The 115343-nt window shown below is 66.1% G+C and carries 89 protein-coding genes, 3 tRNA genes and 2 pseudogenes (1 of these 94 running past the window's edge); 56 read left to right on the forward strand and 38 right to left on the reverse strand.

Annotated features, from left to right (window positions below; genetic code table 11):
* Window positions 1-186: 186 nt before the first annotated feature.
* Window positions 187-759: an NUDIX hydrolase gene (locus PROPJV5_RS06870; protein WP_119715622.1), complete on the forward strand. Its 573-nt coding sequence runs from the start codon at window positions 187-189 to the stop codon at window positions 757-759.
* Between the two features lie 9 nt (window positions 760-768).
* On the opposite strand, the gene PROPJV5_RS06875 is transcribed toward PROPJV5_RS06870, so the two are convergent.
* The gene (locus PROPJV5_RS06875; RefSeq protein ID WP_182858617.1) at window positions 769-2445 is read right to left on the reverse strand and encodes a DNA repair helicase XPB; all 1677 of its coding nucleotides are present in this window, start codon (window positions 2443-2445) and stop codon (window positions 769-771) included.
* A 50-nt stretch (window positions 2446-2495) separates the two neighbouring features.
* Window positions 2496-4235: a serine/threonine protein kinase gene (locus PROPJV5_RS06880; protein ID WP_119715624.1), complete on the reverse strand. Its 1740-nt coding sequence runs from the start codon at window positions 4233-4235 to the stop codon at window positions 2496-2498.
* 161 nt (window positions 4236-4396) lie between these two features.
* Here PROPJV5_RS06880 and PROPJV5_RS06885 point away from each other — a divergent pair, with 161 nt between their 5' ends.
* On the forward strand, window positions 4397-6853 hold the full coding sequence (locus tag PROPJV5_RS06885; protein ID WP_119715625.1) for an ATP-binding cassette domain-containing protein: 2457 nt from the start codon (window positions 4397-4399) through the stop codon (window positions 6851-6853).
* A 6-nt stretch (window positions 6854-6859) separates the two neighbouring features.
* Here PROPJV5_RS06885 and PROPJV5_RS06890 read toward each other — a convergent pair whose 3' ends face one another.
* Window positions 6860-9040, reverse strand: a complete 2181-nt coding sequence (locus PROPJV5_RS06890) for a helicase-associated domain-containing protein (RefSeq protein WP_119715626.1) — start codon at window positions 9038-9040, stop codon at window positions 6860-6862.
* Window positions 9037-10200, reverse strand: a complete 1164-nt coding sequence (locus PROPJV5_RS12530; RefSeq protein WP_182858618.1) for a hypothetical protein — start codon at window positions 10198-10200, stop codon at window positions 9037-9039. The genes PROPJV5_RS06890 and PROPJV5_RS12530 overlap by 4 nt, the downstream gene beginning before the upstream one ends.
* 169 nt (window positions 10201-10369) lie before the next feature.
* On the opposite strand from PROPJV5_RS12530, the gene PROPJV5_RS06900 reads away from it, so the two are divergent.
* The 5 genes from PROPJV5_RS06900 (at window position 10370) to PROPJV5_RS06920 (ending at window position 14666) form a co-directional block, all read left to right on the forward strand.
* A complete protein-coding gene (locus PROPJV5_RS06900; RefSeq protein WP_119715628.1) occupies window positions 10370-10756 on the forward strand; it encodes a cold-shock protein in 387 nt (128 codons plus the stop codon).
* Entirely contained in the window at window positions 10756-11541 is a 786-nt protein-coding gene (locus tag PROPJV5_RS06905; protein WP_119715629.1) for a DUF3027 domain-containing protein, read from the forward strand. The genes PROPJV5_RS06900 and PROPJV5_RS06905 overlap by 1 nt, the downstream gene beginning before the upstream one ends.
* A 129-nt stretch (window positions 11542-11670) precedes the next feature.
* Complete coding sequence (locus tag PROPJV5_RS06910; RefSeq protein WP_119715630.1) at window positions 11671-13212, forward strand: NCS2 family permease; 1542 nt, start codon at window positions 11671-11673, stop codon at window positions 13210-13212.
* A gap of 27 nt (window positions 13213-13239) precedes the next feature.
* Window positions 13240-14217 carry a S41 family peptidase gene (locus tag PROPJV5_RS06915; RefSeq protein WP_119715631.1) on the forward strand — a complete coding sequence of 326 codons (978 nt, stop codon included), beginning with the start codon at window positions 13240-13242 and terminating at the stop codon, window positions 14215-14217.
* Between the two features lie 104 nt (window positions 14218-14321).
* Entirely contained in the window at window positions 14322-14666 is a 345-nt protein-coding gene (locus tag PROPJV5_RS06920) for a hypothetical protein (RefSeq protein WP_147385379.1), read from the forward strand.
* Window positions 14667-14686: 20 nt separating this feature from the next.
* Here the strand turns inward: PROPJV5_RS06920 and serC are convergent, their stop codons facing one another.
* Window positions 14687-15862, reverse strand: coding sequence for a phosphoserine transaminase (gene serC / locus PROPJV5_RS06925; protein ID WP_220474376.1), 1176 nt, complete (start codon window positions 15860-15862; stop codon window positions 14687-14689).
* 114 nt (window positions 15863-15976) lie between these two features.
* Between serC and PROPJV5_RS06930 the strand changes: the two genes are divergently transcribed.
* Window positions 15977-16666, forward strand: coding sequence for a metal-dependent transcriptional regulator (locus PROPJV5_RS06930; RefSeq protein ID WP_119715634.1), 690 nt, complete (start codon window positions 15977-15979; stop codon window positions 16664-16666).
* Window positions 16667-16797: 131 nt separating this feature from the next.
* A complete protein-coding gene (gene trxA / locus PROPJV5_RS06935; RefSeq protein WP_119715635.1) occupies window positions 16798-17151 on the forward strand; it encodes a thioredoxin in 354 nt (117 codons plus the stop codon).
* Window positions 17152-17374: 223 nt separating this feature from the next.
* Here trxA and PROPJV5_RS06940 read toward each other — a convergent pair.
* Window positions 17375-17447 (reverse strand) — tRNA-Arg (locus tag PROPJV5_RS06940).
* Between the two features lie 337 nt (window positions 17448-17784).
* Here PROPJV5_RS06940 and PROPJV5_RS06945 point away from each other — a divergent pair.
* Both PROPJV5_RS06945 and PROPJV5_RS06950 read left to right on the forward strand, forming a co-directional pair.
* A complete protein-coding gene (locus PROPJV5_RS06945; protein WP_119715636.1) occupies window positions 17785-19158 on the forward strand; it encodes a UTP--glucose-1-phosphate uridylyltransferase in 1374 nt (457 codons plus the stop codon).
* A complete protein-coding gene (locus PROPJV5_RS06950; protein ID WP_119715637.1) occupies window positions 19155-19532 on the forward strand; it encodes a hypothetical protein in 378 nt (125 codons plus the stop codon). Before PROPJV5_RS06945 ends, PROPJV5_RS06950 begins: the two co-directional genes overlap by 4 nt.
* Before the next feature lie 84 nt (window positions 19533-19616).
* Here the strand turns inward: PROPJV5_RS06950 and mscL are convergent, their stop codons facing one another.
* The 4 genes from mscL to PROPJV5_RS06970 form a co-directional block, all read right to left on the reverse strand.
* On the reverse strand, window positions 19617-20015 hold the full coding sequence (gene mscL, locus PROPJV5_RS06955) for a large conductance mechanosensitive channel protein MscL (RefSeq protein WP_119715638.1): 399 nt from the start codon (window positions 20013-20015) through the stop codon (window positions 19617-19619).
* 225 nt (window positions 20016-20240) lie between these two features.
* Entirely contained in the window at window positions 20241-20873 is a 633-nt protein-coding gene (locus PROPJV5_RS06960; RefSeq protein WP_119715639.1) for an SAF domain-containing protein, read from the reverse strand.
* Window positions 20874-20983: 110 nt separating this feature from the next.
* Window positions 20984-21298 (reverse strand): FmdB family zinc ribbon protein, encoded by a 315-nt coding sequence (locus PROPJV5_RS06965; protein ID WP_119715640.1) that lies wholly within the window; start codon window positions 21296-21298, stop codon window positions 20984-20986.
* 138 nt (window positions 21299-21436) lie between these two features.
* Window positions 21437-22111, reverse strand: coding sequence for a 5-formyltetrahydrofolate cyclo-ligase (locus tag PROPJV5_RS06970; RefSeq protein WP_182858619.1), 675 nt, complete (start codon window positions 22109-22111; stop codon window positions 21437-21439).
* 18 nt (window positions 22112-22129) lie between these two features.
* Between PROPJV5_RS06970 and PROPJV5_RS06975 the strand changes: the two genes are divergently transcribed.
* From PROPJV5_RS06975 to PROPJV5_RS06995, 5 genes are all read left to right on the forward strand, one after another.
* Window positions 22130-23419: a molybdopterin molybdotransferase MoeA gene (locus tag PROPJV5_RS06975; protein ID WP_119715642.1), complete on the forward strand. Its 1290-nt coding sequence runs from the start codon at window positions 22130-22132 to the stop codon at window positions 23417-23419.
* Entirely contained in the window at window positions 23416-24120 is a 705-nt protein-coding gene (locus PROPJV5_RS06980) for a GNAT family N-acetyltransferase (protein ID WP_220474377.1), read from the forward strand. Before PROPJV5_RS06975 ends, PROPJV5_RS06980 begins: the two co-directional genes overlap by 4 nt.
* Before the next feature lie 114 nt (window positions 24121-24234).
* On the forward strand, window positions 24235-25017 hold the full coding sequence (locus PROPJV5_RS06985; protein WP_147385380.1) for an MFS transporter: 783 nt from the start codon (window positions 24235-24237) through the stop codon (window positions 25015-25017).
* A gap of 232 nt (window positions 25018-25249) precedes the next feature.
* Window positions 25250-25322: transfer RNA gene (locus PROPJV5_RS06990), tRNA-Ala, on the forward strand.
* Between the two features lie 628 nt (window positions 25323-25950).
* On the forward strand, window positions 25951-26385 hold the full coding sequence (locus tag PROPJV5_RS06995; RefSeq protein WP_119162173.1) for a helix-turn-helix domain-containing protein: 435 nt from the start codon (window positions 25951-25953) through the stop codon (window positions 26383-26385).
* Here the strand turns inward: PROPJV5_RS06995 and PROPJV5_RS07000 are convergent.
* The 3 genes from PROPJV5_RS07000 to PROPJV5_RS07010 form a co-directional block, all read right to left on the reverse strand.
* Entirely contained in the window at window positions 26374-27498 is a 1125-nt protein-coding gene (locus PROPJV5_RS07000; protein WP_182858620.1) for a DUF3039 domain-containing protein, read from the reverse strand. The genes PROPJV5_RS06995 and PROPJV5_RS07000 overlap by 12 nt on opposite strands.
* Window positions 27499-27585: 87 nt before the next feature.
* Complete coding sequence (locus PROPJV5_RS07005) at window positions 27586-27915, reverse strand: DUF3024 domain-containing protein (RefSeq protein WP_119715645.1); 330 nt, start codon at window positions 27913-27915, stop codon at window positions 27586-27588.
* Window positions 27916-28069: 154 nt separating this feature from the next.
* A complete protein-coding gene (locus PROPJV5_RS07010; protein ID WP_119715826.1) occupies window positions 28070-28300 on the reverse strand; it encodes a CopG family transcriptional regulator in 231 nt (76 codons plus the stop codon).
* A gap of 92 nt (window positions 28301-28392) precedes the next feature.
* Between PROPJV5_RS07010 and PROPJV5_RS07015 the strand changes: the two genes are divergently transcribed.
* The 10 genes and pseudogenes from PROPJV5_RS07015 to PROPJV5_RS07055 all read left to right on the forward strand — a co-directional run bounded on the left by PROPJV5_RS07015 (window position 28393) and on the right by PROPJV5_RS07055 (window position 45231).
* Window positions 28393-31905, forward strand: a complete 3513-nt coding sequence (locus tag PROPJV5_RS07015) for a helicase-related protein (RefSeq protein WP_119715646.1) — start codon at window positions 28393-28395, stop codon at window positions 31903-31905.
* 43 nt (window positions 31906-31948) lie between these two features.
* Window positions 31949-34717, forward strand: coding sequence for a DUF1156 domain-containing protein (locus PROPJV5_RS07020; protein ID WP_119715647.1), 2769 nt, complete (start codon window positions 31949-31951; stop codon window positions 34715-34717).
* 216 nt (window positions 34718-34933) lie between these two features.
* Window positions 34934-35551, forward strand: coding sequence for an Abi family protein (locus PROPJV5_RS07025; RefSeq protein WP_220474378.1), 618 nt, complete (start codon window positions 34934-34936; stop codon window positions 35549-35551).
* A gap of 9 nt (window positions 35552-35560) precedes the next feature.
* Complete coding sequence (locus PROPJV5_RS07030; protein WP_239018423.1) at window positions 35561-36676, forward strand: PDDEXK nuclease domain-containing protein; 1116 nt, start codon at window positions 35561-35563, stop codon at window positions 36674-36676.
* A gap of 145 nt (window positions 36677-36821) precedes the next feature.
* On the forward strand, window positions 36822-37070 hold the full coding sequence (locus PROPJV5_RS07035; RefSeq protein ID WP_119715649.1) for a toxin-antitoxin system protein: 249 nt from the start codon (window positions 36822-36824) through the stop codon (window positions 37068-37070).
* Window positions 37071-37093: 23 nt separating this feature from the next.
* Window positions 37094-37381 carry a type II toxin-antitoxin system PemK/MazF family toxin gene (locus PROPJV5_RS07040; protein WP_275403708.1) on the forward strand — a complete coding sequence of 96 codons (288 nt, stop codon included), beginning with the start codon at window positions 37094-37096 and terminating at the stop codon, window positions 37379-37381.
* A gap of 89 nt (window positions 37382-37470) precedes the next feature.
* The gene (locus tag PROPJV5_RS07045; RefSeq protein WP_119715651.1) at window positions 37471-40872 is read left to right on the forward strand and encodes a Swt1 family HEPN domain-containing protein; all 3402 of its coding nucleotides are present in this window, start codon (window positions 37471-37473) and stop codon (window positions 40870-40872) included.
* Window positions 40873-41878: 1006 nt separating this feature from the next.
* Window positions 41879-43111: a hypothetical protein gene (locus PROPJV5_RS12395; protein WP_147385382.1), complete on the forward strand. Its 1233-nt coding sequence runs from the start codon at window positions 41879-41881 to the stop codon at window positions 43109-43111.
* A gap of 464 nt (window positions 43112-43575) precedes the next feature.
* A pseudogene (locus tag PROPJV5_RS07050) lies at window positions 43576-44040 on the forward strand (TetR family transcriptional regulator); the annotation flags it as partial.
* Between the two features lie 21 nt (window positions 44041-44061).
* The gene (locus PROPJV5_RS07055; RefSeq protein ID WP_119715652.1) at window positions 44062-45231 is read left to right on the forward strand and encodes an MFS transporter; all 1170 of its coding nucleotides are present in this window, start codon (window positions 44062-44064) and stop codon (window positions 45229-45231) included.
* Between the two features lie 42 nt (window positions 45232-45273).
* Here the strand turns inward: PROPJV5_RS07055 and PROPJV5_RS07060 are convergent, their stop codons facing one another.
* Window positions 45274-46476, reverse strand: a complete 1203-nt coding sequence (locus PROPJV5_RS07060; RefSeq protein ID WP_220474379.1) for an MFS transporter — start codon at window positions 46474-46476, stop codon at window positions 45274-45276.
* 186 nt (window positions 46477-46662) lie between these two features.
* On the opposite strand from PROPJV5_RS07060, the gene PROPJV5_RS07065 reads away from it, so the two are divergent.
* Window positions 46663-47028 carry an ArsR/SmtB family transcription factor gene (locus tag PROPJV5_RS07065; protein WP_119715653.1) on the forward strand — a complete coding sequence of 122 codons (366 nt, stop codon included), beginning with the start codon at window positions 46663-46665 and terminating at the stop codon, window positions 47026-47028.
* Window positions 47029-47110: 82 nt separating this feature from the next.
* Here the strand turns inward: PROPJV5_RS07065 and PROPJV5_RS07070 are convergent, their stop codons facing one another.
* On the reverse strand, window positions 47111-47947 hold the full coding sequence (locus PROPJV5_RS07070) for an alpha/beta fold hydrolase (RefSeq protein ID WP_119715654.1): 837 nt from the start codon (window positions 47945-47947) through the stop codon (window positions 47111-47113).
* A gap of 109 nt (window positions 47948-48056) precedes the next feature.
* The gene (locus tag PROPJV5_RS07075; protein ID WP_147385383.1) at window positions 48057-48932 is read right to left on the reverse strand and encodes a TetR/AcrR family transcriptional regulator; all 876 of its coding nucleotides are present in this window, start codon (window positions 48930-48932) and stop codon (window positions 48057-48059) included.
* Window positions 48933-48995: 63 nt separating this feature from the next.
* Here PROPJV5_RS07075 and PROPJV5_RS07080 point away from each other — a divergent pair, with 63 nt between their 5' ends.
* Both PROPJV5_RS07080 and PROPJV5_RS07085 read left to right on the forward strand, forming a co-directional pair.
* A complete protein-coding gene (locus PROPJV5_RS07080) occupies window positions 48996-49361 on the forward strand; it encodes a cytochrome b5 domain-containing protein (protein ID WP_119715656.1) in 366 nt (121 codons plus the stop codon).
* Between the two features lie 98 nt (window positions 49362-49459).
* Entirely contained in the window at window positions 49460-49765 is a 306-nt protein-coding gene (locus PROPJV5_RS07085) for a CHY zinc finger protein (protein ID WP_119715657.1), read from the forward strand.
* A 194-nt stretch (window positions 49766-49959) separates the two neighbouring features.
* On the opposite strand, the gene PROPJV5_RS07090 is transcribed toward PROPJV5_RS07085, so the two are convergent.
* On the reverse strand, window positions 49960-50592 hold the full coding sequence (locus tag PROPJV5_RS07090; protein ID WP_182858621.1) for a trimeric intracellular cation channel family protein: 633 nt from the start codon (window positions 50590-50592) through the stop codon (window positions 49960-49962).
* Between the two features lie 50 nt (window positions 50593-50642).
* Between PROPJV5_RS07090 and PROPJV5_RS12535 the strand changes: the two genes are divergently transcribed.
* The 7 genes from PROPJV5_RS12535 (at window position 50643) to PROPJV5_RS07120 (ending at window position 56740) form a co-directional block, all read left to right on the forward strand.
* Window positions 50643-51272, forward strand: coding sequence for a hypothetical protein (locus PROPJV5_RS12535; protein ID WP_182858622.1), 630 nt, complete (start codon window positions 50643-50645; stop codon window positions 51270-51272).
* Window positions 51273-51397: 125 nt separating this feature from the next.
* Window positions 51398-52045, forward strand: a complete 648-nt coding sequence (locus tag PROPJV5_RS07100; protein ID WP_119715660.1) for a hypothetical protein — start codon at window positions 51398-51400, stop codon at window positions 52043-52045.
* Window positions 52046-52172: 127 nt separating this feature from the next.
* The gene (locus PROPJV5_RS12730) at window positions 52173-52679 is read left to right on the forward strand and encodes a hypothetical protein (protein ID WP_220474380.1); all 507 of its coding nucleotides are present in this window, start codon (window positions 52173-52175) and stop codon (window positions 52677-52679) included.
* A 121-nt stretch (window positions 52680-52800) separates the two neighbouring features.
* The gene (locus tag PROPJV5_RS07105) at window positions 52801-53520 is read left to right on the forward strand and encodes a M50 family metallopeptidase (protein ID WP_220474381.1); all 720 of its coding nucleotides are present in this window, start codon (window positions 52801-52803) and stop codon (window positions 53518-53520) included.
* 164 nt (window positions 53521-53684) lie between these two features.
* Entirely contained in the window at window positions 53685-54410 is a 726-nt protein-coding gene (locus PROPJV5_RS07110) for an ABC transporter ATP-binding protein (protein ID WP_119715662.1), read from the forward strand.
* Window positions 54407-55411, forward strand: coding sequence for a COG1361 family protein (locus PROPJV5_RS07115; protein WP_147385385.1), 1005 nt, complete (start codon window positions 54407-54409; stop codon window positions 55409-55411). Before PROPJV5_RS07110 ends, PROPJV5_RS07115 begins: the two co-directional genes overlap by 4 nt.
* A 3-nt stretch (window positions 55412-55414) precedes the next feature.
* Window positions 55415-56740, forward strand: coding sequence for an ABC transporter permease (locus PROPJV5_RS07120; RefSeq protein WP_119715664.1), 1326 nt, complete (start codon window positions 55415-55417; stop codon window positions 56738-56740).
* Window positions 56741-56845: 105 nt separating this feature from the next.
* Here PROPJV5_RS07120 and PROPJV5_RS07125 read toward each other — a convergent pair whose 3' ends face one another.
* From PROPJV5_RS07125 to PROPJV5_RS07135, 3 genes are all read right to left on the reverse strand, one after another.
* Window positions 56846-59179: a glycoside hydrolase family 3 C-terminal domain-containing protein gene (locus PROPJV5_RS07125; RefSeq protein WP_119715665.1), complete on the reverse strand. Its 2334-nt coding sequence runs from the start codon at window positions 59177-59179 to the stop codon at window positions 56846-56848.
* Window positions 59180-59351: 172 nt separating this feature from the next.
* Entirely contained in the window at window positions 59352-61190 is a 1839-nt protein-coding gene (gene uidA, locus PROPJV5_RS07130) for a beta-glucuronidase (RefSeq protein WP_119715666.1), read from the reverse strand.
* A gap of 95 nt (window positions 61191-61285) precedes the next feature.
* Window positions 61286-62692, reverse strand: coding sequence for an MFS transporter (locus PROPJV5_RS07135; protein WP_119715667.1), 1407 nt, complete (start codon window positions 62690-62692; stop codon window positions 61286-61288).
* Between the two features lie 288 nt (window positions 62693-62980).
* On the opposite strand from PROPJV5_RS07135, the gene rarD reads away from it, so the two are divergent.
* Window positions 62981-63886: an EamA family transporter RarD gene (rarD, locus tag PROPJV5_RS07140; protein ID WP_239018425.1), complete on the forward strand. Its 906-nt coding sequence runs from the start codon at window positions 62981-62983 to the stop codon at window positions 63884-63886.
* A gap of 24 nt (window positions 63887-63910) precedes the next feature.
* Here the strand turns inward: rarD and PROPJV5_RS07145 are convergent, their stop codons facing one another.
* Together PROPJV5_RS07145 and PROPJV5_RS07150 are read right to left on the reverse strand one after the other, a co-directional pair.
* Window positions 63911-65395 (reverse strand): uracil-xanthine permease family protein, encoded by a 1485-nt coding sequence (locus PROPJV5_RS07145; RefSeq protein ID WP_119715669.1) that lies wholly within the window; start codon window positions 65393-65395, stop codon window positions 63911-63913.
* Window positions 65396-65581: 186 nt separating this feature from the next.
* On the reverse strand, window positions 65582-67186 hold the full coding sequence (locus PROPJV5_RS07150; protein WP_119715829.1) for a dolichyl-phosphate-mannose--protein mannosyltransferase: 1605 nt from the start codon (window positions 67184-67186) through the stop codon (window positions 65582-65584).
* Between the two features lie 209 nt (window positions 67187-67395).
* Here PROPJV5_RS07150 and PROPJV5_RS07155 point away from each other — a divergent pair, with 209 nt between their 5' ends.
* The 7 genes from PROPJV5_RS07155 to PROPJV5_RS07180 all read left to right on the forward strand — a co-directional run bounded on the left by PROPJV5_RS07155 (window position 67396) and on the right by PROPJV5_RS07180 (window position 75949).
* The gene (locus tag PROPJV5_RS07155) at window positions 67396-69777 is read left to right on the forward strand and encodes a glycosyl hydrolase family 95 catalytic domain-containing protein (protein ID WP_119715670.1); all 2382 of its coding nucleotides are present in this window, start codon (window positions 67396-67398) and stop codon (window positions 69775-69777) included.
* A 258-nt stretch (window positions 69778-70035) separates the two neighbouring features.
* The gene (locus PROPJV5_RS12405; RefSeq protein ID WP_147385386.1) at window positions 70036-71310 is read left to right on the forward strand and encodes a hypothetical protein; all 1275 of its coding nucleotides are present in this window, start codon (window positions 70036-70038) and stop codon (window positions 71308-71310) included.
* Between the two features lie 251 nt (window positions 71311-71561).
* A complete protein-coding gene (gene rsmI, locus PROPJV5_RS07160; protein ID WP_119715671.1) occupies window positions 71562-72443 on the forward strand; it encodes a 16S rRNA (cytidine(1402)-2'-O)-methyltransferase in 882 nt (293 codons plus the stop codon).
* A 50-nt stretch (window positions 72444-72493) separates the two neighbouring features.
* Complete coding sequence (locus tag PROPJV5_RS07165; protein ID WP_239018426.1) at window positions 72494-73426, forward strand: TatD family hydrolase; 933 nt, start codon at window positions 72494-72496, stop codon at window positions 73424-73426.
* A gap of 1 nt (window position 73427) precedes the next feature.
* On the forward strand, window positions 73428-74354 hold the full coding sequence (gene rsmA / locus PROPJV5_RS07170) for a 16S rRNA (adenine(1518)-N(6)/adenine(1519)-N(6))-dimethyltransferase RsmA (RefSeq protein ID WP_119715672.1): 927 nt from the start codon (window positions 73428-73430) through the stop codon (window positions 74352-74354).
* Between the two features lie 29 nt (window positions 74355-74383).
* Window positions 74384-75337, forward strand: coding sequence for a 4-(cytidine 5'-diphospho)-2-C-methyl-D-erythritol kinase (locus PROPJV5_RS07175; RefSeq protein WP_119715831.1), 954 nt, complete (start codon window positions 74384-74386; stop codon window positions 75335-75337).
* Window positions 75338-75409: 72 nt separating this feature from the next.
* Window positions 75410-75949, forward strand: coding sequence for a MarR family winged helix-turn-helix transcriptional regulator (locus PROPJV5_RS07180; RefSeq protein ID WP_239018428.1), 540 nt, complete (start codon window positions 75410-75412; stop codon window positions 75947-75949).
* A 12-nt stretch (window positions 75950-75961) separates the two neighbouring features.
* On the opposite strand, the gene PROPJV5_RS07185 is transcribed toward PROPJV5_RS07180, so the two are convergent.
* From PROPJV5_RS07185 to pyrB, 3 genes are all read right to left on the reverse strand, one after another.
* Window positions 75962-77077 carry a DUF2330 domain-containing protein gene (locus PROPJV5_RS07185; RefSeq protein WP_182858623.1) on the reverse strand — a complete coding sequence of 372 codons (1116 nt, stop codon included), beginning with the start codon at window positions 77075-77077 and terminating at the stop codon, window positions 75962-75964.
* A gap of 105 nt (window positions 77078-77182) precedes the next feature.
* A complete protein-coding gene (locus tag PROPJV5_RS07190) occupies window positions 77183-77827 on the reverse strand; it encodes a TetR/AcrR family transcriptional regulator (protein WP_119715675.1) in 645 nt (214 codons plus the stop codon).
* Between the two features lie 35 nt (window positions 77828-77862).
* Window positions 77863-78909, reverse strand: coding sequence for an aspartate carbamoyltransferase (pyrB, locus tag PROPJV5_RS07195; RefSeq protein ID WP_119715676.1), 1047 nt, complete (start codon window positions 78907-78909; stop codon window positions 77863-77865).
* A gap of 108 nt (window positions 78910-79017) precedes the next feature.
* Between pyrB and PROPJV5_RS07200 the strand changes: the two genes are divergently transcribed.
* From PROPJV5_RS07200 to mfd, 9 genes are all read left to right on the forward strand, one after another.
* Window positions 79018-79096: transfer RNA gene (locus PROPJV5_RS07200), tRNA-Gln, on the forward strand.
* A gap of 135 nt (window positions 79097-79231) precedes the next feature.
* A complete protein-coding gene (gene glmU / locus PROPJV5_RS07205; RefSeq protein WP_119715677.1) occupies window positions 79232-80758 on the forward strand; it encodes a bifunctional UDP-N-acetylglucosamine diphosphorylase/glucosamine-1-phosphate N-acetyltransferase GlmU in 1527 nt (508 codons plus the stop codon).
* Window positions 80759-80815: 57 nt separating this feature from the next.
* Window positions 80816-81802 (forward strand): ribose-phosphate diphosphokinase, encoded by a 987-nt coding sequence (locus PROPJV5_RS07210; RefSeq protein WP_119715678.1) that lies wholly within the window; start codon window positions 80816-80818, stop codon window positions 81800-81802.
* A gap of 5 nt (window positions 81803-81807) precedes the next feature.
* Window positions 81808-82059, forward strand: a complete 252-nt coding sequence (locus PROPJV5_RS07215; protein ID WP_119715679.1) for a hypothetical protein — start codon at window positions 81808-81810, stop codon at window positions 82057-82059.
* 218 nt (window positions 82060-82277) lie between these two features.
* Window positions 82278-82889 carry a 50S ribosomal protein L25/general stress protein Ctc gene (locus PROPJV5_RS07220; protein ID WP_119715680.1) on the forward strand — a complete coding sequence of 204 codons (612 nt, stop codon included), beginning with the start codon at window positions 82278-82280 and terminating at the stop codon, window positions 82887-82889.
* A 114-nt stretch (window positions 82890-83003) separates the two neighbouring features.
* Complete coding sequence (gene pth, locus PROPJV5_RS07225) at window positions 83004-83594, forward strand: aminoacyl-tRNA hydrolase (RefSeq protein WP_119715681.1); 591 nt, start codon at window positions 83004-83006, stop codon at window positions 83592-83594.
* An 8-nt stretch (window positions 83595-83602) separates the two neighbouring features.
* Window positions 83603-84994 (forward strand): amino acid permease, encoded by a 1392-nt coding sequence (locus PROPJV5_RS07230; RefSeq protein ID WP_119715682.1) that lies wholly within the window; start codon window positions 83603-83605, stop codon window positions 84992-84994.
* Window positions 84987-86363 (forward strand): amino acid permease, encoded by a 1377-nt coding sequence (locus PROPJV5_RS07235; protein WP_119715683.1) that lies wholly within the window; start codon window positions 84987-84989, stop codon window positions 86361-86363. Before PROPJV5_RS07230 ends, PROPJV5_RS07235 begins: the two co-directional genes overlap by 8 nt.
* Window positions 86364-86554: 191 nt before the next feature.
* Window positions 86555-90130 carry a transcription-repair coupling factor gene (gene mfd / locus PROPJV5_RS07240; RefSeq protein WP_119715832.1) on the forward strand — a complete coding sequence of 1192 codons (3576 nt, stop codon included), beginning with the start codon at window positions 86555-86557 and terminating at the stop codon, window positions 90128-90130.
* A gap of 379 nt (window positions 90131-90509) precedes the next feature.
* Here the strand turns inward: mfd and PROPJV5_RS13145 are convergent, their stop codons facing one another.
* The 13 genes and pseudogenes from PROPJV5_RS13145 to fabD form a co-directional block, all read right to left on the reverse strand.
* Complete coding sequence (locus tag PROPJV5_RS13145) at window positions 90510-90857, reverse strand: transposase family protein (RefSeq protein WP_119715684.1); 348 nt, start codon at window positions 90855-90857, stop codon at window positions 90510-90512.
* Window positions 90854-92068: an IS110 family RNA-guided transposase gene (locus PROPJV5_RS07250; protein WP_119715833.1), complete on the reverse strand. Its 1215-nt coding sequence runs from the start codon at window positions 92066-92068 to the stop codon at window positions 90854-90856. Before PROPJV5_RS07250 ends, PROPJV5_RS13145 begins: the two co-directional genes overlap by 4 nt.
* 153 nt (window positions 92069-92221) lie before the next feature.
* The gene (locus PROPJV5_RS12410) at window positions 92222-92737 is read right to left on the reverse strand and encodes a transposase family protein (protein WP_147385387.1); all 516 of its coding nucleotides are present in this window, start codon (window positions 92735-92737) and stop codon (window positions 92222-92224) included.
* 175 nt (window positions 92738-92912) lie between these two features.
* Window positions 92913-93911, reverse strand: coding sequence for an acyltransferase domain-containing protein (locus tag PROPJV5_RS07260; RefSeq protein ID WP_147385388.1), 999 nt, complete (start codon window positions 93909-93911; stop codon window positions 92913-92915).
* A gap of 8 nt (window positions 93912-93919) precedes the next feature.
* Window positions 93920-94609: an MBL fold metallo-hydrolase gene (locus tag PROPJV5_RS07265; RefSeq protein ID WP_119715687.1), complete on the reverse strand. Its 690-nt coding sequence runs from the start codon at window positions 94607-94609 to the stop codon at window positions 93920-93922.
* On the reverse strand, window positions 94606-95259 hold the full coding sequence (locus PROPJV5_RS07270; protein ID WP_182858624.1) for a 4'-phosphopantetheinyl transferase family protein: 654 nt from the start codon (window positions 95257-95259) through the stop codon (window positions 94606-94608). The genes PROPJV5_RS07265 and PROPJV5_RS07270 overlap by 4 nt, the downstream gene beginning before the upstream one ends.
* A 164-nt stretch (window positions 95260-95423) precedes the next feature.
* Window positions 95424-95951, reverse strand: a complete 528-nt coding sequence (locus tag PROPJV5_RS12900; protein WP_239018432.1) for a beta-ketoacyl-[acyl-carrier-protein] synthase family protein — start codon at window positions 95949-95951, stop codon at window positions 95424-95426.
* A 33-nt stretch (window positions 95952-95984) separates the two neighbouring features.
* Window positions 95985-96632 (reverse strand): annotated as a pseudogene (locus PROPJV5_RS13150) (beta-ketoacyl synthase N-terminal-like domain-containing protein); the annotation flags it as partial.
* A gap of 28 nt (window positions 96633-96660) precedes the next feature.
* Window positions 96661-96897: a phosphopantetheine-binding protein gene (locus PROPJV5_RS12540; protein ID WP_182858625.1), complete on the reverse strand. Its 237-nt coding sequence runs from the start codon at window positions 96895-96897 to the stop codon at window positions 96661-96663.
* A 128-nt stretch (window positions 96898-97025) separates the two neighbouring features.
* Window positions 97026-98411 (reverse strand): ABC transporter permease, encoded by a 1386-nt coding sequence (locus PROPJV5_RS07285; protein WP_182858626.1) that lies wholly within the window; start codon window positions 98409-98411, stop codon window positions 97026-97028.
* 28 nt (window positions 98412-98439) lie between these two features.
* Window positions 98440-99636, reverse strand: a complete 1197-nt coding sequence (locus tag PROPJV5_RS07290) for an FtsX-like permease family protein (protein ID WP_119715692.1) — start codon at window positions 99634-99636, stop codon at window positions 98440-98442.
* A 90-nt stretch (window positions 99637-99726) separates the two neighbouring features.
* Entirely contained in the window at window positions 99727-100464 is a 738-nt protein-coding gene (locus tag PROPJV5_RS07295) for an ABC transporter ATP-binding protein (RefSeq protein ID WP_119715693.1), read from the reverse strand.
* 69 nt (window positions 100465-100533) lie between these two features.
* On the reverse strand, window positions 100534-102870 hold the full coding sequence (fabD, locus tag PROPJV5_RS07300; RefSeq protein ID WP_119715694.1) for an ACP S-malonyltransferase: 2337 nt from the start codon (window positions 102868-102870) through the stop codon (window positions 100534-100536).
* A 365-nt stretch (window positions 102871-103235) separates the two neighbouring features.
* Here fabD and PROPJV5_RS07305 point away from each other — a divergent pair, with 365 nt between their 5' ends.
* The 3 genes in view from PROPJV5_RS07305 to PROPJV5_RS07315 are tightly spaced (at most 30 nt apart) and all read left to right on the forward strand, a layout consistent with a single transcriptional unit that may run on beyond the window.
* On the forward strand, window positions 103236-104474 hold the full coding sequence (locus PROPJV5_RS07305) for a hydroxymethylglutaryl-CoA synthase family protein (RefSeq protein ID WP_220474382.1): 1239 nt from the start codon (window positions 103236-103238) through the stop codon (window positions 104472-104474).
* 2 nt (window positions 104475-104476) lie between these two features.
* Window positions 104477-105268 (forward strand): enoyl-CoA hydratase/isomerase family protein, encoded by a 792-nt coding sequence (locus PROPJV5_RS07310; protein WP_239018433.1) that lies wholly within the window; start codon window positions 104477-104479, stop codon window positions 105266-105268.
* Between the two features lie 30 nt (window positions 105269-105298).
* Window positions 105299-115343, forward strand: the 5' portion of a protein-coding gene (locus tag PROPJV5_RS07315; RefSeq protein WP_147385393.1) for an SDR family NAD(P)-dependent oxidoreductase. 455 nt of this gene lie beyond the right edge of the window; only the first 10045 of its 10500 coding nucleotides appear in the window; the start codon lies at window positions 105299-105301; its stop codon lies off the right edge, out of view.

Consider the following 115343-nt stretch of genomic DNA (forward strand, 5'->3'; position numbering starts at 1 on the left):
GCGCCGATGGTACTGCACGCGGGAGCGTGTGGGAGAGTAGGAAACCGCCGCACACATTCCACAACGAGTGTCCCCGGCCACATGCTGGCCGGGGACACCACCATTTAACAGGCGTTCTTGGTCCTCCGCGGTGCCGGACCGTGTGCCGACCCCGCGTCATGAGCGGGCCGGCGCTAGCGTGGTGCCATGAACGTCGATGATGATCTCGAGCACCGCCCCTTCGTCACGGTCGAACCGGCCGAGCGCGTGATCCGTCGTCGCAAGGGCGCCAGGGTCCTCGTCCTCGCCGAGGACCGGGTGCTCCTCGAACAGGACACCGACCCGGGGCTTCCCCACCTGACCTGGTGGGTCACTCCTGGCGGGGGAGTCGACAAGGGTGAGACCTTCGCCGATGCGGCCGTCCGCGAACTCCGTGAGGAGACCGGCCTCGTCGTCGCAGGGGAGGATCTCGTCGGGCCCATTGCCCGCCGTCTGACCCACCACGGCTACACCGATCAGGTGCTCGTGCAGACCGAGGAGTTCTTCCTCGTCCGGACCGAGCATTTCGATGTGGACACGTCCGGTTACACCGCCGAGGAGAGACGAACCCTTCTGCGTACCGCCTGGATGACCCGCGAGCAGGTGGCTGCCGCCACGGTCTGGCCCAGGAGGATCCTCGAGCTCTGGGATCTTGGCCGGGGCGACTTCGTGGACCTTGGGGCTGTCGAGGAGTCGACCGTGCCACTCACCGATGAGCAGCGTGCCTTCCTGAACCTCTGACGCGAGGCGTCAGTGGCCTTCCAGAGCCACCTCGTCGGCGGTGATGATCCGGTAGGCATAGCCCTGCTCGGTGAGGAACCGTTGACGGTGCTGAGCGAAGTCCGCGTCCACCGTGTCACGAGCCACCACCGTGTAGAAGTGGGCCGTGGTGTCCTGCCCCTGCCGGCCCGCGAGCCGCTGCTTGGGCCGCAGGAGCCGGCCGAGCCGCTGCGCCTCCTCCTGGCGGGAGCCGAAGGTTCCCGAGACCTGGATCGCCACCTGGGCCGCTGGCAGGTCGATGGAGAAGTTCGCCACCTTGCTGACCACGAGCAGATCGATGACGCCGTTTCGGAAGTCGTCGTAGATCCGCTGACGGTTCCTCGTCGTTGTCTCCCCGGTGATGATCGGGCAGTCCAACTCGCGTGCGAGCTCGGTGAGCTGGTCGACGTACTGGCCGATGACGAGGGTGGGCATGCCCCGGTGGGCCTCGATGATGGACCGTACGACATCGGATTTGGCGCTGGCGGTGGAAGCCAGCCGGTACCGCACGTCGGCGTCGGCGAGGGCGTAGGCCATCCGCATGTCGTCAGGAAGGTCGACTCGCACCTCGATGCAGTCGGCCGGGGCGATGTAGCCCTGGGCCTCGATCTGCCGCCACGGGGCGTCATACCGTTTGGGCCCGATGAGGCTGAAGACGTCGGCCTCGTGACCGTCCTCGCGGACGAGGGTGGCGGTGAGCCCCAGGCGCCGGCGGGCCTGAAGATCCGCGGTCATCCTGAAGACCGGGGCCGGCAGCAGGTGCACCTCGTCGTAGACGACGAGTCCCCAGTCACGGGCGCTGAAGAGTTCGAGGTTCGGGTGGATGCCGTTCCGTTTGGTCGTGATGACCTGGTAGGTGGCGATCGTCACCGGGCGGATCTGTTTCTTCGCTCCCGAGTACTCGCCGATCTCGTCGGGGGTGAGGCTCGTGCGGGCGAGGAGCTCGGCCCGCCACTGGCGGGCCGAGACGGTGTTCGTCACGAGGATGAGGGTTGTCGCGCCGGTCAGGGCCATCGCCGCCGCACCGACGATCGTCTTGCCGGCCCCGCAGGGCAGGACGACCACCCCGGAGCCGCCGTCCCAGAATGCCCTCGCCGCCTCATCCTGGTACGGACGCAGGCTCCAGCCGTCCTCGACCAGCGAGATCGGGTGGGCCTCGCCGTCCACGAAGCCGGCGACGTCCTCGGCCGGCCAGCCCAGCGCGAGGAGCACCTGTTTGAGGCGACCCCGTTCGGAAGGGTGGACGACCACCGTCGTCGTGTCGATGGCCTGGCCCAGCAGCCCCCTGGTGCGCGTGCTGCGCCGCACCTGCGTCATGACGGCCTCATCGGTCGAGGTGAGGACCAGCCCGTGCGCGGGATCCTTGTCGATGCGCAGCACCCCGTACCGCCCCATCGTCTCCGCGATCTCGATGAGCAGAGCCGACGGAACCGGGTACTTCGAGTAGGTGAGCAGCGCGTGAACGATCTGCTCGGCGTCGTGACCCGATGCGCGGGCATTCCACAGCCCCAGCGGGGTCAGGCGGTAGGTGTGGACGTGCTCCGGGGCACGTTCGAGTTCAGCGAAGGGAGCGATGGCGGCGCGGGCTTCGTTGGCCAGCGGATGCGCCACCTCGAGCAGCACTGTGCGATCGGACTGGACGATCAGGGGGCCGTCATTGTTCATCACCGTTCAGTATGCGTCGCCTCCGCAAGCCGACGGAACTCCTCGATCCGGGGTCAGGCGTGCGGCTCGGTGAGCTGCCTGGGCAGGCAGCTGTTGAGCAATGCATCGCCGGACAGGTTCGGGTAGAGGCTGGAGCAGACCGCCAGCCCGGCGTCGTAGCTGTCGATGCCCCCCGGGTCGGCGATGGTCACCCAGGTGTCCTCGGGCAGCGAGAAGATCTGCTTGCCGAAGTCGCCGCCCTTGAGCAGCAGCACGTTGCGGATGCCGTGGGCGGTGGTGTACTGGACGTTCTCCTGATACCTGTCGTAGATGTCGGGAAGCGTGAAGGTGTGCGAACCGTCCGCGGTCGTCTGCTGCGGGTCGTAGATGCCCTCGTACTTGCTGTCGATCTGCAGCACCCAGCGGCCGTCGAGCACCAGGTTCTGCATGCTGCGGTTGCGCGCGTCGTTCAGCTCGTTGAGGGCCTGAGTGCGTTCATCGACCGTGGGCGTCGGTGTCGGGGTGGGGGTCGGCGTCGGGGTCTCGTCGGTGGCCGAGGCGGCGGGCTCGGACGAGGCCGTGCCCCCCGCGTCGTCGCGGCTCTTGAACAGGACGACGCCGACGACGATCGCGGCCACCAGCAGCGCGGCCAGGACGATGATGATCGCCGTCTTGACGCCGCCGCCCCCCTTCGGCGTCTGCGGCGGTGCGGCCTGCGGGGCGCCCTGGAAGGTGCCGTTCGGCGAGTAGCCGGACTGGGCGCCGGGGAAACCGATCGCGCTCAGCCCGACCGCGCTGCCACCCGGCCAGGCCGGGGTGCCTGACGTCGCGGCGCCGCTGGCCCAGCCCGAGGCGCCGGTGCCCTGCCCGGTTCCGCTGCCGAGCATCGTCGCCGCCAGGCCGGGAGCCAGGACGGTGCTGTTCGGGACGTCGACCGGGGTCGCCGGGGGTGGGGTCCGCAGGGGCGTCAGGGCGGGCAGGTCCAGGGTCTGGTCGCTCGCCTCGCGGAGTGCGTGCGCGGCCTGGGCGGCGGACTCCGGGCGGCGGGAGGGGTCCTTGCGCGTCAGCCAGACCAGGATGTCCCAGATCCGGTCGTCCAAGCCATCCGGCCGTCCGGGGTCGAAACTCAGCTGCGCCTGCATCGCCGCCGCCGGATTCCGGTCGCTGAAGGGCGTGACGCCGGTGATCAGCTCGTACAGCATGATGCCGAGCGAGTAGAGGTCGCTTGCCGGTGTGGGCGTCTGGTTCATGAGCAGTTCAGGCGCCATGTAGTGCGGGGTGCCGGCGACCATCGTCGGGTTGGCCGCGCCGAGACCGGTCTCGGACAGTCTGGACACCCCGAAGTCCGTGATGCGTGGGACGAGTTCGGTGCCGGTCTCGTCGACGAGGACGTTGGCGGGTTTCATGTCCCGGTGAACGATGTGCTGCTCGTGGATCGCCTGCAGCCCCTCGGCCAGTTCCGCGCACACGAAGGCGGCGTCGGACTGGGTGAAGGTTCCCGCACTCTTGAGCATCTGGCGCAGATCGCGGCCCTCGACGATGTCCATGATGATCGCCAGGGTGTCCCCCTCGACGACGAGATCGTGGACGCCCACGACGTTGGGGTGGTGCACGCTGAGCAACAGGTTGCGCTCGGAGACGAAGCGCTTCACCATTTCGGTGTTCTCGCTGATGCTCGGCCGGAGGATCTTCGCCGCGTAGAGGTTCCCCTCGGCGTCCTTCGCCCGCCAGACCTCGCCCATTGCGCCGTCGTTGATGTGGGAAACCAGCGTGTAGCGGCTTCCCAGGGGCTCGTCGGGGCTGTGCGTCGTCACGGTGCCTCTTCGTGGGGTGGGATACTGATGGGTGTGCCCGCGTGGGCACGAGGCCAGCGCAGACGAGCGCCGTCAGGCGCCCCCTGACATAGTACGGTAGAGCGGCTCAGGGGCGACAGGGTGGAGGCCACAGTGTCACACCCAGCAGGGGAGTGACAGGGATGAATGAACCCGCGGAGCATGCGGATGGCGTCGTCGCCGTCGTCGAGGCCGGACCCATTCGCTACCCCCTTTCCGCGGGCGCGACCGTCAGGATCGGCCGCGATCCGGGCAGCGACATCGTCGTGAACCACCCCCTCGCCTCGCGGCGTCATGCCCAGGTCAGTGCCGACCACTCCGGTACGGTTCTGGTCCGCGATCTGGGCAGCGCCAACGGCAGTTTCGCCGCCGGCCGGCGTGTCTCGGAGGCGGCCGTCGCGGCGAACATGGTGCTGAACCTCGGTGCGGTCGACGGCCCTGCCGTCACCATCACGCGCACCGTGGTGCCGGCCGGGGCGCCCGGGCAGGCACCTGATGCCGGCGCGAAGGTGGACTCGATCATCCCGCTGGCGGCCCCCCGCTTCGGTGCCGACACCCCGGGTGGGCCGACCGCGCTCGGGCCGCTGAACCCGGTCACCGCAGCGGGAACGGGGGCGGTCGGTGTCGTCCGGGACGCTGCCGCCGGGGAGGGCTCCGGCGAGACCGTGCTCGTCACCGCGGACAGGGTGGCCCGAGGTGAATCGATCACAATAGGCAGGGCGCCCTCGAACACCATCGTCCTGGACGACCCGCTCGTCTCACGCCACCACGCCAGGCTGACCGGCAGCCCCCAGGACGGCTACCGCGTCGAGGACCTCTCCAGCCTCAACGGTGTCCAGATCAACGGCCACCCCGCGCCGAGCGGCAGTATCTTCCGTGCCGGTGACCGGCTCGGTGTCGGTCGCACCACGCTACTCATCAGCGACGGCCGCATCATCACCCCCGAGCCGGCCCAGACGGCGCTCATCGCCGACGAACTGGGGTTCGCCATCACGAGTCACCGCAAGCGCAAGGTCCTGCTCGACCAGGTGAGTTTCCAGGTTCACGTGGGATCGCTGGTGGCCGTCATCGGCCCGTCGGGGGCCGGTAAGTCGACGTTGCTGCGCGCCATCACCGGCTCCCAGCCGGCCACGAGCGGTCGTGTCATCTACCGCGGCGCCGACCTGTACGAGAACTTCGCCAATCTGCGCCAGCGCATCGGCGTCGTTCCGCAGGACGACGTCGTGCACCGCAGGCTCACCGTTCGCAAGGCCCTGCGCTACGCGGCGCAGCTGCGCCTGCCTGCCGATTACGACGCGCAGGCCCGCGAACACGAGGTCAACCGGGTCATCGACGACCTCGGCCTCACCGAGCACGCCGACACCCTCATCAGCCGGATCTCGGGGGGCCAGCGCAAACGTGTCTCCGTCGCCCTCGAACTGCTCACTCAGCCGGAGCTGCTGCTGCTCGACGAACCCACCTCTGGTCTCGACCCGGGAATGGACAAGTCCGTCATGGAGCTGCTGCGCGCCCAGGCCGACGGGGGCCGCGCGGTGCTCGTCGTGACGCACAGCACGGACAATCTCTCGCTGTGCGACCAGGTGCTCATCCTGGCCCCCGGCGGGGGAGTCGCCTACTTCGGCCCGCCCTCGGATGTGCTCGCCTACTTCGGCGCCCCGCGGTACGCGGAGGTCTTCCAGTCCCTGTCGGACGACCCTGCCCGGCACATCAACCGGTACCGGCAGCTGTACCCGAGCACGCCCGTGCCGGCGCCCTCCCCGTCGCCCGGGATGGCCAAACCCCCGCTGCAGCGACGCGGACGCCAGTGGCGGACCCTCATCTCACGCCAGCTCGCGGTCATCGCCTCGGACCGTTCCTACGCGGTCTCGACGCTTCTTCTGCCGGTCATCGTCGGGCTGATGGCGCTGGCCATCCCCGGCGACGGCGGTTTCGGGGTGCCCGGCCCCGACAACCCGGGTGAACCCAACCAGCTGCTCGTCATCATCATCGTCGGAGCCGGCTTCATGGGCATGGCGGCCACCATCCGCGAGCTGATCGGAGAACGCGCCATCTTCCTGCGCGAGCGCGCAGTGGGGTTGTCGCCGGTGATCTACACGGGCGCGAAGATCTTCGTGCTGTTCATCCTGACGCTCATCCAGAGCGCGCTGCTGGTGTCCGTCGTGCGCATCGGCAAGACCGGCCCCCAGGAGGGCATCTGGACCGACGGAACCATCGAGCTGGCCATCGCCGCATTCGGCACCGCCTTCGCCTCCGGCATGATCGGGCTGCTCCTGTCGGCCGTCGTCACCAGCTCCGAGCAGACGATGCCGGCCCTGGTCATTGCGGTCATGGCACAGCTCGTGCTGTGCGGTGGTCTCATCGAGGTCACCGGCCGCACGGTGATGGAGACCGTCGCCGCCATCGCGCCGAGCCGTTGGGGTTACGGGCAGGCCTCCGCGACCATCGACCTGCGGCAGCTCAACCCGCAGGTCGCCGACGACGCCCTGTGGGAGCACGCCACGGGGGCGTGGTCGCACGGGCTCATCGGCCTGGCCGCGATCAGCGTCGTCGCCGGCATCCTCACACTCGTGCGCCTCACGAGACAGCGGTCGTCCGTGTGATCGGGGTCATTCCCCAGCCGTTTCCGCCTCGGCCCTGACCGAGACGATCCTGGCCAGCGGCAGGCTGATCCGCCCGGCCGCGCGGCGAACGAGGTGCGCGACCCCTGCCGACATCGACAGCACCCGCATGAGATGGCTCTGCGGCGCACCATCGTCGTCGACCCAGTCGACATCCACCCACGAGTCGGTGTCGTGCGCCCGGGTCAGCTCGGACCAGATCTGCCCGGCGGTCATGCCACCGGGTGCCTTCCCCGTCAGCGCCTGGGCGAGGCGTTTCACATCGACCGGCCTGGCGGCGGAGCCGGCGGCGGGGGTAGGCGCCCTCCGCGGCGCGGGGGTCGTGTAGGGCTCCCCGCTGGGCCGTTCGGCCACCGGGGCGAATCCCATGGCTTGAAGCGCCGCCACGAGTTCGGCCGGCTCCGCCGCCGCAGTGATGACACCGGGGGCCAGCTCGCGCAGCCCGAGCTCCGCGGCGCCCGCGTCGGCCAGGATCGCAGCGGCACCGCTCGGATCCGCGACCTGGACGACCGACCCCACCGGGATGACCCGCACCGCGCCATGGGTCCGGGCGGTGTCGGCGATGAGTGCCGACAGCGGACCCGGCAGGGGGGCGTCGGGTCCGGCCGCGCTGTGCGCGCGCAACCAGCCGACGATCGTCTCGGCCGACCAGCCGGCATCCAGCGCCCGGCCGATCGAGGCCCGGGTGAACCGGAAGGTCGCCGCGGCTCCGTGCGACTCGCGGTCGGCGAGCTCGCCGATCACGTGGGCCGTCTCGTGGTCGAGCGGGGCGGGAGCGACCGCCGTCAGATCCGACTGCATCATCAACGAGTCGCCGAAGTCGGCGAAACCGGGGTCGGGCGCCGCCGGATCGTTCACCGTGCGGACGAGCACGGTCGTCCGGTCGAAGGCGAGCAGACCGAGCCAGCGGGCCTCGGCGATGAGCTCTCCCGCGTACCGCTGCCACAGCTCCTGGTGACCGGCGCTGACCAGCCCAGGCCTGCGCCAGGCCAGGCGCTCGGCGAGCGAGTTCTCGTCAACGGCCGTGCCCGGCGCCGCCGCCGAGAGTTCGGTGAGCACGGCGGACCGCAGTGCCGCAGCGCGCGGCTCGGCACGCCCGGGCCACCAGCCGAGGCCGGTCCACGCCGCAGCCAGCGTGCGCCAGCGTTCATGGCCGGGGCGGTCCAGGAAATCGTCGTAGGCGGTCGTTGCGAGCCACGCGCGCCCGTGCGCCGTGAGCAGTCCCGCGTGACGCACCAGGGCCAGGAGGAAACGGCTCTCGCTGGGCTCGTCGTCGACGCCCTCACCGAGGACGCGAGCCACGCCGGTCAGGTCGCGTTTGGACATCTCCCCGCTGGCGAGCGGCCTCGGGGCCCGGGTGCCGAGATCGTCGAGCACCACCTCGACGTGGCTGATGAACTCCTGCGCCGAGCCGATGGCCGCCCTGTCGAGCAGGTCGGGGCCGAGGCTCGCTCCGAGCGCACCGGCCGCCGGGGGCCAGTCGGGCACCCGGGCCGGCGGCACGTTCTGGACGTACCGTCCCCCGCGCAGGTGCAGGGCGACCTCGCGGGGAAGGATCACCTGGTCCGGGCCCGTCGGAACGAGGAGGCCGTGGGCGAGCAGCAGGTCCATCGTCGACTCGGCGTCGTCCGGGCTCACCGGGCGATCGGCTCGGCGCACCGTGCCGTTCGGCGGTCCCCACTGGAGGCGGCGCAGCACCCGCGCACCGTCCTCGCCGACCGCCTCCAGCCCGGCCCGGATGGCCGTCTCGGACAGCGGCCTGGCCGAGGCCGGCGCCAGCCCGCAGGGGTAGGGGCCGAAGACGGCCCGTGCCGCCTGGGTCAGGGCAGCGGGCTCGCCCCAGGCAAGCGCCAGGTCGGTCAGGCGGGTGAGCGCATCCGCGATCTCGTCGTCGCGCCCGCTCACGCCGAGCCCGCCGGACAGGCGTTCAACGGTGGCTGCGGCGCCGCCGGCCTCGCATGCCGCCATGGCGTGGGCGATGCACAGGACCCACGCATCGACGCCTTCGAGCGCACGCGCGGCCGATGGGCGAGCCGATGCCCGCTCCGCCAGGTCCGTGATGTCACGCGGGGCGGGGCTGGCCAGGTCGGGGCGGGCCCGCAGCAGATACTCGAGTTCCTGCGCCGTCCACTGCTGGAGGCTGGCCGCCAGCGAGCGGGGGGTGCTCACCAGTTCGGTCCCTGCCGGCCGGGATAGCCCGGGTAAGGCGGTTGGGGCGCACCGGGCTCACCGGGCCGAGATGCGGCCGGTGGCGCGGTGTGCATGGGCGGGCCGGGAACCGGACCGGGTGGGACGTCGGCCCGGCCGGGCGGGGGAGCGGCCGGTGGCGCGGTGTGGACGGGCGGGCCGGGCGGAACGGCGCCTGCGGCCGGCGGCTGGGGCCGCCCGGTACCGCTGCGGGGCCCGGCCGCCGGCGCCCAGCCCATGGTCTGGGCCTGTTTCGCCGTGACGAGGCGTCCGGCACGGGCCAGATCCGAACGGGTGAGCCGCGGGCCGGCGAGGATCATCGCCAGGCAGACCCAGCGTGCCACCGAGTTGCCCACGGGGAGCGGCTGGGCCTGCCCGGCGAGCAGGGTCACCAGGATGACGAGCGCCACGATGCCGAGCGCCACGAGGAAGGCGGCGCGCAGGAAACGCCGCGAACGCGACTGGGTCATCGACAGGATCCACGCCAGGAGAAGCATGGCGAGGGCGAAGGGTTGGATGATGAAGCCAATGGCGAGGCAACCCAGCATTCCTAGCCCGGTGGTGCGCAGCAGGTTCCCGACGCTGTAGGGCAGCACGCCGGTGTCGGTGAGCAGGACCAGGGGCCCGGTCAACTCGTCGGGGGTCTCCTGGGGCATCGGCGCCGGAGCCCCAGACCACGAGCCGCCCAGCGGATAGTTGTTCACGGTCTGTGGGGCCGGGCCGGACGCCGGGAGCTGCGCCTGGGGGGCTCTGTCGGCGCCCTGCTGCGGGGCGGCCGCGACGACGAGTGAGGAGGCGTCCGGTGGTGCGAACTGCGTGGACGACGCGGGGCCGCTGGAGAGCTCGAACGGTGTCCTCGGGTCGTGCGCGCGCGGACCGGAGGTGGCCAGCAGCGACGTGCTCTCGAAGGGCTTGTGCGGGTCCCGCGGGGCCTGCACGGCCGGGGCCAGGGATTCGAGTGTGGGTCCCGGATCGTCCGGGGAACGGATCGAGTCCGGGCGGGCGAGGGCGCCGCTCACCTCGACGCCCGGTTCCCGACCCGGCGCCGCCAGCGGCTCGGCCTTCGGCTGCGCGAACGCGGCCGGCGCCTCACGAGGAGCACCGTCCAGCGTGAGGGTGTCGAAGATGCGCGGCCCTGCCATGCGGTCAATTCTATGGGCGGTCCTGCGCCGCCGCGGCTGCGCGAGCCACGAGGAGACGAGTCGGCACCGTGCGACAAGGCGAGTTGCCCGTCTCGATAATCTTGAAGTGGTCTTCTGCCCCCGCATGAGCGGGAGCGGTCACGGCAGCCCGGAAGAATGAGGTGACCAGATGCCGAGCGGCAGGGTGCGTTTCTTCGACTCCGAGAAGGGTTTCGGATTCATCACGAAGGATGACGGCGAGGGAGAGGTGTACTTCCGCTCCACCGCACTGCCCTCGGACGTGGCCAGCGTCAAGCGCGGCCAGCGCGTCGAGTTCGGTGTCATCGAGGGCCGGCGTGGTGAACAGGCGCTGTCGATCACCCTCATCGACCCGCCGCCGTCACTGTCCAAGGCCTCCCGGCGCAAGCCCGAGGACCTGGCCGTGATGATGGAGGACCTCATCAAACTGCTCGATGGCCTGTCGAACGGATATCGTCGCGGCCGTCATCCCAATCAGAGTCAGGCCACCAAGATCGCGACCATGTTGCGCGGCGTGGCCGACGAGCTGGAGAAGTAATGCCATCTGCGCGAACCGCCACCACCAAGACGGACACGGTGCTGGCCGCAGCCGTCGACGTCGCGCTCACTGCAGCCACCCACCAGGCCGGCGACTTCGGGGTGGGGGAGTACCTCGGCTGCGAACTCGAGGGCGAACGCCTGCTCACCCACTACTTCGCATGCCCCCACAGCGGTTACCGCGGCTGGCGCTGGGCCGTCACGTTGACCCGCCCCCCGCGGGCCCGCACGGCAACCGTCGACGAGGTCGTCCTGATCCCCGGTGACGACGCGCTGCTCGCCACCGAGTGGGTGCCGTGGGCCGACCGCGTCCGCCCGGACGATGTCACGCCCGGCACGCTGCTGCCCACCGCGGACAACGATCCGAGGGTGGAGCCCGGTTTCACCGGCGGCGAGATGGCCGCGGACGAGGACCCGGCCGAGTGGAGCGCGACCCGTGACATCGTCTCGGACCTCGGCCTGGGGCGGGAACGAGTGCTCTCCCACGAGGGACGATCACGGGCGGCCGAGCGCTGGCTCGGCGGCGAGGGCGGCCCGGACAACGCCTCGACGCGGCACGCGCCGGGCCTGTGCGTCGAATGCGCCTACTTCCAGCGCATCACCGGGTCACTCGGCGTGCTCTTCGGCGTGTGCACCAACGAGTACTCCCCGCGGGACGCCAAGGTCGTCAGCATCGACCACGGTTGCGGCGGACACTCGAACGTCGTCGCCGACCAGCGCGGCGTCGATCTGCCCGCTCCCGTCTACGACACGATCGGCGCGGACGACAAGGCGATCTTCGACTGACCCCGCCCCGGTGCTGCAGCTGCCCGGCACGGGCGGCCACGAGGGTCCCGGCGTGACGGCGGCACGGCTGCCGGCACACTCCGCGGTCACGGTGCGGCAACGGTGGCAGGCGCCGCTACCATATCCGCCATGGCGTCTGTGTCCCCTGAAAAAACCCTGGAGGGCTCGTCCTTCGTCGAGCGCTGGTTCCGCGTCTCCGAGCGCGGCTCATCCATCGGCCAGGAGCTGCGCGGCGGTCTGGTGACCTTCTTCACCATGGCCTACATCCTCGCGCTCAACCCGCTGGTCATCGGTACCGCTGCCGACTCGCAGGGGAACCTGATCTCGGGTGCCCCCAAGTACACCGACGCCGCGGCGGGCATCATCGACCAGGCCGCGGTCAACCACTCGATCGCCATGGTCGCCGCCGCGACGGCCTTCATCGCGGGCATCAGCACGATCCTCATGGGCGTCATCGGTCGATTCCCGATCGGTCTCGCCGCCGGTCTGGGCCTGAACGCCATGTGCGCCTACGTCATCGCCCCCAACTCCACCTGGCCGCGGACGATGGGCATGATCCTCATCGAGGGCATCATCATCACCCTGCTCGTCCTGACCGGGTTCCGTGAGGCCGTCTTCCGTGCCGTGCCCCGGGAACTGCGCGTTGCCATCTCGGTGGGTATCGGCTTGTTCGTCGCCTTCGTCGGTCTCGTCGACGCCAACATCGTCACCCCCGGCTCGGGAACCCCGGTGCAGCTGGGTCTGGATGGTTCCCTCGGCACGCTGCCGCAGCTCATTTTCGTCATCGGGCTGCTGATCCTGCTGTTCCTGTACGTGCGCGCCAAGCGCGGGGCCATGCTCATCGCCATCATCGCCACGACAGTGCTCGCCATCATCGTCCAGGCCGTCGCCAAGATTCCCGCCACCCTGCCCGACGGCAGCACCAACCCGGACGGCTGGGCACTCAACGTGCCGGCCTGGCCCGGCGCCTCGGCCTTCGTCGCCCCCGACCTGGGACTCTTCGGCCGTGTCGACCTGGTGGGCGCCTTCGCCAACGCCGATGGCCAGTTCACCGTCGCCAGCGTGCTCGGGGCCGTCATGCTCATCTTCTCGCTGCTGCTGGCCGACTTCTTCGACACGGTCGGCACCGTCGTCGCCGTGGGCGCCGAGGGCGGCATCCTCGACGAGGACGGAGAGCCCCCGCACCTGCGCGGCATCCTGCTCGCCGACTCCCTCGCCGCGGTGCTCGGCGGCCTGGGATCCACCTCGTCCAACACCTCATACATCGAATCGACCGCGGGCGTTGCCGAGGGCGCCCGCACCGGCGTCGCCTCGATCTTCACCGGTGTCTGCTTCCTGCTGGCCACCTTCCTGTCCCCGCTGACGAACATGGTGCCCTCGGAGGCCGTGGCGCCGGTGCTCGTACTCGTCGGCTTCCTCATGATGCAGCAGGTCGGGGAGATCGACTGGCATCATCTGGTCGACGCCATCCCCGCCTTCATCACGATCGTGCTCATGCCCTTCAGCTACTCGATCTCGGTGGGCATCGGCGCCGGTTTCGTCATCTTCATCGTGCTCAAGGTCTTCCAGGGCAAGGCCCGCCACATCCACCCGCTCATGTGGGTGGTGGGTGCGCTGTTCGTCGTCTACTTCGCCTCCGACGTCATCAACGGGGCGATCGCCGGGGCCTAGCGGCCGACGGTGCCACGAGGAGGGCTGATGGGCAGGCCACGTTCCCGCCGCCGACCGGTGGTCGTCGTCTGCGTCGCCCTGGCAGTGCTCCTGGCGCTCGCCTTGGCCGTCGTCCATGTCGTCGGCCCGTCGTACGGTGTCTGGCTGGTCCCCCCGTCACCGCGCGCTCACGGCGAGCACGCCCTCTCGCTCATGGACCAGGGGCTGCACGCCCACGGCGACGAGTGGGACCGGAAGCGGGCCGAGGCCCTTGACGCGGTCGCCACGGCACGAAGCCGTGACGAGGTCAACGAGATCATCGACGATGCGCTCGCGGTGGCGGGCGGACCGCACTCCTTCCTGCTCACCGACGAGGAGCAGCAGCAGACTCAGGAGGACTACCAGGCTCCCACGCACCGGGTGGACGGTGGGGTGATGACCGTCAAGCTCCCCGCCTTCTCCGGCACGGCGGAACAGGGACAGCAGTACGCCGACGAACTCGCCACGGCACTGGCCGCATCCGGGGCGTGTGGGGTTGTCGTCGACCTGTCCGACAACAGTGGCGGTGACATGGGGCCGATGCTGGCCGGGCTCTCACCGCTCATCCCCGATGGGCCGGTGGTCAGTTTCGACACCTCGCTGGCCCAGAGCCAGGTGGTGCTCGACGGCGGTTCGGTCAGCGGCGGCGGAACCCCGACGACGGCTGAGGCGGGCAGCTCGAAGCTCGGCGTCCCGGTGGCCATCATCACCAGCGGCCGGACGGCGAGTTCGGGGGAGCAGGCCCGGCTCGCCTTCAACGGGATCGCCGACACGCGCGTGTTCGGGCAACCGACGCGAGGCTATGCCTCGGTGAACCAGGGTTTTAGGCTCTACGGCGGGCTCACCATGTTCCTCACCGTCGGTGAGACCCTGGACCGCGAGGGGACGCGCTTCGGTGAGACCCCCATCGAACCAGATGAGCGCGTCGACCTCGACCAGGCACCCTCGGCGGCCGCGGCGTGGCTGGACTCGAAGGGCTGCCGATGACCCCCAGGGGGTGTGGGGAGCACGTGGCCGTTGGTCGTGTTTTCCAGGCCACCCCGGAGGGGCCTGCGGGCCTGGGGAGACGGTCTGCGCATAGAGTGTCCCGCGTGGACAATCAGCAGGACAGCGCCAGGACGCCCATGCGACGCCGCGTGAGGGCGGCCCTTGTCGGCATCGTGCTCGCGCTCGGGTTGCTGGTGCCGGCTCCGGTGGTGGCCGACCCCGTTCCGGCCGAGCCCGTGCCACAGGCCACCTCGACGGCCACCGGTACCGCCGACGGGCAGGCCGCGTCACAGGCCGCAGGGTCCGACACCGCTGCGGAGTCCACGGTGGCGGGCGGTTCGCTCAGCCGTAAGAAGACGATCGCGGCCCTCGTCCTCAGTTTCGTCGTCGCGCTCGTCGCGGCCATCTTCGTCCTGCGGCGCTCGGCGCAGGACAACCGGCTGGGCTGAGCCCAGCCGGCCATGAGGCATCAGACGACGATGCGTTCGAGCACCCAGTCGATGCAGCCGAGGAGCCGGCTCACGTCCTCGGGGTCGACGGAGGCGAAGACGCCGATGCGCATCTGGTCGGTGCCCAGCGCGCGGTAGGGCTCGACGTCGAGGATCCCGTTGGCGCGCAGCGTGCTGCACAGCAGCGGGGCGTCGACCGCCTCGTCGAAGACGATGGTCGTCACGACGGGGGAGCGCTGCGCCGGGTCGGCGACGAACGGGTGGGCGTACTGGTGGGCCTCGGCCCACTCGTAGACGCGGCCGGAGGAATCGGCGGTGCGCGCCGTGACGAAGCCCATGCCGCCGTTGTCGAGCATCCAGCCGAGTTGCTCGTCGAGCAGGATGAGTGTGGCCAGGGCCGGGGTGTTGAGGGTCTGGTCCTTCGCCGAGTTGCTTGCCGCCAGCGTCAGGTTGAGGGTGTCGGGAACCCAGCGCCCGTCATGGCCGCTCGTGAGGCGGGCCGAGCGTTCCAGCGCGGCGGGCGAGCAGAAGGACAACCACAGTCCGCCGTCGGAGCTGAAGTTCTTCTGCGGGGAGAAGTACAGGGCGTCGGCCTGGGCCAGGTCCGCGTCGATGCCTCCGGCGGCGCTCGTCGCGTCAACGAGGACGAGGGCGCCGTCGTCGACGCCGGCCGGGCGCTCCACCGGCATGGCCACGCCGGTGGAGGTCTCGTTCTGCGCCCATGCGTAGGCATCCGCCCCGGCCTCGACGGCGGGCAGGCAGCCCGAGCCGAAGGGGGCCTCGGTGACGACGGGTGGCTTCAACCACGGTGCGCGGGAGGCGGCGGTGGCGAACTTCTTGGTGAAAGAACCGTACGAGGCATGTGAGGAACACCGTTCGATGAGGCTGACGCACGCCAGGTCCCAGAAACTCGTCGCACCACCGTTGCCGAGGACGACCTGGTAGCCATCGGGCATCGAGTAGAGCTCGGCGAGGCGCTCCTTGATCCGGGCCACGAGGTTGCGTACCGCGGGCTTGCGGTGGGACGTGCCGATCAGTGGGCTGGCTGCCACCGCGGCGAGCGCGTCAGGACGCACCTTGGCCGGGCCGGAGCCGAAACGGCCGTCGGCGGGCAGGAGCTCAGCGGGAATCACGAGATCACTCACCCCTCGATTCTCCCACCACGGCCCGGCGAGTACGCGAGGAGAAACGCTCATTCGGCCGCGTCAGCTGGCGTTCCGGGAGATGATGAGGGAACACTGGCCTTGGGGAATATTCGGGAAGACTTGACGGCTAGTCTTTTCAGAATCGAGAAGAAGTGAGGGCATGGCATGAGCGGCGAGCTGATTGATACCTCCCAAATGTATCTGCGGACGGTCTACGAGCTGGAGGAGGCCGACATCGAGCCAAAACGTGCTCGCATCGTCGACAGGCTCCACCAGGCGGGGCCCACGGTCTCCCAGACCGTTGCCCGCATGGAGCGCGACGGTCTCATGCGGCTGACGGAGGAACGCACCATCGAGTTGACCCGGTCTGGTTTCGATGAGGCGCGCAAGGTCATGCGACACCACCGGCTGGCCGAGTGCTTCCTCATCGACGTTCTCGGGCTCGACTACGACAAGGCCCATGACGAGGCCTGCCGTTGGGAGCACGTGATGAGCGAGGAGGTCACCGAACGCATGGCTGAGCGGCTCGGTCACCCCACCGCCAGCCCGTACGGCGCCCCGATCCCCACGGCGACCGCCCGCAAGGTACGTCGCCTGGCCGACTACGGTCAGGATCTGCGTTCAGCCGTCGCGGCCGGACTGGACAGGGTCGTTTTCGTCATGGTCGACGAGCGACCGCAGACCGATTCCGACTTCATGGCCCAGCTCGCCGCGTCGCAGATCCGTCCCGGTGACGTCGTGGTCCTCGGCGGGCAGGGCGATGACTTCGCTCTGGCCAGCGAGGACGGTCAGCGCACAGTGAGCATTCCACGCGAGTACGCGGGGTCGATACGGGTCAAGTCAGCCCACCACTGAGCGGGGTGCGGCCGGGCGGGGCACGGCGGCGGTGATGCTCGGGGCCACCCGGAATAACCCGGTGGCCCCGATGTGTTCTACAGGCGACAACGCCCCGGCTGGAGCCGGAGCCCATTCGTGAAAGGACGACCATGGCGACCATCGCACTGGATGAGGCCAACTTCGAGAGCACGGTGACCTCCGACGGCATCGTGCTCGTGGACTTCTGGGCCGAGTGGTGCGGACCCTGCAAGCGGTTCGGGCCGATTTACGAGAACGCCAGCGGCAAGAACGAGGACATCGTCTTCGGCAAGGTCGACACCGAGGCGGCGCAGGACTTGGCGGCGCAGCTGCAGATCCAGGCCATCCCCACGCTGATGGCCTTCAAGGGCGGCAAGCTGCTGTTCCGCAACGCGGGTGCCCTCAACGCCGCCCAGCTCGACGGACTCATCTCGCAGATCCGTGAGTACGAGCCCTCCGAGAGCGACAGCGACGAGGCGGTCTGAGAGGACCCCCGGAACCGTGGCGCGTCCTGCGCCCGGCCAGCGGCCGGGGCAGGGCGCGCCCCTTCTTTTCCGGGGCGGCTGCGGCCTCGTCCGCCGCACGGGGAGGGACATGCTCGAGGCGTGGCCCGCGTACGGGATGAGGCAGGGGCCACCTGGGCGGCGCGATGATCCAGGCGGTTGGCCTCCAGTGCCGACGAGCAGCGCACTGGGGCCTCGCCCTCGGCGGCCCCGAAAGGATTCGAACCTTCGACACGCGGTTTAGGAAACCGCTGCTCTATCCCCTGAGCTACGGGGCCTTGCCCGTTCAGCCTAGCCGCACGGGCAAGGCCAGGACAAAATCGTCGCGCAGGTCCGGGTGGGAAGATGCTCCCAGCCGAGGGGGCGGGACGAACGGGTCATTGTTTTATAAACAATTCCTGAGGATTTCTCTCAGATCCTTGTCTCGGGTTCGGCGGGCTCTATGATCGTTACCGGAGACGACGCCTTGCTGTTGTAGGTCTCCTGGGGGTGGGCAGACGGCTTCGGCTCCTCAGCGGGCGTCGTCTTCTTTTATGCCCAAATTCCCCAGGCGCCGGTTGTGGTCTGCGCGGGGACGACACGACGGTGATGCAGCCCACTGGTTAGGCTGTGGGCATGAGTGAGCAAGGACTCCAGCAGGCCAGGCAGAAGATGATCGACGCAGGGGTCGGTCGTACCGCCGTTGACGTGTTCAGCCACCATTACGAGCAGGTGGCGTCCGGAGCCACGGGCCTCATCAGCGAGGACTCCATCCGCCCGGTCGATGACGTGCCGGGCATCGAGGACATCCGCGTCAGTGATGAGCAGGCCAGGCAGGCTCTCGACCAGACGGTCTTCATCAAGTTGAACGGCGGGCTCGGCACCTCGATGGGTCTGTCCCGGGCCAAGACCCTTCTCGAGGTGCGTGACGGCCGCAACTTCCTCGACATCATCGTCGCCCAGGTACTGGCCGCGCGCCGGACCTACGGGGCGCGCCTGCCGCTGCTGCTCATGGACTCCTTCAACACCCACGACGACACGATCGCCGCCCTGGCGAAGTACCCCGATCTGCCCGTCGGCGACCTGCCGCTGGACTTCCTGCAGAGCAAGGAGCCCAAGCTCTGGGCCGGCGACCTCACCCCCGCCGAATGGCCGACCGATCCCGGGCTCGAGTGGTGCCCGCCCGGGCACGGCGACATCTACGCGTCGCTCTACGACAGCGGTCTGCTCGACATGCTGCTCGAAGCCGGCTACCGGTATGCGGCGGTCGCCAACTCCGACAACCTCGGCGCCGTACCCGACGCGACGATCGCAGGCTGGTTCGCCGCCACGGGCGCCTCCTGGTGTTCCGAGGTGTGCGAGCGCACGCCCAATGACCGCAAGGGCGGTCACCTCGCCATCCGCAAGGAGGACGACAGGATCGTGCTGCGCGACACCGCGCAGACCTCCGATGAGGACATGGCCTACTTCACCGACGAGACGGTGCACCGCTACTTCAACACCAACAACCTGTGGTGGAACCTCGAGGCCCTCAAATCCAAACTCGACGAGACCGGTGGAGTCCTCGACCTGCCGCTCATCCGCAACGTCAAGACCGTCGACCCCAAGGACCCCTCGAGCCCCGAGGTCATCCAGATCGAGAGCGCCATGGGCGCGGCCGTCGAGCTGTTCGACGACGCCAGGGTGCTCCGGGTCGTCCGCGACCGGTTCGTGCCGGTCAAGAAGACCAACGAGCTGCTCCTGCTGCGCTCAGACGTGTACGAGATCGGTGACGACGGCGTCCTCAGGGCCCAGGTCGAACGCATCCCCGGGATCGACCTCGGCCCGGCCTACAAGTTCGTTCGCGAGTTCGACAAACGCATCCCCCACTCGGTGGGCCTGCGGCAGGCGGGTTCGCTGACCGTCACCGGCGACTGGACCTTCGGCGCCGGGGTCCAGGTGGTTGGTGACGTCACCCTCGGCGACGAGGGCGGCGTGATAGCCGATGGTGAGGTGCTGCAGGGCAGGTGAACGCTGAACCGCAGCTCGTGACGGCCACGGCCTACGCCCTGGGCGGCGAGTCGGCCGCCGACATCGATACGGGCGGGGTCGGCTCCCCGGCCGCCCTCGTCGCCCGCCTGAGTGAGACGGGATGGACTGCGGCGAGACTCCGCGCGTTCCGGGACACCTGCCGCGCGGAGGCCCGGCGCTGGCCGCTGACAGTTCCGGCCGAGATCAGGGCGGGCGCCGGATTCGCCCAGCTGCACGCCTGGGTCAGGCAGTGCGAGTCGCTGCTCGACCTCGACGCGGTGGACGCCGGTGTGAGGGACCACACGCGCCCGTTCGACCGCGAGGACCTGCGCCTCATGAATGAACGCCCGCCCCACCACGGGGATGTCGGGTGAGCCCCACCGGTCGGGGACGATCGGGACGTGCGGGCACGCGAGAGGGGCCCCGGGCACATGGCCCGGAGCCCCTCGTCGTGCTGGTCAGGCCTGGGAGTCGGCGGCGGAACGCTTGGCGCCGCCCTCGGTGGCGAGCAGGTCGCGGATCTCGGTGAGCAGCTCGGCCTCTGTCGGGGCGGGATCCTCGTCCTCATCCTTCTTCAGGCGGTCCATCAGGGCGTTCGTCGGCTTGACGACCGCGAAGTAGATCACGGCGGCCACCATCAGGAACGAGATGAGCGCGGTCAGGAAGGTGCCGACCGGGATGCCGCCGGGAGCCCAGTTGTCGAAGTTGGGTTCCCTGCCGCCCAGGACGAGCGAGATGAGGCTCAGAAGGACGTTGGTGAAGGTGGAGACGACGGCGGCGAACGCGGTGCCGATGATGAAGGCGACGGCGGTCTGGATCAGGTTGCCGCGCATGATGAAATCTTTGAAACCCTGCATGGTTCTCCTCGTGACGTGGATGTGAACTGGAATGGACATGGCGTGACGGCACGCCGGAGTGACTAGTGCCCAACCGGGGTCTTCAACCCCTGCAGGGGGCCGAACATTCCCAATTCAAGAAGTCTAGAGAGGATGACCACGCTGCCCCACGGGCGCCGCAGAGTGACATGATCGCCTTGCGACAAGGTGTTTTGTCCGTATCCTGGGGGATCGGGCGCCGAAAACTCAGGGTGCTTCCAGGATGATGCTCAAGTCATAGGATGCCGAGGCGGCCGCCAGCGTGCTCGCCTGATCCGCCTCGGCGGCCACGATGATGAGGGCGCCGCCGGAACTCGAACCGCTGAACGAACCAGAGGCCTGCGGCGTGGGCAGCGCGGCGATGCGGACATGGTTGACGACCGGGACCGGCTGGCCCTCCGGCCCCAGCGCCACGACCGAGATGAGATCGCCGACCGCGAGGATCGACGCGATGCCCTCGTCGGAGATGCGGAAGGGCACCAGCGACAGCCCGTCGGCCGTCGAGACGAGTGAGGATGTGACGATGTCCTCGCCGAGCAGCGTCGCGCCGCTGGGGCGTGGCACGGCGAGGACCTGCCCGACCACCTGGGACGGGTCGGTCACCGCGGAGTCCGGCACAACCTGAGCGGGCAGTTCGGCGAGGGCGACGTCATCGGCGCCGATCACGACACCGGCGGCCAGCGGACGGGCACTGACGACCACCGACCGGGTCGGGCCCGAGCCGGGGGACAGGGCGGCCAGGGCGAAGACCAGCGCGCAGGACGCAGCGATGACGGCCAGCCCGCGACGGTGCCAGCGCACTGCTCGCAGGAACGAGGAGATCCATCTGCCGGGGTTCATGCCCGCAGTGTGTGCGGCGGACCCCACGGCAGGCAGTTGTCCACAGGGGTTTCAAGGGCGCGTCCGGGCACGGCCACGGTTCGCCGTGCCGTGGCGCCAGGAGAGGGGAATCAGGCGGCCGAATCGCTCGTGGTCGAGGCGGAGCTGCTGGCGGTGGAGTCGGTCGAGGTCGATGAGGCCGTGGAGGAACTGTTCGAGTCCGAGCCCTGGTGGTCGGAGGCGGGAAGAGCGGCCGAGGTGGCGCCCTTCGAACGGTTGTCGGTGGCATAGAAGCCCGAACCCTTGAAGACCACGCCGACGGCGCTGTACACCTTGCGCAGGTGCCCCTGGCAGTTCGGGCAGACGGTGAGGGCGTCGTCCGTGAACTTCTGAACGACCTCGAGATCGTTGTTGCAGTCGTTGCAGTGGTACTGGTAGGTGGGCATGTTCTCTCGTCCTCACAGGCCCGGCAGGGTGCGCGGGCCGGGGCAATCCTACGCGCGTCGCGGCCGCGGCTGAAACCGGTCGCCGCGGAACGGACCGGGGCGACCGGTCGGCAGGCCGCGGACGAATGCGACGGGCCCTCAGACCGGGGTCGGCTGGGCGCGGCTGCTCGTGATGAAACCGCTCATCGGGTGGTCGTGCGGTTCGCTGGGCAGCCGGTCGGCCACCTCGGTGTCGTTGGCCAGCGCCCAGCAGGGCACTGCGGGCCTGGCGTGTTCGAGGGCCCGGTCGTACCAGCCGCCGCCGGTGCCGACCCGGCTGCCGTCCAGCCCCACCGCGAGGGCCGAGACGAGCACCAGGTCGGCCTGGGCGAGCGCGCTGGCCGGCAGGGCCTCCCCGGTCGGGTCGGGGATCGACCGCAACCCCGGTGCCAGGGCATGCGGCCCCTCGTACCAGGCCCAGTTGACGTCGTGGCGGACGGCGCCGTCGGGGAGCCTGCCGAGAACCGGCACGAGCACCCGATAGCCCTCGGCCCGCAGGGCCTCAACCAGTTCCAGGGTGTCCGGCTCGCCGGCCGCCGACAGGTAGCAGGCGACGACCGAGCCGGGCGCGAGGTCGTGGCGGATGAGTCCGAGTGCCAGCCGGGTGCGGGCGCGGTCGTCGGCCCGGCGCTGGGCCCCGGTGACGGCGCTGCGCGCCTGCCGGGCCGCCCGGCGGATCGTCGTTTTCAGCCCGGCCGGGTCGTTCCCGGCCGCTGCGTCCCCGCCGGTGGGGAGCCGCCGCGCGGTGCGTCCGTCGGGACTGAGCTGAGGCATGCACATATCGTAAGGACCATGGCACTTTTCGGTCGTAGCAAGAAGTCCGTGGCGGTGAAGCCGGCGGAGCCAGAGGTGAAGCAGCTCGCCCCCGCCCCCGCGCCCGGACCGCACGGGGCCCGAACGGTTGAGGACCAGCGCGACTGGATCTGCTCGATGATCGAACCACTCATGCCCTTCGGCATGAACCTCCTCGACGCCTCGGGCCTGAACCTGTGCGAGGACCTGCTCGCCGACGGCGACCTGCCGGCCCTGCCCGAGGCCGCCTGCGAAGGCTACGCGGTGATCTCGGTCGACGTACGTGACGTCGACCCCAAGGCGGGTGTCGTCCTCACGATCACCTCCGACGTGCACGAGGAGGCCTCGGCCGTTCCGGTGCTCGTCGGCCACCCGATGCCTCCGGGCGCCGACGCCGTCGTGCCGCTCGACGCCGCCGACGTCATCGACGGCGAGAACCTGCTCGTGAGGTGCTCGGTCGAGGCGGGCGCCAACGTCCGCCAGGTCGGCTCCGACGTCGCGGACGGCTCGGTCATCGCCAAGGCGGGGACGACCCTCGACCCGAGGCTGCTCGGCCTCATCGGCGGCGCCGGCTTCGACAAGGTGCTGTGCCGCCCCCGCCCGCGCGTCGTCGTCCTGGCGCTGCACGAGAAGGGCCGGCTCAGCCAGGCCTTCGAGGTGACCGCCCAACAGCACCGCGACGCCGCCTCGTTCATGGTGGCCTCCGCCGCCCGCGACGCCGGTGCCCAGGTGTGGCGCGAGGAATCCGTCGCACAGGACGCGGCCGCCGTCGCCGAGGCCGTCACCGACCAGCTCATCCGCGCCGACCTGCTCATCACCCTCGGAGGCATCGAGCAGGGCGCCGACGGTCTGCTCGCCGAGGCCCTCACCGGGCTCGGCCCGGTCGACTTCTCGGCGATCGCCCTGCGCCCCGGCCCGGTCATGGGCTTCGGCCTCATCGGCGCGGACCACGTGCCGGTCCTCATGCTCGGCTCCGATCCGGCGAGCGCCTACACCGGGTACGAGGCATTCGGACGCCCGGCCATCGCCGCGCTCATGGGCACCGACCATGAACGCGCCGCCACGCAGGTGAGGCTCGATGCGCCGGTGAGCGGCGAGAGCGGCGTCTGCGAGTACATCCCCGCACAGGTCATGAGCACCCCGGACGGGCTGCACGCGCTGCCACTGACCGGCCGGCCCGGCAGCCTGGGGCCGGTCGCCCACTGCGACGGCTTCCTCGTGCTCGGCGAGGGCAGCGCGTCGGCGCAGGCCGGCGACCTGATCGACTTCGTGGCGTTCGGAGACAGGTGACCCGTTCCCCAGACGCCGACCACGTGGGCGCCGCCACCATGGCAGCAGGCCCCGGGTGGCCGGTCGTCCTGCACCACGACGGCCTCGTGCTGCGCCCGCTGCGATCCCGTGACGCCGGCCAGTGGACCCGGCTGCGGGCCGTCAACCGCGACTGGACCGGACCCTGGGACTCGACCCTGCCGGCCGACTCGCGTGAGACCCCGCTCGACTTCGGCCAGCTCGTCCGCCGTTACCGGCGCGCGGGGCGCGAGGGCTCGACCTTCGGCTGGGCCCTCGCCTTGGACGAGACCGGCCGGACCAGCGCCCGGGCCCTCATGAACGCACCGATCATCGGGCAGATCACCGTCGCCGGCGTCACCTACGGAGCCGCCCAGCAGGCCTCGATCGGCTACTGGATCGACAAGGGGCACGCCGGACGCGGCTACACGCCGAGAGGTGTCGCCATGGCCGCCGACTTCTGCTTCGGCGTCGTCGGCCTGCACCGCCTCGAGATCTGCATCCGACCCGAGAACGGGCCGAGCCACCGGGTCGTCGCCAAGCTCGGCTGGCGCTACGAGGGGCTGCGGCAGCGTTATCTGCATATCAACGGCGACTGGCGCGACCACGACGTCTACGTCCGGACCGCCGAGGAACGCCCGGCGAACGGTGAGCTGCACCGGCTGCTGACCCGCAGCCTCTCGCCGGATTGGCAGCCTGACTGAGAGCGTCGGCAGGACCCTAGGGTGAACCTGTGGGGGTTTTCACAGGGACGCGATGAACCCGGTGGCGGCGTGTAAGCGCCGGTGACTTGGGGCTGAACCCCTAACTTGTTCCTCGTGGGTGTTACTGGATTGATCTGGCTGGCGATCGTCGCCGGCTGGCTGGCGTATCTGGTTCCACGATTCGTGCTGCACAAGGACCCGCGTCTGACGGTGCGTGATGCCCGGATGAGCGACTTCACCGAGTCGATGCGCGTCGTGCGACACAGCAAGGGCACGGTGAAGCCCGATTTCAGCGAACTCAACGATCCCGCACTCCAGATCTCGACGCCTCTCCAGCGCGAGGCCGTCATGTTCGAGGTGAGGCGCGCGGCGCAGACCGCGGAGCGCCGCCGCCGTCTCGGGCTCGTCGGCTCGCTCGTCCTCATGATCGCCTCGGTCGTCATCGCGGTGGTGACCTCGGCGCCGTGGTGGCTCTCGCTCATCGGCGTCGCACTGCTGGGCGTCTTCGTCGTGGTCAGCCGCATCAGCGTGCGCACCGTCGACGCCATGATCGACGCGAAGCTCGACTCGGTGTACCAGGACCAGGACTGGTCCGAGGACACGGTCGCCGTGAACACGGTCGACCTGACCGATGTGCACGACGAGGACACCGAGATCTCGATCTCGTTGGAACTCCCGATGGCCTCGTCCATCGGCTCGCTGTGGGAACCCATCGCCGTCACCCCGCCCACCTACGTGTCGAAGCCGCTCGTGCCGCGCTCGGTGCGCACCATCGACCTGTCCGCCCCGGTGCCGCCGGTCGCGGCCCCGCAGGTGCCCGTCGTCGCCGAGCCCCCGCAGGGCGAGGGGCGCGGGGACGAGGAGCAGGACGATCGTCCGCGCGCCGTCGGAGAGTGAGCCACCGGGTTTGGCGAAGTTCCCCTCTGAGCGCCTGCCAGCCGCGGACCGTCGCGATGGAGGCGTCCCGGCGGTCGCCGCTCCGGCGGCGTGAACGACAGCCGCAGGCGTTTTTCTGGCGCGGGCCGTCCGCGCGACCGAGACCGACCGGCGGGGTCCTCACCTTGGGTCAGGGCCCCTGCTGGTGCTAGGCTCTGACGTGCTCCGGCGCTTCGCAGGGAGTCCGGTACGAGGGGCTATAGCGCAGTTGGTAGCGCGTCTCGTTCGCAATGAGAAGGTCGGGGGTTCGAATCCCCCTAGCTCCACTGAATACCTGCTGGCGCTGATATATTGACGCGTCAGCAGGCATTTTTCATGTGTGTGCCATTTGAGTTCTGCGCGTGAGAGGTCTTGTTTTTGGTGCAAAATACCTAGTCAGATCGGTTTTTGCGCGCGAGAGTTACCCCCGCTGTGGGGTGAGATCATGTGCTGGCGTGCGCATCACGCTGTTGGGTGGTGCGCTCGTGATCAGGGATCGCTCTCGTCCAAGGGCCCAATTTCGAGGATGTCGGATGAATCGGGCTTCGGCCATGTGGCTGGTGTGGAGACCAGGATCGTCTTGCCAGCCTTGACAACGAAGGACCCGAAAAGCAGGTTCTTTCCGCCTCCGATGGCACTCCCAATCATGAGCGGCACGACAAGCGATCACTCTGGGGCAGGTAGATGCGTCCACAGACCCCACACACCACCGTGACCGGCCATGCGGTTCTGGTAACGGTAGGTGCGGTTGCGTCACTCATGTGCCCATACACGCTCTGACAAGGAAAAATAGCAACTCCGAGCACGACCAGGAGCTTGGGTCCGAGGAGGCGAAACGGGTTGAGATCACCCCTCTTCAACCTGTACAGTTATTGCACCTGATTCAGTTGTTTCAGATGGGTGGAGGGGTTGAGGATGCCCACGGTGCTGCACGCAACAGCGGTCGATCGCGGTGATGTCGAGATGGTGCGCTCGCTGGCTGATCGGCTTGGCGACACCGCCCTGTCTGCTGTGTTGACGCAGCTGGTGAGTGCTGTTGAGCGTGGCGTTGACGTTGCGCTGCTTGATGCTGACAAGGAACTCACGCCCAACGAGGTGGCCGACATCTTGAAGGTCTCCCGTCCCTACGCGGTCAAGTTGATGGATCGTGGCATCCTCGCGTTCCGCATGGTGGGTAGTCACCGTCGTGTCGCGATGGCTGACCTGGTCGACTACATCACCCGTCACGAGCGTGCCAACGCCCACATCAGTTCCGTGCTTGCCAACCGTGAAGCCGCGATCTCTGAAGCAATGGACGAGGCTGCCGTACTCACCGATGAGGATCTGGCAGAGCTGGCCTCACTGGACTGACAGGTGCCGCCGGATGAGGTCGGCGACTCGTTGTGCTGTCGGTAGTTGGCGCTCGCAGTCCGGGCACACGGGAAGATTGCACCCCTCATCTTGAGTGGGGACGAACCACAGTCCACACACCCCTCGCTGCGGTAGCCCTTTGATGATGGCCTCAGTCAGGCCAGTGCGCGAGACGTAGTGCAGATGTGTCAACGGCTGAGGCTCTACGGCAGGAAGCCCGGTCTGCGGATCGGCTAGTTCCGAGGCTGCCATGATCTGGGCAAGTTTCGTGTGGCTGACGGTCAGCCACACGACCATGTTCCCGTCGAGGTCGTAGTGAGCGTCGGGAGGGCACGTCTCGCTGTGAATGAACGGAAGAATCTCCTGAAGTGCGGCGTCGATAGCCCTGTGGCTGGGCCCGAAGCACTTCAATTCGACGGTGGCAAGGCTTGAGGATTGCTCGAGCTCGAGTCCACCGCTCGTCACTTGTGGTGGCTCGTGGTCCTCGAAGTTGATGGTCAGGCTGGCTGTCAGCGGTTGCCCCGGAGCGGCAGGGAGTTCGACAGGGGTCGGTCCTGAGCTTTTCAGCGCCTCTGCGATTCCGACAATGACACGGTTGATGACCTCGCCCCGCCAGAGCAGTTCCACAACCAGGCGTTCCTCGCGGTCGCGGATCTTGTAGTCGGCCCGAGTCGGTTTCTTGTTGTCAAGTGGGGCAGAGCCCGTGGCCTGGGACACGGTGGCCGACACGGCATCGGCGACGTGGGCGTGGAAGTGATCATGGCGGTCGGCGTAGATGAGCCAGGGATCACCGGCATCGTCGGTGATGATGGCTCCGCGCCAGCCCGCGCCGTCACGGTCCCGAACTTCGAAGACAGGCTGTCTTGCTGATTTGGACGCTTCCGAATGCCGATCCGGGGTGCGGTCGGGGAAGTATGACCGCGCATCGTTCAGCAAGGGCTGATCGAGGTCATAGAGACGCACGGGGCTCGTCGGATCCTGGACAAAGAGCCGAATGCTGCTGCGCTGGCGCTCATTGGCAAAACTCTCCTGAGGCAGGCTCTTGAGGACGCGATACGTGGGCCGAGGCTGCCTGTGCCCGTCCGAAAATTCCATCGCCACCCCTGTGCTCACTGTCGTGCGCATCGAGTCTATCGGCCGACACCCCACACCAGCCCGGCTCAGGGAGCGCAAGGGGGCAGGGTTGCCACGTAGCTGCGTTCAGCCGAAGAAGATGGGGTCGCCGCTGTCGTCGATGTAGTCGAGGAGCACTTGGACGGTGGGCGTTGGCGGGATGTCGTAGGCGTGGAATTTGAGGTTCTGGTCGCGCCAGTACAGGCTCCACAAGCCGGTGGTCTGGGTGTATCGGAGTCTGGCGATGGGGAATCGAGTGTGGTCGCCTTGGCCGTCCCAGGGTGGGCGGACTTCGACAATCGTGACGTGGCGAGCTTCGACGTCGGCTTCGATCTTGACTTGCTCCCACAGCTGTTTGGGTACATGGGCATCGCACCAGCGACGGATGCGCACGAGGTCGATGTCGGGAAGAGCCATGTCTCAACGCTACCGGCGTTAGAGCCGGTCGGGGGAATAGGTGATCAGCGGTGTGTGGTGAGCAGGTCCCGGCGTCATTTCGCGGCTGAGGTTCGGCACACGCGTGGCTGGGTCAAACCTCAACCGTCAAGTGATGGCGGATGACTGCAGCGGCCTACGCCTGGTCGGTATCGAGTAGCTCAAGGGCGTCAGCGACGTTCGTGGCATCAAGCTTCAGCCCGACACGCACCGTCCGCTGCTGGAATCGCTTGGTCGCCATCGCCCCACGGGCCAAGCCCGCACGAGCTAGCTCGTTGACCGCCTCGCCAAGACTGATGTGACGTTCCCGCCTCAGCCGCTCGGCTGCCGCAGTGACCTCGGGGTCCAGCTGCACCATCGTCCTCATGTCAACCAGTATGAGCGGCACAGACACTGAACCGAATGTCGGTGCCCGGTCATATCATGATCTATCGACTTGAGCCCGGAAGGTGGTGCCCCATGACAGACACGATCCTGAGTCTGGGGGCACTGCACGCTGGCCAGCGCCTTCGCGGCCTGGTGCCGGGTCAGGTCGTCACCGTGGTCGCTGTCGACCCCATTGACGACGGGCTGGTGGAGGTCTTCTACCGCGACGAGAGCGGCCAGAGCGGCGCCCACATGGTGACGGGCGCCGACGCGGCCGCCCTCACCGAGGTCTCGGCGGAGGACTCGACACCGGCCTTCGACGCCGACCCCGACGAGTTCCGTCTGGCGGCCGAGGCCCAGCGCATCAAGTACGCCGCGCTCTACGATCCGATGGCCGCGGTCAACAGCTCCGACGTCGACCCGCTCCCGCACCAGATCAGGGCCGTCTACGAGGAACTGCTGCCGCGCGTCCCGCTCCGCTTCCTGCTGGCCGACGATCCCGGCGCGGGCAAGACCATCATGGCGGGCCTGTACATCAAGGAGTTGATCCTGCGCTCGGACTGCGAGCGGGCCATCGTCGTCGCCCCCGGCGGCCTGGTGGAGCAGTGGCGTGAGGAACTGGCCACGAAGTTCGACCTGCGGTTCGAGGTGTTCAACCACCACATGGTCGACGACGCCCAGGGCCGCAACGTCTTCGCCGAGCACGATCTGCTCATCGTGCGGATGGACCAGATCTCCCGCAGCCCGGAGCTGATGGAACAACTCTCCGATGTCGCCTGGGACGTAGCCGTGGTGGACGAGGCGCACCGGATGAGCGCCCACTACTCGTCATGGGCCGGCGAGGTCGACGAGACGAAACGCTTCAAACTGGGCCGGCTCCTGTCGGAGACCGCGAACAACTACCTGCTCATGACCGCCACCCCGCACGCGGGCAAGGAGGAGGACTTCCAGCTGTTCATGTCCCTGCTCGACCGGGACCGGTTCGAGGGCAAGTTCCGTGAGGGCATTCACCGCACCGACACCCAGGGTCTGATGCGCCGGATGGTCAAGGAAGACCTGCTGACCTTCGACGGCAAGCCCCTGTTCCCGGAGCGCCGCGCCTACACCGTCGCCTTCGAGCTGAGCCCGGCCGAACGAGACCTCTACGAACAGGTCACCGACTACGTCCGCACCGAGATGGGCCGCGCCGAGCGGATCGCCCAGGCGGGCGACCGCAAACGCGGTAACAACGTCGGTTTCGCCCTCACCGTGCTGCAACGCCGCCTGGCGTCCAGCCCCGAGGCCATCCTGCGTTCACTGGAACGCCGCCAGGCAAGGCTGGAGGCCCGGCTCCGCGAGACCAGACGCGCCGTCGACGATGTGCTCGACGCGTCCCTGCCCGCCCTGTCGGTCGAGGACTTCGATGACGTCGACGAGGAGACCACCTGGGAGGAGCGTGCAGAGTTCGAGGCCGGCATGAACGAGGTCGTCGACCGCGCGACCGCGGCCCAGACCATCGACGAGCTCCGCGCCGAGATCACCATCCTGGAGGACCTCATCCGGGTGGCCCGCCGCGTCCGGCTCCAGGACGTCGACAAGAAGTGGGCGCAGCTGCGCGCCATCCTCGACGAACAACTGCTGTCCCATGACACAACGGGTGCGGCCCGCAAGATCATCATCTTCACCGAGCACCGCGACACCCTCGACTACCTGCACGGCAGGATCACCGCCCAGCTCGGCCGCGCCGACGCCGTGATCACCATCCACGGCGGCACCAGCCGCGAGGACCGCAAGGCCGCCCAGGAGCAGTTCACCCACAGTCCCGAGACCGTGGTGCTGCTGGCCACCGACGCCGCAGGCGAGGGCCTCAACCTGCAACGCGCCCACCTCATGGTGAACTACGACCTGCCGTGGAACCCCAACCGCATCGAACAACGCTTCGGACGCATCCACCGCATCGGCCAGCGCGAGGTCTGCCACCTGTGGAACCTGGTGGCCTCCGACACCCGCGAGGGCGACGTGTTCAACCGCCTGCTCAGCAAGATCGACCAGATGGGCAAGGCCTACGACGGCAACCTGTTCAACGTGCTGGGGGAGCGCGACGCCTTCCAGGAGCGCTCACTGCGCGATCTGCTCATCGAGGCCATCCGCTACGGCGACCAGCCCGAGGTCAAGGCCAGGCTGGGCAAGATCATCGACGCCGGGGTCTCGGCCGGCCTGGGCGAGATGATACGCGAACGGGCCCTGCACCCCCAGATGTTCAGCGCCCTCGACCTGGACGCGGTACGGGCCCGCATGGAGCTGGCCAGGGAACGACGCCTGCAACCCGGCTACATCGCCGCCTTCTTCCTGTCCGCATTCGAGCGGCTCGGCGGCCGCATCCGACGGCGCGAGAGCGGCCGCTACCAGATCACCCGCGTCCCCGAGCGCCTCGTGGGCATCGCGCGGCGCGCCAACCGGTGGGCGCCGGTCGCGGACTCCTACGAACGCGTCACCTTCGAACTGGAGCGGGTCAGGGTCGACGGGCGCCCCACCGCCTCCCTCATCGCCCCCGGCCATCCGCTGCTGGGCGCCGTGATCGAGGCCACCATCGCCGACCTCGGCGAGGCCCTGTCCGCCGGCACCGTCCTGGTGGACCGCCGCAGCACCCAGGCCGAGACGCCCATGCTCATGTACACCGTCGAGCAGCGCATCCACAACGCCACATCGAAGGCCGACACCGTCTCACATCACTTCGACTACCCGCTCCTGGCCCGCGACGGCACGGTCACCGTCTCACCGGCCCCGCCCTACCTCGACTACGAGTCCCCGCGCGCGGGCGAACGTGAGGCCATCGCAGCGGTGATTCGCGGCGAGTGGGTGCGTCAGAGCCACGACAAGGCGGTGCGGGCACACGCCTACCGCGAGGGGCTCTTGCCCAGGATGGAAGAGGTCAGGGCCCGGCTGGAGGCCGAGGCGGCCCGCACCCGGGTGCAGGTCAAGGACCGGCTGCTGGCCGAGGTCAACCACTGGGACGCCGAGTACAACCGCCTCGACGCCCTGGAGCGCTCCGGGGTCATCGGCCGGCTGCGGGCCGAGACCGCGCTGGCGAGGGCCCGCCAGCTCGACGACCGGCTCGACCGGCGCCTTCACGAACTCGACCAGGTGACGAATCTCGTCGCCGTGCCCTCGGTGATCCGCGGCACGGCACTCATCGTCCCCTCCCGCATGCTCGCACCCAGCCCCGGCGTGTTCGCCCACGAGACCGAGCAGGTGGAACGCCGCGCCGTCGAGGCGGTGCTCGCCGCGGAACGCGCCCTGGGGCGTACGCCGGTGGAGATGCCCCGCAACAATCCCGGCTACGACATCCGCTCCATCGACCAGGCCGGACGCACCCACTACATCGAGGTGAAGGGCCGCATCCACGGCGCCGAGACCTTCACGATCACCACCAACGAGGTCACCTTCGCCCAGACCCAGGGCGACCGCCACCGGCTGGCGCTGGTCGAGGTCTCACCCGACGGCCCCGGGCATGACCGGCTCCGCTACGTGACGCAGGCCTTCTCACACATCGAACCGTCCGCCACCACCCGCTCCTACAACGAGGAGTGGCGCGGCTACTGGACCAGGGGCGGCCCGCCCCGATGATCCATCCCCGCCGCCCAATCTCACCGTCGACGAAAGCAGTCCCGTGACCAAGAAGAAACTCATCGAGACCTCCCTGCCGCTGGAGGCCATCAACGCCGCCTCCGCCCGCGAGAAGTCGATTCGTCACGGGCACCCGTCCACCCTGCACCTGTACTGGTCCCGCAAACCATTGGCCACCGCCCGTGCCGTGCTGTTCGCCCAACTCGTCGACGACCCCGCCTCCCGGCCCGAGGAATTCCCCACGACCGCGGAGCAGGATGCCGAGCGGGCGAGACTGCACGCGCTCATGGAGAAGCTGGTGGTCTGGGAGAACAGCTGGGACGAAGGTCTGCTGCGCCAGGCTCGTGACGAGATCCGCAAGAGCAACGACGGCCGGCTCCCGCCGGTGCTCGACCCGTTCGCCGGTGGCGGTTCCATCCCGCTGGAGGCGCAGCGGCTCGGCCTGGAGGCCCACGCCAGCGACCTCAACCCCCTCGCCGTGCTCATCAACAAGGCGCTCATCGAGATCCCGCCCAAGTTCGCAGGAATGGCCCCGGTCAACCCGGACGCCCGCGACCAGAGCCTCTACCAGCGCGCGGAGGGGCTGGCCGCGGACGTGCGCTACTACGGGCAGTGGATGCGCGACGAGGCGGAGCGCCGCATCGGTCACCTCTACCCGAAGGTCACCGCCCCCGACGGAACCGAGCACACCGTCATCGCTTGGAAATGGGCGCGCACCGTCAAGAGTCCCAACCCGGCCAACCCCATCGAGGTGCCCCTGGTGAACTCGTGGTGGCTCAGCAAGAAGAAGGGCAAAGAGGCTTGGGTGCGCGCCACAGTGCGGGGCGGACAGGTGCACTACGAGGTAGTGCACAGCGCCGATGGGCCACGCGGCGAGGACGAGTGGACTATCAAGCATGGGAAAGGTGCGAAAGCAGTTGGTGATGGAACTCCCTTCAGCTACGACTACATCCGAGAAGAGGGGCTCAATGGTCGAATAGGATCCCATCTCATCGGTATTGTGGCAGAAGGGCAGCGGGGGCGTTTGTATTTCTCGCCATCGCAGGATCATGTTGCTGCGGCGCAGGTGGCACGTCCTGATATCAGTGTAGATGGCCAGATCGCAACCAATCCCAGGTGGTTCTCGCCTCCGGCCTATGGGAAGAAATACTTCTCCGAACTTTTCACGAACCGCCAGCTCGTGGCCATGACGACCCTCAGTGACCTCGTCGCTGAGGCGCGGGAGCGAGTAGTGAATGATGCTCTGCCTAAGGGGTTGCCAACAGGAGACCGTCTTGAGGCTGGTGGCAATGGCGCCCAAGCCTACGCCGATGCGGTGGCTACGTACCTTGCGCTAGGGGTGAGTCGTACTGTCGACTACTGCAATGCCATGTGTAGCTGGCATTCTGGGCGAGATACGATCCGTAACATTTTTTCAAGGCAAGCCATTCCTATGGTCTGGGATTACGCCGAGGTGAATCCTTTTTCGGGTTCTTCGGGTAATTTTCTTGGTCAAGTTGAATGGGTTGTCAAAGCTCTCGAGTGTGTTCCAGCATCTGCCTGTGGCACTGCTGCACAAATCAGTGCTGTGGAGCGTGACTACAGTGGCCTCGTTGTCTCGACGGATCCGCCCTACTACGACAACATCGGTTACTCTGATTTGTCGGATTTCTTCTACGTTTGGCTGCGCCGCTCACTCAGGGACATTCATCCGACGGTTGTCAGCACGATGCTCACCCCCAAGGCCGACGAACTCGTCGCCAATCCGTACCGTCACGACGGCAAGGAAGGGGCGGAACGGTTCTTCATCGACGGCTTCAACTCCGTCTTCGCTCGCGTCCGCCAAGGCGACAACCAAGCGGTGCCTATGACGGTGTACTACGCCTACAAACAGCAGGACGCGGAGGCCGATGGTACCTCGTCCACCGGCTGGCACACCCTTCTTGACGGGCTCATCAAGGCCGGCTGGGAGATCACCGCCACGTGGCCGATGCGTAGCGAACTGACAAATCGGATGCTCTCTCAGGGCACCAATGCTCTGGCGTCCTCGATCGTTCTGGCCTGCCGCCCCCGCCCCGTCGATGCGGAGTCCACCACCCGCCGGGCGTTCGTGGCTCGCCTCAAATCTGAACTGCCGGGGGCACTGCGCACGCTCATGCAGGGCGCCATCGCTCCGGTGGATCTGGCGCAGGCCGCCATCGGCCCCGGCATCTCGGTGTTCTCCCGGTATGCGCGGGTGCGTGAGGCGGACGGCTCCGACATGAGCGTGAAGGACGCGTTGCTGCTGATCAACGCAACCCTCGACGAGGTGCTCGGTGAGCAGGAGTCCGACTTCGACCCCGACACCCGTTTCGCCGTCAGGTGGTACCGCAGCTACGGCTGGGCCACCGAGAGCTCGGGCATGGCCGACCAGCTCGCCCGCGCCTCGGACACCTCCATCGGGGCGCTGGAACGCGGCGGAATCTTCGAAGCCAAGGGCGGCAAGGCCCGGCTGCTGCCGCCGGCCGAGCTGCAGGACGCCTGGAACCCCGCGTCCGACGAACGCCTGAGCGTCTGGGAGGCCACGGTGCGCCTGGCCGCGGTCATGGACGATCAGGGAGCCGACGCGGTGGCCCAACTACTGGCCGAGGCGCGGGACCACGTGAACCTCGACGCCGTCAAGGAACTGGGCTTCCTGCTGTTCCACGAGGCCGAGAAGAAGAACCAGGCCAAGGACGCGCTGCTGTTCAACGGCCTCGTCAGCGCCTGGGGCGACATAGCGGAGCAGGCCCGCCGCATCGACCCGAGCTCCCGATCGGCACAGGCGGCGTTCGACTTCAACGAGGAAGAGTAAGCCATGGCCACGAAGCAGTCCCAGCCCCCACGTGGCCAAAAGGATGGCCCCGGCGCGGCGACCGCGTCCGCGGCCTCGTCCGGGGCTTACGTGCCCAAGGCTACCACCCCGGGTGACGCTTGGACCAGTCCGGTGGTTCCGTCCGATGCCTCGGATGGATCGTCCTCGGCTCCAGTTCCGGTCGGCATGCTGTTCCGACTGTTGAGCACAGAACGTATGGCCACCTATGCTGCCGAGTGCGCAGAGGACATGGAGCAGGCTCTGCGCCTTTACGCGTGGAACACCGCGGTCTCCGCAGCCCTATGGGGAAGCTTCAACATTCTTGAGGTCACGCTGCGGAACGCTGTCGATCGTCAGCTGGCTGAACTTGCAGGGCGCACGGACTGGTGGCGCGGGGAGAACCTGCTGCGCGATCAGGAAAGCCGTATTGCTCAGGATGCGGTGAGGGCGGCGAAGCGAACACACTCCGACCTCGAGATCCAGCCCGGGCACACCGTGGCAGAACTGACTCTTGGCTTCTGGGTCGGACTGCTCGCCAACAGGTATCACCAGCGGCTGTGGGTGCCCGCTCTTCATCGAGCCTTCCCCTACTGGCACGAAACGCGTAGGGAGCTGCATCGCAGGCTCGAGTCGCTGCGCAAGCTTCGTAACCGAGTTGCCCACCACGAACCGATCTTTGCCCGAAAACTAGTGGTAGACCATGACCAGTTGCTCGAAATTCTCGAAGGAATCGCCCCAGAGGCGGCAGCATGGGTTCGGCAGAACTCTCGCGTCCCGGACGTGCTCAGCCGACGCGCCCAGATTATTGCAGGCGCTGACAGTACCACCTTCTAGAGGACAACGATGGCGATGAACAACCGAGATAAAGCGCGGCGTGATGGTGCAGCAAGCCGCCATTCTGCCCCAGGTCTGACGCCGTTCCCGGCCTTCGCGGAATCGGTCAGTGCTGGTGACGGTGAACTCGTGGAGCAGGTGTCGGCTCTGATCGACCAGGCTCAAGCGTTCGCTGCGGCGCAGGCGAACGCGACCTTGACCCTGCGGAACTGGTACATCGGGCGCTTGATTGACGTAGCCGTGCTGCGCGAGGGCCGCGCAGGGCACGATCAAGAACTTGTTGCGTCACTGGCGCAACAATTGACCTCAAGGTACGGGCGCGGCTATGACCGGACAAACCTGTACCGGATGGTGCGATTCTCCCAACAGTTCACCGATCCAGAACGTGTTGCGTCGCTGGCGCAACATGTCAGTTGGACTCACTTCCGCGAGCTGCTCCCACTCGGCTCCGATGAGGCGCGCATCTTCTACGTGCAGGAGACTATCGATCGCCGACTCAGCGTCCGGGAGCTGCGCCACGCCATCTCCCGCAAGGCTTTCGAGCGCCGCGAGATCGCCGACTCACAGATTCCCGAAGGGTCAGGAACGCCACTGGACGCGTTCCGCGACCCGATGCTGCTCGACATGCTCGGTCTCGCGGACACGTTCCTGGAGCGCGACCTCGAAGCCGCCCTGCGTCATGACATGGAGGCGTTCCTGCTGGAAGCCGGCCGCGGGTGGGCGTTCGTTGAACGGCAGAAGCGCATGACCTTCGACGGCGATGACTACTTCCTCGACCTGCTGTTCTACTCAAGGCCACTGCATCGGTTGATTGCGGTTGAGCTGAAGGTCGGAAAATTCAAGCCCAGTTATCAAGGGCAGATGAACTTCTATCTGAAGTGGCTCGACAGGTACGAACGGCAGGCTGACGAGAACCCGCCCATTGGCCTGATCCTGTGCACCGAGGCGAGCCGGGACCAGATCGAGTTGCTTGAGTTGCACAAGGACGGGATTGTCGTCGCCGAGTACTGGACGACGCTGCCGCCCAAGGCCGAGCTCCAGGCCCGGATCGCCCAGATCTACCGGGAGGCCCAGGAGCGGATCGCCCGGCGGCAGCTCACGGCGCCGGAGGCCAGCGATGAGTAACCCCACATACAACGATTGCCCCGGCGCGGCGACCGCTGGAGCGGCCTCGTCCGGGGCTCACGTCGACAATGCTATAGGGGCCAGCAAACCGCGTCGGGCCGGGTGGGGTGGGGGATCGGTAAACCGACAGGGATACACTCAAGGTATGACTTCGTTGACCACTATCAAGGTGTCCACGGGCACCAGGGACCGGCTGCGCGAGGCCTCCCGCGCCGCGGGCATCTCTCAGGCTGCGCTCATCGAGCAGATGCTCGACGCGCGCGAGGAGGCCGCCTTCTGGGAGGCCCTCGATGCCGCGCCCCCGTACACCGACGAGGAGCGGGAGGAGTTCCGTCGCGGCGAGGCGGCCTCGTTGGCGGATGCGGCGCGCCTGTTGGAGGATGAGGAGCGGTGACGCCTCTGCCCCATCCGGGCGACGTGGCGTGGCTTGACATGTCCCCGACCATCGGGCGGGAGCAGCGGGGCCACCGCCCCTATCTCGTGCTCTCCGATGCCCGGCTCCACCGGGCGCGACAGCTGGTGATCGGGGTGCCGCTCACGACGCGCAACAGTCCGATCCCCACGCGCGTCGCCGTCGGCGAGGGGTCGTACGCCATCGCGGAACAACCCACGACGTTCTCGATGGAGAGGATCACCAGGGTGGAGGCCCGCGGCCTCGACACCGCCGAGGTGCGGCGCGTCATCGTTCGGCTGCTCGGGGGATGAACCTCCTTGAGGTCGGTTTGCTGGCCCTATACAAGCATCACCCGGGACGTCGTCACCGGGACTGAAGCATCACGTTCTAGGAGACAACGATGGCGATGAACAACCGAGATCGAGTGGGCAGGGCCTTCGACCTGCTCTCCGAGGGTCTCCACGACCTGGTGGACGAGGTGATGACCAAGACCTACAACTCATCGCAGTGGCCTGACGCGTGGGCCGAGGAGGATGCCCGGCGTCGGGGTGGCCCCGTGAGGACCATGACCAAGCAGGACGTCCAAGTGCAGCTTCGCGCCATCACCGAACGCGGCTACGAGTTCAAGGACGTGCTGTCCCGGGCTCAGCAGAGCTTCGCCTCCGAACTGCGCGAGACCCGCAACAAGTGGGCGCACAACGAGCCGTTCAGCTCCGACGACACCGTCCGCGCCCTCGACACCATCGAACGGCTCCTCGAAGCAGCGGGATCCACCGACTCGGCCGCCGACGTGCGCAAACTGCGCACCGACCTGCAACGCACCGTCTACGAGGAACAGACCCGCAAGCAGGCCAAGAAGGCCACCACGGTGTCCCTCGAACCTGGGGCCGGGCTGAAACCCTGGCGCGAGGTGATAAGGCCCCACGACGACGTGGCCAGGGGCGAGTTCACCGCCTCCGAGTTCGCCGCCGACCTGCACTTGGTGCACACCGGACAGGCCACCAGCCCGGAGTACGGCGACCCGGTGGAGTTCTTCTCCCGCACCTACCTCACCGAGGGCCTGCGCGATCTGCTGTCCCGGGCCCTGCGCCGCCTGGATGGCGACGGCAACGCCAGCCCGGTGGTGAACCTTCAGACCAACTTCGGCGGCGGCAAGACCCACTCCATGCTCGCCCTCTACCACCTGTTCTCCGGAACCCCGGCGCAGCGCCTCCCGCAGGACGTGCAGGAACTCGTCGCCGAGGTCGGCAACCCCGACCTGGCGGCGCTCAACGTCAGGCGGGTCGCCCTGGTCGGCACATACCTGAAGGCGGGATCGCCGCAGGTCAAACCGGACGGCACCCAGGTGCACACCCTGTGGGGCGAGCTGGCATGGCAGCTCGGCGGGCGCGAGGCCTATGACATCGTCGCCGACGACGACCGGGCGGGCACCAGCCCCGGCGAGGCGCTGCGAAGGCTGATCCAGGCCTACGCCCCGGCGCTCATCCTCATCGACGAGTGGGTGGCCTACGCCCGCCAGTTGGTCACCGACCAGGAACTCCCCGCCGGCTCCTTCGACACCCAGTTCACCTTCGCCCAGTCCCTGACCGAGGTGGTGCGGTCGGTCCCGGGGGCCATGCTCGTGGTCTCCATCCCCGCCTCCGACAGCGGCGACCGGGGAAGCGACATCGAGATCGGCGGGGCCAACGGGCAGCTCGCCCTCGACCGCCTCCAGAACGTCATCCGCAGGGTGGCCGACCAGTGGAGGCCCTCCAGCCGGGACGAGTCCTTCGAGATCGTCCGCCGACGCCTGTTCCAGGCCCCGGACGCCGCAGGACTCACCTACATCTCGGCAGTGGCCCGCACCTTCGCCACCATGTACCGGAACAACTCGGCGCTGTTCCCCCGGGACGCGGCGACACCGAACGACGACTACGAGAAACGCATCCGCGCCTCGTACCCCCTGCACCCCGAACTGCTGGACCGGCTGTACGAGGACTGGTCCGCGTTGGAACGGTTCCAGCGCACCCGCGGGGTGCTGAAACTGGTGTCGTCCATCGTCCATGAGCTGTGGGCCTCGAACGACACGTCCCCGCTGATCCTGCCCGGCAATGTGCCGCTGGACGCCACGACGGTGAACACCGATCTGACCCAGTACCTGGAGGACCAGTGGAAGCCGATCATCGACTCCGACATCGACGGCGCCAGCTCGACGGCCCAGCGGATCGACCTGGACCGTCCCAGTCTGGGGCAGCGGTTCGTGACACAGCGCATCGCCCGCACCATCTTCATGGGGGCGGCGCCCCGCAGCCGGAGTGCCCGCAAGGGGCTGGACAAGCAGTACGTGTGGCTCGGCACCGCCGTGCCCGGCGACGTGCTGGGCAACTTTGGTAGCGCCATCGAGCAGCTGGCCCAGCGCTCCACGTACTTCTACGAGGAGCAGGGCCACTACTGGTTCGACACCCAACCGTCCGTCACCAAGACCGCCAGCGACTACGCCGAGAGGCTGCGCGAGGACGTCGAGACGGTGTGGAACGAGATCACCAGGCGGCTCCGCGGCGAGGAACGCAGCCGCGCCGAGTTCGACCGGGTGCACGTGGCCCCCGAATCCAGCGCCGACATCCCCGACCTGGAGGACACGCGGCTGGTGATCGCGCACCCCAGGCACAGCGTCCGCAGGCAGGATGGACCCGACTCGGAGGCCTTCCAGTGGGTGCACGAGGCGGTCGAGACGAAGGGGGCCGGGCAGCGCATCCACCGCAACACGCTGATCTTCCTGCTGGCCGATTCGGGCCAGCTGGAGAGCCTGGAGTCCGCGACGCGCACCTACCTGGGCTGGAAGCAGGTGCAGGCGACCAGTGAGACCTTGAACCTCACGGCCCAGCAGCACAAACAGGCCGACGAGTGGGTGAGTCGTCTGGACCAGACCGTCACCGACCGGATCCGCGACACCTTCGTGTGGGCGCTGTACCCCGAGCAATTCGACCCGACCAAACCCTTCGACGTGGTGTCGAGCAGGATCCTCGACTCCGGCACACGCTCCCTCGCCGAACGGGTGAGCACGAAACTCGTACGCGAGGAACAGCTGATCACCCAGCTGGGCGCGGCCAGCCTGGGGGACGCGCTGCACCGGGAACTGGGGGCGCTGTGGCAGGACAGGGGCGAGATCACGGCCGAGGAACTGTGGGGCTACTTCACCCGGTACACCTACATGCCGAGGCTGGCCAGCCGGGACGTGCTCGACAACGCCATCAAGCAGTCACTGACCGCCGTGCTTGTCGAGAACGAACGCTTCGCGATCGCCACCGGCAAGGACGAGGAAACGGGCCGCTACCGCGGCCTGCTCATCCCGCCCGACCCCAACGCCACGCTTCAGGTCACCGACGGCACGCTGCTCGTCGCAATCGAGCGCGCCCAGCAGCAGGTCGATGCGGAACAGGCCGATGCCGCCCAACCCGCCGGAACCAGTGTGGCAACGGATGCCGGTCAGACGGCTGCGGGTGGTTCAGCCGACTACGTGTGGGCCAGCGGCATACCCGCGGCAACGGGGAGCGAACAGTCCGGTGCTGAATCGGAACTGGAGGCCGTGCTCGGTCGTTTCTTCGGGTCGGTCAGGATCAACTCCGACCGCTACAACCGCGACATCGGCAACATCACCCGCGAGGTCATCGACCGGCTGGCCGGCTCCGGTGCCCAGCTGGAAATCACCATCGACATTCAGGCCATCAAGAAGGAAGGATTCACCGAGTCCGAGGTGCGTACCATCAGCGAGAATGCGCGGGTGCTGAAGTTTGACCCCGATTCGGGCTTCGAGCAGGACTGAACTAAATTAAGGCTGAAATCAGAGATGCTGCTGACAGGGAGTAAAACCATTTTTGGTTTTGTGTATTGTTTCTGATGTGCAGGCTGGGGTCACATTCGAAGAAGTTTTCACCCTTGCCGCGTGGAAGGAATGGTTGCCATCTATGTGTTAGCTCGGATGGGGACCGAAGCGATCTGTTATGCTTCAAGGGACCGGTGATTAGGATCTTGCGTAGTGGGAAGGCTACACGGGGATGGTTTGCAGACTGATAGGGCACCAGGATGTGCTTGACCCCGATTCGTTACGTGAGGAACCCAGCCGTTGTGAAACTCTCCTGTGCTCAGAAAGAAAAGGAAGAAGAGTTTCGACTAGTCATCAAAACTAGTGTTCATGATGGATTCGGGCTTGACGTCTTGAAAATCCTGAATGTGTTACTACGTTTTGATCCACTGGCATCGTAAATCCGGTTAGCTGTACATTTTCTTGACGCATTTCAAAGTGACATTTTACCAATCCGATGCTTAGTGTCCTGGGTTTTCGATTCTCTGGCATGTCTAACTTCATACAGATAAATGCCGCTACTTCTGCTAAACTGGTCTGTATATCAGTCACACATCTCAATCGATTTTCCATAAGAGCGAACTCTATCATAGAGTGATAAAGCGCCTCCGGGGTGCATGTCAGATCAAGGGCGCGTTATGTGTGAAAAGACTGGGTTGTAGTAAGCTCAGTCTGAGTGTGTGAGGACAACTAAAGCAGGACATGGCGGGTGGGAACTATCGGTGCTGAATCCAAGGCCTGAGCGGTTGTGAACTCAACAAGACAGTTTGAATACTGCTTGCGGGAAAAGGGATTGGGCTTCACTGGAAACGCATAAAGTGAAAGAATAGACGCTATCATGATAGCGGAGTACTTCGGCGTCTATTCGCGGAGTGATACAAGTAAAGTTGCTAAAATCTGTTCTATGGTGCTCCTCCGATGTTGCCCTCGCCAAGACTGATCGATGTTTTCTGCTATCGTTCCGAGTATGAAAGGTCATCCACGCATGCCTCCTTACGGATCTGCACGGGATCTCCCATCAGTCAAGGAGATAGAACAGCAAATAGCAGCATTCAAGAAGGTGATGTTCTTTTCGCGTGATAAACGGAGGCGGCTAGAGCAGTTAGAAAACAAGCATCGACATATAATAGAAACCGTTGACACTTTCTATGACTTGCTCGGGGCGCGCAACTGGGTTTTCACTGATGATCTCAACTTAGATGAGATTCAAAAAGTCGTGGCTGGCTCTGATTCGCAGGTGGCGGAAAAGCGTCTTATTGAGTATTACCAGAAAACTGGACGAATCTCATCTCTACTTCGTCAGCTCAGCCGATTTGACGAGATGCAGAAGCGTCTTCCCCTGCTACAGAAGGCGCTGGCTGATTATGAAGCGGGTCGCTACTACAGCACCGTTCTTGTCATACTTTCAATGATGGATGGTTCCGTCAATGACCAGGACACGGCACAACGCAGAGGACTGCATGCACGTTCGCCCGAAGATATGATGGCCTGGGATAGCGTCGTCGGGCATCATCTTGGGCTGGGGCATGCTCACAAATCCTTCGTTAAAGCGTATTTCAAGACAGATGAAACCGAAATTACTGAGCTGGCTCGTAATGGAATCATGCACGGCACTTTGGTGAACTATGACAACGTAGTAGTCGCAACAAAAGCTTGGAATCGTCTTTTTGCAGTTGCTGACTGGGCTGATGCGCGGAAGCGACAAAAACGACCTGTTGAACCAGCGCCCTCGTATAGAGAATTAATGACACGTTGGTGTAAAATCCAGTCTAACAAGACTAAGATTGAACAGTGGCAGCCGTATGAGTATGATCCAAACTTACCGCATGAAGATCCCGCTGAAGTTGCCATGGTGTGCGCAGACTTTCTTGAGCGATGGAGTAAGCGCCAATGGGCGCCGATGGGTGAGTACTTTATAAAACTCGTGAACCCCCAGCGGCCCCCCGGCCAACTTGCGCGAGAAGCCAGGGATCTTTACGAGCAGTTCAATCTTGACGAATGGAAGATCCTTAGAGTGCGACACGAGGCCGCTGCCGTCGCGTATACTGATGTGCAGCTCATAGTGAATTCCAGGATTTACCTGGCTGATCTACGTTGGATTCATGTTGACGGTAATGAGAAAACTGCCATGGAATGGGAACCTGGACGTTGGGTGCTGTCACCGTATGGGCCAAATAAATTCCTCAGTATCGACGATTAAAGTTATTCATGGTGCCCGCGGATGAGGTATAGTATCGCGACACTTCGAGTGAAGGCTTCTGCTGATAAGGTTGCTAGTGTCGCGAGTCGTTAGTTTTGATGGTTTGGGGTCAGGGAAGATCTCGCCGTGAGGAATTCTCTGGTTCCTGTTTTAGTGTTAAATGGTTATGGTTGGGGTTGCTGTAGTTATGGGCGGGCTGTCATTGACTTGCACTGGGCCTGCGATGAGGGATTGGGGCCGTGCTGCTCGCGATTGGACGGGTTCAGATGCGGGTCTCATGCGCTCCATTCATCAGCGTGTCGGAGCGTGACGTCGTACTCGTTGTCGGAAGGCCGCCCCCGACATATACATGTTAGATTGTATGTATGAGACGGACGGCTGAGGCTGCGGAGCAGACGCGGCGCGCGCTGCTGGAGGCGGCGCTGTTGACCTTCGAGGAGAGGGGCTGACGCGGGGCGACCTTCGAGGTCGTCGCCGCTCGCGCAGGTGTCACCCGCGGCGCGTTGCACCATCACTTCAGTTCCAAGGCCGTGCTGCTCGAGGACGCGCTCGCATGGGGCTGGGCCGAGTACGGGGCACGGCTCTTCGATGTCGAACCCGCGGACCTGGCGGCACTGCTGCCCGAGTTCGTGCACCTCCTGCGCGAGGACGCCAGGTTCCGCGCCCTGGCGGCCTGCACGGTGCTCGTCGCGCCGCAGGCCCTCGGCGACACCGCCGGGAAGAACGCCGCACTCGATGCCTGGCGCGACCGTATCGCCGCCGGCCTCCCCGCCACTTCCGAATCCACCCCAGAAACGGTCGCAGCCCTGGCGCTGGTGCTCGTGCAGGGGCTCACCGTGACAGCCGTGATGCGCCCCGACGATCTTCCCCGGCCCGACGAGCTGAGCGCCACGATCTCGGCGCTGGCAAGGGGGTTGCGCCCGACATAGTCAGAAAGGAGTCGTCACCTCATGGCGACACCCGACACCACCTCCGCCACCACTCCAAGCCATGCCCTCGTCGTCGGCTCGGTGGCACTGTTCACCGACATGCTCGTACACGGCCTCGCCGTGCCCGTGCTCCCGCTGCTCCCGTCAGTGGTCGCCCGTGGCCCGGCCGCCACGGGCGTCCTGTTCTCGGCGTACGCGGCAGCGATGATCGTCTCGACACTGTTCGCCGGCCGTGTCGTCGACCGTCGCGGGCCGCGGATGCCGCTGCTCATCGGCCTTGTGGGCCTGGCCGTGGCCACGCCGCTGTTCGCCACCGGCGGCCCCTACTGGCTGCTGCTCGTCGCCCGGCTCGCACAAGGCGTCGCGGGCGGCATGTCCTGGGTCGCCGCGCTCTCGCTGATCGCCGCGACGACGAGCCTCGAACGACGCGGACAGGCGATGGGGATCGCCATGTCCACCATCACCCTCGGCGTGCTGATCGGCCCGCCGCTGTCCGGGTTCATGGTCGAACGCCTCGGTACGGCCGCCCCGTTCCTGCTCGCCGCCGCCGTCGCCCTCGCCGACGGTATGCTGCGCATCCTCCTCGTCAAGGATTCACCACGAGTCACCGACGACACCGCGGGCCCGCGACAGGTGCTGCGGGTCCCCGGCTCGGCCGCCATCGTCACCGCCATCGCGATCGGGGCGGGCGTGCTCTCCGCCGTCGAACCGGTGCTCCCGGTGCACCTGGGGGCCGGATCGCTCCTCATCGGCCTGCTGTTCGCCCTGGCCTCGCTCGCCGCGATCCTCGCCAATCCCGTGGTGGGGCGCTGCGTTGCGACGGCCCCGCCGCGACTGCTCATCGGCTCGGGCGTGGCCACGGCCTCGGCATCGCTGGCCCTCATCGGTTGGGCCGACCGGCTGTGGCAGACCGGTGTGGCCATGGCGCTGCTCGGCGTCTCGTCGGCGCTGCTGCTCGCCCCGGCGACCACCCTCATCGGCGAGCAGGGCCTCCGGGTCGACCCGCCCACACTCGGCGGCTCCTACGCGCTGTACAACCTCGCCTACGCGGCCGGCCTGTCGCTCGGGCCCCTGCTCGCCGGGCTCGGCGTGCAGCGGGCGGGCTTCACCGCCGCGATGACGACAGGGGCCGTGCTCCTGGTCGCCGTCGGCGGAACGGTCCTGCCGGGTCTTCCACGGACCGTGCCGTGACGCGCGAAACCGCACGTCCGGACGGCAGGACAGTCCGGCGTATCAGGACGGCGACACGGGACGCCTGAAGGCGCCGCCCAGGGCGTACGTGCCGAGAGCGACCAGGTAGGCGGCGGCGGTGAAGACCGCTATGCCGCTGTAGCCGGTGAAACGGGTCAGAAGCTGCCCGCCGATGGCCCCGCTGATCGTCGTCCCGGCGTACATGGCAGCGTTCGACAGGGAGGACACCGTGCCGCGCGCGAGATCGGTGTGGCTCTGGAGCTCGCTCATGAGGACGGGGAAGAGGAACCCGGCGACCAGCATTGCCAGGGCCAGTACGGGCACGGCGACCCGCAACGTGCCGACGAGGGCGGTGCCGAGATAGATCGTCCCGAGGGCGATGATCCCGAACAGGAGCGAGCGCTGCTGCCCGAGACGGGCGACCAGCCGCGAGCCGGTCAATGATCCGACGGCATTACCGAGGCCGATGACGATCATCGCCGAACCGATCACGGTCTGGGACGCGCCGAAGTCCTGGGCGAACCACGAGCCGATGAAGGACAGCGCCGCGAAGTTGCCGGTCTGGAACACCAGATAGGCCGTCAGCGACAGCATCAAGGGACGGGAACGCCCCACCTGCGCATAAGGGGCGAGCAGCCGGCCCTGAGACGCCGCGTCGACAGGACGCACATTCGGGAACCGTGCATACAGCAGGATCCACAGTAGGACGCTGGCCGACGCGATCACCAGAAAGGGCACGCGCCATCCCAGGGACGACAGGAACGAGCCGATCGGGATCCCCACGACCTGGGCGATCGCCAGCCCCGCTGTCGCGTAACCCATCGTCCCGACGATCGACGACGCGGGCACCGTCACCGGAATCGCCGCCCAGATCTGAGGCGTCACGAACGCTGCGGCGACGCCGGCGAGCAGCCGGGTGGTGAACAGGGACCAGAAGTCCCAGGTGCCACCGCAGGCCGCAGTGAACACGGTGAACCCGACCAGTCCCGACAGGAGAACGGTCCGCCGGTCGAAACGGTCCGAGAGGGGGCCCGCGACAAGGGCGAACACCGCGTAACCGAGTGCATATGCCGAGACGAGCCAGCCGGACCGCGACACGCTCACGCCCAACTCGCGCTGCAGGAGCGGCAGCAGCGGCGCGGTGAGGAATGTGTCGGTGCCGATCACGAAGAGCGTGGCGAAGGAGATCAGTCGCATCGTCGGTTCGGAAACCGACCTGAGTGAGACATTCGGGGATGATGTCATGGGGTATCCTTCCGGTCCCTTCGCTCGTTGCCGGGCAGCATGAAGGGGAGGGACAGACCTGATATTTATTTAGAAGTTTGACGAAATAAGAATTGACCTGTCGGGCTCGCTTGTCAAGCCGATCAGTTCACTTGGCGGTCGTCCTCTGGTCGGTAGCATGGGCACGACCGGGGGGAAGGGCGGACAGTGGGCAGAGAGCGGTTGCACCATCCCAGTCAGGGCGACATCGACCTCGATCGTGTGCTCGGTGCCCTGTCGGATCCGATCCGGCGCGACATCCTCAGCCGGATCGCCTCGGACGGCCCGCAGTTCTGCGGCGATCTCGACTACGACGTCGCCAGGTCGACCATGTCCTACCACTTCAAGGTGCTCAGGGAATCCGGGCTCATGCACACCGAGGCGCTCGGCAGGCACCGCCGTATCACCCGCCGGGACGCCGTGATCGAGGCGCTCTTCCCGGGGCTCCTCGAGGCGGTCGGGCTCCCACCGGGGGAGGGGCAGTGGCCGGAACCGGCTGTCTCCACCGAGGCGGATGTTGGCAGGGCGTCCTGAGGTCTTCGGCTGAGGATGTCGCCCATTGGTTCAGGGACGAGCGGACTCGAGTCGGTGATCCTGGGGCCGCGAGTCACTGTCCTCAGGCGGCGGGGTAGTGCTCGGCGAGGAAGTCCAGCAGCACCCGGTTGAAGAACTCCGGATTGTCCTGATTCGCGTTGTGGCCGGCCAGCGGGATCACCACGTGTCGGCAGTACGGGTCCCGGGCTGCCCAGGCGGGGGCGGTGCGCACGATGTCGCCCGTACGGTCCAGCGCGCCATGGGTCAGCAGCAGCGGCACCTCGATCCGGTACCCCGGTTCCGGGCGCAGCGAGCGGGTCACGCCCCGCCAGATCTGAAGAAAATCAGCCTTCGGAATCGCGTCGACCGCGTCCCTGGCGTAGGCGCGCACCGGCGGCCGGTCGGCCGTCGTCGTCGCGATCACGTGCTTCAGGTGGTCCCATGGCCAGAACCTGAACCACCACAGCGAGGACCTCAGCGCCCACTGCTCCCACCGTGGGATCGGCAGCGTGATGCACGTCGACCCGATGATCACCAGGACCGCCACCCGCTCCGGTGCGCGGTACACCAGTTCCTGGGCGATGACTCCGCCCAGCGACTGCCCGCCGACGCAGACCGGGCCCCGGACGTCGAGATGGTCCAGCAGGGCGACCAGGTCATCGGCCATGTCGGCGACGCCCATCGGAACCCGGCCGATGGGGCGGGACCGGCCATGGCCGCGGATGTCCCAGGTGAGCACCCGGTAGCCCGCCCCGGCGAGCGGACCGACCTGGTCGTCGAACATTCGATGATCCATCGACGCGCCGTGGCTGAGGACGACCAGTGGGCCATCGGCGGGCCCCGCCGTCCAGGCGTGCACCGACGAACCCGCCCGCGCCACAACGTGCTCGGTCCGCGGCGGGTCCTCCCAGGTGCTCATGGCAACACTGTGATCTGGATCCACGAGCCGGTCAATCTTCGTCACGCCCACCGTGGCCGGTGAGCGGCTCGTCGCGCCGGGCACCGAGCACTGGTGCCCCGCCGGGTCATCACGTCGGGTCGCCACGTGCCTGGTCCGGTGACGCGCCGAGTGACGCGGCGATCGCGGCGAACTGCTCCTCGGACGCCGCGATCCGCTCCGGGGTCCAGACGACCGAAGGATCGGGCTCGAGGTGGCCGAGCAGCACCGTGGTCAGGGCGATCTCGGGCTGTGACCACGGGGCCGGGCCGCTGGCCCCGAAGAGGGCCAGCTCGGTGCGTTCATCGAGCCAGTCCGGGTCCCCCAGTGCGCGCGAGAGCACGCCGCGCATGGTCAGCCCGGACAGCTGCGACAACGCCATGAACCCCTCCTCGCCGCTCCACGGCGGGCGCTGACGGTAGCCGATCATGGCCGCCATCGTCTCGTAGATCTCCGCCCGCCGCTGCACCATGGCGTGCTCCATCTCGGCCAGGGAAGCCGCCACGGTCGCGCGCAGGTCCTCGTCGGGCAACGTCTGATGCGTGACGGACAGGGCCATGAACAGCCGCCATTTCGGCGAGGCCAGCATGCGGCGGATGTCGGCGTCCAATGAGACCCGCAGCGCCTCGACGACCACGTCGCGGCGCCCCTGCTCGGTGCCCAGCACGTCTCGGCGCGCCTCGAGAACGCCCAGCAGCCGGCGAATGGTCTCGTCGTCCTCGGGGACGAGGCTGGTGCGGCCGATGGCGTGGACGAGCGCGTCCGCGAGGAAGTCGGCGCGGTGCGGCCAGCAGCGGTAGGCGCTCGCGCGCGAGACACCCGCCTCGGCGATGACCTGCTCCATGCGAAGGGCGTCCAGCCCGACGGACAGTCCCTGCTCGACGAGGCGGTCACTGGCCAGGTCGAGGACGCGTTCGCGCGTCTCCTGTTCGCTCATCCGGCGGCGGGTAGCGGGGTTGACAGCCATGAGACATAGTGTATCTTCATCGTCATGAGACATCGTGTATCAAAAAGAAGGGGGAACCGTCTCATGCGGTGGATCGTCATCGGCGTCCTCGTGCTCGTGGCCATCGTGGTCGCCTGGGTGCTGCTGCACCCCTCGAACGTCGGGGATCGCACGAAACTGGACCGGGAGTTCTCCAGCGACGAGCAGCACCGGATCGACACAGTGGCCATCACCGCCGGCGAACTCGCCGAGGCCACCTGCGCCGATGGGGCGCAGTGCTGGGTCGCCGTCGACAGGGTCGTCTACGACCTGGGTTCGGTGCCGACGTGGCAGGGCGGGACGCATCACGGGGTGAGCGCCGGCACCGACGCCACCGAGGCCTTCGTCAGATCGGGACACGGCAGGCAGATCCTGGAGCACCTGCCAGTGGTGGGCCGGTACCAGCCGTGAACCTCGGGCTCGTCGAAGGACGACCTGGCGTCTGCGCGGCGGACGGCCGCCCGTCGCAGCGGTTTGCCGGGGGTGAGGGTGATGAGACAATACGGCCCATGACCGTGATCCGGGGCGTCGAGGTGGACGAGCAGGGTCGCTGCGCCCACTGGCACACCGAGCGCGATGTCGTGGCCAACCTGTGCGAGGCCTGCGGGCAGTTCTGGGCCTGCCACGAGTGCCACGATGCGCTGGCCGATCACCCGTTCGACAGGGTCGACCCGGCCGCCCCCGGCACCGTGCTGTGCGGGGTGTGCGGGCACCTCAGCTCCTACGCCGACTACTCCGCCGCGCACGTCTGCGCCGGCTGCGGCCACGCGTTCAACCCGCGGTGCGCGCTGCACCGGGGACTGTACGTGGCGTGACACCCGGCCGTCCCCGGGATGCCCCTCGAGCCCCGGCACCGCTGGGAAGCAGGGCCCGCCGGTGCCCTGCACGGCACGCGCTCGCCGCACACGGGTGGCGCGGGCGGGGCACCGGACAGACCCCACAGGCGTGCGACCTGTCGGCGCAGCGGCGGACGACACGCTGCTGAACCGGGTGTGACGACCGAGTGCCCTCACGAGGGCCGCGGGGGATCCGGCTCGTCCCGGGTGAGCCGCCGTGGTTTCGGTGCCTGCCAGTGGAACCTGAGGGCGAGCACCCGCATGCCGAAGACGAACGCCACGAGCAGCCACAGCGTGAGCGTGTTGTAGAGGCCGAAACGCACGCACAGGTCGGTGCCGAGGGAGCCGAGGAGGGCCGGTGCGGCATAGATGTCCTGGGTCAGGACGCTCGGCACCGTACCGGCGAGCATGTCGCGGATGATGCCGCCACCGATGGCGGTGATCGTGCCGATCAGGACCGCCTCGACGCCCGGGTGTCCGGTCCGGATGGCGAGCAGCGTGGCGGCCACGGCGAAGGCGCCCAGGCCTGCGGCGTCGGCCAGCAGGATGAGTCTGCGCACCCGGTCGAGGCTGCCCGAGAAGCGGAACGTGATGAGACCAGCCACGACTGCCGTGGCGAGGAACGGGATGTTCGTCAGGTTCGACGGGGGAGTGATGCCCAGCAGCAGGTCGCGGACCACGCCGCCGCCCAGGGCCGTCACGAGCGCCAGGACGAGGATGCCGAAGATGTCGAAGCGCCGGCGGACCCCGACGAGCCCGCCGGAGACGGCGAAGGCGAAGACGCCGACGAAGTTGAGCAGATCCACGCCCCAAGGGTAGGGGTGGACGAGTCCACCGGGCCGAGTGACAATGCCGTATGAGCAGGAACGCCTCCGTGGTTGCCGGGGCCGTGGTGGCCGCACTCCTGGTCAGCGGGTGCGCGGCCCAGGGTGGACGGTCCGATCGGGCCGGCTCCTCCGGGCAGTCCACTGGCGGGACGGCCGACACGCCTCGGCCCTCTGCCGTCACGGCGGAGCCATCCCAGCGGACGAGCAGCGCCGGGCGGAGAACCGCCGATGTCACGGCCCATGACCTGCTCACTGCGGTGTCACCCGGGTGTGCCTACGAGAGCGAGAGGATGGTCGGCGGGCAGGTGCCGGGGGCGATCACGGCGTACGTTCGTCATGAGCCGGGTCATCCGTGGTCACCGGTCTACCTGGACATGGCCGCCCTCGGCTACCGGCAGGCGCTGTCGGTGTTCGTCTGCGGCGGCGAGAGCATGGACCCGGACCGGCTCATGCTGACTGGCGCCGGGGGCGAACTCATCGACTCCCTGGTGCTGGGTGGTTCCGGCGAGGCGCCGTACTCCGATGTGCGGTCGATGGAGCCGGTCGGTAACTCGGTGCGCGTCACGTGGGTGGCGAGCGGGGCCGCTGGGAAGGATCCGGTCGAGCATGCGGGCACGGTGCGCTACGAGGACGGAAACCTCACCTACACGGAGGACTGACCAGGATCGTAACCGGGCGATCATGGTGCCGGGACGGCCGCGTGACCAGGATCGTTCGTGACGAAACCCCTCCGAACCCAGGGCCCGGGGACGGAGGCGGGCTCTGCGAGGTGAAGAATACGGCCATGGGTAAGAGCATCACTGTGGTCGCGGGCGTGGCGATGGCCGCACTGCTGGTCGGCGGGTGCGGGACGCAGGGCGGGCAACCCGAACGGGCTGCTTCGCCCGAGCAGTCCTCCGTCGAAACGACCGGCACGCCGCAGCCCACGGCATGGCCGACCCCCACTGCCGCGACGACGGAGCAGACCCAGCAGGGTGGTGCCACCGAGGAGACGCCGGCCGATGTCACGGTCGAGGACCTGCTGACGGCCGTGTCTCCCGACGCCTGCCAGCCGAGCACGAGAATGATCGACGGAATGGTTCCCCTGACGACCATCGACCACATCGAGTACGAGCCGGGCCATCCGTGGTCGCCGGTCTACCTCGACATGGCGGGCCTGGGCTACCGGCAGGCGCTGTCGGTGTTCGCCTGCGGCGGGGCCAACTTCATACCGAACTATCTGATGCTGACCGGCTCAGGCGGTGAACTCATCGGAGTCGTTTCGCTGTCCGACCACACGGACACCGATCACGGCGACGTGCGGTCCATGGAGCAGGACGGGGACTCGGTGCGCGTCACATGGGTGGCGAGCGGGAGCGCGGGAGCGAATCCTGTCGAGCGCTCGGGAACGGTGCGCTACGAGGACGGCCGCCTCGTCTACACCGAGGACTGAACGAGCCCGGCCCAGCGCCAAGCCCGGCGGCCGCCGGGCCGCACGGGGAGACACCGCTGAGCCTGTTCCCGATTGCCCAGTCACGACTCCAGGAGCCTGGCCGGCGAGAAGGGTGAAGAATGCTGCCATGAGCAAGAGCACCACCGCGATTGCCGGGGCCGTGATGGCCGCGATCCTGGCCAGCGGGTGCGGCATGCAGGCCCCCGGTGTCACGGTCGTCGACCTGCAGACTGCGGAGGCGCCCTACCCATACGAGGGCACGAGGATGGTTGACGGGAAGGTGCCGGGGGCGACCATGGGGTACGTTCGTCACGAGCCGGGTCATCCGTGGTCGCCGGTCTACCTCGACATGATGGGACGGGGCTACCAGCAGGCGCTGTCGGTATTCGTCAGCGGCGGGGTCCAGATGGATCCGGACCGTCTCATGCTGACCGGTCTGGGCGGGCAGCTCGTCGACACCCTGTGGCTGGGCCGCTCCGACGAAGCGCCGTATGCCGACGTGCAGTCGATGGAGCAGGACGGGGACTCGGTGCGCGTCACGTGGGTGTCGCACGGGGCCGCCGGGGCGGGTGCGGTCGAGCACGCGGGTACGGTGCGCTACGAGGACGGGCGGCTCACCTACTCCGGGGACTGACCAGGGAGAACATGACCCGGACCGGGTCCGGCCAGAGCTTGCCCGCCGGTCGGGGTGGACAAGGCGTGTCGACTGGGAACATGGCCGGTCCGGGGCTTCGCCGCGTGGGCATAATCGGTGCGTGAACGGCGTCCTGACACAGATCTGGGGCCGGCTCGGCGCGAGCTGGCACCCCGGCCCGGCGCCCACCGAGACGTCCGTGCTCGTCGCCGTCGCAGCGGCACTGGCGGCCGTCCTCCTCGGACCGGCCTGGCGCATCCTGCGGGTCGTCGTGACGCTCGTCCACGAACTCGGGCACGCTCTCGTCGGCCTGGCCACCGGCCGCCGATTCGCCGGTTTCACCGTCAACCCCGACATGTCGGGCGCCACCACGACGAGCGGCGCCACCCGCGGCCCGGGCCTCGTCCTCACGACACTGGCCGGCTACCCGATGCCCGCCCTCGTCGGCGCCCTCATCGGGCAGGCGGCGCTGGGCGGCTACGCCCGGGCGGTGCTGATCGGGGTCGCCGCCGTCCTGTTGCTCGTGCTGCCCAGGGCGCGCTCGGCGCACACCGTGGCGGCCCTGCTCGGCACCCTCGCGGCGAGCATCGCCCTGTGGTGGTACGCCGACTCCGCGCTGGCCTCGGCCACGGTCCTCGGACTGGGCGTCTTTCTCATCGCCGGGGCATGGCGTCAACTCGTCAACGTCTCGTTGCACGGCGACCGATCCCAGGACCCCGGTGTCCTGGCCGCCCGGACCCATCTACCGGCGATGCTGTGGAATCTCGTCTTCGCCCTCGTCCTGGCGGCCGCGTCCTGGTGGCTCGGACGCGTCCTCGTGCCGCGCCTGCCGCTGCAGTGAGACCCTGCCATCTGACTGAGGTCGTACACCAACCCTGAGACGGACTCGGGGTTTAGCCCGGGGGTCGTATCGACCATGTGGATGATGCCGGGTGAGCCGGATCCCCCGTAGTTTCTGTGGCGCCGAATGAGGAAGCCACGGACGAGAAGACGAGGGGGCGGGGCATGGGCGAACCGGCACGGGCAGTGGTCGAGACCCGGGACCTCAGCAAGGTGTACCAGGTGGGCAGCCAGCCGGTGGTGGCGCTCAACCGCGTCAGCCTGTCGATCCCGGCCGGTACCTTCGCCGCGGTCGTCGGCACCTCCGGGTCGGGCAAGTCCACGCTGCTCAATATGATCGGCGGGCTCGAGAAACCGACCGCCGGCGAGGTCTGGGTGGCCGGCCACCCGCTCCACGAGTTCAGCGAGGAGGAACTGGTCTCCTTCCGCCGCGAACAGGTCGGTTTCGTCTTCCAGTCGTTCAACCTCATCCCGACGATGACGGCCGTGGAGAACGTCGCCTGGCCACTCGCCTTCCAGGGCGTGGCCAAGGCCGAGCGTCTCGCCCGGGCCGCCGCCTCGCTGCGCACCGTCGGTCTCGGCAAGCACCTCGACCACAAGCCCACCCAGATGTCGGGCGGTCAGCAGCAGCGCGTCGGCATCGCCCGGGCCCTCGTCGTGAACCCCAGGATCGTCTTCGCCGACGAGCCCACCGGCAACCTCGACTCCCACACCGCCGAGCGGACCCTCGAACTCTTCAGGCGCTTCATCGAGCGCTACCACCAGACGTGGGTGATGGTCACCCACGACCAGCACCTCGCCTCCTTCGCCGACATGATCATCCGGATCGGCGACGGATGCGTCACCGACATCGACCGCAGCGGGCCCGCGACTGGGCAGGAAGGGGCATGAGACTCATGAGACATCTGGTACGGCAGGCGCGACGCGTCGGCCTCGTCGGCGTCCTCGCCGCGGTCCTGGCGCTCCTCGCGCCGGGCCCGGCCAAGGCGGCGCCCGCCGAGGCGATGGCGCCCCGGGTGCTCCTCTCCGCCTTCGCCACGATCCCCGAGGAACCCGCGGCCGGCGAGGAGTTCACCGTCAACCTCACGCTGAAGAACGCGTCATCCACCACCGGTGTGCAGAACCTCAAGACGACCATCAGCGCCCCCGACGGCTCCCTGCTGCCGGTCGGCGGCGCCGCCTCGGTGTACACCCAGTGGATCGGGGCGGGGGCCGCCGTCGGCTACGAGCTGCGGTTCCAGTCCCTGCCGACCGCAGAGGAGGGCCCGCACCAGCTCACCCTGCACGTCGACTACGAGGAGGCGGCCGGCGGCACCGCGCTGGTCTCCGACGAGACGATGACGGTGCGCGTCAGACAGCACACCCGGGTCGAGACCTCGGAGCTGGAGCTGCAGCCGTCGAACCTGACCGTCGGCCAGGACACCAACCTCAGCTTCAGCGTGCTGAACAAGGGCAAGAACAAGCTCTACAACACCTCCGTCGCTGTCAAACCCGACCAGGCGGTCACCGCGCCGGAGCAGTTCGTCGGCACTATCGAGGCCGGCACGGCGGGGGCGGTGGACATGGTGCTGCACGCCGATGCCGCATCGAACGCCCCGGTGACCCTGGTGATCAGTTACGAGGACGCGGGCGGGACCGTCACGACGTTCGAACGGCAGGTCGAGCTGATCATCGACGAGCCGCCCACCTCGGAACCAGTCCCCGAGGAGCAGATGCAGTCCACCGGCGTGGCACTGAGCCCGCTGGCGATCGTGGTGCCGCTCGCCCTCGTGGTTGCCCTGGTCATCGTTCTCATCGTGCGCAGGCGGCGCAAGCGGGCTGCTGCTAACGCCGAGGAGTTCCTCGCCGCCCTCGACGCCGAGCCCCCGCTCATGCCCGAGGACCAGGAGTGAGCCATGCGCTGGGGCGACCTGTTCGAGATGAGCCTGTCGAGCCTGCGTCAGCGCCGCTTCCGCACGGCGCTGACCGCGCTCGGCGTGGTCATCGGCACGATGTCCGTCATCGTCATGGTCTCGCTCGGCCTGGGCATGTCGAGGGCGACGATGGAGTCCTTCGGTGAGAACTCCAGCTTCACCCGGGTGAGTGTGCTGCCCAACCAGGGGTCGACGAAGAAGTACAAGCTCGACGCGGAGACGATCAACGACCTGACCGGCAGGAACGGCGTCACCCATGTCACGCCCGTCTATGACGTGTCCATGACGGCAAGGGTCGGGACCAAGACCGGCACCATCACCGTCTCGGGCATGTCGGCCGAGCACCTGGAGCACCGGAATCTGCAGTTGTCGGAAGGCGCCCTGCCCAAACCCGGCAACGGTCTCACCTTCGCCGTGGGCGGCTCCCTGGGCACCTTCTTCGGTGAGGATCCCTATGGCGAGATGCCGGCCGACAAGAGCATCGACTTCATGGCCCAGCCGATGTTCGTCACGCCGGCGAGCGACCAGACGCGGAACGGGGCCGCCGAGGTGCCGACCTCCGACCTGCAGGGGTCGGCGGCCCAGGAGCACTCCAAGAAACTCGTCGTGCCGGTTACGGGGGTTGTTCAGAAGAGCGCGAGTGGTTACGCCGCCGAGGACACCGCCGTCTACTGCGACCTCGACGAACTCGTCAGGGCGTTGCAGCGGGCGAATCCCGGCAGGGCCCTGCCCGGCCAGCCGAGCAACACCTCCGGCGGACCCAAGGGCCCCTTCATCTACTCGCACATCGACCTCGACACCGAGAGCGTCGAACAGGCCGAGGCGCTCACCCGAGAGCTCCGCTCGGCCGGCTACACGGTGCAGAGCAATGTGGAACTCCTGCAGGAACTGCAGAGGCAGTCGGCCATCGTGCAGGGCGTGTTCGGTGGCATCGGCTTCATCTCGCTGTTCGTCGCAGCCATCGGCATCGCAAACACGATGATGATGTCGGTGTACGAACGCACCCGCCAGATCGGCATCATGAAGGTGCTCGGTGCGGCGATCCGCGACATCCGGCGGGCCTTCCTGGTGGAGGCCGCGACGATCGGTTTCCTCGGTGGCACGGCAGGGCTGCTGCTGAGCCTGCTGCTGTCGGCGGCGCTCAACGCGACCCTCGGCGTCTCCGTCGGCGCCGACATCTCGGTGATCACCCCGTGGATGGCCGTCGCCGCGGTCGTCTTCTCGACGCTCATCGGCACGGTGGCGGGGCTCATGCCCGCCCAGCGGGCGATGCGGCTGAGCCCCCTGGCCGCCCTGCGCGCCGAGTGACCAGGAGCGGCCGGGGGCTGTTTCGGTGCGTGGTCTCCGCCGTCTCCGCCGGTCGGGCGGCCCGCTCCTCCTGACGGGCCGCCCGACCGGGTTCGGGCCCGAGGGTCAGGCCTGACGGGCCTGCACTTCGTCGAGCAGCGCCCGGTAGGCGTCCTGGGCCAGGAGTGAGCCGGGCATCCGCACGAGCCGCTCCAGCGGCATCGAGGCGAACAGCTCGTAGGCGTCTGAGGACTCCATGTCCGCGACGAAGGCCTCGGCCTCGGCGCGCAGCAGCGGCCCGCCGTCCGGGTGCGCCACCCACTCGGCGTAGGTGGAGTTGTGGCGGAGCGGGGGCACGGGCTCCGGCGCGGTGACCTGCAGGGGCAGCACCGCCCCGGCATCCCTGCTGGAGAAGCCGACCTGGGCGTCGTAGGCGCCGGGTTCGACCTGCCAGGCGCTGGTGTCCTCGTCCCAGAAGGAGAGGTCTCGCCGGGTCACGGCGAACTCGAACGGCGCCGACTGTCCCGGGGCCAGGGTGATCTTCTCGTAGCCGCGCAGCTCGCGGGGCACCCGCGCGACCCGCGACCCGTCGCGCCTGCCCAGGTAGAGCTGGACGACCTGGGAGCCCTCACGGCGGCCCGTGTTCGTCAGCGTGCCGCGGACGACGGCGACGGTCTCGCCCAGGCCGGTGCCTTCGGTGACCGTCACGGCGGGATCGGCGCGCACGTCGGAGAGCTCGAACGTCGTGTACGTGAGGCCGAAACCGAACGGGTAGGCGACCTCCCGGCCCATCGCGTCCAGGCCCCGGTACCCGACGAAGACGCCCTCGCCGTAGTCGACCCGTGAACCGGAGCCGGGGAAGTTGAGCTGGGCCGGTACGTCGGCCAGTGCCAGGGGGATCGACTCGGCGAGGTGCCCGCCGGGGCAGACCCTGCCGAGCAGGACGTCTGCGGTGGCCGAGCCGCCGCCCTGGCCGCCCAGCCAGCACTCCAGCAGGGCATCGACCCTCTCGTGCCACGGCGCCACCGAGACCATCGAGCCGTTGGCCAGGACGACGACGGTGCGTGCGGCGACCGACGCAACGCGCTCGACGAGAGCGGTCTGGGCGGCCGGCAGGTCGATGCCGTCCCGGTCGTAGCCCTCGGACTCGGCCGCGGCGGGGAGCCCGGCGAAGAGAACGACCGTGGCCCCACGGGCCGCCTCGACGGCCCGGTCGGCCAGTTCGTCGTCGGTGAGTTGCTGCCCCGGCTCGCCGGCGGCCTCGGCCAGCCGGTAGCCGGGCTCGAACCGGACGGCCCCGCCAAGCCGTTCGCGCAGCGCGTCGAGCGCCGAGTCCAGCATCGTGGGATTGACCTGGCTCGACCCGGCGCCCTGGTAGCGGGGCGTGCGGGCGAACTCGCCGATCACGACGAGTGGATCCTCGGCGGTGACGTGCCCGGCGTCGAGCGGCAGGGCCGGCGAGCCGTCCACCTGCTCGTTGCGCAGCAGCACGGTGCCTGCCACGGCCGCCCGGCGGGCGAGCTCGTGGTGGGCCGCCGCGTCGTAGCCGTCGCCAGTGCCGGCGGCCTGGGCGGCGAGGATGAGCGCCACGATGCGCCGGGCGGACCGGTCGAGCACCGCCTCGTCGAGCTCCCCGGAGCGCACCGCCCGGGCGATCTGCTCGTCGGTCTCCCCGCCCGAGGCCGGCATCTCGAGGTCGAGGCCGGCGGCCAGGGCCGGCACCCGCTGGTCGACCGCACCCCAGTCGGAGACGACGAGCCCGCCGAAGCCCCAGTCCTCGCGCAGCACCGTCGTGAGCAGCCAGGGGTGCTGTGAGGCGTAGGTGCCGTTCACCTTGTTGTACGAGCACATCACCGTCCACGGGCGGGTCTGCGTGACGATCCGCTCGAAGGCCGGCAGGTAGATCTCGCGCAGCGCCCGTTCGCCGACGCGGGCGTCGACGCGCATCCGGTCGGTCTCCTGGCTGTTCGCGGCGAAGTGCTTCACGCTCGTGCCCACCCCTTGGGACTGCACGCCGCGGACCATCGCGGCCCCGGCGCGCCCGGCGACCAGGGGGTCCTCGGAGAAGTACTCGAAGTTGCGGCCGCACAGGGGCGACCGCTTCATGTTGACGCCCGGGCCGAGGATGACCGCCACGTCGGCCGCCCGCGCCTCCCGGCCGAGAGCGGCACCCACCTGTTCGAGCAGGGCGTCGTCCCACGTCGAGCCGAGGGCCGCCGCGGTGGGGAAACACGTCGCCGGCACCGCCTGACCGATGCCGAACTCGGCGCTGTCGGTCGCCTTCCGCAGCCCGTGCGGGCCGTCGGTGACCATGACGGATCCCAGGCCCAGTCGCTCGACCGTCTTGAGGTGCCAGAAGTCGGCTCCGGATGTGAGGGAGGCCTTCTCGTCGAGCGACATGGCCGCGACGAGCTCACGGGCCCGCTCGGTGAAGTCATCGGGGTGAACGGTGGTGCTCATGGCTGCTCCTTCGGCAGGGCGGATTTCATCAGGGTAGTGCCGTCCCGGTCGGCCGCCGCAGACCAGCGGACCGGGCATCGGCCGGGGTCGGGAAGAGTGGGGCCATGACCCCGTATGCGAGCTCCCCCGGAGCCGTGGAGGCGCCGGGGGAGTGCTCACTGGCCGGTCGGGGTCACTTCTTGTAGTCGAAGTCGGGGATCTCGTGCCAGCGCCGCCTGAACCAGTGGGCCGCCAGCTTCGGCTTGCGGTCGCGGGTGAAGACGCCCTTCTTGTTGCCCTGGACGCGCAGCATCGACTGGCTCGTGGCGAAGTCCGCGAAGTTCCACAGCTGCTCACCGACGACGAAGTCGAACTCGTCGAGCACCCGGCAGTTCATCGCGTAGTAGTCCACCTGGTACTCCTCGGTGTACATGACCGGGGTCGTGTCGTGCAGGCCGGCCACCGTGTCCGCCCCGAACTCGGTCATCACGACCGGCTTGCCGAGCTCGGCCCAGCCGGTCAGCTCGTCCCGGAAGGCCCGCTCGGAGACCTCCAGGTCGGGGCCGCCGAAGTACCAGCCGTAGTAGCGGTTGAGGCAGATGACATCGCTCAGCCGCGCCGAGCAGTCGGTGTGCGGGGCGTCGTTCATCTGCACCGAGACGAGCGTGCACGGCCGCTTGGCCGGGTCGAGCTCACGGGCCAGGTCGAACAGTGGTTTGAAGTACTCGTAGGCGCCCTCGGCGCCGGAGTCCGGCTCGTTCGCGATGCTCCAGAGCACGACGCAGGCGTGGTTCTTGTCGCGGGCGATGAGGTCGCGGATGACCTCGCGATGCGCCTGCGCCGTCCGGACGCCGCGCTCGGGGTCGAAGGTCTCGATGCGTTCGCCGCCGAAATTGGCGCCGCCGCCGAACTTCAGGTTGATGCCGACGGCCGTGGTCTCGTCGATGACGACGATGCCCTCGGCGTCGCACTGGCGCATCATCTCCTCCGAGTACGGGTAGTGGCTCGTGCGGAAGCTGTTGGCGCCCTGCCAGCCCATGATCGCGATGTCGCGGGTGTTCATCGGCAGGTTGATGCCGCGGCCGGCCGGGAAGGTGTCCTCGTGCTTGCCGTAGCCCTTGAAGTAGAAGGGCCGTTCGTTGATGAGGAATTTCGTGCCGTCGACGCGAACCGTGCGGATGCCGAAGGGCTCGGTGTAGACGTCCTCGCCGAACCGCACCCGCACCTGGTACAGGTGGCCGGCGCCCGGCTGCCACAGCGTCGGGTTGGCGACCGTGAGCCGGCCGCTCGTGCCGGAGGACTCGTCGATCCGCGTGCCGTCGGCGTCGAGCAGCTCGACGGAGCACGCCCCGTCGCCGACCGTGGTGACCTGGTAGTTCACGGTGGCCCTGGCCGCCGTGCCCGCCTCGGCGTCGATGCCCTCGACGTCGCTGGTCAGGGCGATGTCGGCGATGTAGGACCGGGGCGTGGTGCAGAGCCGGACCGGGCGAGTGATACCGCAGTAGTTGAAGAAGTCGAAGTTGGGGTGGTTCTGCTTCTTGGCCTGCTCGGGGGCCTCGGCGATACCGCCCATCATGCCGCCGAGCATGTCACCTTTGCCGCCCACCGGCAGCGTCGTGTAGTCGATGACGTTGTCGACGGCGATGGTCAGCAGGTTCTCGCCCTCATCCAGGTGCCCGTCCAGTTCGACCTCGAACGGCAGGAAGCCGCCGTGGTGCTCGGCGACGAGTTCACCGTTCAGGTACACCCGCGCGTGGTGGGTGACTGCGTCGGCGCGCAGCACGACGCGCTGGTCGCGCAGGGCGGCCGGCACCGAGATCGTGCGCTGGTAGAAGACCCAGCCGTAGTGGTCACGGAAGTCGATGCCCTCCTTCAGGTCGTTGTAGGAGGCCGGCACCGGCATGGTCATGGCATCGGCGAGAGGGGCGGCGTACCACTTCTCGTCGAAGCCGGTGCCGTCGTCGAGCTTGAAGTCCCAGACGCCGCCGAGGTCGACGACCACGCGGGAGTCGGTCATTGTCGGGTAGAGCATTCTCCTCGTCTCCGTTCGATTGTGCTGAGGATGGGCTGAGGCGCCCCGCGGTGCCGGCCGTGGCCGGCTCACCGCGGGGCGCCGGAGGGGGTTGGTCAGGCCTTGGCCTCGCGCTGGGCGGCAAGCTGGGCGGCGTTGGCGTCCACGCGCTTCTTGTTCAGCGGGTACAGGAACCACAGGGCGAAGAAGAGCAGGGCGAAGGAGACGCCGGGCACCAGGCAGGTGATGTTGTAGATGCCGTCGGTGACCTCGGGGGTGAAGCCGGTCTCCGCCTTGTAGCCCACGACCGACAACAGGATGCCGGTCAGGCCGGCAGATCCGGCCTGACCGAGCTTGCGGGCCCACGAGTAGGTGGCGTACACGGTGCCGTCCTGGCGGTCGCCGAAACGCACCTCGGTGTCGTCGATGACGTCGATGATCATGGCCCAGCAGATGAGCGAGAAGGAGGCCACACCGAGCCAGGCGAAGACGTAGAAGGCGATCCAGACTCGGACGTCATGGGTGTGGGCGAAGAAGGCGGCGAACAGGGCCACGGCGGAGATGGCGATGGTCACCATGGAGATCTCCTTCTTGCCGAACCTGCGGGCCAGGGCCGGCGTGAAGACCGACAGCACCAGCGTGATCGCGGCGCCGATGAAGGTGATGTACGAGAGCATCGAGGGGCTGTTGAAGTAGTTCGGGTAGATGTAGTTGCCCATGTTGCCCAGCGAGAGCTGGCCGACGAGCAGCAGCAGCGCGCAGACGACGATGCCGATGAGCGCGCGGTTGGTGAACAGGTACTTCAGCAGGTAGGTGAGGGAGAACTTCTGGGTCGTCTTCTCCAGCTTCACCCGCTCGGTGCTCATCTGGTAGCAGATGAGGTAGCAGCCCACGGCCAGCACGGAGCAGAACACCGAGGCCCACATCATCTTGGTGCCGTCCAGGATCGAATCGCCGGCCTCGTTCCGGTAGTAGACGAACAGGGGCAGCGCGACGCCGATGACGACCTGGCCGATGGTGGCGCCGATGCCTCGCCAGGTGGACAGGGCGGTGCGGTCGTCGGGGTTGTCGGAGATCGCCGAAGCCATCGAGCCGTAGGGGATGTTGATGCTCGTGTAGCAGACCGAGCCCCACAGCAGGTAGCTGAAGAACATCCAGAAGATCTTGAAGCCCATCGGCATGTCCTGGAACCACACGGCGAAGCAGAGCACCGAGGCCACGGCCACCGGGGCGCACATGCGGCGCAGCCAAGGGGCGAACTTGCCCTTGGCGGTCGGCCTGCTGCGGTCGATGATCTGGCCCATCGTCACGTCGGTGAACGCGTCGACGATGCGGCAGGCCATCATCATGGTTCCGACCAGGGCAGCCGAGACGCCCATGACATCGGTGTAGAACTTCATGAGGAACATGGCCGACAGCACGAAGGTGAGGTCGTTGCCGAAGTCGCCGAACGCGTACCCGATCTTGTCCCGCCAGCCGAATGGCCTGACCCGCGTTGGTCCGGTCTGGACAACACTGCTCATGTGAGTGCCCTTCTGTTGCAGGGGCGGTGCCGGCGCGTGGCATCACTGCTCACGTGTCCGGTGCCCCGAACGATGTGGTGGTTCTGGCTCCAGGAGACGCGAACGATGCGTTCCCGCCTGGCCGGTGCGGGGGCCGCGCCGGGAACAGGCTCCAGTGACCCCAACTCTCGGGGTTCGGGCTGGGCGAACGCAAACACCCCTGGCAACAGTTGCCAAGGGTGGGGCGTGGATTGTTGCAGTTCTTGCCAGATTTTTCGGCTCAGCCAGTGGCGGGTGAGAATGATCCCCGTGGGTGGGGCGACGGAGCGGAGAAAGGGCACTTTCTACGGGCTGGCCTGCTACATCCTGTGGGGCTTCTTCCCGCTGTACTTCCACCTCGTACGGCGCACCAACGCGTTCGAGATCATCGCCGACCGGCTCGTCTTCGCGTTCCTCTTCTGTCTGCTCCTCATCTCGCTGCTGCACGGCTGGCGGGTGATCGGGGCGATCTGGTCGCAGCGGGGGCTGGCGGCCTCGCTGGCGCTGTCCGGTGTCCTCATCACCGCCAACTGGACGATCTACGTCTGGGGAGTCACCACGGGCCACGCCATCGATGCGGCCCTCGGCTACTTCATCAACCCGCTGCTGTCCACGCTCATCGGTGTCGTGGGCCTCCACGAGCGGCTGCGCAGACCGCAGGTCGTGGCCTTCGGTTTCGGCGCCCTGGCCGTCGTGGCGCTCATCGTCGGTTACGGCAAGGTGCCGTGGGTGGCTCTGGGCGTCTCGACGAGTTTCGCGTTCTACACGCTGGTGAAGAACCGCCAGGGCTCCCACGTGAGGCCCCTGCCCGGCCTGCTCAGCGAAACCGCGGCCGTCGTCCCCGCGGCCGTCGCCTACATGGTCTGGTCCGCCCGCCGCGGGACGCTCACCACGGACCTGACCACGCCCTACGGATGGCTGCTCGCCCTCGCCGGCCCGATGACGGCCGTCCCGCTCCTGCTGTTCGCCGCTGCCGCGGCACGGGTCACGATGACGACGATCGGCGTGCTGCAGTACATCTCACCGCTCATGCAGTTCCTCGTCGGGTGGCTCATCCTCGGCGAGCAGATGCCCGCTGCCCGCTGGGTCGGGTTCGTCATCATCTGGATCGCGGTGCTCATCTTCCTGTGCGACACCGTCCGGGTGGCGCGGCAGGGCCGGCACATGCCCGGGTGACCCCGGAGGGAGCCACCCGGGCGGTCAGGGCCGTTCGGGGCCGGTCCGGTCGGGGGTTCTCGTCGCCGGCGGGATCGGGGGACGGGAACGGTAGGCGCCCGGGGCGTCGACGATCACGCCGGTGCCCGCGGCCTTGACGAGTTCCCTGGGGGCGAGCCAGCGGGCCAGGTGGTAGACGCCGACGGTGACGATCGTGCCGAGCGCGATACCGCCGAGGGTGAAGTCGTCGCCGAAGCTCAGCGAGACGTCACCGATGCCGATGATGAGGCCGGCCGCCACCGGGACGAGATTGAGCGGGTTGCCGAAGTCGACCCGGTTCTCCTTCCAGATCTTCGCGCCGAGCAGCCCGATCATGCCGTACAGCACGACGCAGATGCCGCCCAGGACGCCCGAGGGCGTGGCCGAGATGATGGCGCCGAACTTGGGGCTGAAACCGAACAGGATCGCGACGAGTGCCGCCACCACGTAGGCGGCCGTCGAGTAGACGCGTGTCGCGGCCATGACGCCGATGTTCTCCGCGTAGGTCGTCGTCGGGCCCGCCCCGGCCAGGGTGGCCAGCATCGAGGTGGCGCCGTCGGTCGCGATGGCCCTGCCCATCTGGTGATCGAGGTTGCGGCCGGTCATCTCCGCCACCGCCTTCACGTGGCCGGTGTTCTCGGCGATGAGAGCGATGACGACGGGCAGGGCGAGCAGGATGAAGGCCAGGTGGAACATGGGCAGGTGGAAGCCCACGACATTCGTCGAGGCGTAGCTGCCCGCCCCGTCCGGCCCGATGACGTAGCTCCAGCTGTCCAGGTCGGTGACCGGCGGCAGGCCGATCCAGTCGGCCGAGGCGACGCCCGACCAGTCGACGCGCGGCGCGATGGTGCCGTCCGGCTGGGTGATGGGCCCGAGCACCAGGTCCTCGAGCCAGCTCAGTACGTAGCCGAAGACCATGGCCACGAAGATCGCCACCCGCGACAGGAAGCCCCGCGGCGCCACCGAGAGCACCACGACGACGATCATCGTGACCAGCGCCGTCCACTGGTCCTTGGGCCAGTAGGACTGGGCGACGGTCGGCGCGAGGTTGAAGCCGATGAGCATGACGACGGCGCCGGTGACGACCGGCGGCAGGATGCGTCCGATGACCCGGGAGCCGGCGAAGTGGATGATGAGACCGCACATGAACAGCGTCAGGCCGACGCAGAACAGGGCGCCCGAGACGTCACTGGGCGTGCCGCCGGCGGCATAGATCGCGGTGGCGACGCCGGGGAAGGCCGCCGAGGACCCCAGGTAGCTGGGCACCTCGTGCTTGGTGACGATGATGAAGACGAGGGTCGAGACGCCGCTCATCATCACGGCGAGCTGAGGGTTCAGGCCCATCAGGAGCGGGAACACGAAGGTGGCGCCGAACATGGCCACCACGTGCTGGGCGCCGAGACCGATCGTCTTGCCCCAGCCGAGCCGCTCGTCCGGGGCCACGACCTCGCCGGGTCCCAGTTCGCCGTTGTTGTGCAGTTTCCAGATCACTGCTCACCCTCTTCCCTGTGCAACCGGTCCGTACGCGACGGTGCCGCCCCGGTCGCGTGCCATGGGCGGCGCCGGCCGGGCGCGGCCCGCAACAGTGTAGGGGACCCGTAGCAGCTCCGGGCGCGAGCCCTCAGCGGCGGGACGGCGCCGGCTGCCGGGCGTGACGGGCGTCGGCGGCCGGGGCGGTCAGATCCAGGTGCTGAACCACATGCGCATGAGCCACTGGCGCCTGGTCATCAGGGCGTCGGTGAGGATCGGGTAGATGAAGATGAAGTTCGCCACGATGAGCACTGTCGCCGCAGTGGCGATGAACGCGCCCCGGCGGCGTCTGAGCGGCGGGGCGTCCGCCGGCCCGAGGATGCGCCCGAGCACCAGGGCCAGCACGGTGGCGGTGAACGGGATGAGCATGATCGCGTAGAAGAAGAACGTGGGGCGATCCGAGCTGGGGAACCACATCAGCCAGGTGGCCGCGGCGGCGACGATCGGCACGCAGTAGTTCCACTGGCGCCCCCCGATCCAGAAGAACAGGCCTGCGATGACGGCCAGGCACGCGAACCACCACAGGAAGGGGGTGCCGGCGCCGGAGATGACCCGCAGGCAGGTGTCGTCGACCGCGGTGCAGCCGTCCTCGCCGGGCTGGATGCCGTTGACCGCATCGATGCCGATGACGCGCGCCATGATCGGCCAGCCGGCCGGTTTCGCGTCGTACGTGTGGGTCTGCTCGGCGATCCAGTCACCGGTGTGGAAGGCGTAGATGTCGTAGTGGTAGTGCACCAGGCTGCCGAGGGCCGGGCCCAGCGCCCTGGTGAGGAGGTCGTCCGGGTGCTGGGCGCCCCACTGGCGGTCGTAGCCTCCGTCGGTGAGCAGCCAGCTCGTCCACGTCGCCACGTAGACGACGAGCGCCCCGACGACGAGATAGCAGAAGGCTGCCAGACCGTCGCGCACCAGACTGCGGACCGCCGAACGGCCCGCGCCGGCCATCAGGCGTGCCCGGTAGTCGTGGACGAGGCTGAGGATGCCGAAGACGGCGAGGACGTACACGGCGTTCCACTTGCAGCCGCAGGCCGCACCGAAGAGCAGGCCGCTCGCCAGCCGCCAGGGCCGCCACAGCAGCAGCGGGCCGTACCCGCCTCCCAGGTTGAGCAGGTTGTTGGCACGCAGATGATCGGCCAGCCTGTGCCGGAACCAGTCGCGGTCGGCTAGCCAGCAGCCGACCGCCGCGACGGTGAAGAAGGCCTCGAAGATGTCGAGCAGCGCGATGCGGCTCAGCACGAAGCTCAGGCCGTCGACGGTGATGAACAGGCCAGCCATGGCACCCACCAGCGTGGACCGGCCCAGCCGGCGGGCCATGCGTACGACGGCGCCGATCAGCAGGCAGCCGAAGACCAGGGAGGCGAACCGCCACCCGAAGGGCGTCATGCCGAACAGCTGCTCGCCGCTCGCGATGAGCCACTTGCCGAGCTGGGGGTGCACGATGAACGAGGGCGTGCTCGACCAGCCGTCCACGACCCCTGCGGCGATCTGGTCGTTGGCGTCCTGCCCCCAGGTGCCCTCATAGCCCAGGTGCAGCAGCGTCCAGGCGTCCTTGGCGTAGTAGGTCTCGTCGAACTCGATGTACGCCGGTCGCCCGATGTTGACGACACGGATGGCGAAGCCGAGGGCGACCAGGACAACGGTCACCAGCCAGCTCCGCGCCTCGTCGAGTGCGAGGACGGCTGCCTCGTCCAGGCGTTCGATGGTGGAGGGCAGCACCGGGCGCAGGCCATCGCCGTGCCGGGGGGTGCTCGCCATGGCCGGGACCGGGAGTGAACTCACACGCTCCATGTTAAACGCCGGCCCCATGGGCGAGAGGAACCCTGAGTCGGCGTCACCGGACGTCCCCATTCCCGGCCGGGTGCGCACCGGCTGATCGCCGACCTCTGCCGCCTGCTCCCGGAGCTGGCTCGTCGTGGAGGCGCTGGGTATCGTAATGCCAGCATGTCCACCAGGAGGACTCCCACATGCTGCGACACCGGATCATTCTCGACGGGCCGGCCACGAACCCCCGCGACGCCTTCCTGCTCGGCAACGGGCGGTTCGGTGCCGTCGCGCACGGCGGCATCGGCGCCGAGACCTTCGACCTGTCGCTCGACACCCTGTGGTCAGGCGGCCCCGTGCCACAGGCGGCGGACGATGGGCACCCTGACACGGCGATGCTCCTGCCGTCCCTGCGCGCCGCGATCGCCTCGGGCGATCTCGCCCTGGCCGGCGAGATCGTCGACCGGATGAGTGTCACACCAGCCGTCCAGACCAGCCAGCCCATCGGCACGCTCCGCTGGGAGTACGCGACCAGCCTTCGCACCCGCGGCTACAGCCGCGAACTCGACACCCAGACCGCCACCATGGCCACCACGGTGCGCGGCAATGAACTGCGTACCTTCGTCAGCGCCCCCGCCGACGTGCTCGTCGCCGAGTGGAACGGTGCGGCGGGCGCCCTCAACGTGCCGAACCTGCGCAGCCCCCACCACGGCAGCGTCCGAACCTGGCGTGAGGGTGAGGTGCTGTGGTTCGTCTTCTCAGCCCGCGTGCCCGTGGACGCCCGCGCCGGTGAACCCGTCCGCTACGGCACGGAGGCACCGGGGCCAGGGGGGAGCGTTCCGGCGGGCATGGCCTTCGCCGTCGCGGCCGCCGTCCAGCCGGTCGCCACGGGCTCGCGGCTGGTCGTTGCGGCCGAGAGCGGTTTCATCGCCTGGAACCGGCGCCCCTCCGGCGACACGTCCACGGCCGAACACATCGCCCGATACCGGGTGCGCAGTGCGCTGAGCCGCAGCACCGACGAGCTCCACGCCGAGCACGTCGCCGACTACCGCGCCCTGTTCGACCGCAGCGACCTGGACCTGTCGGAGTCCTGGCGCGGCGCCGAGGACGAACTGGCCTTCCACCTGGGCAAGTACCTGCTCATCTCCGCCTCACGGGCGGGCTCGCAGCCCGTGCACGCCCAGGGCCTGTGGAACGCCCACGCCCGCCCGGCCGGCGAGGCCTACCGCGCCGACATGAGCCTGCAGATGAGCTACTGGGCGGCCGAGCGGCTCGGGCTGCCCGAGTGCACGGCACCGCTGCGCCGCATGACGACCGAGCTGACCCAGACCGGCCGCGACCACGCCTGGAGGGACTTCGGTTTCTCCGGGGCCGTCGCATTCGAGAGCATCGACCTGTGGCGTGCATCCAGCACTCGCCTGTCCGACACGGGGCGGGCCTACTGGCTGGGAGCGCTGCCGAGCCTGGCGGCCGGGCTGCACGAGCACGCCCTGTTCACCGGCGACACCGCCAACGCCCTGTCCGTGCACCGCGTGGCCGCCCGCTTCGCCCTCGACCTGCTCGTCTCGGGTCCCGACGGCGACCTCGTCGCCAGTCCCTCGGCCACGCCCGGCGGCCGGTCCGGGGCCGACCCGGGCGGCGTCGTCGTGGCGGCCGGCTCGACCATCGACCGCGAGATCATCGTCGAGGTCTTCGAGCACTACCTCGCCCTGGTCGGCGACCAGCCGCGCGGCACGGACGTGGCGCTCGTCGGGCAGGTGCGCAGCGCCCTCACCCACCTGGCCCCGGTCCCCGTCGCCGACGGCGTCATCACCGAATGGGGTGAGCGCCTGACCGGCGGGCGGGACGGCTCTGGTGCGCTGTCGCACCTGTACGGCCTCTTCCCGGGCAGACGCATCAACCACACCGGCCCCGAGATGCTCGATGCGGCGCGGGCCACCCTCCAGAGGGCGATCGAACGCGGCGCCGGCCGGACCGCCGCAGGCCAGGCCTGGATCCTCGCCATGGCCGCCCGGCTGGGTGACGGCCCCCTGGCCGGACGATCCCTGGAACGACTGACCGGGCCGCTCAGCTCGTCGTCCCTGCTGGCACTGGGCCGCGGCTCCCAGACGCCCGGCACCGTCATCCAGCTGCCGGCCTCCCTGGCGCTGCCCGGGGCCCTCGCCGAGATGCTCGTCGGCTACGACGCCGGCGCCATCCGCCTGCTCGCCGCCCTGCCCGACCGGTGGCCGAAGGGCACCGCCCGCGGCCTGCGCACTGTCGGCGGGCACCGCGTCGACGTCACCTGGGACGAGGGCCAGCTCACCAGCGCGCGGATCAGGCCCAACTTCGGCTGCCGGATGCAGGTCGAGGCGGAGAACGGCCGCTTCACCATCACCGACGACGCCGGGGCGGCCGTCCAGTTCGCCCAGGTCACGGCCTGGAACCGCAACCGCAACCTGCTCAGCTTCCAGGTCGACGACGACCACAGCTACCTCATCACCCGCGAGGGCAGGGCCCGTCGCGGGGAACTGGCCGCCGGCGCGCCCGCCGTCAGCCTCGGCCCCGGCCTGTCAATGACCCTCTCAGGGCTCCCCACTGTGTGATTGATGTTTTGGACCTCTGCCATGGCGCACCAGGACAACTCAATGGCCGCGTGACATTGACGCCAGCGATTCTGAGTCGTGGTGCACATTTTTATGAGTGGCGTTGAACTTCGCCACAGTCGGGTGTGCTGGGAGGAAGCAGGTTCATACCCCTGATAGCACCCTGAGATGTGAAGAATTGGCAGGAATTCAACTTTCTCCATGGCCTAGCGTCAGAGTTGTCTGTGCATCCGGTTGCATTGGCTGGAAAGGGTTGGCATGAATGTCAAGTTGAGAAGTGTTTCTGAAGCTGCTGATCTCATGGATTCCGATCCAGTGAGAGAATTTCTTGTGGGATTTGATAATGGCCATGAAAAGGATTTAAGGAAAGGAAATTCTAATAGGACAGGGCTTGAAAAAATAGCAGCCCATGAAGGATTGGAAAGATGGAAGAAGGGCCACCCCAGGGTAGTGGCCTGGCTGACCCTTGTCTCTGCAGTGGTAACGCTTTTCTTGGTGGGTGGATTTGCCTGCGAAGTCTTTGTTAATTCACGATCTTCGGTTCCTGTGATTGTTGCGTGGGAACTTCTGATGATCCTCATTACTTGTACTTCTTTTTTACTGGTCTACCATGGTTTTCATGGTAGGCAAGTTCTTGCGGAGAGGGCTATGCGGTGCGTGGCGTCTCTCGCGAGATTCGTGGGTACCTTCCTTCAAATTCCACTGATGCTCTTTTCCTTGAGTATGCTCGTGCTGCTCATTATCGCAGTTTATCAAGCGTATCCTGGTCGGGATTTACTGAGGCACATCAACTCACTCCTCATTGCGCTGCTCCTTACTTATTTTGGCCTGGGGTCTGCGGCTTTTTTGTATTATTCAAGAACTCAACTGGATTTCGGATTGAGGAGGCCGCATGTCATGCGACTGAGGCTTCTGATTGCAGTTTTTGGGAACTGCCTGTGGGCTCTCTTTGTAATTTCTTTCACACTCTTTGGGGTGCTCGCTGTCAGGAAATTAAAATCTTCAGATCATTCGCTGAAACTAAGCCTTGGTGGTCTTGTTTTTGATGTGTTTGATGTCTTTGTTGGCGTTGTGGTGTCAGGGGTATTGGCGGCTGTCATTCCCGTTTGGAAAACCCATGGACGTGTCATGGGTGATGCCGTGGTGGTAATTGAGAGAGTTTTGATACTTATTCGAAAGGTGAAAACTGGTGATGATTGGAGGATGCTTGGGGTTGGGGATCTGGAAGCTATATATCTGGTGCTTGATCTGGAGAGGGTCTTGGGGGAAAACCTGTGTCCACAGTGGTGCCCACTCCGTTTCTCGATTGAATCCTTCAATTACAGGACAATTCTTTGTCGAGAGGTGATGTTAATTCTTGGTGTTCGTTATCGCACTGTGGTTCCACAATTCGAATCGAAAAATTGGCTTCTGGAGAGATATGGTATCGAGCTGGGTGGATCTATTGCTGGTGTGGATGAATTGGTGAGAGAGCTGGAGCTGTTGAGAGACCAGCTCAAGGTGCGGACTTGGAGACCTTTTGTCAATAGTTGATAACAGTGTCAATGATAGATGTGTGATTGGTTTGGTCTGATGGAGATGAATATCATCTGTTGATGAAAATTGCCAAGCTCTGACATGATCCTTGGCTCTGGTTTCCGTGATAGAAGTCAGTGGTGACTTTTGCTCAGGCGATCGGTTGTGAGTCAATTTTCTTGCGCCAAGGGCTGGTGGACACAAGTTGAAGAAAACTTTTTTGCTGATCTATCCTTAATTTCGTGGATCATGAGGATACCAGGCAACCCATGAATGATTTCAGGTCCGGCGGAAGTGTCGGACGTCTCGCCGGGCCGGGCACCCTCGTCCTGGCGGGGACGCCCATCGGCGACTCCACCCAGGTCTCCCCGCAGCTGCGCCGGGCGTTCGCCGAGGCCGACGTCATCGCCGCCGAGGACACCCGCCTGCTGCGCACCCTGCTGGCCCGCGCCGACGTCGAGACGAGTGCCCGCATCGTCAGCTACTTCGAGGGCAACGAGACCGAGCGCACCCCGCGCCTGATCGACGAACTGCGCGACGGCGCGGTCGTCGTCGTGGCCACCGATGCCGGCATGCCGTCGATCTCCGACCCCGGGTTCCGGCTCGTGCGGGCGGCCATCGAGGCCGGGCTGCGGGTGACGAGCGTGCCCGGGCCCTCGGCGGTGACGACCGCGCTGGCCGTCTCGGGGCTGCCCTGCGACCGGTTCTGTTTCGAGGGTTTCCTGCCGCGCGCCGCCGGCCAGCGGCGCCGCAGGCTGGCCGCCCTCGCCGGGGAGGAACGCACGATGGTCTTCTTCGAGGCCCCGCACCGGCTCGCCGACTTCCTGGGCGACGCGGCGGCGGCCTTCGGCGACGACCGTCCTGGCGTGCTGTGCCGCGAACTCACCAAACCGTGGGAGGAGGTCATCCGGGGGTCCCTGTCCCAGCTGCGCGACTGGGCGGCAGAGCACGCCCGCGGCGAGACGACACTCGTCATCGCAGGCCGCACGGCAGACCCCGGCAGCGGCATGGCCGAGGCCCTCGGCCAGGTCGACGAGCTGATCGGGTCGGGGGAGCGCCTCAGCCGGGCCGTCGCCCGGGTCGCCGAGGCGACCGGTGTCCGCAGGAAGGACCTGTACCAGGCCGCCCTCGCCGCCCGGGACGAGCCCTGATGCGCCGCACCGGCGCGCAGCCGGCCGGCCCGATGCGCGACAATGACACCGTGACCCCTGACGAGATCGCGGCCGAGCTGGCTCGCCTGGAGCTGCCGCCGCTGCCGGCGCCACTGCCCGGGCGCTGCATCGACAACCACACCCACGTCGACACGACGACTGCGCGCTCCGGGCTGCCCGCCGACCTGAACCTCGCCGCCGCGGCGGCCGTCGGCGTCGACCGCCTCGTCCACGTGGGCTGCGACCTGGCCGACTCGCGCTGGGCGGTCCGGTTCGCCGCCGACCACGAGCAGGTCGTCGCGGCCGTCGCCATCCACCCCAATGACGCGGCCCGGCTCGCCGCCGACCGTGGCCGGGACGAACTCGGCGCCCAGATCGACCAGATCGGTGACCTCGCGGTCGCCCCCGGCCGGGTCCGAGCCGTCGGCGAGACCGGCCTGGACTACTTCCGCACCCGCGACGAGGACGGCAGGGCCGTCCAGCGCTGGGCCTTCGCCCGTCACATCCGGATCGCTCACGACACCGGCCGCGCCCTGGTGATCCACGACCGCGACGCCCACGGCGACGTCCTCGACGTGCTCGACGAGCAGGGCTGGCCCGAACGCACCATCATGCACTGCTTCAGCGGCGACGCCGACGTCGCCAGGGCCTGCCTGGACCGGCAGGGGGCCGGTACGAGCGTGTGGCTCAGCTTCGGAGGGGCCGTCACCTTCAAACCCAACAGCGCCCTGCGCGAGGCCCTGGCCGCCACGCCGGCCGACCGCATCCTCGTCGAGACCGACGCCCCCTTCCTGACGCCCGTGCCGCTGCGGGGCCGCCCGAACGCCCCCTACCTGATGCCCACGACCCTGCGGTTCATCGCCGCCGAGAAGGGCGTCGACGTCGACGACGAGACCGCGCTGGCCGGATTCTGCGCGCAGATCACCGCCAACACGCTGGCCGCCTACGGACCGTGGGGCCCCGGCGAGGAGCAGGACACCTGAGATGGGCGCCCTCCTGGACCCCCGCACGATCCGCGAGTACGCCGAGCGGATCGGCCTGCGCCCCACCAAGACCCTCGGCCAGAACTTCGTCGTCGACGCCAACACGGTGCGCCGCATCGTCGCCCTCAGCGGCGTGACGGACCAGGACACCGTCCTCGAGGTCGGGCCGGGCCTGGGCTCGCTCACCCTCGGTCTGCTCGAGACGGGCGCCCGCGTGACCGCCGTCGAGATCGACCCGCGGCTCGCCGAGCAGCTGCCGGCCACCGTCGCCGTGCACCAGCCCGGCGCGGCCGGCCGGCTGCAAGTCGTCGCCTCGGACGCCCTCGCCCTCACCGCGATCCCGCCGCCCGCGCCCACCAGGCTCGTCGCCAATCTGCCCTACAACGTCGCGGTCCCGGTGCTGCTGCACATGCTCGACCTGGCACCGTCCTGGCGCGATGGCTTGATCATGGTCCAGCTCGAGGTGGCCGATCGGCTCGTCGCAGCCCCGGGGTCGAGGACCTACGGCGTGCCGAGCGTCAAACTCGCCTGGTACGGCACGGCCCGCCGCGTCGGCACCGTGCCGCCCGGCGTCTTCTGGCCCGTCCCCAAGGTCGACTCCGGCCTGGTGAGCATCACCCGCGGCGAGCCGCCGGCCGCCGGCGCAACCCGGGAAGAGGTGTTCGCCGTGGTGGACGCCGCCTTCGCGCAGCGCCGCAAGATGCTGCGCGCCGCCCTGTCCCGGCTCGCCGGGAGCCCGGCGGCGGCCGCGGCGGCCATCGAGGCCGCCGGACTCGACCCGACGGTGCGCGGCGAACGGCTCGGCGTCGCCGACTTCGCAGCCATCGCGGCCCGGCTGGCCGCCGCAGGACCGCTCGGCCCCGGGCCGGCCACCGACGCGCGTCACGGCCGTGGCAGCAACCGCACCAGGCAGGAGGTCCAGCAGTGAACGAACAGTCCCCGAAGCGGTCCGCGGTCCTGCCGCGTCCCAGCAGCGATGCGGCCCGGCAGGTGCGGGTCGGCGCCCCGGCGAAGATCAACCTGACACTGCGCGTCGCCGCCCGGGGCGCAGACGGTTTCCACCGGCTCTCGACGGTCTTCCACGCCGTCCGTCTCGGCGACGTGCTGCACCTCACCGACCAGCCCGGGCGGATCAGCGTCACCACCCGCGGCGAGTACGCCCGGCACGTCGCGGACGACGAGACGAACCTCGCCGTGCGCGCGGCAACGGCCGTCCGCGACCGGTTCGGCAGCCCGGGGCTGGGCGCCCACATCGAGATCGACAAGTCCATTCCCGTGGCCGGCGGCATGGCCGGCGGTTCCGCCGACGCGGCCGCGGCCCTCGTCGGCGCCACCCGGCTGTGGGGGCTGAACCCGAGCGACGAGGAACTCTTCGACCTGGCCGCCGCCCTCGGCTCCGACGTGCCCTTCTCGCTGCTCGGCGGCACCGCCCTCGGCGCGGGCCGCGGCGAACGCCTCGAGCCGCTGGAATGTGCGGGCCGGCTGCACTGGGTGCTCGCCGTCGCCCGGCGCGGCCTGTCGACGCCCACCGTCTACGGCCGTTTCGACGAACGCGTCGCCGCCGGGACGAGCACCCCGATGGGCGACGGCCACACCCGCCCGACCGAACTCATCGACGCCCTCGCCAGGGGCGACGCCGAGACGGTGGCGGCCCTGCTGGTCAACGACCTGCAACCGGCCGCCCTCGACCTCTACCCCGGGCTGGCCGGCACCCTGACCGCCGGGCGCGACGCCGGGGCGCTGGCCGGGCTCGTCTCCGGCTCGGGCCCCACCTGCGTATTCCTGTGCGCCGACCGGTCGGCCGCCCGGCAGGTGGCGGGCGCCCTCGCCGCCGCGCCCGAGGTGACCGTCGTGCGCACCACGACCGGGGCGGCGCCCGGCGCCCTGGCCTCCGGCCGGGCCGTGGCGTGAGGCAGGCCCCGGGCTGCGAAAACCCGGGTGAGATGACTGCCGTTTCCCGGCGCAGCTTGGGAGAATACGACCGTGAGTCATGACGTGGTGGATCGCGGCCGGGGCGACGAGTTTGGTGACGAGGTCGACGCGCTCGTCGCGGACTGGCGGCGCGAGCGGCCGGAACTGGACGTCTCCAGCCTCGAGATCTGGTCGCGGATCTCCCGCCTGGCGGCGATCCTGGTCCGGGAGCGCGCCAGCGCCTACGCCGAGCACGGCCTGGCGGTCTGGGAGTTCGACGTGCTGTCCGCGCTGCGCAAGCTGGGTGCCCCGTACCGCACCAGCGTCGGCACCCTCATCCGCGACAACCACGTCACGAGCGGCACCATGACCAACCGTCTGGACCATCTCGCCGGGCGCGGCATGATCACCCGCCACGCGGATCCCCATGACCTGCGCAGCAAGACCATCGAACTCACCCCGCTCGGGCTGGAACGCGTCGACGCCGCCATCGAGAGCCTCGTCGCCGCCGAGTCGCGGATGCTCGACGGGATCGATCTCGACCGCGACGGGCTCGTCGGGCAGCTGCGCCTGCTCCTGACCACCCAGGAGAGGGCGCTCGGGGACGGCTGATCGGCCCGGGCCTCACCGGCGGGCGCGTGCCCTGCTCCTGGCGCGCCGCACGAGGACGGCGACGACAGCGGCCAGCACCACGAGCGGTACGGCCACGGTGATGGCCAGCCCCAGCCACTCACCGGGGGTGTGGTCCCAGTACGTGATGACCCGCTGGTAGGGCTCGTCGAAGGACGCCTGGGTGAAGGCGAAGTCGTCGCTGATCCGGCTCGGCGCGAGCCTGCCGTCGTAGGTCGTCAGCCAGACCTGGTCGGAGCCGTCGAACCCAGTGGTCATCCCGGCGTCCCCGGCAGGCACGGCGCCCGAGAAGAGCAGGTCGAGTGGCTGGTCGGGGGCGGCCTGGCGGCTGATGTCGAGCCGGTGCGCCGACACGACGTACAGGCGGACATTCTGCGCCGACTCCGCCATGGAGCTGAGGCGGATCGGGTAGACCGGGGTGTCGGTGTCGAAGCTGAGGTTCATCGGCGGCAGATCGCCGTGCAGGGTCTCGTCGGACACCTCGGGGGCCAGTTTGACGGCGAGGATGCGCCAGCCCTGGTCCAGGTACTCCTGGAACGGTTCGACGAGCTCGGAGCGGTCCGGGTAGCCGTTGTCGACGAGCCAGTCGGTGAGCGCGCCCGCGTCGTCACTGGCCAGCGTCACCACCTCGAAGGGGCCGACGGTGCTCGTGTCCTCGACCTCGACCGAGGGGACGGCGCCCTCCTCGTTGGTCCGGCTCCCGCCCGGGGCGAACCACGGGAAACGGGGCGTCCAGTCCTTCTTGTGCTCGACTCGCGGCATGGAGTCCTCCTGAAGCGCCGCGAGGGTGTCCATCGAACCCAGCCCGATGGTCGTGCCGGCCGGCGCCGGCATGATCCAGGCGACGTCCTGCGCGCTGGACGTCATCGTCATGACCATGGTGATGGTCTCGCGGGAACCGTCCCAGCTCAGCACGCTCGTCTCCCCGCCGATCGACGAGTCCGAGCCGGGGTCGGCGACGACGGCCCCGCAGGCGCAGGCCACGGCGGGTCTGGGTGCGAACCAGAGCGCCCCGGACAGCAGCAGCACGAGGACGGCGTGCAGCCAGAGCCGGGCCGGACCGTGTGCGGCGCCGACGGGACGAGGGCGAGGGTGTGTCGCGGTGGTCATGGCCACCACGCTAGCCTGCGATGCCGTCTCGTGCCCCGGAGACCGGGAGACCGGCCGTGGACCCCGGACCATGCTCCGCGGGTTGGGCGCCGGCCGGTGCAGGGCTCAGGCGTCGTCGGGGCGGCTGATGAGCTTGGGGGCGTGCTCCATGCTCGTCAGGCCGTTCCAGGCCAGGTTCACCAGCTCCGCGGCGACCCGGTCCTTGTCCGGTTCACGGCGGTCGACCCACGCCAGTCCGGCCGAGCCGACCATGCCCACCAGGCCGTGCGCGTAGACCCCCGCCAGCGCCGGGTCGTAGCCGCGGCGGATGAGCGGCGGGCGCAGCAGGTCCTCGACCTTGTCGGCGATGTGGTCGAGGATGAGGGCGAACGAGCCGCTCGAGGAACCGACCGGGGAGTCGCGGGAGATGATGCGGAAGCCCTCGGGACGTTCGTCGATGTAGCTGAGCAGGGCGATGGTGCCGCGTTCGATGACCTCGCGGTAACTGGTCGACGGCTTGGCGATGGCCGTCATGATCGCGTCGTCCAGGGTGCGCAGTTCACGGTCGGTGACGACCGCGTACAGGCTCTCCTTCGAACCGAAGTGCTCGTAGACGACCGGCTTGGAGACCCCGGCGTGCGAGGCGATCTCCTCGACGCTGGTGCCGTCGAAGCCGCGCTCGGCGAAGAGGGCGCGCGCCACCTGCAGCAGCTGCTCGTGCCGCTCGCTGCTGCTCATCCTGGTGCGCTTGCGGTTCTCGGCCTGGCTCATGGGGTGAGTTTACGGGGACGTCCGTCCGGGGCCGGTCACCTCGAGGCGAGCCAGGGCGCGGGGCGGAGGTCCTCGAGCACGCGGTCGGCGACGCCGAGGGCGATCGAGAAGATCGCCATGCGGACGAGCAGGCCGTTGTCCGTCTGGTGGAAGATCGCCAGGCCCGGCCACTCGTCGACGTCGGGCGACAGGTCGAAGGAGTTGTGGCGCGAGTCGCGGGGCAGCGGATGCATGATGATCGCCTCGGGCCGGGCCGCCTCGTCGAGGATGGCCCGGTTGAGCAGGTCGCCCTCCAGGTGGACCTGCTGCTCGTCCTCCTCGGACAGGCGTTCCTTCTGCACGCGGGTGCAGTAGATGACGTCGGCGGGGGCGATGGCCTCCTGGACGCCGTCGCACTCCACGATCGAGTTTCCGGAGGCGTGGACCAGGTCGAAGAACTCGGCGGGCAGGGCCAGGGCCGGCGGGCCGAAGACGCGGAAGTTCACGTGGTCGAACAGGCCCAGGATCGCGAGCAGGGAGTGCACGGTGCGGCCGTAGCGCAGGTCGCCGAGCACGGCGATGGTCACGCCGTCGATCGTCTTGCCGCGGGCGGCCAGTTCGGCGCGCATGGTGAAGACGTCGAGCAGTGACTGGCTGGGGTGCTCCCCGGAGCCATCACCGGCGTTGATGACCGGCACGACGGAGGCCTGGGCGAACTCCGACACCGAGCCGGTGTCCGGGTGGCGCACGACGAGGGCGTCCGAGTAGCCCGACACGACCCGGGCCGTGTCGTGGATGGACTCTCCCTTCGCCATCGAGCTGAAGGTGAAACCGGTGGTCGAGACGACCGAGCCGCCGAGCCGGTGGAAGGCGGACTCGAAGGACAGGCGCGTGCGGGTGCTGGGCTCGAAGAAGAGGCTGCCCAGGTTCGCGCCCTCGAGGACGCGGCACACCTGCCTGCCCTGCCCGACCGGCCGCAGGGCCTCGGCGAGGTCGAGAAGGTTTCCGAGGGACTCACGGTTCAGCTGGTCGACGCTCAGCAGGTGCTGTCCGGGGCCGAAGGGGGGAAGCGAGGAACTGGTGGAAGAAATGTCCGTGCTCACGGAACGTCAGCCTAGATGATGACGGCCGGGCCGGGCAGCGCCGGTGGCGTGTTCGCTCCTCAGGTCGGCTGGTTCTAGACTTGGCAGCGGTCGCCGACCGGCGATCGTTCCCTGGTTGGTCTGCCGGTAGGGCCCGCCTGACTTTGAATCAGGATTAGCGACGCAGGTTCGACTCCTGCCCAGGGAGCGCGATGGCGTTCCGCCCCTGGCACGTGCCGGACAGGACGCCTGGCAGCTGGTGCGGCCGCAAGGTCGTGGCAGTTCGTGCGGCCGCCCGGCCGCTCGTGAGGAATCAAGGACCGAAGGGCTCCCAGGAGGAATCATGGCCACTGACCCGCGCACCGCCCAGGCCGACCCCGGCAGCGTGTCCGCCGTCATTGTGCTCGCCGCAGGCGGCGGCACCCGCATGAAGTCGCGCACCTCCAAGCTGCTGCACCGGGTGGCCGGCCGTTCCATGCTGAGCTACGCCGTGCAGGCGGCAGGATCACTCGAACCCGACCGGCTCGTCGTCGTCGTCGGTCACGAGCGCGAGCAGGTGCAGGCCCACCTGGCCGAGGTCGCCCCCGACGTGTCCGTCGCCGTCCAGGAGCAGCAGAACGGCACCGGTGACGCCGTGAGAGCCGGCCTCTCCGTGCTGCCCGCCGACCTGCGCGGCGCCGTCGTCGTCACCTACGGCGACGTGCCGATGCTCTCGGGCGCCACGCTGGCCAGGCTGGTCGCCGCCCACGTCGCCGGCGACAACGCCGCCACCGTCCTCACCGCGGTCGTCGACGACCCGACCGGCTACGGGCGGGTCATCCGGGCCGGTGACACCGTCGAACGCATCGTCGAGCAGCGCGACGCCTCGCCCGAGGAGGCCGCGGTCCGCGAGATCAACTCGGGCATCTACGTCTTCGACGCCGCCGTCCTGCGTGCGGGCCTGGCCGGCCTCGACACCGACAACGCCCAGGGCGAGCTCTACCTGACCGATGTCATCGGTTTCGCCAACAGCAACGGCGGCCGCGTCGGCGCCTACCGGATCGACGACACCTGGCAGACCGAGGGCGTCAACGACCGTGTCCAGCTGGCCCGCATGAACGCCGAGATGAACCGGCGCATCTGCGAGCACTGGATGCGTGAGGGCGTCACCATCGCCGACCCGGCCACCACCTGGATCGAGGACGACGTCACCCTCGAACCCGACGTCACCCTGCTCCCCGGCACCCAGCTGCTCGGCGCCACGAGCGTCGCCACGGGCGCCGTCATCGGCCCCGACACGACGCTGCGCGATGTCGAGGTCGGCGAGGACGCCCACGTCATCCGCACCCACGGCGAGCTGGCGGTGATCGGCCCGAACACCGACGTCGGTCCCTGGGCCCGGCTGCGCCCGGGCACCGAACTGGGCGCCGGCGGCAAGATCGGCACCTTCGTCGAGACGAAGAACGCCCAGATCGGCGCGGGCTCCAAGGTGCCGCACCTGACCTACTGCGGCGACGCGATCCTCGGCGAGGGCGTCAACGTCGGGGCGGGCACGATCTTCGCCAACTACGACGGCTCCCACAAGTCCACGACGCACCTGGGCGACGACGTGTTCATCGGGTCGAACTCGGTGCTCGTCGCCCCGGTCGACATCGCCGACGGCGCCTTTATCGCCGCCGGCTCCGCGATCACCCAGGACGTCCCGGCCGGGGCGTTGGGCGTCGCCCGCTCGCACCTGCACGTCTCGAACGACTGGGTCGCCAGGACCCGTCCGGGCACCAAGGCGGAACGCTCGGCCAGCGCCCACGACGGCGGGGTCCACCCGGCCGTCCAGGCCAGCCGTGATGTACTTGAGGCCGATGCCGCCCAGAAAACCGGGAACGAGCGCTGAGCACACCGCCGGCCCGAACCACACCAGCACGAGTCGAGAGCAAGGGGAACCACCGAGATGACCGGGGTCAAGCGCAACGACGAGAAACACCTGATGCTCTTCTCAGGCCGGGCATACCCTGAACTCGCCGAGCGGGTCGCCGACCTCATGGAGGTCGAGCTGACCCCCCAGCGCCTGATCACCTACGCCAACTCGGAGATCTACGTGCGGTTCAACGAGTCGGTGCGCGGCTGCGACGCCTTCGTCATCCAGTCGCACCCGGCCCCGGTCAACGAGGCGATCATGGAGCAGCTCATCATGGTTGACGCCCTGCGCCGTGCCTCGGCCCGGCGCATCACCGTCGTCACCCCCTGCTTCCCCTATGCCCGGCAGGACAAGAAGCACCTGGGCCGTGAACCCATCTCGGCCCGCCTCATGGCCGACCTGTTCTCGGCCGCGGGCGCGGACCGCATCATGGCCGTCGACCTGCACGCCTCCCAGATCCAGGGCTTCTTCAACGGCCCGCTCGATCACCTCACCGGCCTGCCCGTGCTGGCCGACTACGTCCAGAAGAAGTACTCGGGTGAGGACATGGTCGTCGTCAGCCCCGACGCCGGGCGGGTGCGCCTGGCCGACCAGTGGAGCGACCGTCTGCACGTCCCGCTGGCCATCATCCACAAGCGCCACGACCCGACCCAGGCCAACCAGGTGAAGGTGCACGAGGTCGTCGGCGAGGTCGAGGGCCGCACCTGTCTGCTCGTCGACGACATGATCGACACCGGCGGCACCATCTGCCAGGCCGCGCAGGCCCTCATCGAGCACGGCGCCGCCAAGGTGATCGCCGCAGCCACCCACCCGATCCTGTCGGGCCCCGCCCAGGAACGCCTCAACGCGACACCGTTCGAGGAGATCATCGTCACGAACACCCTGCCGCTCGCGGATGACATCCACATCCCCCGGATGACCCAGCTGTCCATCGCCCCGCTGCTGGCCCGCGCCATCACCGAGGTCTTCACCGACGGCTCGGTGGCGAGCCTGTTCGCCGACCAGGGCGAGGAGGCCTAGGGACGATGCCGGCGTGGGGGTGGGCGCTGGTCGCGGCGGCCGCCGCTCTCGCGATCGACCGGCTGCTGCTCGCCATGGAGGCGCGGGGCTGGATCTACTACCGCACGAAAAGTGCACGCAGGGGCGCCGCAGCGGTGATGCTGCCCTTCGACGAGGTCTTCCACCCCTCGAGCCACGTCGTCATCGCCGAACGCCAGAGCAGCGAGATTCGTGCGGCACAGCAGGACTCCGGGGACGGCCCCGACCCAGCCGAGTGAACCCGCCTCGGCGGGCATGCCTCACGTGGCTATACTGGCCCGCGTCGCTTGGCGAGGGCCCGGCAGGGCCGTGATCGACTGGCGCCGGTTCTCCCGTGCGCGGTCGCGCACGACGACATCCCTCGTTCTCGCCGGTTCAGGCCTCGCGTACCGGGCGCGGTGCCACGGTCACGCGACGCACGCCAGGCGCCCCGGCGCCACGATGAATGGAGAACGAGATGGCTGAGATCATCCTCAACGCCGAAGAACGCACCGAGTTCGGCAAGGGCGCGGCCCGTCGGATCCGCCGCGCCGACAAGGTGCCCGCGGTCCTGTACGGCCACGGCAGCGAGCCGGTCCACCTGACCCTGCCGGGGCACGAGACCCTGTTGGCCCTGCGCCAGGAGAACGCCCTGCTCACCGTGCGCCTCGCCGGCGCCGAGGACCGCCTGGCCCTGCCGAAGCAGGTGCAGCGCGACCCCATCAAGGGCTTCCTCAAGCACGTCGACCTGCTGCTCGTGAAGCGCGGCGAGAAGGTCACCGTCGAGGTCCCGATCGAGTTCGTCGGCACCCCGGCCCCCGGCGGCATCGTCAACGAGGAGCGCACGCACCTGGCCCTGCAGGCCGAGGCCACCAACATCCCCGCCCACGTCGAGGTCTCCGTCGAGGGCCTCGAGGTCGGTGCCCAGGTCACCGCCGGCGACGTCGCCCTGCCCGCCGGTGCCGAACTGGAGGACCCGGCCGACGTCCTCATCCTGTCGATCTCGGCGCCGGCCGCCGAGGAGGAGCCCGAGGCCGCCGCCGAGGACGAGGGCGAGGCCGGTGAGGCCGCCGAGTCCGAGGGCGAGTGACCTTGAACCGCTGACGCGCCGAGGGGCGGGCCGCCGTGCGCGGCCCGCCCCGTCACGCGTTCCCGCGCCGTCGACCACTGCGTACTCGCGCACCGGACAGAACAAGGAGTCGTCATGACCTGGCTCGTGGCAGGCCTGGGCAATCCCGGCCTGAGGTACGCCTGGACACGGCACAACGTCGGTTTCATGGTCGCCGACGAACTGGCCCGGCGCGCGCACGGGCGGTTCGGCGCGCCGCGCGGCATGCATGCCGACGTCCTCACGACCCGCATCGGGCCGGCCGGCGTCGGCGCCCCCGGCGGGCAACCGGTGCTCATCGTCAAACCACGCACCTTCATGAACGAGTCCGGCCGGGCCGTCGGGGCACTGGCCACCTACCACCGGGTCGACACCGACCACGTCATCGTCGTCCACGACGAACTCGACCTCGACCCGAGCCGGATGCGTCTCAAGGCGGGCGGCGGCGACAACGGGCACAACGGCCTCAAGTCGATCCGCGCCCACCTGGGCACCGGAGACTTCATCAGGGTCCGTGTCGGCATCGGACGTCCGCCCGGACACCAGTCAGGCGCCGACTACGTGCTCGGCCGCTTCCCGAAGAACGAGCGCGACGACCTGGCGGTGACCGTCACCGAGGCGGCCGATGCCGTCGAGACGGTCATCACCGCCGGCCTGGCCGTGGCGCAGAACCGTTTCAACAGCTGAGGACACCGATGACACCGCGCAGTGCGTCCGCCCATGAGCCGGCCCGTGACGAGGGGCTGCGGCGCGAACTGAAGAACCGGCACATCCAGTTGATCGCCCTGGGCGGGGCGATCGGCACGGGCCTGTTCTACGGTTCGACGGAGTCGATCGGGCAGGCCGGCCCGGCCATCATGATCTGCTACCTCGTCGGCGGGGCGATCATCTTCCTGGTGATGCGCGCCCTCGGCGAGATGAGCGTCCACACCCCCACCTCGGGGGCCTTCAGCTACTACGCCTACCAGAACTGGAGCCCCCGGGCCGGGTTCGTGTCGGGCTGGAACTACTGGTTCAACTACATCGGCGTGCAGATGGCCGAACTGACCGTCGTCGGCACGTACATGCAGTTCTGGTTCGACTCCCTGCCCGCCTGGGTGAGCGCCGCCGTGTTCCTCGTGGTCATCACCCTCGTCAACCTCGTGACGGTCAGGGCCTACGGCGAGATCGAGTTCTGGCTGGCCATCATCAAGGTCGTGGCGATCGTCGCCACGATCGTCGGCGGCACCCTCATCATCTGCACGGGCATCGGCAACGGGGGACGCCCGGTCGGCATCTCGAACATGTGGACGCACGGCGGTTTCTTCCCGCACGGGGTCACCGGCATGCTCATGGGACTGGTCGTGGTGATGTTCAGCTTCGGAGGCGTCGAACTCATCGGCATCACCGCCGGCGAGGCCGACGACCCGCGCAGGACCATCCCGCGGGCCATCAACCAGGTCGTCTACCGCATCCTCATCTTCTACATCGGCACCATCGCCGTCGTCGTCGCATTGTTCCCCTGGGACCAGCTGGGCGACTCCGCCAGCCCGCTCGTGACGATCTTCTCCGGCCTGGGCATCTCCACCGCCGCCCACATCCTCAACTTCGTGGTGCTCACCGCTGCCGTCTCGGCGTACAACTCGGGCCTGTACTCGAATGGGCGGATGCTCTACTCGCTGGCCCGCCAGCACAACGCGCCGGCGGTGCTGGCCCGCACGAACCGCTTCGGCTCGCCCCATGTGGGGGTGCTCGTCTCGTCGGGGGTCACCGCCATCGCGGTGCTGCTCACCTACCTGTTCCCCGGCACGGTCTTCCGCTACGTCATGTCGGTCACGACGATCGCCGCCGTCATCAACTGGACGATGATCGTCATCACGAACATGAAGTTCCATGCCCGCATGAGGGCCACCGGCGAGTCCTCGGCCGGCTTCACGATGCCCGGCCACCCCTGGACCGGCTGGCTCGTGCTCGCCTTCATGGCGATGCTCGTCGTGCTCATGGCCCTCAGCCCCGGCTACCGCATCGCGATCGTCGTCGGGCCGATCTGGCTGATCATCCTGCTCGTCGCCTACCAGGTCAGGGCGAAGGCGCCGTCCGGTGAGTGAACAGGGGACCGCCGCAGCCGGCGGCGGGCTGCGCCGCGGCCTGAAGAACCGGCACATCCAGTTGATCGCCCTGGGCGGGGCGATCGGCACGGGCCTGTTCTACGGTTCGGGGGAGTCGATCGGGCAGGCCGGCCCGGCCATCATCGCCTGCTACCTCGTCGGCGGGGCGATCATCTTCCTCATCATGAGGGCCCTCGGCGAGATGAGCGTCCACCGGCCACGCCCCGGATCGTTCAGCGACTACGCTTACGAGTACTGGAGCCCCCGGGCCGGTTTCGTGGCCGGCTGGAACTACTGGTTCAACTACCTCGTCGTGTCGATGACCGAGCTGTCGGTGGTGGGGGAGTACGTCCAGTTCTGGGCACCGCAGGTGCCCACCTGGGTGAGTTCGGCGGTCTTCCTCGTGGTCATCACGGCGCTCAACCTCGTCACGGTGAAGGCCTACGGCGAGATCGAGTTCTGGCTGGCCCTGATCAAGGTGGTGACCATCGTCGCCATGATCCTCGGCGGCCTGCTGCTCATCTTCACAGGCCTAGGCGGCCGGCCGATCGGCGTGTCGAACCTGTGGAGCCATGGTGGTTTCGTGCCGAACGGCATGCCCGGCGTCCTCCTGGGACTGGTGGTCGTCATGTTCAGTTTCGGCGGCGTCGAACTCATCGGCATCACCGCCGGCGAGGCCGACGACCCCGGCCGTACGATCCCCAGAGCGGTCAACGGGGTCGTCTACCGCATCCTCATCTTCTACGTCGGCACCATCACCGTCATGGTGGCGTTGTTCCCATGGGACCAGCTGGGCAGCACCGGCAGCCCGCTCGTGACGATCTTCTCCAGGCTCGGCATCGCCGGCGCCGCCCACGTCCTCAACTTCGTGGTGCTCACCGCGGCAGTCTCGGCGTTCAACTCGTTCCTGTACTCGAACGGGCGCATGATGTACTCGCTGGCCCTGCAGGGCAACGCCCCCGAGTTCCTGGCGCGCACCAACCGTCTCGGCTCCCCGTACGCCGGCGTGCTCGTCTCCGCCCTGTGCACGGGAACGACGGTGCTGCTCAACTACCTGTTCCCCGAAGGCGTCTTCGTCTACATCATGGCCGTCGCGACGATCGCCGTCGTGGTCACCTGGGTGCTCATCCTCCTCACCCACATCAAGTTCCGCGCCGGCCTCGACCGCACCGGCGGGAAGACCACCTTCCCCATGCCCGGCCACCCGGTGACCAGTCATGTCGCCCTGGCCTTCCTGGCCCTCATCGTCGTGCTGCTCGGCTTCAGCCCCAGCTACCAGGTCGCCCTGATCGTGGGGCCCGCCTGGCTGGCGGTGCTGCTCGTCGCCTACGAGGTCAAGCGGCGCCTGGCGGCTAGGGCGCGCGGGTGATGCCGGTTCCGGCCGGCACCTCGAAGCGTCCACTGCAGCAGGCCGGTCCCGGCCGTTCTCGGAACCGGCCGACGGGGCCGGTCGCGTCCGGTCAGGCCCAGCACGGGCGGCCCGGTCTCGTCGGCCGGGCCGCCTAGTATTGACGGGTGATTCTCTCCGGCCTGCTCGACGCTGTCCTCTCCGAACCCGGCATGGCCGACGTCCTGCGACAGGCAGAGGCGGGAGTGGACGTCCTCGACGTCACCGGTCCCGCCTCCGTGCGTCCGCTGCTCGCCGCCGGTCTCGCCGAGCGGACCAGCCGGCCCGTGCTGCTGGTCACCTCGACGTTCCGCGAGGCCGAGCAGGTGCTCGAACAGGTGGCCGGCCTGCTCGGCGAGGACCGCGTCGCCTACTACCCGGCGTGGGAGACCCTGCCGCACGAACGCCTCAGCCCGCGCTCGGAGACCGTCGGCCGCCGCCTGACGGTGCTTCGCCGCCTGGCCGGCAAGGACGAGGCGCCCGCGCCGGCCGTCGTCGTCGCACCCGTCCGCGCCCTCCTCCAGCCCCAGGTCAAGGGGCTGTCCGATCTCGCCCCCGTGCGCCTGCGGGCCGGTCAGGACTACGAGCTGGGCGCCCTCGAGGCCGACCTGGTCGCCGCCGCCTACAGCAGGGTCGACCTCGTCGAGCGCCGCGGCGAGTTCGCGGTGCGCGGCGGTATCGTCGACATCTTCGCCCCCACCTACGACCACCCGGTCCGCGTCGACTTCTTCGGCGACACCATCGACGAGATGCGCTCCTTCACCGTCGCCGACCAGCGCTCCACCGACGAGACCCTCGACGAGTTCTGCGCAGCGCCGTGCCGCGAGCTGCTCATCACGCCGCAGGTGCAGTCCCGCGCCGCAGCCCTGGTCGACGCCCACCCCGAGCTGTCCGAGATGCTCACCAGGATCGCCCAGGGCCAGACCTGCGAGGGCATGGAGGCCCTCACCCCGGCTCTCGTGCCCGAGCTCGAACTGCTCACCGACGCGATGCCCGCCGACACGGTGGTCCTCGTCGCCGACCCCGAACTCGTCCGCACCCGGGCCGACGAGCTCGTGCGCACCAGCCAGGAGTTCCTGCACGCCTCGTGGGCCGCCGCGGCATCCGGCGGTCGCGCCCCCATCGACCTGGCGGCCTCCGCCTACCGCGAGCTCGACCAGGTGCGCGCCGGGGTCCTCGACCGCGGACAGGCCTGGTGGGGCCTGTCGGCCTTCGCCGCGGCCCCCGGCCCGGACGGTGCCGCGGCTCGGGACCCCGCCGGGCCGGCGGCCCCGACCGGTGCCATCCGCCTCGGCGTCGAGACCGTCCCCACCTGGCGCGGGGACACGCAGGCCGTCATGGACGCCATCCGCGCCGACCTGGCCGACGGCTGGCGCGTCGTCCTGTCCGTCGAGGGCAGGGGACTGGCCCGGCGCATGAACGAACTGCTCACCGACAACGACCTCGGCTCCCACGTCGCCACGGAGCTGACCGAGGAGCCGCGGCCCGGTGAGGTGACGATCATCACCTCGCCGTTGCGCCACGGCCTGCGCGCCCCGGCCATCGAGCTGACGCTCATCGCCAACGGCGACCTGTCGAGCCAGCCGCACGCCGAACGGGGCTCCCGGCGCATGCCGGCCCGCCGCAAGAACCAGGTGCAGCCGCTCGACCTGAAGCCAGGCGACCCGCTCGTCCACGAGCAGCACGGGGTGGGGCGCTTCGTCGAGATGACCCAGCGCACCGTCGGCGGCGCCACCCGCGAGTACATGGTCATCGAGTACGCGCCCTCCAAACGCGGCCAGCCCGGCGACCGCCTCTACCTGCCGATGGACCAGCTCGACCAGGTCACCCGCTACGTCGGCGGCGAGACCCCCAGCCTCGACAAGATGGGCGGCGCCGACTGGAAGCAGCGCAAGAGCCGCGCCAGGCGGGCCGTGAAGCAGATCGCGGCCGGCCTCATCAAGCTCTACGCGGCCCGGCAGGCCACCCGCGGTCACGCCTTCGGCCCGGACACGCCCTGGCAGCGGGAGATGGAGGACGCCTTCGCCTACACCGAGACGCCCGACCAGCTGGCCTGCATCAACGACGTCAAGCACGACATGGAGCAGATCGTCCCGATGGACCGGCTGGTCAGCGGCGACGTCGGCTACGGCAAGACCGAGATCGCCGTGCGTGCCGCCTTCAAGGCGGTGCAGGACGGCAAACAGGTGGCCGTCCTCGTGCCCACCACCCTGCTCGTCCAGCAGCACGCGCAGACCTTCACCGACCGCTACGCCGGCTTCCCCGTCGTCGTCGAGCAGCTGAGCCGCTTCCAGACCGACCAGCAGATCGCCAGGACGATCGAGGGCCTGGCCTCGGGCCGCGTCGACGTCGTCATCGGGACCCATCGCCTGCTGTCCGACGCGATCACGTTCAAGGACCTCGGCCTGGTCATCATCGACGAGGAACAGCGGTTCGGGGTCGAGCACAAGGAGGCCCTCAAGAAGCTGCGGGTGAACGTCGACGTCCTGTCGATGAGCGCAACCCCGATCCCGCGCACCCTCGAGATGGCGGTCACCGGCATCCGGGAGATGAGCACCATCGCCACCCCGCCGGAGGAACGCCACCCGGTGCTCACCTTCGCCGGCCCCTACGACGAGGGACAGGTGGTCGCCGCCATCCGCCGCGAACTCGCCCGCGAGGGCCAGGTCTTCTTCGTCCACAACCGCGTGCAGGACATCGACCGCATCGCCGCCCGCATCCGCGACCTGGTGCCCGAGGCTCGCGTCACCACCGCCCACGGTCAGATGAGTGAGAAGCAGCTCGAGCAGGTCATGATCGACTTCTGGCAGCGCCGCGCCGACGTGCTCGTGTGCACGACGATCGTCGAGGCTGGCCTGGACATCTCCACGGCCAACACCCTCATCGTCGACCGCGCCGACCACCTGGGTCTGTCGCAGCTGCACCAGCTGCGCGGACGCGTCGGCCGGGGCCGTGAACGCGGCTACGCCTACTTCCTCTACCCGCCCGAGAAGCCGCTGACGACCACGGCCCACGACAGGCTGGCCGCCCTGGCGAGCAACGCAGACCTGGGCGCCGGCATGGCCATCGCCATGAAGGACCTCGAGATCCGCGGCGCCGGCAACCTGCTCGGCGACGAGCAGTCGGGGCACATCGCCGACGTCGGCTTCGACCTGTACCTGCGCCTGGTGGGTGAGGCCGTCGCGGAGTTCAAGGCCGGCGGACCGGTCGAGACCGAGCAGGCGATGCGCATCGAACTGCCCATCGACGCCCACCTCCCCGTCGACTACGTCGACTCCGAGCGCCTGCGGCTGGACATCTACAAACGCATCGCCGAGGTCCGCTCCGCCGAGGACATCGCGGCCCTGCGCGCCGAACTCGTCGACCGCTACGGACCGCTGCCGCGCCAGGGCGAGCTGCTGCTCACCGTCGCGGCCTTCCGGCTGTTGTGCCGCAGCGTCGGGATCACCGAGGTGATGGCCCAGGGCAACCAGATCCGCTTCGCCCCGCTGGTGGGGCGCCACGGGCCCGACGGCAGCGAGCTCGCCCTGCCCGACAGCCGCCGGGTGCGGCTCGAGCGCCTCTACCCGGGGACGGTCATCAAGCACGCGTCCAACATGCTGCTCGTCCCCGCCCCCAGGACCGCTCCGATCGGCGGGCGCATGGTCGACGACGAGGAACTCATCGCCTGGGCCACCGGTTTCGTCACCGCGATCTTCGCCCCCGACGAGCCGCGCGCCGCTGTCGGGTCTGTCAGAGGAACGGTGTAAGTGGCCCGATTGCCCGTTGGGGCAGAGAAGCCATGTTGACCGAGATCGCTACCGGCGCTGTCGAGCTCGTCGAGGGATTAGCCGGAGAGGATACCGTGCTCGAGCAGCTTCATCCTCATCACCTGAGTTGGCCGAGTTGGATAAGGCCCAGCGAGAGACGATTGCCGAGCTGGTGCGTCAGTGGCAAGGACGCTGGTATGGTCTTTACCGGTCCCGGGCGGGCTGTATGCAGGCGTTGACCGCTCAAGTGGTTGAGGCCACCTCGGGCGTGTTTGAAAGTACTGTGTTAAGGGTGTGCTTGTGAGTGTGTCGGTGTTGGTTGGGGGGCTCCCGTCTGGACGGGTTTGGTGTCGAATCGCTCCTATCTTCACCGGGAGGGTTATTCAAAACTGTTTTTGTAGAATTCTGGTGCGATGATTGCTGTGATGGTTTGTGGGAGGGTGTGGATGGGCCTGCGGTAGCCGGTGTGGAGTGTCTTCCAGGTTTTCAGGTGGGCGATTGCTCGTTCGACTGGGGCTCGTAATGAATTGGTGGCGTGGTTGTATTGTTTCTGCCAGTCTGTGAGCTCGCCGCCTAGTGGTTTGCGTATCGGGGTTGTCATGCCCAGCCCGGTGTAGCCCTTGTCACCCAGTGGTGGGGTGTCCGGGAAGCCGTCAAGAAAACCCGTGGATTGGATGGCTTTCGCGTCGTGGGTCGATCCGGGGGGTGTCCCTATGTTTCTTGTCAAGCGGCGAGGGGTGTTGGGGCTGGTTTGGGTGTCTGGTAGGTTTCTTGGTTCTTGATCATGGCGAACAAGACGTCACAGCGGCGGCGGGATAGACAGATCAGGGCTGCGTTGTGTTTTTTGCCTTGGGCTCGTTTGCGGTCGTAGTAGGCCCGTGAGACGGGGTCTGCTCTCAGCGCGGCGAAGGCTGACAGGAACAGGGCTCGTTTGAGGTGTTTGTTGCCTGACCGGGCGGGGAACTCGCCGCGGATACTGGTCCCTGAACGACGGGTGATGGGGGCGAGTCCGGCGTAGGCGGCAAGGTGTCCAGCGGTCGGGAACTGTGAGGCGTCACCGACGTCGAGCAGGATCCGCGCTGCGGTCCTGACCCCGACGCCTGGCATCGAGATCAGGACCTCGGCAAGAGGGTGAGCATCAACAACCTTCTCGACCTGGCTGGCGAGCTCGGCCCGCTGGTCCAGGACCTGGCGCAGGGATGCCGCCAACTTGGGTAGGACCTGCTCGGCTGCAGCCGTCCCGGCGACGACAACGGTCTGTTCTGCCAGCGCTGTGGTGATCGCGTTGGCGAAGTCGGCCGCGCCGCGCGGGTTGGCCTTGTTGATCACTCGAAGCATGCGGCTTTTCGACGCGGCTGTCATGCCTTGAGGCCCGCCGAGTTGCTCGATGACGGCCAGGCCTTGCTTGGTGGCCAGCCTGGGCCCGATGACGCGTTCTAGTGCGGGATGGATTTGTGTCAGCAGGCCGCGGATACGGTTCGACAAGCGAGTCGCTTCGGCGGCGAGGTCCTCGTCAAAGCCGACCAGTACCTTCAACTCCGCCAAAGTGTCCTCACCGGCATCGACGCGACGTAGTGTGTGGGGCATGCTCCGGGCGGTCTCGGCGATGACGAACGCGTCACGGGCATCGGTCTTCACGTTGCCTGGGTAGAGGTCGGCTGCGCGGCGCATCGCCAGCCCTGGAAGATAGGCGACAGTGATGCCCATCGACCTGGCGACCGCGATTGGTAACGCGCCGATCGTGTTGGGCTGATCAACGATCACCAACATCTGGCCAAGGCCCTCAAGGCGGGTGAACAGTTCCTCCAAGCGCTTCTGGTCTTGTGGCAGGGGCTTGTCGAACACTCGTCTGCCAGCAGCATCCAGAGCGCAGGCGTGATGGGCTTGTTTACCCACATCCAGTCCGCACCAGATGTCGTAACCGGTGTTCTGGTCCATGACGGTCACCATCCTCCCATCGAAGCGACGGCCGTCGGGCACTGGTGACGCGTCAGCTGCCAGCACCCACGTTACGAAGAGACCTCAATGCTGGGCCGTGTCCCTATCAGCGGTCGGCTGGCGCCACCAGGCCCGGTGACAACACCCCCCGGATCATTCATGCGACAGGGCAGACCAGTCATGCCGGGCCCGGCGACCGTGACCCCAACCAAAGGGGCCACCAACAAGGTAACGGGCTGGGTCGGGTACCCATACGAGTCGTCTGGTGAGGGTGCAGGCGATCTGGAGGTTCAACCCGGTGGTGTGGTGCTTGCCCGAGTACAGGCCTTGGGCGTGTTTGCAGTCCCAGCAGGGCACGAGGGTGCCGTCCACGATCAGGGTCTGGTCCAGGTCGTCTGTGGTGGGTACGAGGTCTGCGAGGACCTCGACGATACGGGCCGTCCACTGGGCGATGGCTCGGCTGGTCGAGGACTGGCTGGCTCCGAAGGACTCGGCCTGTTTGGTTTGGGCGCGGTTGGGTCGCTGGTAGGTCAGGGTTGCTCTGATTTCTTCTACCTGGCTCAGTGCTGGTGGCTGGCCGGTGGTCTGTGGGGTGCGGGGGTAATTGTGGACGAGGGTCTGGTAGCAGATTGCGATTGCTTCGGCGGGCAGGCCTGTTGTATGGTACATGCGAGGACTTGTTCTGAGAATAATTGTTGTGTTCGATAAGCCAATTGTCTCAGTGGCAGGTCCTCGCCTTTCACCCAGACACGCCCACACCAGCAGAGCAGATTCCAAGATCACCCCTCAAACCAAGGGTTTTGAATACCCCTCCGGGAGTGGACTTCTCGAAACCGGTGATTTTTCAGACTCTGTCCACGTCCTCAACCGTGAAGAGCCCCTTCTTCCTCTCGTAAGATTGCAGTCTCTGTATGTCTGATCCGAAGGGTGACAACAGGGCTACGATACCCGAATCCGTCCGGGCGTCACGCTTCAGGGTTTCCTTGACCGGTCGAGTGTACAGTCCCGTCGGACTGAGATCGGTGAACATTATATCATTATGATGGGACAGCCTCGTCAATCCTGCTTGGAAGTCAAAAGGGCGTCGCAGGATGTCGAAGAGCATGCCAGGGCCAGGCTTCTCGTGTCGGCCATCTACACAGCTCTGCACAACGATGGGTGAGCATCTACTTGAAACCGGGGGGCATCTCTCGAGGAAGGGCGATCGGATTCGTTCCATTAATTGGCTGTGGAAGGCATACGCCACCGACATACGTTGTGCGAGGATCCCGTTCCGGTGGCAGAATTCCATGATACGGTTCAGCACGGGTCGCATCCCCGTGAACACGAGCGTGTCGCTCCCGACCCGTCCGGCAAGAGCGCTCTCGAAGGTACTCAGCTGCTCTAAGGCTTCGTCATTAGGGGCAACGACGCTGATCATACCCTGTCCGTAAGGGTCCTTGTCTGCGGATGCGAATGTTGACTTCAGTAAAGTTACCTGCAACGCAAGGATCTCAAAAAGAGCCTCGACGGAGATTTGGCAGGACACTGTCAGAGCGACATACTCTCCTAGGGATGTACCCATGACGATGTCGGGTTCATACCCCCGGAACATGAGCATATCCGTGAGGGCTAGTTGGATGGCGGGGATGGCGAAATGTGTTTCGGCCAGAGAATCGAAGGTGTCGCTGGGGTGCCTCGCCGGATCGTAGATCACCTCTGAGACAGACCGTCCGCCAAGGTCCAACACTATGCGTGCATAACGTTCGAGACACGCGTGAAACACGATGTCGTTCTCGTACAGTTGGCGCCCCATCTGATAGTACTGGCTCCCCTGACCTGAATATAGGAATACTCGCTTCACCACGACGCCTAATCGGTAACGGGCAAGCTTGAAAAGGTGAAGAGATTCTTCTGTCCCCGTCTCATTCTGAACTTGCAGAACTGATCAACCTTGTCGATTTGTAGGTAGATATTCGTCTTCTTCGCTTGGGCGAAGGTCAGGCCGTTCGCCACCTGGTAGGAATGCCCGGAGAGAATCCGCACGTCGTCGGCCATCAGCGTTACTAGCCTCCTGAGGCTGTGGAATAGCTCTGTTGCCCATTCCATGGACTCGCAAATTCCGCAACCATCCGGGAACAAGGTGTCTCCTGTGAACAGGTCGCGGCCCCACTGGTAGCAGGCGCTCCCAGGGGTGTGTCCTGGTGTCATAAAACACGTGACGTGGTTGCGCCCGATGACAAGTCTTTGTCCTTCGCAGACCAGAAGCGATGAGTAGCCTTGTCCATAACCGCTCCACTGGTGCTCCAACTCGGACACCACCAGCTGAGCACCGTATCGTTTAACGAAACGTTCGGCCAAATTCGTATGGTCTAGATGGGAATGGGTTATGAGCACATATCTCAACCGCACACGGAGGCCGTCTAGGACCGCTGTGATCTTGTCCATCTGCCATGCAGGATCTATGATCGCGGCTTCGCGACTCACTTCATCGACCAAGATATAACAGTAATTGATGAAGGGGCCGAAGCTGGTCTCGACGGGGATAGTCGTCGTGGTCATCGAAAATCCTCTTTATTAGACACAATCTCGATTAGCTCCTTTGTTGGACTCCAATTCTTAGGGTGGGCGAGTGACATGACCCATCTGTTTGCGAAGATGGTCTCGCACTCGAATTGCGTGAAAGTGCTGAATGTGGACCGCAGGCATTGTGTATGTGTATCCCATGCAGCGTGAGCCAAGGTATAGGCCGTTTCGGGGGCGGTCAGGCCGATCCGGATGGCTTTACCGAGGGCTTCACGCTGGGTCCACAGAGAGAAGAGCGCCATTTCGTATGGCAGTTCAACCCCAAATTCCGTCAGCTGTGCCATTCCGGCTGTGAGTACGCGCTCAAGGGCATTGGACCGTCGGGGATCGAGTACCTCGATATCGAGACCTAACGGACATTCAGCATCACATGCAACGGCTGCAATGTGATTGCCTGTATGACTCAGCGATAGTCCCACCGCTGTGCTTCCATGCACCACCGGTTGTCCGAATACACCGGAGGTGATCGCAACCTCACAGGGTTCAGCAACTATCCCCCATTCGGACAGTGCAGCCTTGGCCACCATGCGTCCAAAAAGGAAACTTCGCTGACGTCGATTTACAGGCAGGTGAGCATAACGATCAAGTTCATAGGGATGCAGCCATGCGCGTGCAATCTCGTTCATAACCTTAGGAGCTATCGCGGGTGCAACCCACGTCGCTAAGTGTGCCTGGAATTGCCTGGCGTCTCTGGAAAAGGCGATAGAATCTATAACTGGACCACCGGTCTCTCCTGGCCATATCGAATCGATCCGATGGACGTCGTCCATCGTTGTTGCACCATCTGTGATCACGACACATAGCCATTCTCAGTTGTGTCCGGAGCCGAGAGGACGACGCTAGCGTTCACACCGAAGAAGGCGAAGGTGTTACACAGTGCGTGGGAAACAACTCCATGACGCACGGTGGACTTAGGCGCCCATGAAAACTCTTCAATTGGTGAAGTCAGACCCGGGGTAGAATGAAGGAATCCATTATTAATTTGCAGAGCAGAAGCGACGATTCCAACCAGTCCAGCAGCGTTGAAGCCATGTCCCAAGAGTGCCTTTGTGGCATTGATAACAGGTGGCATTTGACGCCTTCCGAACAGGTTTCGAAGCGCAGACGCTTCGCAAGAATCGCCCTGGGGCGTACCGGTCGCATGGGCGTTGACATAATCGATGTCCTCGGGCCCGATGCCCGCATCCGCAAGGGCGAGCTTCATCGTGATGATCTCAGCCTCCAGATCCGGTTCGGCGCCAGTGGTCGGGTGCTGGCATCCTCCGACTCCAGACAGGCGGATTCCTCCGCTAGGTTCCATCGCAGGGTTGCTGATCATCACTGCAGCCGCCAAAGGAACGGGGACGGTCCCCGCGTGACTGTTGTCAAAGGGACGGATGGGTCCGGAATCGGTGACTCGAGACAGGATGCCTAGATTCGAACACATAGCCAAGAATGACTCCGATGGCTCGAAAGCCGGTGCAACGACAAGGCAGTAATCCAACAGTCCTGCACGTATCATCGCCACGGCAACAGCCACAGCTGAATTCGATGCTGCAGATTGGGTCCCAATAACCGACCCATAGCCACGGAACCCGAGGGCCCGTGAAAGCAGCCCTAGTATCCAAGGGTCGAGGCGCGATAGACGTCTTCCCGGCGTTACTATTTGAGGACTCACGGCGTCCTGACGGATCAAGGCTTCCAACGTTGAGTCTTGGTGATTATTGGCGGCCACTATGCAGCCGACACGGTCGAGTTTCGTATTCAACTCAACGGTGCCCCATGCTTCTAGGGCGGCCACCAATGTTGCCCTCAAGGGGGTTGACAGGCGCCGACCGGTGCATGCCGCACGTCCTGCAGCTTCTGAGGAAGCACACAGCTTTTCTATGGAATCCCGGAAGCCGGACTCTGCCATGCTGGGTACTGGTTCCTCCGCGTCGACGAGTTGTAAACTCTCACTCTCCTCCAAACGGCGCGCCAATTCGTCGGTTCCAACGATATCAGGGCCAACGAATCCCATTCCGGAGATGATCGGATCGGTGGCTCGATTAGGCACGTTGCGCCGCCAAAATCTCTGAGATCTCGCCGATCGAGCGTGCCTCTTGGAAACTCATCAGATCGCATCTGATGCCCAGGTTATTCATGGCCGTGATTATGATATCGACACGGTCGATCGAATTCGCACCCAAATCCTTGAGAAGAGTGTCGTCATTCGCCAAACTGAGGTCCGTCTCGTAGAGTACATCCTCGACGGCAGTCATCAGAGCCTTGCGTGCTTCATCCATGTAGTTCATTCCTCTTCTATACATCTTATTGGTTTCTTCGACCATGCGCCATGCACGCTGCCACGGTTCATCATCGTCGTGATTATCAGAATTAGATACCAGTGACTCTCGTGAATGACTTGCGGTCATTAAGGGTCATTAGATGCCATTAGGTGAACATCGATCGGGCGCGCCCTAGCGTCCGCATCGAAAGATGCATTAACGACGCGTCGGGCGTTCCTCCGCTGGCGTGCCGTCTTTGCATTTTGATGCATCATGTCGACGATTATCTGATTGATCACGCCTAAGCCTGGCTGGATTGTTGCAAGTAGGGCAAACAATATCATCATCCCGAGCACCACGAAGACCTGACCTGCCCTCACGAACGGGAAAAAGTACTGACCGCCGAACAGAGTGGAGGCCGCCACTCCCACATAGATACCGTTAGTGCTGAAAACCGCTGCGAACAGCAGAGCCAAGATCACCGCTGGTATGAAGGCAAAGATCGTCAGAAAGAATGTTTCGGCGAAGATCATCGCATAGATCTTCGTCTTGGAGAAGCCAATGGCGCGCATGGCACCCAATTCTCCCAGTCGTTGGTGGAGGCTCAGCTTGATGGACGACTGCATACCCAAGGCAATGAGTAAGAGGATGAATCCACTAAACACGGCAAAAGTTATCCGGACCAGCTTGGGGGCGTTGTTATAATAATAATTCGCCTCAAGATAGGACTCGGCGCGGAGCTCCGCACCCGCTTGGGTCAGTTTCGCGTCGAGATCATCGGCAGTTTCCTGCGCTTTGTCCTGATTTGTGAGGAAGATGAGATCCGAATCGAAATGGTCCGCAGGAACCGCGTAGAGATCATGGGCCATATCCCCGTCGACAAATCCATAAAAATTGTCAAAGAAGGCACCGTCAGAGTAGATGCCGCTGATAGAGAGGGATGTCGTCGTAGTTTCGTTACCATCAGTCTTTGTCACGACATCCACGGTGTCACCGACGCTCACGCCCATGCTGTCAGCCTTGGATTTGCAGATTGCCAGCTCGTGGGTACCTGCCTGGGGTAGTTCACCCTCGGCCATGGTGATGGACGCGTTGTCCAGCAGGAATTTATCCTGGCCATGGGCTAAGCCGTAGATGATGAACGAGAGGTCCTGTTTCTCATCCGTCTTCAACGTCGCATTGCGCCGGATGATTGGGAACTCGTGCTCGATGTCTTGTTGGTGCTCATCGATCCAGATACGTGCTGTGCTCAATGCCTTTTCGTTTCGCTCCTCCTCGTCAGTGTGGTAAGTTAATGTCTTGCTGACGTTAATAAACCTTTGAGGGGATGTCTTGTCAGTGCTTGCAAGATCATCCCAGAGCATGAGAACATGACCAGCCTGGATGGTCGTGTAGCTCTTGAGCATCTGTGTCTGGGCGCCATTGAATGAAAAAAATGTGATCAGGAGGATGAGGGTACAGAGGAAAATTGCGCCGGCAAGAAATGCCGAACGTCTGATGTTTTTGCCGAGGTTTCTGAATGCGATCTTCACGAGTACGGGCATCTTGGATTCAACCTCCCTAGTCTTCGTTCAGCGCTTCGGCGGGATTCCTAGAGGATGCTTGAGCTGATGGTATAAGAGATGACAAACCAACGATCATCAGGATAACCAGTGTTCCCGGGAGCCCTGCCAACGGGCTGTAGTGAAGGGTGAAGGTACTTCCTATTACGTCATCCGCTGGCGACCCGACTGCGAACTCGTGAGTTCTCAAGGCTGCACCGATGAGCCAAGCCAAGAGGGCCGCTACTATTGCACCCGCAGCGCCACAAGCGAGAACTTCAATCAAGAATATCATGATGATCCTTGTCTTGTCATACCCAATTGCGCGCAGTGTCGCGATTTCCTTACTTCGTTCCAACGCGACTCCAGCGACCATATTCACGATGAGAATACAGACGATGACCATGAGGATCAGCAAGAAGACGTAGAAGATACCAGTGAACGCCGTGCTGATGCCACTGATGAATCCGCCTTGGGTAGTCCAATCAGTCACCAAGAATTCGTCGCCAAGTGTTTCGTCAACGTTCCCACGAAGGCTCTTTGCGCTAGCAATGCTATTTCCGAAGGCCATGACCTCGGTGGCTTCACCTTGAGCCAGCCCCTTGAGCTGTTGTCCGACATTGAAGGAGATATAAGCGAGGTTGTCTTCAAAGCCGGATAGGGACTGGGCGTCACCAATGCCTACCAAGGTCGCGCGCAAGGTAACCACCGTTCCGTTTATGGCCTCGGCGCTCAGCGTAACGGGATCCCCAGGGGAGACCCCCAGTTTTGAAGCAGTGCTGCTACTGAGCACAACTTCGTCGTTATGACCCGAACCCAGACCAGACCCAGTTTCGAGTTTTAAATTCTGCAGATAGTGGTCGATTTCCCCCCTGAATCCAATAGCAACCACTCCAACTTGTTCCCCTCCGTCACGCACGGTCGTCTCGTTGCTCACCTGCCCGACGAGCATGTTGAGTCGGATAACCGGTGTGGCCTCAACGTTAGTGAGGCGATCAAACACGTCGAGTGCAGTGTCGACCTGGGTAGAGGTGAAGTGATTGGACGTGCCCCAGTCGGCGCTCATGTCGATGATGGGTGCCACATCATCAGTGTTGGGCCTGACTTGGACATGGCCAAGCAGGGAATCAGTGATTGCCTCGCTCGTCTTGTTCTGTGCGGTGGACACGAATGCGTTGAGTAGCAGATAGACTAGGACCGAGACGCCTACGAACATCGCGATCGTGATGGATCTGTTCCTGTTATGCTGCGCATTGCGTAAGGACAGTAGGAAGAATCTCACTTGGTTGTCTCCTAACGAGTGGGGTCAGCCGGTGTATTTGCCCGCCGACTCGATCTTGTCAATGATGGAGACGTCTCTGCCCGCGTTGTCGACGATTTCGATTATTCGGCCATCCTCGAGTCGCACCAGCCGATCAGCACGATTCATAACCTTCGGATCGTGAGTCGAGAAAATGAACGTTGTGTTCTCGTCGCGGCTGATTTGATGCATCAGGTTAATAACCTCGATGCCAGTATGGCTGTCCAGGTTGGCCGTCGGTTCATCGGCAAGAACGATGCCGGGGCGAGTGGCCAGTGCGCGCGCTACTGCAACACGTTGACGTTGCCCTCCAGATAGTTCATGAGCCTTGTTACGGCGGCGGTCAGCGAGCCCGACCTTCTCGATAAAGGTGTTTACTCTCGTACGACGCTCGTCAGCCGACACATCTTTACGGATCAGCAGTGGCAACTCGATGTTCTCGTAGACAGTCAAGGATGATATCAGATTGAACGCTTGGAAGATGAACCCAATATTATTGAGACGAACCGAATTAAGTCTCTTCTCGCTGAGCTGATCTGTGCGTTGTCCATCGATCACGACCGTACCCTTGTCAGGTCTGTCGAGACAACCAATAATGTTGAGCAACGTAGACTTGCCGCTACCCGATGACCCGCCCACTGCCAAGAATTCGCCGGTCCGGACGTCTAGACTGACATTGTCGATAGCCGTGATTACCGTGCTTCCCAGTGCATAGCGCTTGGTCAGGCCGTGTACCGAAATCATGCGGGAACCTTCTTAATATGGTAGGGCGGGAAACGAGATCTGCCTTAGGCAACTCGTCCGGTTGGGCGATCAAGGGTGAAAAAGGTTGAGAGTGTGGGCGGCTCTGTCGAGCAGCATCGTTGCGATTTCCGAGGTGCGGCGTTTGCGCCAATCTTCCAAGGGAGTTCCCTTGATAAAGTTGTTGAATGCACCCATTGCGGGACCGCATTGGACTTGATAGTCCAGACGCCATTCGCGATCTCCCGTTAAGGCAGCAGAAGTCGATTTCATAAAGTACCACTTGAACACAGCGGCCATTTCACTTCTGGGGCTTAGTTCATTTTTTGAACCTTTGTGGGTTAGCACTTCGGCGCGAACGTCGGCAAGAGGCCTCTTGAAGAACTTGTCCTCCAGCTGCTTGATCGTCTCGGCTGGAACCTGGTCGAGGGAATCGTACTGACGATAGATCTCATACAGTTTGTTCGCGCGGGTAGCGAAGAAGGTGCCTTTCCGTACCACTTGTATCTGTGCGCCGAGTTCGAACATGTCACCGCTGACCGCCAACTTGGTGTCTTGAACAGCTACTCTACTCAAGAGATCCTTGACAGCTTCTGACGTGTCCGCCTCCACTGTGCATTGGTTCACTGAACCGGTGACCACATAGTCAGCTCCGAGCAGGAACGCGGCAGCCATGGCTTCAGGTGTACCTATGCCGCCCGCAGCACCTATGAGCATAGACTTCGTGCCGAAGGATTCATATTCAGCATCCTTGACATGACGCCGGATAGTGGGTAGCAGCACAGCCATGGCACCCCCGTCGGTGTGTCCACCAGAATCCGCCTCAATGGTGATCGCATCAGCCATGGGTACACTAGCGACGAGCTCGGCCTGATCCTGAGTTATGCTGCCTTCTGTAACCAGCTGGTTCACTAACCGCTGCGGGGCAGCCGATGCGAACGCCCTTGCCACCTCGGGATGAGAAAGCTTGGCGATAACCCGATGCCCGATGATCGGACGACCGGTCGAGTCCTTGGTCATACCTGTCGCACGGTACCTCACCAACGGCGCTGTCATCGACATGAAGGCGGATGCCTCGACAAGGTCGACATCCTCTTGAAGGAGGACATCAACGAAAGCGTTCTCATGATCGGGCATCTCAGGCGAAGCGATGTAGTTCACCGCGAAGTGTCCTTTGCCGACACGCCGGGTCAATTCGCGCACTGCATCGCGCACAGCGGCAAAGTCCACGCCCCCCGCTCCGTAGACGCCGAGCATTCCCGCCTCAGCCATAGCGACAGCCATGGCGACTGAGGAGATCCCCTTGTACATCCCTCCCGCCATGCAGGCGTAGCGCAGCCCAAATTGCTCTCGAAAAGCAGCAGCTCCTAAGTTATCGGATGACCATGCCCGTGTGCCACGCGTCGGTGGCTTTGTTGTGTTGGGATCGGCGGGTCTCTGTGACCGGTCCTCCACCTCCATCTCCTCAGCAGCAAGCGGGCTGCAGAGTTGCATGATCTTTTTCGTCAAGCCATTGATCGTATTGCCGGGGCCGACTTGGATGAACTCATCAACCCCTCTAGCCATGAGATATCTAATGGAATCCACCCAGTTCACAGGACTCACGATTTGGCGTGATAGCAACTTTGCGGCACGGGAACCCTCGTAGGGGCGAGCCGTGCAGTTCGAGATCACCTCGATGTGACCGTCGCTGAAGCGCACTCTGGCGAGGTCTCGGTCGAAATCTTTCCTTGCATCCTCCATATACCTGGAGTGAAAAGGGCCACTGACGTTCAGCGGGACACAACAACACCCCTCGACCTCCGCGAAACGCTCAGCGGCACAGGACAGGTCAACACGTCGTCCCGATAGAATCGTCTGAACGGGCGTGTTGTAATTCGCGACGTCGATCCCAGTTAGGTCAAATTCGGTCAAGTGGGCGACAATTTTATCACGATCAATACCCATGACGGCAAGCATGCCCCCATCGGTGACACGCGCCATCAGTGCTCCGCGCTGCTTCACTAACCGGAGCGCACTTTCGAAATCGAGGATCCCCGAGGCAACCAAGGCATTGTATTCCCCCAGACTGTGCCCGGCTACGAAGTCTGGCACGGCACCAGATTCCACATAATCAAGGTACATGAGGTGGTTGACCACGAACAGTGCAGGCTGTGTGAAAGCAGTGTTCCCGAGTTCCTTGCGGGGATCTTCTTCACACAGCATCCTGATCGAATACCCCAAGATCCGATCGGCGACTTCCACGAGGTCGGGGTGTCGCAGGAACTGTTGGGTTCCCATGGTGACGAATTGGGACCCTTGGCCAGGGAACAAACATGCTTTCACACCGTTGCCAATCATGAGGAGTACGGTCACTTGACAATCAGCCAATGTCGTCCAACTTGTGTACGCGCTATGGCGATATAACATCTGACCCGTCAATCTTACCCGATGTTAGGGGTGCTCCTGTCAATGGTGGCTGGAGGGGTGGGATCCCTGAATCGTCCCGGAGTGGCAGGCCACTCCGGGACGATTCAGGGATCCCACCCCTCCAATTGGCATCGGCGTCGAAACTAAGCTTGGTGCGAGCTTGGCTCATGCGTCATGATATTGTGCGTTCGACGTGCATATTTAGCGGAACATGTGGTCAGGGTCTCGACGGTATGGTAATCACGTATGATCGAACAATTCAGCTGTGTTCTTCTGCTGTCGGGGACGCGCTCGAATGAGCGTCGAGCCTGGAGGCATGGCCTTGCTGTTTATAGTGTGTGCCTAGGGAATGGAAAGGATAGATGATGCCTGACCGGGTCGGTATCGAATGTCTCAACTTCTATGGCGGTAGTGCCTATGTAGATGTGGAAGAGTTGTTCGAATACCGCGGGCTGGACAAGTCTCGTTTCGGCAACCTCATGCTGTATCGCAAGTCGGTTGGTATGCCTTGGGAGGACCCGGTTTCGAATGCCGTTAATGCTGCAAAACCGATTATCGATTCTCTTTCAGACGAGAAGCGGAACCGGATCGAACTGGTCGTTACGGCAAGCGAGTCCGGACTTGATTTCGGCAAGTCTATGAGTACATATGTTCACGATTTGCTCGGGCTCAGCCGGAACTGCCGTGCATATGAAATCAAACAGGCATGCTTCGGTGGTACCGCCGCGCTGGAGGCGGCCAGCACCTTTGTCGCCTCGGGGATGTGTCAAGGGGCGACGGCATTGGTTTTGGCGACCGATGTGGTCTACTCTACTGCTCGTGGAACCTACGCTGAGCCCTCTCAGGGCGTGGGTGCAATCGCAATGCTTGTGAGTGACAATCCGGTTGTTTTTGACTTGGATTTCCAGGCCTACGGAAGTTTGTGCTACGAGGTCATGGACACATGCCGCCCGGTCGACAATGTCGAAACCGGAGATTCGGATTTATCTCTGCTGTCGTACCTAGACTGTCTGGAGAATTCGTACGCTGATTACGCCGCTAAGGTTCAGGGTGCTGACTTTGCAACCACCTTCGATTACTTCGCTTTCCACACACCATTCGCGGGCATGGTCAAGGGTGGGCATCGCAAGATGATGCGTGATCTCTATGGAATGAAAAGTCGCGACATCGACACTGACTTCCAGAAGCGGGTCGCCCCGTCGCTACGCTTCTGTAGCGATGTTGGCAACGTCTACTCCGCCACAGCCTACCTCGCACTATCGTCGCTGGTTTCCAATGCCCCGCTTCAAGGCGCGAGTCGCGTGGGGATTTTCTCCTATGGGTCTGGGTGTTCTTCGAAATTTTTCAGCGGAATCGTCACCCCAGAATCCCATGCTAGCATCTCACAGATGTGCATACAGGACCGTCTGGATTCGCGATATCGCCTGACAATGGCGGAATACGATGAAGTGATCGATGCTAATGAATCATGGGGATTTGGAATCCAGAACAAGGATTCTGATTTCACGCTTCCTAGGGACATCTATGATGAGCAGTTCCGGGGGACCGGCCGCTTGGTGCTCGATCGGATCAGGGGTTTTCACCGTGAGTATCGGTGGGCTTGACGATGGGCTTAGAAAGCGAATTCACCACCCTTGATCTCGTCGTTGTCGGCGACATCGCTACCGTAACGCTCGACAGGCCAGAGCATCGCAACAGTTTTAATTTTACGCTGCTTTCGGAGGTGCATCGTGCACTCGACCTGATCGAGGCGGACGGGCGCATGCGGGCATTGGTGTTGCGTGGTAACGAATCACACTTCTGCACGGGAATGGATTTTCAAGCCTATTCATTGGCAGGTTCGAACGCGGCAGGTGGTGAGCGGGGCACTCGGGAATACATGAAGTTGCTACGCCGCCTTTCCATGTTTCCAAAGATCGTCGTCAGCGCTGTTGAGGGTTTGACGCTAGCTGGTGGCGTGGGTCTGGTAGCAGCTAGCGACTTGGTGGTGGCTTCGACCCGTGCTTCCTTCGGCTTGCCTGAGGTGATGTGGGGGCTGCTCCCATCGATGGTGCTTCCCCATCTGATCTGGAAGGTCGGGCACCAATCGGCCCGCCGCATGACGATGCTTGGGGGTACCATCTCCGCGCAGGAGGCGGCGGGAATGGGGCTCGTGGATCAATGTGTTACCCCTGAGCGAATCGATTCGGCGCTGTCTTCGCTGATGATCCGTGTGCGACGCATTCATCCACCTGTCGTGGGTGTGATGAAGGAGTATTTCCGAACCCTGTCAGGAATCACTGACAAGGTCGAGGAGGCGGCGGTCTCCATGACCTTCGAATTGGCAAGTAGGGAAGACGTACGTCAGAACATCGATGGTTACCTGCGGTCCGGTAGGTTGCCTTGGTTAGCCAACTGAGTCGTTCGTGACGAGGAGTATGTGAGGAAGATGAGCGGTATAGAGTTCAGGCCTTCCCAGGACATCGCGATCATCGGCATGTCGGCGAGAACCTCGTTGGGATCCGATTGCGATGAGCTGTGGCAGGCACTTGTCGAGCAGCGCAGCGCCGTACGGCCGCTCACTCGCGATCACTTGGAGACGGACGCGATCTATCGTGCTGATCCCGACCAGTTTGGTGGAATTGAAGAATCCTTGTTCAATGCCCCGGTGCCTGAGGCGGACAAGTTCGATGCAGGTTTTTTTCGGATCACTCCACGTGAGGCTCGCACGATGGATCCGCAGCAGAGGCTTCTCCTAGAGGAGACCCAGCACTGCATCGATGACTCAGGTGTGGGGATCGCTGAACTGCGCAGGGGAGACACCTGCGTGTATGTCGGTGCGACGGGTAACGACTACGCCCTGCTGGCCTTCCAGCAGGGCGTAGACACGGATCCCTACGCCCCACTTGGCAATTTCAGTTGCATGCTGGCGAATCGTATTTCGCATACCTTTGGGTTGCAGGGCGAGTCGATGAGCCTTGACACTGCCTGTTCCTCATCCTTGGTTGCGATTGATCTTGCCTGTCGTCAACTGAGGTCTGGTGCAGGAAACTACGGTGTTGCAGCGGGTGTGTGTCTGACTAATCATCCGTGGCGTTTCGTCTCCTTCTCCAGAGCACACATGATGTCGCCGGACGGTGTGTGCCGGGCGTTCGATGCCCAGGCAAATGGTTTCGTCCAAGGCGAGGGAATCGGTGTTCTCCTGTTGGAGCGCCTTGAGGACGCTCAGCGCAAGAAGCATCGGATCCTTGGCGTCATCAAGGGTGGCGCGGTTAGTTTCGGTGCAGGTGTGGCCAGTGTTAGTGCTCCCAATCCGGCCGCACAGCAGCGGGTCGTTGGCGCCGCACTCACCCGTGCGGGCATTGATCCTGCCATGGTTGGGTTCATTGAGGCACACGGGACTGGCACCAGTCTTGGTGATCCAATCGAGATCGAATCGCTGACTCGTGCGTTTCGGAACATTAATCCGGACACGCCGGATCAGATCTGTGGTGTCGGGTCGATCAAAACCAACGTCGGGCATCTAAGTTCGGCAGCCGGGGTAATCGGTGTCATCAAGGTCCTGATGATGATGAGAGAGAGGACCTTGACTCCCAGTAGGAACCTGATCGAGGAGAATCCTCTAATCGGCTTCTCCCACACCCCGTTCTATCCGGTGCGTGAAGTATCCAGTTGGACTCCCGTCACAGGGCAGGAGGTACTTGTCGCCGGCGTCAGCGGATTCGGTTTCGGGGGCGTGAACGGGCATCTCGTGATCACGTCTGCGCCGACAAGACCCCCGTCCACGCCGCCCCGTCGATCGGTGCCGCTGTTAGTCTCCGCTCATACCCCCGGGAGTCTGAAGCGTCTCGAAACTGCATGGGCCGACTTCGCTCGAGCTCCACGCGGACGTGACGCGGACCATGAAGCGGTGGTGCGCTCCGCCATGGTGGGGCGGGAGCCGCAGCCGTTTCGCCGTAGCGCGATGATGGGTCCGGCGGATTCTCTTTCAGACGTTGTTGCCGACTTGACGGGTCCCAGCGAGGAGAACGTCCAGGAACCTCTCGGACTCACGCTCGGCCCGGTCGCCTGGGGATCGCTGGCGCCCGACCCCGGCGAGGGATCGTCCGTGCGCCGCGTGCGTGATATGCTCCGCGAATCACATCTGGACGAGCTCGCTGACGAGGTCGTCGGCGGGTTGTTTGCTGGGATGATTCTCCTGGAGAACGTCGAGGGAATCTCATATGTGGTGTGCGGCCGTGATCAGGGGCTGATCGGACTCATCCTGTGTGGTGCTTTGAGCCCGGCGGATGGGTTCATTGCGTACCGTGATCGGTCAGCCTGGTCCGACCTGCAGGTCAACCGCCCTGATGTTGAGTTGCGTTCGGGGGACGGCCGACCCTGGCTGCGTCCCACCGAGTTGCCTGTGGGATACTTGGCTGATCTCGTATCGGCGGTTCGGGAGGACATCGCGGTGTCCAGCGCTGACACCGATGCCATCCTCCAGATGTTCAACCACCAGTTCACCTACCAGCGTTTCGTGAAGCAGTGGCTGGAATCCCTGCGTGCGGTCGCCTCCGTCGACAGTCCGATCGGCCAGCTTGCCACCGACCACCGTGGCTTGGTGGTTCAGCTTGCGGGAACGGAAGCGGGCAGGCTGGCGCTGGGCGTGATCCATGAGTCCTCTCGGCGCCGCATACAGCGCAAGTGGGCCCTGCACGAGGCTGACTCCGCGACGGCCATCGCCGAGCTCGGCCGACTGGTCGACGGTGGCCATCTTGGCATGGATGCCGTCATGGAACTTCTTCTTGCTGACGTCGATGCGAACGATATTTCCTTGTCAGGTCTGGAATCTCTGACGCCAGCAAGGATCTCCGAGGACTTTCCGATGCTGTACGCTGCCCAACAGGCGCCCGGCTCCCTCGACCAAGTGATGGCGCGCCTCGATGGACACAGCCCGGCAGGTGCGACCGCATTGTGCGTGGGCGACGGACAGCGAATCGTATCCAGCGTTGGTGCATGCGACGATCTCGCGCAGGCGATCACGACGTTGTGGACCGCAGGTGCGCAGGTTCACTGGGACACGCTGTACGAGTTCGTGACGGAACCGGCATCGATACCGATGACCCAATTCGATAGACAACGGTATTGGATTAACCCGGCTGTTATCCCCTCGCCGGGATCCAATCAGCGTACCTTTCCTTTGCTGGGCTCTCCAGCAGAGTCATCCGTTGACAGCGCCTCCGGTGCGTCGGTGGTGGTCACAACGATTAGCGCTGAGCAGTCGGTGGTGCGTGACCATGTGGTCGGCGATGTCGCTATCCTCCCCGGGACAGCGTACGTAGAACTGGCCATGGAGGCTTTCGAGGCTGTGACCGGAGCTAGGGCAGCGGGGGTGCGCAAGGTCTCCTGGCTACGCCCCATGGAGTTTGGCCAGGGAGTCGGGTCACGTAAGGTGAAGGTTTTCTTGGCGCACTCTGATGGGGGCGAGCATCATTTCAGCGTCTCTTCGTACCAGTCGAATGAGTGGACGGAGCACGCCAAGGGAATGGTTCACGGGCACTCGCAGACGCAAGAGGTCAGCCAGACTCCCGCACTGGATGTGACCACGCTCCTGGGACAGGCACACTTTAGCTTCACCAAGCAGCAGGTGTACGGCACCGTGTTCTCCGAGGCAATCGGATTCGACTACGGTCCCGCCTTCCAGATGACCGGTAGTGCCCACGGTCTTGGGGATCGTTCCGTCGAGGTGCTTGACACCGCTGATGCTCTCCTCAAGAGCCCGCAGGGCTACAGGGCTCATCCCGCGGTCCTGGATGCGAGTCTTCGGGCCGTCAACTGGCTGGGATCGCAGGAGGACTGCACCTCCCTGGTGATGCAGGTTCCGTTCTCCATGGAAGAGTTCAGGATCGCTGGCGACCTTGTAGGCGCCAAGTACGTCGTGGCAAGGATGTCGCCGCAGGCGTGCTCGTCGTCGGTTCGCGTACACGACATCGACGTGTTCGCTACTGATGGACGATGCGTCGCCCAGGTCCGTGGCTTCGTGCTGAGGCCCTTGGCTGTCGGGCACCGGGTCGACGGGCTCGAGGTCTTCACCCGCGAACTCTCCCCGGTGGTCGGTGATCGGGCGCGTCCACTGACTTCACCCGACGCGGTGTTCCTAGTGGCCGACGCAGCATGCGACCCGGGTCTTCGTGACGTAGCCGACACCATGGCCCGGCACCGCGCCTCCGCGGGAGCCGATCTGCGCATTGTGACCGATCTTCCGGCGCTGCTGGAGACGGTGGATGTCGGTGCGGGCACGCGGATCGAGGTGATCCAGTGCGCCCCCGGCGCGTCGGAAGCGGCAACCCCCGACACCGCGCCCGTGCTCGACATCAACGACTGGTTCAAGCAGGTTGCTGACCACGAATGGGTGGTCCGACACGTTGTGCTGGCCAGGGATGACATTCCGGTTGACCCGTTCATCGGCTGTCTGGACGTGTTCACCAAGTCTATTCGCTTCGTTTACCCGGAGTTCACGGTCGGCGTGATCGCGGTCGAGGCGGATACTTCGGGCGGATTGGTGCAGTTGAGTCAGGAGACCATGGATGCCGCACTGGCTCGGATAGCCGATGTCGCCTATCAGGTGGTGGGGTCCGAAGGCATTCGCGCCCATCGTTTCGTCCCAGCGGAGGCCAGCCCGATTATCGACGCGCAGGTCATCAGGCCGGGTAGCACCTATCTCGTCTCGGGTGGAGCAGGTGGGATCGCTCTTGAGCTTGTGCGTCACTATCTGTGCGAGGTCGACGCCCATTTCGTGCTCTTGGGGCGTCGCGATCCCGAGCAACTTCCCGATGAGGTCAGGCAGGCGCTCCGAGACCTGGGATCGACCGTCGAATACCGCGCCTGTGACGTCACCGATAGCGCAGCGTTGGACATGGTTGTGGACGACATCATCGCCGGTCCACGCCCCCTTGCGGGAGTGTTCCACCTTGCCGGGGGCATCGTCCCCTTGAATGCACGAGAACTCGGACGTGATGCGCTCCACGACGCACTTGCGGCCAAGGTGATTGGTGCCCACCATCTGGACCGGGCTACCTCACATCTTAAGCTCGACTTCTTCGTGGTCTTCTCATCCCTGTCCGCCGTCGTCGGGGATTCGATGGGATCCGGCTACGCCTTGGCTAACCAAGCGCTCAATACTTTCGCGGAACTGCGTTGTCGTCGTGTCGCTGCAGAACGGGGATCGGGTAGGACTTGCTCGGTGATGTGGCCTGTGTGGGCTTCCGGCGCGCTGCGGCCCACCGATGACCAAGACGTGGTGCTCAAGAAGTACTTTGGACTACGTGAGTTGGAATCGGGTGAGGCGTTCTTGGCCCTCAATAGGATCATCGCCAAGGGAATCACGGTGAGCATGGTCCTAGATGGGGATCCCACTCGTTACGACGCCCTTGTTGAGCGCCCGGATGCCCAGAAATCTGCCCGGCCGGTTGCCGAGTTGGTGACGGATCGAGCTGCAGTGCCTTCCGCAGGCAAGGGCCGCTCGCAGGTAACCGAGTGGATTCGTGGACTGATCTCCGAGGAGTCCGGGATCGATGCATCCGCAATCAGTGACAGTGCAGATCTTGGTTGCTATGGCATCGACTCCATCATGATAATTAACCTCCTCGAGAAGATGGGTGCTCGTTTTGTCGACCTTCCCAGCACGCTGTTCTTCGAGCGCCAGACAATCAAGGAAATCACGGACTATCTTGAACAGCACGACCCGAGCGCATGTGAAGGATTCATGCACGCAGCAGGGGCCGAGGCGCCCGAGCAACCCTGCGTGGTGTCGGACGCGCCGTGCGCCAGCTCTCAATCACCTGTAGCACCCTCGCCGGTTGATGAGCCCATTGCCGTCATCGGACTGGCTGGTGTCTATCCGCAGTCGGATGATCTCGAGGAATTCTGGCGCCACCTCTTGGCAGGTGATGATTGCATCGAAGTCGTCCCAGCGAATCGTTGGGATCATGGTCAGTATTTCTCCGCTGGGGGAGGAACTGATCGTGTCAACGTGCAATGGGGTGGATTCCTGAACGACGTCCGGGGGTTCGACGCGAGATTCTTCGGGATCTCGTACCGCGAGGGTAAGTCGATGGATCCGCAGGAGCGTTTGTTCCTGGAAACCGTCTATCACGCATTCAACGACGCCGGGTATCCGCGTCAACGCATCCAGGGCACCGACACCGCCGTCTACGTCGGGGTCATGAACGGCCTCTACCAGATGATCGAGGCGGAGGAACTGGCCGTGGGACATGTGGTAGAGGCGCGATCCACCTATGCGGCGATCCCCAACAGGGTGTCGTTCGTCTTCGACCTGCGTGGACCGTCGATGGCACTCGACACCATGTGTTCGTCGTCGTTGACTGCCCTGCACTTGGCCTGCGAAGAGTTGCGGCGGGGCTGCAGCCACATGGCGGTGGCCGGTGGTGTGAATCTCATCACGCATCCGGCCAAGTATGTCTTCCTCAGCGAGCAACACTTCGGGTCGACGGAGGGTAAATGTAGAGCCTTCGGTGATGGTGGCGACGGATATGTTCCCGGCGAAGGAGTCGGTGCCGTGATTCTCAAGCCACTGTCGGCAGCCCTCGCTGATGGCGACCGGATCCACGGGGTCATCAGGGCCACCGGACTGAACCATGGCGGGCGTACGAACGGTTTTACCGTCCCCAATCCGCGCGCCCAGAAGACGCTGGTGGCCTCGGTCTTGGATCGAGCGGGCGTCGTCGCCGGCGAACTTGGTTATGTGGAGGCGCACGGTACAGGTACGGTCCTCGGTGATCCGATCGAGGTCACCTCCCTGGTAGGTGCGTTCAGTCAATGTGGGCTCGATTTCGGTGAGCGTGGCGTCCCCATTGGATCGGTCAAGGCCAACATCGGGCACACCGAATCGACTGCCGGCATCGCCTCCCTGACCAAGGTTCTTCTTCAGATGAAGCATCGTCGCATCGTCCCATCAATCCACGCTGATCCGCCGAATCCTCGCCTCAGGCTCGAGGAGACCCCTCTGCGGGTTCTCAGGGATTCGGCACCGTGGGACGTGAACGCACACCCCACCGCGCTTATCTCGTCCTTCGGCGCAGGCGGATCCAACGCCCATGTGGTGCTTAGCGCACTACCCGGGAACCTGGACCATGGAAATCGCATTTCGTCCGACAACGGCCAATTGATCATCCTTTCGGCAGTCTCCCGGGAAGCCCTCGACGAACAGGTCGAGTCCCTGCTCGGCTGGCTACGTGAGCGAAGTGTTGGCGAAGGATACGCGCGGATTCTGTTGGTGGTCGTCGGTGCTGTTGCTGCCGTGCTCGGTGTGACTGACGATGACGTGACCAGTGACCAGTCTCTCCGCGATCTGGGCTTCGTGAGCGACGATTTCGGCCGCTTGTGGAATGAACTCGAGGCTAGGGCCGGGCGGGCGATCCGGTTCTCGCTTGCGGAGGACACGACGGTGGGGGACATCGCACGTCAGCTCAATGAGCAGGGGTCATCGGGATCGGGAAGTGTCGAGTATGCTGCCGACGACTCCGGGGCGATGCTTGCTAGCATCGCACGCACCCTTCAGCAGCATCGTGAACCGCTTGAGGCCCGTGCGGCATTCGTGGCTCGCTCACTGGGTCACCTTGAGGGGCTGCTGCGCGCCTTCCTGGACGGGCGGAGCGATCTGGACGTGTCATTTGGCATGGTTGATCGTTATCGGACGCAGACTCCCATCGCGAATGACCTGTTGTCCGCAGCCGCGGCCAACGGCGCCTGGCATGACGTGGCTCGAGGGTGGGTATCCGGTCAAGATAGCGACTGGTCGATTCTTTACACCGATGACGCCGTGCCATTCCTCGACGATCTGCCGGGCTACCGGTTCCATCACACCCCGCTGTGGATTGACCGCCGAACGGTCACTGGGATCCGTCATGGTGTGGGCTCTGACCTTGCCCCGCTACGCGCCCGGGTGATGGTGCCGGAGGACGGATCGCCGACACGCTTCAGATGGGGTCTTGACCCGCAAGACCCGGTCGTCGCTGACCACGTGATCGGGGGGCACCCTCTCGTGCCTGCGGCGGCTCAGATCATGGCTGTGCGAGGATGTATGCGGATGCTCGGCGAGCAGCAGATGACTACACTCTCAGACATCACCTTTGTGGCACCCATCCAGGTTACATCCCATACCGAAGTGGAGATGTCCCTGCACCGGCAGGGAAGCGCCATCGCGGCAACCGTCGAGACTATCCGACCGGATGGGGAAAGGACGCTGCACAGTCGGATGGTTCTCGGCAGTGGCTGCCTTGATGGGGCCCGATCACCGATCAGTCTTGCTGTTCGGGGTGATCAGCTCAGCAGGAACGACATCTACGCAGCCTTTCAGAATGAAGGCATCGACTACGCGGGGTCCTTCCGCTCGTTGGAGTCTGTGACCCGTGGGGTCGAGGTGGCCACGGCGGTGCTGGACGGCGCTCTAAGTTCGATCCCAGATCCTGAGTTGGCGGCCGTGTGCCGTCTCGATGCAGCGCTGCAGTTGTCCAGTGTCTTCGTCGGCCCGTTAGCGGGAGGCGTGGCCCGTCCGCACGTGCCTGCAGGGCTAGAATCCATCACTTTTATCGACGCCACGGGCATACCGACGACCGCAGTCGTGCAACGTCGTAGCGAGGACGTGTTCGACGCCCGGCTCTGTTCTGCATCCGGTGAAGTCGTCCTCGTGGTTTCGGGCCTGCGAGTCGCGCCTTTGTGCGGGCATGACAGCAGGCCTGATCCGGAATGCTCGCAGCAGGAGGTTCTGGAGGCTGACGGCTTGGATTCGTGGGTCAGGGAAGAGATCCGGGGAGACATCCTGCGCGTGCTCGCTTCGAAGGTCGAGATGCCGCTGGATCAGATCAACCCCGATTGGACGTTCGTCGATCTGGGTGTGGATTCCGTTGTTGGGCTGCAGATCATCGACGAACTCAACGAACTGTTCCAGTGTTCGATCCGATCGACTGCGCTGTTCGATCTCCCTACTGTCGGTCAGCTTGCCGATCACCTGTCACAGGACGAGCATGTCGTTTCTGTTGTGTCACGCCGCGTCCATTCAGGCACGCAGACCCGCGTGCCTGAGTCGACCGATCACGCCCTCGCGACCGTCGTTGTCCCCGACTCAGTAGCAACGCCGAACACCGAGAGGGAACCGATCGCGGTGATCGGGATGTCGGGCAACTTCCCCGGCGCCCGGACACCTGAGGCGTTCTGGGAGTTGCTGAGCGAGGGGCGCTCGAGTGTCAGCGAAGTTCCGGTCGATCGATGGGATGCCGAGAATCTCCATAGGGACGACGTCGGTGACATGGCTGGATGCGTCAGCAAGTGGGGAGGCTTCATCGCTGGGCCCGACCTCATGGACCCCGAGTTCTTCCACCTGACAGGCTACGAGTCGAAGTGGCTGGACCCGGAGCAAAGAATAATGCTCACGCAAGCTTGGCACGCCCTTAACGACGCCGGATACGCCGAGCACAATCCGCATGCGGCCCGCACCGGTGTCTTCGTAGGCTGCTGCCCCGGTGACTACCAAGACTTGGTACTCGAGGCGAAGGTTCCTCTCGAACCGCAGGTCTTCTGGGGCACTTCGCCGTCCGTTGTGGCTGGCCGCATCGCCTACGCCCTCGACCTCCAGGGGCCTTGTGCCTCCTTCGACACGGCCTGCAGCTCGGCGCTCACCGCAGCGTACTTCGCATGCGAAAGCCTGTGGTCCGGAGCATGTGACATGGCACTGGTCGGGGGGGTCTCTCTCATGCTCTCACCGAAGTACCACCTAATGGCCAGTCATGTGGGCATGCTGTCGCCTTCCGCGCGATGCGCGTCTTTCTCGGACGATGCAGATGGTTTCGTGCCGAGCGAAGGGGCAGGGGCCTTCGTCCTCAAGCCATTATCGCGTGCGATGCAAGACAGTGACCAGGTGTTGGGGTTGATCCGGGGCATCGGGATCAACCAGGACGGGCGTACCAACGGGCTTACCGCGCCGAATCCCCGTGCCCAGACTGCACTGATCAAGGGCATCCACGAGAAGTTCTCCATCGATCCGTCGTCGGTCAGTTACATCGAAGCGCATGGAACCGGAACCCCATTGGGGGACGTGGTCGAGGTCCAGGCGTTGACGGAGGTTTTCGGTGCCGGGCCGACCCGGGAGCGTTGCGGGTTGGGCAGCGTAAAGAGCAACATAGGTCATGCCTCGGCGGCTTCCGGTGTGGCCGGGCTCCTGAAGATTCTGCTGTCCATGCGGCATCGAATGCTTCCGGCCTCGCTGAACCTCCATGCAATCAATCCCAAGATCGACATGGATTCCAGCCCCTTCGAGGTCATCACGGAACTGCGTCCGTGGCGCAGCCAAGGGCCGCTGAGAGCTGGTCTCAGTTCGTTTGGTTTCAGCGGAACGAACGTCCATGTCGTCGTCGATGAATCGCCAACGGCAGCCCGTATTGGACACGCCGCCACCGATGGCGGGGACTACCTGTTCCCGATCACTGCCCGCAATG

This window comes from Propionibacterium ruminifibrarum, from assembly GCF_900289195.1.
Lineage (GTDB): Bacteria > Actinomycetota > Actinomycetes > Propionibacteriales > Propionibacteriaceae > Propionibacterium > Propionibacterium ruminifibrarum.

Excerpts from the sequence above, each read along its gene's own strand:
- PROPJV5_RS07290 (WP_119715692.1), bottom strand. The coding sequence starts at position 99,636 with ATGTTCGTAGGCGTCTCGGTCCTAGTCTATCTGCTACTCAACGCATTC.
- PROPJV5_RS06885 (WP_119715625.1), top strand. The coding sequence starts at position 4,397 with ATGAATGAACCCGCGGAGCATGCGGATGGCGTCGTCGCCGTCGTCGAG.
- PROPJV5_RS07230 (WP_119715682.1), top strand. The coding sequence starts at position 83,603 with ATGACACCGCGCAGTGCGTCCGCCCATGAGCCGGCCCGTGACGAGGGG.
- PROPJV5_RS07155 (WP_119715670.1), top strand. The coding sequence starts at position 67,396 with ATGCTGCGACACCGGATCATTCTCGACGGGCCGGCCACGAACCCCCGC.
- PROPJV5_RS07045 (WP_119715651.1), top strand. The coding sequence starts at position 37,471 with ATGGCGATGAACAACCGAGATCGAGTGGGCAGGGCCTTCGACCTGCTC.
- PROPJV5_RS07070 (WP_119715654.1), bottom strand. The coding sequence starts at position 47,947 with ATGAGCACCTGGGAGGACCCGCCGCGGACCGAGCACGTTGTGGCGCGG.
- PROPJV5_RS07120 (WP_119715664.1), top strand. The coding sequence starts at position 55,415 with ATGCGCTGGGGCGACCTGTTCGAGATGAGCCTGTCGAGCCTGCGTCAG.
- PROPJV5_RS07060 (WP_220474379.1), bottom strand. The coding sequence starts at position 46,476 with ATGACATCATCCCCGAATGTCTCACTCAGGTCGGTTTCCGAACCGACG.
- PROPJV5_RS07075 (WP_147385383.1), bottom strand. The coding sequence starts at position 48,932 with ATGGCTGTCAACCCCGCTACCCGCCGCCGGATGAGCGAACAGGAGACG.
- PROPJV5_RS07265 (WP_119715687.1), bottom strand. The coding sequence starts at position 94,609 with ATGACCACGACGACTATCCCCGTCGAGACCAGCTTCGGCCCCTTCATC.
- PROPJV5_RS07150 (WP_119715829.1), bottom strand. The coding sequence starts at position 67,186 with ATGGCGAGCACCCCCCGGCACGGCGATGGCCTGCGCCCGGTGCTGCCC.
- PROPJV5_RS07055 (WP_119715652.1), top strand. The coding sequence starts at position 44,062 with ATGGCGACACCCGACACCACCTCCGCCACCACTCCAAGCCATGCCCTC.
- mscL (WP_119715638.1), bottom strand. The coding sequence starts at position 20,015 with ATGCAGGGTTTCAAAGATTTCATCATGCGCGGCAACCTGATCCAGACC.
- mfd (WP_119715832.1), top strand. The coding sequence starts at position 86,555 with ATGGCCGACGTCCTGCGACAGGCAGAGGCGGGAGTGGACGTCCTCGAC.
- pth (WP_119715681.1), top strand. The coding sequence starts at position 83,004 with ATGACCTGGCTCGTGGCAGGCCTGGGCAATCCCGGCCTGAGGTACGCC.
- PROPJV5_RS07250 (WP_119715833.1), bottom strand. The coding sequence starts at position 92,068 with ATGGACCAGAACACCGGTTACGACATCTGGTGCGGACTGGATGTGGGT.
- PROPJV5_RS07100 (WP_119715660.1), top strand. The coding sequence starts at position 51,398 with ATGGGTAAGAGCATCACTGTGGTCGCGGGCGTGGCGATGGCCGCACTG.
- PROPJV5_RS07190 (WP_119715675.1), bottom strand. The coding sequence starts at position 77,827 with ATGAGCCAGGCCGAGAACCGCAAGCGCACCAGGATGAGCAGCAGCGAG.
- PROPJV5_RS12730 (WP_220474380.1), top strand. The coding sequence starts at position 52,173 with ATGAGCAAGAGCACCACCGCGATTGCCGGGGCCGTGATGGCCGCGATC.
- PROPJV5_RS07185 (WP_182858623.1), bottom strand. The coding sequence starts at position 77,077 with ATGACCACCGCGACACACCCTCGCCCTCGTCCCGTCGGCGCCGCACAC.
- PROPJV5_RS06900 (WP_119715628.1), top strand. The coding sequence starts at position 10,370 with ATGCCGAGCGGCAGGGTGCGTTTCTTCGACTCCGAGAAGGGTTTCGGA.
- rsmI (WP_119715671.1), top strand. The coding sequence starts at position 71,562 with ATGAATGATTTCAGGTCCGGCGGAAGTGTCGGACGTCTCGCCGGGCCG.
- fabD (WP_119715694.1), bottom strand. The coding sequence starts at position 102,870 with ATGTTATATCGCCATAGCGCGTACACAAGTTGGACGACATTGGCTGAT.
- PROPJV5_RS07135 (WP_119715667.1), bottom strand. The coding sequence starts at position 62,692 with ATGAGCAGTGTTGTCCAGACCGGACCAACGCGGGTCAGGCCATTCGGC.
- PROPJV5_RS07085 (WP_119715657.1), top strand. The coding sequence starts at position 49,460 with ATGACCGTGATCCGGGGCGTCGAGGTGGACGAGCAGGGTCGCTGCGCC.
- PROPJV5_RS06905 (WP_119715629.1), top strand. The coding sequence starts at position 10,756 with ATGCCATCTGCGCGAACCGCCACCACCAAGACGGACACGGTGCTGGCC.
- PROPJV5_RS07115 (WP_147385385.1), top strand. The coding sequence starts at position 54,407 with ATGAGACTCATGAGACATCTGGTACGGCAGGCGCGACGCGTCGGCCTC.
- PROPJV5_RS06870 (WP_119715622.1), top strand. The coding sequence starts at position 187 with ATGAACGTCGATGATGATCTCGAGCACCGCCCCTTCGTCACGGTCGAA.
- PROPJV5_RS07005 (WP_119715645.1), bottom strand. The coding sequence starts at position 27,915 with ATGGCTCTTCCCGACATCGACCTCGTGCGCATCCGTCGCTGGTGCGAT.
- PROPJV5_RS12540 (WP_182858625.1), bottom strand. The coding sequence starts at position 96,897 with ATGGATGAAGCACGCAAGGCTCTGATGACTGCCGTCGAGGATGTACTC.
- PROPJV5_RS07270 (WP_182858624.1), bottom strand. The coding sequence starts at position 95,259 with ATGAACGAGATTGCACGCGCATGGCTGCATCCCTATGAACTTGATCGT.
- PROPJV5_RS07110 (WP_119715662.1), top strand. The coding sequence starts at position 53,685 with ATGGGCGAACCGGCACGGGCAGTGGTCGAGACCCGGGACCTCAGCAAG.
- PROPJV5_RS06910 (WP_119715630.1), top strand. The coding sequence starts at position 11,671 with ATGGCGTCTGTGTCCCCTGAAAAAACCCTGGAGGGCTCGTCCTTCGTC.
- PROPJV5_RS07295 (WP_119715693.1), bottom strand. The coding sequence starts at position 100,464 with ATGATTTCGGTACACGGCCTGACCAAGCGCTATGCACTGGGAAGCACG.
- PROPJV5_RS06930 (WP_119715634.1), top strand. The coding sequence starts at position 15,977 with ATGAGCGGCGAGCTGATTGATACCTCCCAAATGTATCTGCGGACGGTC.
- PROPJV5_RS07215 (WP_119715679.1), top strand. The coding sequence starts at position 81,808 with ATGCCGGCGTGGGGGTGGGCGCTGGTCGCGGCGGCCGCCGCTCTCGCG.
- PROPJV5_RS12395 (WP_147385382.1), top strand. The coding sequence starts at position 41,879 with ATGAAAGGTCATCCACGCATGCCTCCTTACGGATCTGCACGGGATCTC.
- PROPJV5_RS12410 (WP_147385387.1), bottom strand. The coding sequence starts at position 92,737 with ATGTACCATACAACAGGCCTGCCCGCCGAAGCAATCGCAATCTGCTAC.
- PROPJV5_RS07025 (WP_220474378.1), top strand. The coding sequence starts at position 34,934 with ATGGCCACCTATGCTGCCGAGTGCGCAGAGGACATGGAGCAGGCTCTG.
- PROPJV5_RS07305 (WP_220474382.1), top strand. The coding sequence starts at position 103,236 with ATGCCTGACCGGGTCGGTATCGAATGTCTCAACTTCTATGGCGGTAGT.
- PROPJV5_RS07010 (WP_119715826.1), bottom strand. The coding sequence starts at position 28,300 with ATGAGGACGATGGTGCAGCTGGACCCCGAGGTCACTGCGGCAGCCGAG.
- PROPJV5_RS07035 (WP_119715649.1), top strand. The coding sequence starts at position 36,822 with ATGACTTCGTTGACCACTATCAAGGTGTCCACGGGCACCAGGGACCGG.
- PROPJV5_RS06965 (WP_119715640.1), bottom strand. The coding sequence starts at position 21,298 with ATGCCCACCTACCAGTACCACTGCAACGACTGCAACAACGATCTCGAG.
- PROPJV5_RS07310 (WP_239018433.1), top strand. The coding sequence starts at position 104,477 with ATGGGCTTAGAAAGCGAATTCACCACCCTTGATCTCGTCGTTGTCGGC.
- rsmA (WP_119715672.1), top strand. The coding sequence starts at position 73,428 with ATGGGCGCCCTCCTGGACCCCCGCACGATCCGCGAGTACGCCGAGCGG.
- PROPJV5_RS12535 (WP_182858622.1), top strand. The coding sequence starts at position 50,643 with ATGAGCAGGAACGCCTCCGTGGTTGCCGGGGCCGTGGTGGCCGCACTC.
- serC (WP_220474376.1), bottom strand. The coding sequence starts at position 15,862 with ATGAGCGTTTCTCCTCGCGTACTCGCCGGGCCGTGGTGGGAGAATCGA.
- PROPJV5_RS06975 (WP_119715642.1), top strand. The coding sequence starts at position 22,130 with ATGGCACTTTTCGGTCGTAGCAAGAAGTCCGTGGCGGTGAAGCCGGCG.
- PROPJV5_RS07015 (WP_119715646.1), top strand. The coding sequence starts at position 28,393 with ATGACAGACACGATCCTGAGTCTGGGGGCACTGCACGCTGGCCAGCGC.
- PROPJV5_RS07125 (WP_119715665.1), bottom strand. The coding sequence starts at position 59,179 with ATGAGCACCACCGTTCACCCCGATGACTTCACCGAGCGGGCCCGTGAG.
- PROPJV5_RS07220 (WP_119715680.1), top strand. The coding sequence starts at position 82,278 with ATGGCTGAGATCATCCTCAACGCCGAAGAACGCACCGAGTTCGGCAAG.
- PROPJV5_RS06970 (WP_182858619.1), bottom strand. The coding sequence starts at position 22,111 with ATGCCTCAGCTCAGTCCCGACGGACGCACCGCGCGGCGGCTCCCCACC.
- PROPJV5_RS06960 (WP_119715639.1), bottom strand. The coding sequence starts at position 20,873 with ATGAACCCCGGCAGATGGATCTCCTCGTTCCTGCGAGCAGTGCGCTGG.
- PROPJV5_RS06995 (WP_119162173.1), top strand. The coding sequence starts at position 25,951 with ATGCCCACGGTGCTGCACGCAACAGCGGTCGATCGCGGTGATGTCGAG.
- PROPJV5_RS06915 (WP_119715631.1), top strand. The coding sequence starts at position 13,240 with ATGGGCAGGCCACGTTCCCGCCGCCGACCGGTGGTCGTCGTCTGCGTC.
- uidA (WP_119715666.1), bottom strand. The coding sequence starts at position 61,190 with ATGCTCTACCCGACAATGACCGACTCCCGCGTGGTCGTCGACCTCGGC.
- PROPJV5_RS07080 (WP_119715656.1), top strand. The coding sequence starts at position 48,996 with ATGCGGTGGATCGTCATCGGCGTCCTCGTGCTCGTGGCCATCGTGGTC.
- PROPJV5_RS07030 (WP_239018423.1), top strand. The coding sequence starts at position 35,561 with ATGGCGATGAACAACCGAGATAAAGCGCGGCGTGATGGTGCAGCAAGC.
- PROPJV5_RS12530 (WP_182858618.1), bottom strand. The coding sequence starts at position 10,200 with ATGGCAGGGCCGCGCATCTTCGACACCCTCACGCTGGACGGTGCTCCT.
- PROPJV5_RS12405 (WP_147385386.1), top strand. The coding sequence starts at position 70,036 with ATGAATGTCAAGTTGAGAAGTGTTTCTGAAGCTGCTGATCTCATGGAT.
- PROPJV5_RS07210 (WP_119715678.1), top strand. The coding sequence starts at position 80,816 with ATGACCGGGGTCAAGCGCAACGACGAGAAACACCTGATGCTCTTCTCA.
- glmU (WP_119715677.1), top strand. The coding sequence starts at position 79,232 with ATGGCCACTGACCCGCGCACCGCCCAGGCCGACCCCGGCAGCGTGTCC.
- PROPJV5_RS06945 (WP_119715636.1), top strand. The coding sequence starts at position 17,785 with ATGAGTGAGCAAGGACTCCAGCAGGCCAGGCAGAAGATGATCGACGCA.
- PROPJV5_RS12900 (WP_239018432.1), bottom strand. The coding sequence starts at position 95,951 with ATGATCAGCAACCCTGCGATGGAACCTAGCGGAGGAATCCGCCTGTCT.
- trxA (WP_119715635.1), top strand. The coding sequence starts at position 16,798 with ATGGCGACCATCGCACTGGATGAGGCCAACTTCGAGAGCACGGTGACC.